The following is a 115,343-nucleotide window of genomic DNA, read 5'->3' on the forward strand; positions in this document are numbered from 1 at the left end:
ACAACGCCACGAACCTGGCCATCCTGAAACGCCAGTTCGAGTTCTGGAAGTTGCGGCCGGTGCTGGCAACCTGCGGGGAAGATGCCCTGGAACTACTGTCCGGAAATCCCGCAATCGATCTGGTTATTACCGATATGCAGATGCCGGGCATGGATGGCGTAATGTTAGCCGGGCAAATTCGGGAGAAGGTTCCCGGGCTGCCCATCATCCTGCTCAGCTCCATCGGTGAAGAATTAAGGGACGATCAGCGCCAGCTATTTGTGTCGGTGCTGACCAAGCCCATCCGGCAGCATGTCCTGAGCAAGCACCTGCAGGACGCGCTTCAGAAGACCCGGCTGATGCCCCGCGAGTCGGCAGCCCAGAAAAAACTGTCGGTTGAATTCAGTGCAAAATACCCCTTTGTTCTGCTGGTGGCCGAGGATAATCTGATGAACCAGCACGTCATTATGCATATCCTGCGGAAGCTGGGGTATCAGCCTGACATGGTCAATAATGGACAGGAAGCCCTGAAGGCTGTCCTTCAGAAAGAGTACGAACTGATCCTGATGGATATGCAGATGCCGGTTATGGACGGTCTGGAAGCCACCCAGCATATTCGGCAACACCTCGACAAACAGCCGGTCATCGTTGCCCTGACAGCCAACACCATGGAGGGCAACGAGCAGGAATGTCTGGATGCCGGTATGGACGATTTTCTCAGTAAGCCCGTCAAACTGGAAGAACTGATGACGAAGCTGGAGAAGTGGTATCAGCAACCGACCGAAGCGAAGCTGTGAGGGCTTTTTTTCAGGTAAGCCCCCTCTTCGACGATCAGAATTTTTACCAGCGGAACGAGCTGGCCGTTGAGATCCGGTACGTGCTGAATGGGCCGGGATACAATGCCGTTCTGCATTAACCAGTTATCAATGCCGGTGTTTTCCGAATAGTTTTTAATGTACGCGTACCCGTCAGGGCAGGGAGCATCCGTCAGGTTGATGCTGACCCGGCAGTAGGGGAAGTTAAGCGCTTTATCCATGAGTTGAACCGTAAGCCGGCCATTCTTGTAATTCCCCAATTTAACGACTACGTCGGTGCCTTCGTGGGTGTAAATCGCGCTCGTCATGGATGTTCGCTTTTGAGTGAATGAATAGGATTCGTGATAACCTGCTGTTCTGACGGAGCAACTGGAGTCAGAAGAGGGAGCAACCCAGCTCGTTTTTATATTGCTTGTGTATGCAATTATAAATATATTTGTTTATGAAAGCAAGTTTTATGGAATAAATTCTATTCGTTTTTTCAGGACGCACCGCACCCTTTACGGAAGGGATCGATTGGAAGAGGTGGGCGCGCAAAGCAAACGCAGCATTCCCGCTTTGGTTACGCTGCCATTGGCGTCCTTAACTGAATAAAATCGTTAACGCAATCATAACAAACGTGAGGATGACCAGCCAATCCGGGCGGGCGGGTTGGGGGCTTTTTCGCGACGGTTTTCCAGACTGGTTATAGAAAGTGGCAAACCGGGCCGAACGGGTATGAAAAGAGCGAAGAAAAGGCAGTAGGACAGTCATGATTCCTGGGGTTGTTTCACCCCCAAAACTGCACTCCACTCCTTAATCCGATTTAAAGATAGCCTTAGAATTTACTTAGAACACTAAAGTTCGTAGGTCACGGTTTGCCGCAGCACCGGGCCGCCTTCCGGTTTAAACGAAACCAGCAGGAGACCTTTTTTATTGGTTTTGCGGTAGGTTTCGGTCTGGTAAAGGATGCGGCTTGTTTCGAAACCCAGCATCTTTTTCTCAAGCGAACCGGCTCCAAACAGCAGCGGGCGGAAGCTGGCTTCGGTTAAGGCCGTGTCCATCTCGGTCACCGTAAAAACCGTGTCCTGCGGGGAAATTCCCTGGACCTGCACCAGCAGCAGGCCGGTGCCGCTGGTTGGTTTGCCATTCTCGTCCACCAGGGCTACCGAGACAACCAGACCGTCGGTTCCGTCTTTCCGAACGGCCACTTCTTTGAGGGCTTTGGGGGGATTCTCGTTTTTGCATCCGATTGTAAGCAAGACCAGCAGCAGAAATCCGGCAATTTTCATGGGGACGAATTGTTAAGGGATGGTTTATTTTCAATAACTGCCTGGCGGAGAAACAGTTTATGAGAATACGGTTTCCAGCCTGTAGCACCCGTGTTCGGGGCTGGTTCGATGCAGGCCGGAAACCGTACTTTTCAGGATCACCGCGGCCACTTTGCCAGCGGTTCAACGGTTTTCTTATTGATCTTTTCGGCTTTGGGCGGAAGGAGCAGAACCGTCAGGGCGGTTTTGGCCCCGGCCGCAACCGGTACTTCGAAGCCGACGCGAACCGTGCCGGGATTGGGGGCGTCGTATTCGTTGGCGGGTTCGGTCGTCCAGGTTTTCAGAACCACATTGGCCGGTTCGCGCACTTCCAGCACCAGCTTTTTGCCGTCTTTGGTCAGTTCTGCTTTGTTGTTGCCAACGATTTTTACCGTTGCCGGGGTCAGCAGAGTCCAGCGCACGGTGGTTTCGGCGGGTTTGTTTTCGAGCTCATCCCGAACCACCACGTAGCTTTTGTCCACCAGCGCAACACCCCGCACAGCTTTCTGCACGGATTCCGCGTAGAGTTCGGTCAGGTCCGTCACGGCATGCATGAAGTTGGGCGCTTTGGAAACCGCCGTGAGGGGCGCTTTGCCGTTGACTACCTGCAGCGCGTTATTAATCGTCAGGGTGTTATGCACAAAGTTGTTGTACCGAAACACCCGCCAGCGCTGCGAGTCCTGGTTGCGGTTCCACAAATCCACTTTCTTGGATTCGAGCGATTCGTAGTCCTGCATTCCGAAATCCATCGCCCATCGCACCCCGTCGGATTCCATCACAAACGAGCCCACGTCCATGTGGGCGTGACTGGTCGACGGACTTCCGCCTTTCATGCCCACGTACACAGCCGCCGGATCGGTCCAGGACGACCGCATCAGCGCCACCGGCGTTTTGCCTCCGCCGGTCCACATCAACGACGTTGGAGCCGTCATGGCGGTGGTGCTCACTCCGGCGCTCCAGAGCATGGTCGCGGGCAGCAACCGGTTTTTGACCAACCGCTGGGCGTCATCGTTCAGCAGGTGACGGCGTTCTACCCAGAGCAGTGAGGGGTCTCTCTGGCGGGCGGCAAACCAGAACATGGCCGGTTCAAGACCGACCCCGCTCCCGGCATCGGAGTAATTAAATGAAAGGCCGGAGGGGCCGGTCATGTTTTCCAGATACCCCGCGGTTTTCAGAAAACCCGGCCGGGCCGACAAGCCGAAATCCTTGCCGAATGCTTTCTCCAACGCACCAATGAGCATTACGTTGAAGCTTGTGCCGTAACCCCAGTAACTGTAGCCTTCGGGGTAGGCCCCGTCCGGGCTGTATTCGTCCATCGAAATAACCACCGATTCGAGGGCCCGGTTGACGATTTTCTTGCCCAGTTCCGGCTGATCTTCAAAAATGGCCAGGGCCCCGTACACCATACCGGCATTGCAGACCTGATTCCAGTTGTTGGTCGTTTTCAGCCAGCTATTGTACTTCGGGTCGAGCGAGGGTTCAATGCCTTTTTTGAGAATAGCCGCCTTGATGGCCGATCGCGACGATTCGGGTAAACCGTCGTACAGCCAGTCGTAACCCAGCGCCACGGCCATCGTCATTTCGCCCACGTCCAGGAAGTGCGACGGGTTCCAGTCGCTGAAGGCCGAGATCGCCAGCAGTTCCTTTTCCGCCCGGCGGAGGTAATTTTCCTGCCGGGTCATGCGCCAACCGTAGCTGAGAAAAAACAGTCGGCGCAGGCCCTCGCGGGATTTTCCCAGCAGGCGTCGTCCGATCTGAATGCGTTCGATTGGGGCCACGTCCATCAGGGCATCGCATTCGGCCAGGATAACCCCGTGGAGTTTGGCCCACGCTTGATCGGCTTCGATGGTGCGTTTGATGGGGGCCTCTTCGTCCTTGAGCAGCAAAATGCGGGGGTGGTCGGGCAGGGTAACTTGCGCGCCCAGGTGATCGACCTGCGCGGCTGCGGAACTGCCGAGGAAGATCAGGGCAGCGCTGATTTTCAGGAAAGTTTTCATGGTTGGGGTCGGAATAGGTTTCGGTCTTTTTACTCTAAACCGGCTTCGGGCGGATGTCTACCCGTCAAATTGTAACCTAGCCAGAAAAAGTTACTTTTTTCGCCGTTGGTAGTTTTTCAAAGTTTCGTACTTTTCGGGGTAAGTTGGTCTATACATCATCTAAAACCCCGGCGTCTACCGTCCGAAACCTACACGTAAATGGATCTTTTTAATATTAACCGCCGTCAGTTTCTGCAGGGCGCCACGGCATCGCTGGCGCTCTCGGCATTTGGAGCCCAGGGCATGGACATGCTGCACCAGGGAAAGACCTGGCGCGTCGCTCTGATCGGAACCGGCTGGTACGGCAAAAGTGATTTGTTCCGGCTTATTCAGGTGGCTCCCGTTGACGTTGTGGCCCTTTGTGATGTCGACAAAAACATGCTGGAGGCCGCGGGAAAACTGGTCAGCCAGCGGCAGAAATCCGGCAAAGTACCCAAACTTTACGGCGACTACCGGAAACTATTAGCAGAAAACAAACTGGATATCGTCCTGATCGGAACCCCCGACCACTGGCACGCGCTGCAGACCATCGACGCGTTGAAAGCCGGGGCGCACGTGTATGTGCAGAAACCCATCAGCGTTGACGTAATGGAAGGCGAAGCGATGGTTGCGGCTGCCCGAAAATACAACAAAGTGGTGCAGGTCGGTACGCAGCGCAAAAGCACTCCGCACCTGATCGACGCCAAAAAGAACATTGTCGATGCGGGGTTGCTGGGCAAAGTCTCGCACGTTGAGATGTGCTGTTATTTCCACATGCGGGCCAACGGCAATCCGCCGACCGAACCGGTTCCGGCGTTCCTGGATTACGAAATGTGGACCGGCCCGGCCCCGCTGCGGCCCTACGACGGGTTGCCGCACATCCGCTGGTGGCGCACTTTCAAGGAATACGGCAACGGAATTATGGGCGATATGTGCATTCACATGTTCGATACCGTGCGCTGGATGCTTAAACTCGGCTGGCCGCAGCGCATCAGTTCCGAAGGCGGTATTTACGTGCAGAAAGAAGGGAAATCCAACATTTCCGATACGCAGTCGGCGGTTTTTGAATACCCCGAACTGAACTGCGTCTGGCAGCACCGTACCTGGGGAACGCCCAACAACCCGGAGTATCCGTGGTCGTTTACGCTCTACGGTGATAAGGGAACGCTCTGGGCCAGCACAATGGCCTACGACTTCATTCCGCAGGGCAAAGGCGAGAAAATTCACAAGGATGTGGTCTACGAAAAAGAAAAATACCCGGAAGACAACACCGAAGAACGCATCGAACTGAACGCAGCCCCGGCCACGCGCCTGCACATGCTCGATTTTCTGGCCGCCATCGAGAAAAACAGCCGCCCGGTTGCCGACATTGAGCAGGGTCACATCTCAACGGCGAGCTGCATATTGGCCAACCTTTCCATGGAACTCAAGCGGCCGATGGTCTACGACCCGCAGAAACGCGAGGTCGTTGGCGACAAGGAAGCCACCGCGAAACTGGCCCGCGAATACCGCAAACCCTGGGTTCACCCTGATCCGAAGAAAGTATAGATGGATCGGAGAACATTCGTGCGCATCGGAACGGTTTCGCTGAGCGGTCTGCCCACCTTGACAACGCTCAGCCTGGCCCGTTCCTTTGCCCCCAAAGCCAAGCCCGGCTGGCTGGTGGAGGTGATCAAGGCCAACGATGAGCAGATCGGACAAGTCCGGGCGTACCGGGTCAAGGAGTCCGGCCACCCGGCGTTTGGCGGAGTAAAAGACGGCGAAGATATCCCGAACGCTCAATCGACCGGCGATTTTGTCCGGCGGTGCGCCTGTGCCATTTCCTGCCCCGAATCGTCGTATTACCGCTCGAAAGAACTGCTCAACGAAACGGCGCTGGCGGTGCAGTATTTGCTCAAGATTCAGCATTCGGACGGCACCATTGACCTGCCATCGACCAATTTTCATTCGACGCCGGATACTGGTTTTCTCGTCAAGCGGTTATCGACGGCGTATAGCCTGCTGAACCGCTCCGGAACGCCGGGGCTGGAGACAGTTTTGCCCAACCTCAAAACGTTTCTGCAACGGGCGGGCGAGGCCCTGACGGTGGGCGGTATTCACACCCCGAATCACCGCTGGGTGGTGTCGGCGGCCCTGACGAAACTGAATGCGCTCTGGCCCGACAAGCGCTACGTAAACCGCGTTGAACAGTGGCTGGGCGAACACATTGACATGGATGAGGACGGGCAGTACAACGAGCGGAGCACGCTGATCTACTCGCCCCTGACCGACCGCCTGCTGATCACGATTGCGCGGGGAATGAACAAGCCCGAACTGCTGGAGTTTGTGCGCCGAAACCTGGCCATGACGCTCTACTACATTCACCCGAACGGGGAGGTGGTTTCGGAAGCGTCCGGGCGGCAGGACAAAGCCGGCATCGGTACGCTGGAGGGCTACTACTACCCGGCGCGCTACATGGCTTTGCGGGACCAGAACGGCGAGTTGGCCGCGCTGTGCCGGCAGATCGAGAAAACCGTTCTGCTCAAGGGCGTTTACTTTCTCGATTATTACCTGGACGATTCGGCCCTCTGGAACGAGCTGCCGCCGAGCAAACCGTTGCCGACTCATTACGTCAAATCGTATCCGCATTCGGGCCTGGTCCGGATTCGGCGCGGCAACTGGGACAGTACCATTCTGAAAGCTAACCCGGTCTGGATGACGTTTTCGAAGGGCGAAGCCGTGTTGCAGGGCGTTCGGCTGTCGGCTTCGTTTTTCGGGAAAGGGCAATTTCAGACGGACAAAATCGAGCAGCAGGAAAATGGCTGGGTGTTGACGCAGTCGCTGTCCGGGCCGTATTACCAGCCGATTGCCCGCAACGAAATTGATCCGGCGGGCGATTGGGAGAAAATGCCCCAGTCGAAGCGGAAGCAAACCGAAATTCAGCAATACGAAGCCAAGGTGATCATTCGCGAAACCAGCAGTGGGATGGAGGCTCAGATTGAGATCACCGGAACTGATAACGTGCCGGTGTCGCTGGAACTGATTTTCCGTCCGGGCGGTACGCTGGCGGGGGTAACCAAACATCCCACCCGCGCCAACGCCCACCTGTTGAGTGGGGAATCCGGTTCCTACACGGCCGGGAAAGATACCATCACGTTTGGGCCGGGAAAGGCGCTGCACAAAGGCGTCGTGCTGCGGGGCGCCCTGCCGCCGATGGATTCCCCGACGGTCTACCTGACCGGTTTTACACCCTTTCGACACACCATCCGGCTTTCGTAAGGCATTGAGTCTGGTCTAGCCCCGGATTACATCCGGGGTTATTCCGACTCAATGCCGGCGGGTGGTGGATTTTCCAGACTTACCGCAGTTCTTCCAGCATCAGGTCTTTGTAGTAAACCAGCGCTTTTCCCCCGCCGTGAATCTGCAGACCGATCAGCCCCGATTGCGGAATGGTTTGGTCCGGTTCGGTGTAATCGACGGTTTGTTTGCCGTTGAGGTACAGCCGGATGCGCCGGTTTTCGGCCCGGACTTCGTAATCATTCCAGTCGTTGCGCTTCAGGATTTTGGCGATCAGGGCCGAATCGGGCTTGATCAGGGTTTTGTTCCGGCGTGATTCGTCGTACAGACTGGCCCAGTATCCGTCGCCCAGATCGGCCTGATAGCCAATCATTTCGTGAGCGGGGTTGGTGAGTCGCTTGCTCCGGAACTGAACGCCGGTGTTTACAAAACCGTCGGTTCCGAGCAGCTTGAATTTGACGCGCAACACAAAGTTGGCATATTCGCGCGTCGTACACAGAAAGTCGTTTTTCGGTACGGTTTCGGTCAGGGAGCCACCCACCAGCGCGCCGTCTTCGATACGCCAGGTTTTCAGCGTGTCGCCCTCCCAGCCGCGGAACGTCTTGCCGTCGAAAAGCGGAACCGCTTTCTGCGGAGACCGTGCCATAAAACCCGTCAGCATAACTCCGCCGAGAAGGGTGCAGAAAAGAGAAAATCGCATAAGTAAAGAGTTAGGAATCGGTTACGTAATGGGTAGCGGCTGGGGCGCTGGCTTCAATGCGGACACAGATTTTGGCCCATTTCTTCCGGGGAGGGCTTGGAGGAGTCGATGCCGCCCGCGGGAACCTCGGCTTTGGCCACCCAGCTGATGGCATTCAGAACCAGCTTCCGGACGTTGTCGTCGGCCCAGACGCGGTGGTAATGCCCGCCGGTGATGCCAAACCCCCGACCGCCGTCGGGCCGCTCCCGGCACCAGGCCATGTGCTGGGGTTGTCCTGCTTCGGCCCGGACGGCCGGATTGCCTTCGTGCGGACCGTCTTTCCGCTCCAATGTGGAAGCGGGCGGAACCGTGGTCAGGATGGGCGTTACGCCCTCCATATTCTTCCGGAAACGCATGTGGTAATACCATTCGTCGTTGGTCGCAAACGGCTTTACGCCGGTGGTGATGGCGTGTTTGGGCAGACTCCGGTACTCGGCGTTCCAGACCGGATTGACCGACCAGTAGGTTTCAAAATAACCGCCGATCCAGTCCAGAAAATAATTGCCTGCCATTCCCTTGGGAACTTCAACGGCGTAGTGAATGCAGACCAGTCCGACGCCTTTTTTCATCAGGTCATTCATCGACTCAAGGTGCTTGAGAACCATGTGGCTATCCCCGCCATCGCCGTAAATGACCACGGCCGCGGCCTGATCGAACGCGTTCCGGGTGGTGGGCCAGCCCGCAAAAACTTCGGTTTCTAAGGCCGGAACGGCTTGTTTAAGCCGTTTGGCCAGCAACATACAGCCCGCTTTGTGCTCATGTTCGCCCGCTCCGTGGCTGCATCCTCCCGCAATGAACACCACCCGTTTTTTGGCCGGTGCCGGGGCGGCATGGACCCCGTCGGACCGTACCGTGCAGGCCGGGAAAAAAGTCGTCAGCAGGCTTCCAAGACTTAACAGACCAACGATAGAAAGAGATAGAAACGGGCGCATGGTGTTTTTCGGATTGGGATTATAAGTAAAAGAAACCGGCGGCTCGTAACTACTAATGAGTCAGCCTCCGATGAATTTCTATTCATAACGACGAAAAACCGTCTTTGGCAACCGTATACAAACATTCTTTAGCGAATGGCGTGGTATTTGTGCAGTATTTTCTAGTTAGAATTGCTCATTAATTCGGATTGACTCTTTTCCCTACGCATTAAATGAAAAAGTCAGTATTGGTTGTCGAAGACCAGTCTTCGCAACGGAAAATAATAGTTGATGCGCTGCAAAAGGCCGGTTATTCCGTTTTCCAGGCCGCTGATGTGCAGCAGGCCATTCAACTCCTGCAACAGCACAAGCCCGACGTTCTGGTAGCCGATATGCACTTACCCAGCGGGGATGGGGGAGAGGTGATTCGGGAAGCCCGGAAGCTTCCGGGGCCCTCCATTGCGATCGTGGCCGTTTCCATCGACCTGGCTATTCTAAATCAGAATCTGACGGCTACCTATGCCGCGGATGCTTATTTATCGAAACCGTTTCATCCGCGCGAGTTGCTCAAGATCGTGGAAGAACTGGTTGGAATCCAGCTCTGATAACCGGCCGCTGTTGAGGAAATAGCTGGCTTACGTATGTACTTTATAATTTGCCCCGTTCAATTCACGTTTGTTCTATACCGGGCTCGCTAACTAATGGAAACGTCGATTCAATACGCTATGTCCGGCTCTCAGGCTCATTCTTTGTCCAATCCCAGGTGGAGTAAACACGTTCAGGAATCGTTTGATCTTTATCACGAACTGGATGTGTTGAGGGATAAAATTCAGGACCCGGATACGGCCCAGGAAGTGGATGACTGTCTGCAACACTTATTGTTTACATTGAATGCCGTGTTTATTGACATGGGAAAGGCACCGGGTCCGGCTGATCCGGAAGCCCTGAGCGAATTCATGCGGCAGATTTCCCGGCGCTTGCAGGCCGAAAACCGTTTGGCGAAAGAACTGCTCGAGCGGGTGCGCAGTGCGGAAAATAATCTGCTGACGGAGTAAATTCCCGGGTGCCAACTTGGAAACGAATCGTTCTCCCATCGAACCACTTTCGTACCTTTGTCAGGACTTAACTTCCTGACCCATGACTCGTTCCTGCATTTGCGTACTCCTGGCCTTCCGGCTGGCGGCTCAGCTTGCTATGGCGCAGTGGCAACCCGCGCCTTGGCCCGTTTTGAAGCACTACGACAAAGACCACCTCTACAATATTGCCCTGCCGCTGGGCGGTATCGGCACCGGCACGGTTTCGCTGGGTGGCCGGGGCGAACTGCGCGACTGGGAGATCATGAACAAACCCGCCAAGGGGTTCAGTACCGTGACGGTTGGGAACAACGCGCCGTTTTTTGCTATCAACGTCCGGCCCGTCAACGGGAAACCAATGACCAAGGCCCTGCTGGGCCCGCTCGACCCCGCTGAATACCTCCACTACGAAGGCCGACCGGTCAATCAGCACGGCTTTCCGCGTTTTACCGATGCGTCGTTCGAGGCCGCTTACCCGCTGGGGCAGGTGAATCTGTCGGACCCGAAAATGCCGGTGCGGGTAAGAATCAAGGGTTTTAACCCGTTCGTGCCGGGCGACGCCGACGCGAGCGGTATTCCGATGGCCGTGCTGGCGTACGAAGTAACCAATACCGGCCGGGAGCCGCTGACGGTATCGGTTTGCGGATCGATGCGCAATTTTATTGGGAAAGACGGCAGCCAAAGCCGCAAGGACTGGAAAGGGGATGTGATTCCACTAGGCGCAAAAAAAAACCAAAACCGGTACCGGGCGGGTGATGGTTTCCGGGGAATCTATATGTTCTCCGACAGCGTTGATCGGCAGGATCCGGCCTGGGGGACCCTTGCCCTGACAACCAACAGCCCGTCCGGCGTGAGCTACCGCACGTCCTCACGCTCCAACGACTGGGAAAACGCCATGCTCGATTTCTGGGACGATTTCAGCGCCGACGGCCAGCTGACGGAACAAGACAAACTGGTGGACGACGACCCGCTGGCGTCGCTGGCCGTACAGAAAACCATTGCGCCGGGGCAGACTCAGACCTATTCGTTTTTCATTACCTGGAGTTTTCCGAACCGCCCGGCCTGGTCGTCGTTTTCGTTGCAGCCGGGGCAACACACCGTCGGTAATTATTACGCAACCCAATACGCCAACGCCTGGGAGGTAATGACGAAGACGCTCCCGCGATTACCGGCGCTAGAGCAGAAAACGCTTCAGTTTGTGAACGCCTTTCTGGCAAGCACCTACCCGGATGTGATCAAGGAAGCGGCTTTGTTCAATCTGGCGACGCTGCGTTCGCAAACGGTTTTCCGGATTCCAAGCGGGCACCTGATGGGGTGGGAGGGCATTTTTGATGAGAACGGGTCCTGCTTCGGCTCGTGTACGCACGTCTGGAATTACGAACAGGCCACGGCGTTTCTGTTCGCGGACTTGTCGCAGTCGATGCGCGACATTGAATTTAATCACGCAACCAGCAACACCGGCAAGATGAGCTTTCGGGTGATGCTGCCGCTGTCGAAAGCGCAGGACTGGAACAACGCGGCCGCCGACGGGCAGATGGGAACGGTTTTGAAATTGTACCGCGACTGGCACCTGTCGGGCAATCCGGAGTTTCTGCGGAGAAATTGGGAGCCGGTTAAACGGGTGATGAGCTACGCCTGGATTCCGGGCGGTTGGGACGGAAACCAGGATGGGGTGATGGAAGGCCGGCAGCATAACACGATGGACGTGGATTATTTCGGACCCAATCCGCAGATGGGCTTCTGGTACCTGGGCGCGCTGAAGGCCACCGCCGAAATGGCAACGGCCATGAAGGACAAGGCGCTGGCCCAGAAGTGCCTGGACCTGTACCGGAAAGGCAGCGCCTGGATGGATCAGCATCTGTTCAACGGGGAATATTACGAACACAAAATCACCGACCCGAAAACGTTTGCCTTTCTGGATTGGGAAAACAACCCGAACGTGGCCGTACCGGATTATCAGTTGGGAAAAGGCTGTCTGGTGGATCAGTTGGTTGGGCAGATGATGGCGCACATGCTGGGGCTGGGCTACCTGGCCAAACCGGAAAACATTCAGAAAACGCTGCAAAGCGTGATGAAATACAATTACCTGGACAACTTCTCCGATCATTTTAACAACATGCGGTCCTACGTCATGGGCGACGAAGCGGGCCTGCTGATGGCGAGCTGGCCGAAGGGACGTTTGAAGGTGCCGTTTCCGTATTTTGCCGAATCCATGACCGGTTTTGAATACACAGCCGCCGTCGGAATGCTCTACGAAGGCCAGACCGAAAATGCGCTCAAATGCTTGAAAAGCATCCGTGACCGCTTCGATGGCCGCAAACGTAATCCGTTCAACGAACCCGAGTGCGGCCATCACTACGCCCGCTCGATGACCAGCTGGAATGCCGTGCTGGCCTGGAGTGGGTTTCGGTATTCGGGCGTCACGGAATCAATGGCATTGACTTCCCGACCGGGTACGTACTTCTGGTCAAACGGGTCGGCCTGGGGAACGTGCACGGTTGCCCCGGAGGGCGCCGTAAACCGGGTGTCGCTCACGGTTCTGAACGGCAAAATCCGGCTTCGTCAGGTCGAACTTCAGGGGGGTGGAACGCAGCGGTTTAAGCAGGCCCAGGAAGTGGGCGAGGGCGGCAAATTGGATTTTAAAGTGTTGTAACCGGGGGTCGGAAGCGCCATTTATTCATTATTCATTGTTCAATAGCTATTTAACTCCTAACTTGCCGACTACGTTACCACCAATCAGTCAAACCCTTGATTATTGAAACACGCGCCTACGCCCGCGCCGGGCTGCTGGGTAATCCATCCGACGGTTTTTTCGGCAAAACGATTTCAATCTCCGTTCGAAATTTTGGTGCATCAATCTCGCTGTACGAGTCGCCGGAACTGAACATTGAGCCCCAACCGCAGGACACCAACTCGTTTCGGAGCATTTATCACCTGCGTGACGCCGTGGCTTCGCTGGGCTACCACGGCGGAATACCGCTCATCAAAGCCGCCCTCAAACGGTTCTGCGAATACTGCGACCAGCACGGTATTCGGCTTCCGAACCGGAACTTTACCATCCGCTACAGCACGTCCATACCGCGTCAGGTGGGCCTTTCGGGCTCCAGCGCCATTGTGGTGGCCACGTTCCGGGCGTTGATGAAGTTCTACCAGATCGACATTCCGCTGCCGCAGCTGCCTACGCTGGTGCTGAAAACCGAGTCGGAAGAGCTGGGCATTACGGCGGGCTTGCAGGACCGGGTGATTCAGTGCTACGAAGGTTGCGTTTACATGAACTTCGACCGCGAGCAGATCGAACGGTGCGGCCACGGCATCTACGAACCCGTTGACCCCCGGCTGCTGCCCAAATTGTACATTGCCTACAAAACTTCACTGGGCAAACAGTCGGGCCGGATTCACAACGATGTGCGTTCGCGCTGGGACAAAGGGGAGGAGCTGGTCGTCAGGACGTTGCAGGAGATTGCCGACGTAGCCCGCCAGGGCCGCGAAGCGCTGCTGAACAACGACACCAGTGAATTACACGCCCTGGTCAACCAGAACTTCGACCTGCGCACCCGGATTTACAACATCAGCGAAAGCAACCTGGAAATGATCTCGGCCGCCCGTCGCATCGGCGCATCAGCTTCCTTTGCCGGGTCGGGCGGGGCCATTGTCGGCACCTACAAAGACGACGACATGCTCAACCGTCTGTTCGTCGAAATGAAGCAGCTCAACGCCCGCGTTATCAAACCGTACGTGGTTTAATTGCAAAGGAGTGAGTGAATAAGATCGAAGATCAGGCTTCACTCATTCGCTCATTCACTCATTAAAAATTATGATCAAGAAAGCCGTAATTCCCGCTGCCGGTCTGGGAACCCGTTTTTTGCCGGCCACCAAAGCGCAACCCAAAGAAATGCTGCCGATCATCGACATGCCCACCATTCAGTACGTGGTGCAGGAAGCCGTCGATTCGGGTATTGAAGATATTTTGATTATCACCGGCAAAGGCAAACGCTCCATCGAAGACCACTTCGACCGGAACTACGAACTCGAAACCCGACTCGAAGAAAAGGAAGACGAAGCGCTCCTGCTCGAGATGCGCCGGTTATCGGACATGGCCGATATTCATTTTGTGCGTCAGAAAGAACTGAATGGGTTGGGAGATGCCATTTATTACGCGCGGCACCACGTTGGCAATGAGCCGTTTGCGGTTTTGCTGGGCGATACCATCATGGATTCGGTGATACCGGTAACGCAGCAGTTAATCGATACGTATGATCAATACCGCGGCACGGTTATCGCCGTGGAAGAGGTTCCGACCGACAAGGTAAATCGGTACGGTATTGTTGGCGGCACAACGCTGAGTGACAGCATTATGGAGCTAAATAATCTGGTTGAAAAACCCGCCATCGACGCGGCTCCCTCCAACCTGGCCATTGCCGGTCGGTATATTCTGACGCCCGATATTTTTGCCGCCATCGAACAGACGCCCAAAGGCAAAAACAACGAGATTCAGCTGACGGACGCCATGTTGCTGCTGCTTAAGCGGGAAAACATTTATTCGCACCGCATTGAGGGCAAACGGCATGACATTGGTAACAAGCTGGACTTCCTGAAAACCACGGTTGAATTTGCTCTGAAACGTAAGGAGTTTTCCGCCCCATTCCTGAAGTTTTTAAAAGAAATCGTCGCCGAGCATTCCTGAGCCGCGCCCAAGTCTTTTTAGAACAAAAGCCCGTCAGCTGGATCCTGACGGGCTTTATTGTTAGAAGAAATTAGTTACCTGAAGAAGTTTAATCGACTCAAAGCCATTGACGTGCGTGTTACCAGCTGGTCCAACCGCCATCGACGGCGATAGTCTGCCCGGTCACGTAGGAAGCGGCTTCGGAGAGCAGAAAGGCAACGGTTCCGGCAATTTCCGGCGACTGGCCAACGCGCCCCAGCGGGGTTTTCCGGGCCAGCCGCTCCACAAATTCCGGTTCGTTTTGCTGCACCGCCGGGTTGGGAAACGGGCCGGGCGAAATGCAGTTGCAGCGCACACCCTGCCGCCCCCAGTGCACGGCCAGGTAGCGGGTCATCTGAATGATACCGGCTTTGCCGACGCCGTACTCAATCGGATTCTTGTTCATGGGGGCTTCATAGGCGGCCGGGTCGGGCGAAACCGATCCGTACATGCTGGAAAACAGCACCAGACTCCCCCGACCCAACTGGGCCATTTCCTGCCCCACCTGCCGGGCCAGCAGGAAAGTGGCCGTCAGTCCGCCGTGGTTTACCTCATCAAAATCCTGCTCTGTGAGTTCCTCCAGCTTTTTTCCGGTCGAAGCAAAGGCCAGATTGACCAGGCCGTGCGGAACGCCCCGCGTCGCCAGCTGTTCGCTCACGAAGGACTGGATGGCCGTGCCCTGCCGAATGTCGAGCGTAGCGGGGGTAACCTGGGAGGTCAGTTTAGACGCATTGACAAACGCGCCCGCCCGGTCTTCCAGGTCGGCGCAGAGAACCGTCGCGCCCGCAGCGGCCAGCAGCCGAACGGTAGCCTGCCCCAGGTAGCCCGCTCCGCCAATCACCCAGATGTCTTTTCCGGCCAGACCGAACGTTGTTGCAAATAGATCAGTCATGGGAGGATTTCAGGGATACAGTTTTTCCGCCTTCAGACAAGCTTTCCTGGGCCGCCAGCAGGGTGCGGATGATCGCTTCGGTTTTGTCGAACCCCAGCCGCGGCTTGTTTTTCTCCACGGATCGGATGAATTCAATCAGGTTGTCCCGAAACATGCCAAACCAGTTTTTAACTTCGATCAGCCGCCAGCCCTCTTTCCCAAACAGCGAAATCTGAAACGTCAGGGCAATGTCCATGAACAGGTGCACGGTTGCCTGAAAGCCGTCGGCAAATTCCAGGTGGACCACATCCCCGCCCTCGCGGCCAACGTGCCGCACCGCAACGGGCGTCGGATCGTCCAGGAGCATAAACAAGCCTTCCAGCATGTGAACGCCGTACTTGATCCAGTCTTTTTTACCGACGGCCGTGGCCAGTTGCAGCTTCCCGAGGGCCCCGAATTCGTTCTTCACGGCCCGGAGTTCGGTAGCGTACCGCATGGACGAGCACGACATAATGAACTTGCCGCGGGCAGCCTGCTCCGCGAAATACCCCAGGTCGTCGAGGTTGCTCGCCAGTGGTTTATCGATAAAAAGCGGCACCCCCGCTTCGATGAACGGTCTGGCCATTGCCACGTGGTGTTCGGGATCGTCGCGGGCCAGGATGACCGCATCCACCTGCCCAATCAGGTCCGTCAGTTCGTCCGCCACGTGTTCAACCCGCACGGCTTTGGCGATGCTTTCCGAAATGGTCCGGTCCTGCGCCCAGACGTGCGTAACCCGCGCGCCCGGAATACCCAGCAAATCGCGGTTGGCCGTCAGGTAGGCCGATACGCCCGGAAAGCCCACCCGGTTGATCTCCTCCGCGTCGAAAAAGCCGTTGACGATGGCCGACCAGGAGTACGGGTGGGCGTTGCCCGCACTCATGCCAATGATTCCAATTCTAACCACAAGTGTGTCGTTTGCAAGAGGTCGCTGTTACTTCGACCCAATTTTTAAAATCGCGTAAGCCGCCCCGGCGCGAACATCGGCGTTTTCGTGCTTCAGCAGGGGCGTCAGAACCGGTACATCGGCCAGGGTTCCTTTTTCGGCCAGGGCGGCCGTCAGTTCCAATTGGTCGCCGGTAGCCGGCGAATGCTGGGCCGCCAACAGTTGGGTCCGGACTTGATGATACTCCTCCGAATCGGTGGCCTGGCCGGGCGCGGTCACCAGCGCCGTGTGCAGCAGGCTCAGGCGGGCACCCGCAGCAGGCGGCTCGTTCAGGGCAGAACGAGCTATTTTTTGCCAGTCGGCGGAGTTCAATCCACCCAGTCGCCGGAGGATGAATGCCCCCAGTTTGCGCCGGGCGACTTCTTCGGTGGGGTCGATGGCCAAGTTCAGGAACGTTTGCCTGTTGGTGGGTAGGGTTTCGGGGTCGGCTAGCGTTGCGCCCCACAGCGTGTACAGGGCTAACGCCGGGTTGTCGCCCGCGAGGGCTTTCCGGGTGGCTTCGGCATCGACGGTGATCGGAGAAATACCCAGCTTGGCCAGGGTTTCGGCGGCATGGATGCGGTCGGGACCGTTGGGATCTTTAAACGCTTCGGCAATGGCGTCCGTCCATTTTTTCTTTTCCTGCGGGGTGGTAGCCGCCTGGGCCAGCACCCGCCAGATGCCAATGCGGTACGGCGATTTGGTGGCAAACTTCCGCAGTTCATTCTGGTAAATGTCCTGCACCCCGGCGGGCTGACCGAGCCAAAGCAGATACTCGGCTGCGTGCACTTTAACCCATTCCTGCTCTGTTTTCAACACCGTTCGGAGTTCCTGAAGGCATTGATTCCGCAGGGCGTCGGAAATGGGTTGGGCCGATAGCGATGGATTTACCAGATGAATCATGAGAAAAAGAGAAAGAAAGTACCGAACCATAGTCAAAGCTTGTCAAGCGGAACCTGCGCCAGGTAAATGGCCGATTTGCCGTCGTGCGTTGAATAATACGACACCCAAAGTTGATTCTGGTGGATGACCATCCCCGGATAGCTGGCATCGCCACTGCTGGGAAACGGAATCGTTTGGGTAATCGCTCCGCTCCGGTCCGCCAGAAACAGGGCCATTTTGTGGGGCGACTCGTAATTCCGGGAGCCGATCACCAGCTTGCCGTCGTCCCGGATCAGGAAGTTGGGGCCGCCCAACCGGATCGTCAGCTTGTGGTACGTCCAGTCGGTGTACGGGGCCGGACTTTCGGCCAGCACGCCCATCTGGTCCTCGGCTTCCCGGCGGATCAGCACCAGCATCTTCCCGGTTTTGTCGAACCGGATGGTCGATTCATTCGGACGACCGCTCACGGCGAGGTCGGAAACCTTGTCGTAGCGAATCCCGTCTTTGGTTTTCAGCAGGTACACCACCCATTTGTCGTCGGTCTGAATCTGGTAGTCGATGGCGTAGCCCGTGCCGTTGTGCCAGGTTGTGCGCCAGATCCAATCCTTGGAAGGAGAAATAGCCGGGTCCAGAGTCGATTTCTGGGGTGCCGAAAAGCTCGTTCCTTTTTTGTCCGAAAAAGAAACCATCGGCGCAATCCGCTGCACTTTCACCTTCCCGCCCGTTGGCCCGAAAACCGCCCCGGCCATTGTCACCATGAGCCGCTGGTCGGGCGTAATGGTTAGTTTCGGGTCGCGCAGGTCGATTTCGGGAATGGCCAGCAGGGCGACGCTGGTCCAGTCGTTGCCGTCGCTGGATTTGAGAATACGCACCTTGCCGCTGTTGGTCATGTCCACGTGGGTAAGCCCCTCGCGGAAGGTGCAGTAAAAGGCGTCGTTGAACCGCACCAGATCCGTAAAGGCACTGTGGGGCGGCTCATCCCAGATTTTGGTAACGCGCACGTACTCCGGAAACAGACCATCCTGCGCCCGGGTTGACCGCCAACAACACAAAAGAAGGGGTAGGAATAACAGAAATGGTTTCATAGGAATCGGTGATTAATCTTCGGCCTTTAGATTCGTTTGCGATTTGAGCCAGAACAACGTGGCCGCGCAGATCAGCAGCAACACCGTCGCGACCTGGAACAACTGGCTGAAACTAACCTGGGCATCCCGCAGCGCTCCCCCGGCGTAGAGGCCCACACCACCAATGATGCAACTGCCCAGATTCAGGATGCCGTAGCCCGTCGCCCGGTACCGTTCGTCAGCAATCATACACAAAATCGGCATCATGTTGGTATCGCTGAACACCCGCGTGAAGGCGTAAAAAATAAAACCGATAATGGCAACGGGCAGAAGGCTCGTGGTGCTGGCAATAAAAATAGCCGGGGCGGCAATGCAGAGCGCCAGGGCAGGGACCAGAATCCGGCCCCGCGGGTTGTTCCGACTCACGCGGTCAGTGAGCGCCCCGCCGGTCAGGACGCCCACCAGCGCGGCCGTGTGGAAATAGCCAGTGGCGTACAGCCCGGCCTGCGATTGGGGCAGGTGAAAATGCTCCTGGTAAAACGTGGGCAACCAGCCGACAATCAGCCAACCGACCACCCCCAGCAGGGCCCAGAACACCAGCAACAGACTGAACGCCGGTTTGCTGAACAGGTTCCGAACGGCTTCCCCGAACCGCACCGGAGTATCGGTTTGGACCACCACGGTTTCAGTCTCCACCGGCCGGGGGGCGTCGCGCAAGAAGAAAACCAGTACCACGGCGTAGAAAATGCCCACCAACCCAAAAACGCTGAAAGCCGCGCTCCAGTCCCGTTGCTCGGCAATCATACCGCCCAGAAAACCCAGACTCTGCCCGACCATTACCCCGGCGATGTGAATGCCTGTCGCCAGCGAGCGGGTACTTCCCCGGTGGTAGTCGACAATCAGGGCCATGGCCGCCGGGATGTAGCAGGCTTCACTAATGCCCATCAGCGCCCGGGTCGCCAGCAGTTCCTCAAAGGTGGTAGCGTGGGCCGTCAGCCAGGTGACCAGCGACCAGACAAACAGACTGCCGATGATGACCCGGCTGCGGTTGAAACGGTCGGCCAGAAAACCGGCGTAGGGACTCAGGAGGCCATACACCCAGAGAAAAACCGCCGTTAGCAACCCAAACTGCGCGTCGGTCATCGGAATAGCCGCCTTAATCGACTCGCGCATGGTCGTGATCATGATGCGGTCGAGGTAGTTAAGGCAGCCCACCACGCAGAGCAGCGCAACGACCAGCCAGGCCCGGGCGGGAACGGGGGCGACTTTCGGCTTGAGGGCAATCGTGTCGGTTTTCATAGAAGGGTTGGGTCGGTGCGTATCGTTAGTTAAGTTCCAGGATCGATCCGGCAATGTGTCTAGTGCCGTTGTCCTGGTTGAAATAATAGACCACCAGCACCCGGTTCCGGTCCAGCTGCACCGACCACGGATAACCAATGTCGGTGTTGCCGCCGTCCTCACGCAGAACGATTTCGGGGGCGGTGGCAAAATTCGTACATTCGGCGTTCAGGATGCGCGCCCGGATGCCAAACGGTTTGTGACGGTATCCGTAAACCAGCAACACCCGGTTGTCGGCCAGTCGGAGCGCCTGCATCGGGTGGCCCTGAAACCCCATTTTCTCCCACTTGAAGCTTTTGCCGCCGTCCGTTGAGCGGGCAATGCAGGCCTGATCGTCCAGGTTGGCCGTTCGCAGAAAAGCCACAATATCGCCCTTGGGCGTTTCGTAGACGGAGGTTTCGTTGAACGAAGCGTTGTCGTCGATGGCCACCACGCTTTGGTACTTCCACGTCAGGCCCTTATCGTCCGACACAATCAGGTGGTTGGACGTTTTCTTGGGCGAGTTGGAATCGCTGGAGGCCACCACCCAGTAGATCCGGCCGCTTTTGCCTTCGTACAAAGCCCCCCGGTTGTAGGCCGTAATGGGTTCGCCGAGAGCGCTGAAGTTGATTTCGGGTTTGATATGAAGCGGATAAATCGGCCCCTGCCAGGTTTTGGCTCCGTCGGTAGAACGCACCAGGTAGCCGCCCAGAAAAATAGCTCCTCCCGCTTCAAAATACGGCTTTTTTAGCTTTTCCATCCCATCGGGACGCAGAAACGCCCAGCCGTAACTGGCGCACAGAATGTCGCCGTTTTTCAGTTGCAACAGACACGGGTCCTGCGAACCGCCAAACGCGTGGGAATAAATCAGCTCCGGCTCTTTCGACCAGTTTTCCCCGTCCTTCGAGCGGACGGCCACCAGGTAGCTGTTGGGGTCGACGTGGCTCGATCCCTTCTCGCCGAAAACTTTGCGATCCGGTGCCCGCCGAAAAGCCAGCAGCAGCTCGCCGTTGGGCTTCTTAATGATGGAAGGAAATGATGAATAAAACCGTTCGTCCTGGTAAATAACCAGATCCTTCACTTTCCGGACGCCCGGCAAATCGCCCGTTTCGGGAGCCGGAAGCCGAACCGGCGCGAACGACATGATGGCAACGGAAACCGCGCCGGACAGTTGAAAAAAGAGCCAGTTTTTGCGAGTGTTAAAGGTCATGGGTACGGATTTAGGATCGTGGTACTTTCGTTGTAAACATCAACTGCAAACCTGTACAAAAGTAGGTTTACGCTCTTTGCGGCTCTTCTACTTTCCTTTCGATTTGTAATACTTTTTTTCGAAGATGAGCCCCGACGAACGAACGCCCGGCCCTTTTTGGAAGAATTGTATAAGCGCCACGTTGCCGCCCTGAGAACTAACCCGGTTTTAGGGGCTTACTTCAGGTTGAACGTGGTGATGTGCGCCATCGACACAATCATCTGCTGGTCCTTGACGGCGTTGCTGCTGCCCACGGTGCGGGTGGTGTCCTGAATCCAGGCCACAATGCGGGTCTGCACCCGACCTTTGATCACCGTACCGGTTTGCCGGTCCACCCATTGTTCGCGTTTGTACAAAATCTTGCCGCCGTGCTCGTTGAAAAATTTGTACTGTTGTCCCCCCATCCGCCGGGTTTCTTCGTCGGGCAGCAGGTCTTCCATCCGAACGCCCAGGTCACTGAGCCAAAGCTCGCCCGTGGCCCGAATCAGCCGGCAGGCCCGGCCGTCCAGTTGGGTGTCGCTGATGTACGTCATGGACATGGGGGTTGGTTTAACCGCGGGCAGATCCGTGCCGTTAAACAGCGGGACCCGCACGGTTTCCTCGCTTTCCCAGCGGTCGCCCGGACGGATGCCATCGACGGGCAGGAGTGGAATCAGGATCGAAATGTCCGGCGACAGCCACCGGGCCGCGTGGCCTTTGGCGTCAATCTGGCTCACTTTTCCCTGCCGGCTAGCCACAAAGTTGATCTGCTGTTTCGCGTGCGGAGCTTCGTCGAACCACCGAAAACCGTCGACTTCGGCCGTTAGCGGGGCAGCTTCTTCCGGACCGTGCTTGCCCACCTTCAGCGTAAGGCTGGCGCTTGCTTCCAGGTACGGCATGTTGGTTGTGGGCCGGGGCGAAAAAAGTTTGAAGTGCGGGTGCTCGATCTTGGTGAGCGAATTGGTTACCGGAATGCCCTGCAATTCGGCCACCGTTACCTCGTACTGGAACGTTTTACCCGCCGGTAGCTGGGGCGCTTTAACGCCCTGGTCGGGTTTCAGATACCGAAACAACTGCTTCAGAATCCGTTCGTTTTCCGCCCAGGGCCGCGACATGTTGCCGGTCCACGAGCCGTTGTCGCCGACCAGAATAAACTTTCCCTTGCCCGGCCGCGTCATCACGATTCCCGGGCCTTTCACGTTGCGGTCGGGATAACCGGCGTCGGATGCGACCTGCATCAGGACCGTCGGCTGCTGGGCTTCCGGCAGAATCCGGAGCGTGCAGCCCGAACCGTAGTGAAAAATGGGCACATCGTAGAAATAAGGATGGTTTCCGCCGATCACCACGTCGGAATAGTGCGTGTCGTCGCTGTTCCAGTCGAGGCCGAAACTGCGGACGAGCTTGCGGAGTTGCACCCCTTCGAAATCCTCGGCGGCCCGGTCGTCACCCCCACTGTTGATCATGACCATCAGACTGCCCCCCTTCTCGACGTACCGCCGGAGCATCGTAATCTCGGCGTCGGTCAAAAGGTTGGCCGTTGAGTCAAGTTTGGGATTGTCGGGGTTGACAATAATGACGGCTTCTTTCTGGGCCAGAGTTTCTTCGGAATACGGTTCCTGCGCCATCGAAATGGCAAACTCTTTTTCCAGCGCCACAAACACCGGGTCGAAGGTGTTGGTATGCACAAAATCGTCCCAGCCGTAGCGACCGTTGATGTTGACCCAGGCGCCAGTCACCATGTAATTGCCGACCTTGGTGCTGGGGCCTTTGTGGTGGTAGTAATCAAACAGCAACCGGGGCATCGGAGCGGCCTGCGGGCTGTACAAAAACGGAATGGCTTCTTTTTTCGGCGGTCGATCCGGCCCGGATTGGCTCGAATCGGCCACCAACGGCTTTTCGCTTCGCCCGATTTTTCGGCCTGCCGTTGCGCCAACGGCCACCGTGTAGCCAAAACATAAAGCCAGAAAAAGCCCGGTGCGAGAGTTCATGCGGAATCGTTTGGGTTAGTTGAAAACGCGGTAAATCATCGGACAAGGTTCAGAGCGGAGAAACCGAAACTTCCCGGACCTTAATGGCTTTGCGCAGGTGTCCCTCGGCGGTTTTGTAATTAAAATCCGAGTAAACCATCAAAAACGAATGATCGCTGGTCGGCAGCAGGCCGGTATAGCCGCAGGAAACCTGCTCAAAAGTGCCGTCTTCGTTTTTGCCAAACGGCAGCATTTCGAACGCATTGGTCCACGTTTTTCCCGGGCCGTCGCTGGAAAACCGGAGCTGAACGCCCGGCCGACCGGAAGACACCACCGTAACGCCGTTTTTCAACTGCAACAACCGCGGAAAGACGCCGTTCGGGGCCATAACTTCGGGTTTGGTAAACGTCTTGCCCTCATCGGCCGACCGACTGACGTACATCGGCCCGCTGTAAATGTCGTGCGAGCGGATGACGCTGAGGTAGGTACCGTTGGCCAGCAGTTCGAACGCCGGTTCGGTAAACCAGAACTTATTCACGCCGTTGGTATCAATCTTGGTGTCGGGTTGGTAGGGAATACGGCTCAGAATTTTCCAGGAATGGCCCGCGTCCGTCGAGCGGTAGAAAAACACCCCGCCCTTGAGATCCAGACTCCCGTCTTCGCGGAGGTGAAATCCCGGATACACGCAGGCCACGACGGAACCATCGGCGGCCACTTTCATGTCACCCCACCACACCACCGGCACCATGCCGCGCAGGCTGTAGCGCAGGGCCTGCGGGTCGTTGAGGGCCGCCTGTTCGTCGGTCCAGACGGATTCGCCTTTTTTCCGGCGGGCCAGAAATACGCCCTGTCGGCTGGCGGGCAGTTCGCTTAGTTTATAAAACGTGTGTACATAATTCCTGCGTTTGAACGACCCAACTGGCTTGGGCATCTTTAGCTCCGATTCTTTGACGGGTTTGGGGGTTACGATTTTGATGCGGTCGCCGTTGGGCAGCAAAACGCCTTCTTCCAGCGCGGAATGCTCCCAGTCGGTCGGGCTGATCTTCCAGGTTTTCCCGCCGTCAGTAGATAGGGCCGCCGGCGAAGACGTATTTCCGTACGATTCCATAGCATCGTTGGCCATTTGCCACTTTACCGCAATGGCTCCGTCGACGGTGCGGGCAATGTCCGGAAACTGAAAATGCCCCCATTTTTCCTCCTTTTCGGCCGCACTCACCACCACCGGTTCGCCCAGCGTTACACGGTATTGGGCTTTCCCATTCTGTTTGTACAGAACGGTGGTCTGCTGGTACGTTGGAAGCCCGGGCGTGATTACTGAAAGCGGTTCGGAGCTGCGCTCGGTCCATTCGGTTGTTGGCCCGGTCGCTTTCTGCGTGCTTTTACAGGCGAAGAAAAGAAGCGGAAGAATTAAAAAATAAGCTTTCGTCATGTTGATCGGAGAGAAGAAACGGGACCTGGTTTTACTGCGGCCTGACGGTCACTTCCCGCACTTTAATGGCCTTTCGGGTTTCGCCCTTCTCGTTTTTGTACTTAAAATCGGAATAAATGAGTAGAAATTTATCCGGTCCGGTTGCCAAAAGGTCCGGATACCCGCAGGAAACCACGTCTTTCGAATCATGGAACGGCAGCATCTCAAACGCATCGGTCCACTGCAAACCGCCCGAACCGGATGAAAACCGCAATTGCATCCCCGGTCGGCCCGAAGCCAGCGCCACCACGCCGTTCGCCAACTGAAGCAACTGGGGCAGCACCCCTGAGCTGGTGAACGCCTTCGGTTGGCTCCAGGTAGCTCCCTGATCGGTCGAGCGGCTGAGGTACATGGGGCTGTTGCCCAGGCCATCGGACGTTCTTAAAACGCAGAGGTACGACCCGTCGGCCAGGATTTCAAAAGCGGGTTCGGTAAAGCCCAGCGCGAGCCGTTTGTTGCCGTTGGGGTCCTGGGCCACGTCCGGGGCGTACGGGATGCGTCCCACGATTTTCCAGGTCCTGCCCAGATCGGCCGAGCGGTAGAAATGGACGCCAGACGCCGGAACGGTCCCGTTTTGAAGGAAAAAACCGGGATAGGTGCCGGTAATGATGGTGTTGGTCGATTCCACTTTCATGTCGCCCCACCAGACCAGCGGAAAAAGCTTGTTGTCCGTGTAGCGAACGGCCGTTGGGTCCAGCAGTTTGTTGTGTTCCAGCGTCCATTCGGACTGGCCTTTTTTCAGCCGGTTCAGGTAGACACCCTGCAACTGCTCCGGCAAACCATCGAGTTTGTAGTACGAGAAGGTTCGGCCGTAGTTTTCGGAAACCCTACCCACCTTCGGGGGCAGTTGCAGGATGGCCGTGTCCAGCGCGGGGGGCGTGTAATTTTTAATCCGGTCGCCGTTGGGAAGCGCCAGCCCATCGCCCAGCGGTTTCGGGCCGTTGGGCACGGTCCAGGTTTTGCCGCCGTCTCTGGAAACCGCAAACCCGTCGCTATCCTTGCCGTAACTCTCGGCGTGGTCGGTGTGCATGGCCCAGGTGGCTACCAACGCGCCGTCCAGACTCCGGTACAGGGTTGGAAACTGGTAAAAGCCCCACTTTTCCTCTTTTTGCGCCACCGAGATCACCACCGGTTCGCCCAGCAGCACCCGCAACTTCTTTTTTCCATCCCGTTGATACTGAAGATCGGTTTTCCCGTACGCCGGAATACCGGGCGTGATGCGCGTCAGGCTGGCGTTCTTCTGTTCCTCCCAGATTGTAGGGGAGGGCTGGGCCTCGGCGATCCAACTTAGAAACAGCAAACCGACCAAGATAAGCAACGGCTTTCGCATGGGCATGTAGGGTTCGGTGAAGAGGCAGATGAGTAATTGAGCGAGTAGCGATTGAGTGGACCAAGTAGCATTTAACCGAACAAATAACCCAATCCAAGTTTGCCTCTTTACAAGGGTAATAAACCGAAAGATGTAATTATCTGTAGGTCAGATTTTTATTCAATCAATCGCTCATCCAAAAGTTCGCTCAATAGCCGGGGTTCTGCGTAATTTTAGGTTCCAGGCTCAGCACGTTGCTGGAAAGCGGAAACAGCACCAGGTGATCTTTGCCTTTCTGGGCCTGCAGCGACGGCACCAGGTCGAAAGCTTTCCCGAACCGCACGAGGTCCCACCACCGTTTTCCTTCAAAAATCAGTTCCAGCAGGCGCTCCTTCAGGATGGCTGCATCGTTGGCGTCCTTCGTGCCGTTGACGAATTTGTACGCGTCGAATTTGGTACCGTAGGCCCGTTGCCGCACCTGGTTGATCTCGGCGGAGGGGTCCTGCCCCAGGCCGTTTTTCGCTTCGGCTTTCATCAGCAGCACGTCGGCGTAGCGGTACAGAATGATGTCGTCCACGAAGAAGCGAACTCCGCCTTCCACGAGTCCCTGACCTTTCAGCGGTACCGAAATGAAATAGTTGCGGGTTCCGTTGGCTCCGTTGGTATAAATCTCGTGAAACGAACCGTTTCGACGCTGATCGTCGGCCACGAATTGGTTACGGACCAGCGCGCTGGCTTCCCACACGTTGTTTCCGCCCGAAACCCCGACAATTGCTTTGGTGGCATCGTCCACGTTGGCGGGTAAAGCACCCACCGCCATGTACATGTTATCAAAATAGTTGTTCGGCGATTCGAGGTGCCGGAAAGCTACCGATAGCAGGATTTCCTTGTTGCCCTTGTTGCCGTATTTGAAAATGCTACTGAAGTCGGACAGCAGGGACACATCGGCTTTGGCCACTTCATCGCAGGCGTTGAGCGCCGTGGTAAAATCGGCCTGACCTCCGTTGGCGCGCTTGGCCGTCCACAGGTACACATCGGCTTTCAGGGCGTTGAGCGACGGTTTCGACCACATGCTCCGGCCGTTCGTAAAGGCGTTGTCGGGGAAAAGTTGCAGGGCTTTTTCGATGTCTTCTTTGATGAACGTCAGGACGGCCGAAGCGGGCGAACGATCCAGGAAGGTGGTCTGCGGGTCGTAGCCTTCGGTGGGTTCGGTGCGCAGCGGCAAATCGCCCCAGGTCCGGACCATAACGAAGTAGAGAAAGGCCCGCATCGCATACGCCTGCGCCAGCGTGCTGTTTTTGACGGTCTCGGACTTGAACGTAATGCCCGGCACGTATTTCAGGATCAGGTTGGCGGCATTGACGGCCGAGTACAGCCCAATCCAGTCGGGGGCCGTGGCGGCCTGGTTGAGTGTGTTCAGGTAATAGCGGTCGTAATCGAGCGTTCCGGCCAGTGATTTCTGCATAATTTCACTACGGCCTTCTCCGTAAATGAACAGGTTGAGTTGGGCTTCGTTTCGCAGTTTGACGTACATCCCGGCCAGCCCGCCCTTGGCGTCGTCTTCGGTTTTCCAGAACGAGGCATTGGTAATGACGCTCGTCGGTTCAACCATGAGCTGATCCGTACAGGAGGAGGTGCTCAGCAGCGTTCCCAACAGAACGCCCGTAATGTATTTATGGAGTTTCATGATGGAGCGGGGGATTAAAAGGTTAGGGAAGCGCCAAACGCGATGTTTTTCGGGATGGGGTAGCGGCCGTTGTCGCGGTCGCCGTCTTCCGGGTTCAGGCCCTTGTAGTTGGTGAAGTAGTGCAGGTTGTTGCCGGTCAGGTTGAACCGCAGGTTGCTGATCTTCAACCGTTGCATCAGGGCCGACGGTACGCTGTAGCTCAGGGTAATTTCCCGCAGACACAAATAATCGCCGGATTCGTAGTAAATGGAGTTGGTCGTGGTTAGGTGGTTGGCCGTTCCGCGCCAGTTGCTGTAGTTGCCGATGCCCGGCTGGTACTGCACCATGCTGGCGACATCGCCCTGTCGTTTCCAGGATTTTTCGGCCATTTCCTTCGTCATGCTGACCCCGGCCCACTGCCCGTCCATGAACGCCCGGGCGTAGTTGTAAATGGTGTGGCCGGTGGCGTAGTCAAACCGCAGGGCGAAGCTGAAATTTTTGTAAGCGAGGTTGTTGGCGATACCGCCGGTCCAGACCGGGAAGGGGTTGCCCACGTACACCCGGTCGCGCTCGTCGATGATGTTGTTGCCGTCAATGTCCTGAAAAATGGCGTCACCCCCGTACTTGGTTTTGTCGGCGTAGGTGATGAGCTGGTCCACCGGGGCGGATTTGGCGGCTTCGTCCGTGGCATACACCCCGGTCTGCTTCCAGGCATAATGGTCGTTGATGCGGCCGCCTTCCTGCAAGCCCCCGCCCCAGACGTACGTTCCGCTGGTGGGGTCGTAGACGTTGTAGCCACCAATGCGGTTGTTGGGCGTCCCGTTGTAGGGCAGCGTCAGGATTTTGTGGGTAGTCTTGGCGGCATTCAGGCTGATCTGCCATTGCAGACTCGATGCCGGCGGCAGAATCTGCGCGCTCAGTTCCAGTTCCACCCCTTTGTTTTCCAGGCTGCCCAGGTTGGTGAAAATGTCATTGAAGCCGGTCGAAGGAGGGAGGGTCATTCGGGTGAGCAGGTTGTCGGTTACCCGGCGGAAGACATCGGCAATCAGGCTCACCCGGCTTTTGAACAGGCCCAGGTCGGCACCCACGTTAAACGTTTTGGATTGCTCCCATTTGAGCGACGGGTTCGGAATGACGGTATTCTGTACGGCCGAAATTCCCTGATAACGCGCGCCCACGCCGTACTCGCCCTGCGCCTGGAAGTCGGTCAGCCCACTGATGTTCCCGTTAACTCCGTAGCTTCCGCGCAGTTTTAGCTGGATCAAATCGGCGGGCAGGGCTTTCCAGAATTCTTCCTGGTGCAGGTTCCAGCCCACCGAAACGCCCGGGAAAAAGCCCCATTTGTGGTTGGCCCCCAGGTTGGAGGCTCCATCGTAGCGGGCGTTGAGCGAGAAGAGATATTTCTGTTTGTAGTCGTAATTGATCCGGCCGAAATACCCCAGAATCACCTGATCGCTGTTGATACCGCCCACCGAAACGGGCGTGGAGGCCGCGTTCAGGGTCGGAATCAGGTCCGTGGCCGCGCCCTGCCCGCTGGCCGTCATGGTGTAATTGTTTCTTCCGAAATACGAGAAACCCGCTTTCGCCGACAGATTGTGAAACGAAGCAAACGTTTTGTCGTACGAGAAAACCCCATCCGCCTGCCATTGGGTCAACCGCTCGTAAAGCGCAGAAGCCGACCGGGTGGTCACGGCGGTGGTTCCGTTGTAAAACGAAGGCAGGAAGGAGTAGCCGTCCCGGGTCACTTTATACAACGAAAGCTGTGGATCAAAGGACAGTCCCGGCAGAATGTCCCAGTGGCCCCCGACGGAGAGCGTCATGTTTTCGATGGAGTTGCCCCGTTTGTCTTTGTTCAGAAAATACAGGGCATTGCCGTTGCCCCGGTTGGCCCCCGGTGCCAGGGTTCCGTCTTCGTAATACAGTTTGGAGGTGGGTACGTTGGCGGCCGAGCGGTAGAAGATCTGCGCAATGTCGTACACTTCGTTGTTGGTCGACCGGGTGAACATGGTCCGCCCGAAGACCGTGAGGTTGTCGCGCACCTTGAGCTCGCCGTTCAGGTTAAACGTCAGGCGGTCATACCGGGTGGTGATCACGGTTCCCTGGTTGTTCAGATACCCGACCCCCGCGTTGAAGGTCGCTTTATCCGTTCCACCCGTCAGCGCGACGTAGTGGTTGTGTGAAACCCCGTTCTGGTAGATCAGCTTCTGATAATCGGTATCCTGGAAGATGATCGTTTTGGTGGAATCCAGCGGGTCGGGCATGCTTTCCCAGCCTTCGTTGAGTTTGTGCTGGTTTTGCGGGGTTAGGTACTGAGTGGTGTAAATCGTGTTGTTGGTCAGGTCGTTGCCCGTTCCGGCTCCGGTGGCCAGGGTCAGCATCCGCGTGGCCGTCGGGTCTTTTTTGGCCGAGCGAACCGCCCCCAGCCGTTGCAGGTAGATGTAGTCCCGGGCGCTGGCCATCTCGTACATTTTGCCGGGCCGGGAGAAGATAACGTCGTAGGAATACGTCACGCGGGTTTTGCCGCTTTTACCGGTTTTGGTGGTGATGATCACCACCCCGTTGGACCCCCGCGCCCCGTAAATGGCCGTCGAAGCCGCATCCTTCAGCACTTGCAGCGACTCAATGTCATCGGGGTTGATGTCATTCATGTTGGTCCGGATGATCCCGTCGATGATGTAGAGCGGAGCCGCACCGTTGGGATTATTGATCGACGTTCCACCCCGAATAATAATCCGGGGCGCCACACCGGGTTGGCCGCCACTGGCCGGGGCCTGCACCCGCACCCCGGGCAGCGTGCCTTGCAGGGCCGAAGCCGCATTGGCGTAGGGGACGTTTTCCAGCACTTTGGTGTCCAGCTTTGTGACGGATGTGGTCACCGTTTCCCGCGACTGGGTGCCGTAGCCGACGACCACCACTTCGTTCAGCGTTTTGCTGTCTCCTTTCAGGGTCACATCCAGCAGCGACTGGTTCCCGACGGATAGTTCCTGCGACTCATACCCCAGAAAACTGAAGACCAGCACCGCCTGGTCGTTGGGAACGTTGAGGGTGTACTGGCCGCTGGCATCGGTGGTGGTACCGGTGTTGGTCCCTTTCAGGACGATGCTGACCCCGGGCAGTCCTTCGTTGCGTTCGTCGGCAACTTTGCCTTTTACCGAACGCGCCTGCTGCGCAAATGCAGCCACGCTACAACAAAGCCATGCAACCAGTAAAAAACAGCGCTTTCCTGGTAAAAAAGCAGGTAAAGTTTCCTTTTTCATAGTATCCCAAATAGAAAGTCGTGCCGAAGTTGACAAAAGCAAAATTAAGTTTCGCCCTTATCGGAATCTGCTACTTTTATTTGTATTTGTGATACTATTTTTCGGAAAAGCCGGCCCCGTCTTTTTTTTCGATAAACCGTCGGATTTAAACGGCTGCGTTCAACGTTCTGCGGTATTCGCTGGGCGTCATGCGTTTGATTTTCTTGAACTGGCGGTTGAAATTCGCCAGGTTGTTGAACCCGCTTTCGCTGGCGGCTTCCACAATGTTCAGGTCTTTTTCGGAGATCAATTTACAGGCGTGACCGATGCGCACCGTATTCAAATACTCCACGAAGGAGACGCGGTAGTGGTCTTTGAAAAAACAGCAGAAAGTCGTCAGGGCCATGTTGGCAACGCTCGCAATTTCGGGGAGCGTAATTTCTTCCTGGAAGTTCTGCATGATGTACTGGTTGATCTTTCGCAGGTGGTCGGAGGATTTCAGGTGAATGTTCTGCACGTAACCCGGACTGGCAAGCATCTCACAGTCAGTAGTGTTGGTCAGGAGGTCGAAAATGGACAGCAGGGCCGAGAGCCGCTGCAACCCGTTCATGGTCAGCATCTGTTTCATGAGGTCGGTGATCTTTTCGCGGGTCGCGCCGGTAATTTCCATGCCCCGGTTAGAGCGCTTCAGAAAGTTCCGGAACGTTTCCATCTCCGGAATATCCATAAACGGTTTGCCCAGAAAATTATCGACAAACTGCACCACAATGGCGTCGGCCGGGTACCCGGCTTCGCCCTTGAAAAATTCGGGATCGTTCACCCAGACGTGCGGCAGCGACGGCCCCATAAACACCAGATCTCCGGCGTCGAAATACCCAATGTGATCGCCCACCATCCGGCGACCGGTGCTTTTCAGGACCAGGACCAGTTCGTATTCCGGGTGGTAGTGCCAGGGGCAGGGAAAAAATTGGCCAGTTTCCTGAAACACAATAAAAGATTTGTCGTATTCCTGTGGTAACCGAACTTCAACTGTTTTCATGGGGCAAAGGGCTTAGCGTAGCAAAAGAGGTGAGTAAGTATACCGAAAAAAAGTGAATCGGCCGGAGCGTTGTGAAAAATAGTACCAGAAATATGGATAAAAGTAACAGAAATAGCAAACTTCCCCGACTACTTTTGCTGACAGTTCCCGGTGTGATCTGGGACGTCTGGAGCCACACCCTTTCTATCTGCTTTTTCACGCATGAGTAAAACAAAAGTGATTCACCCCGATCGCAACCCCGCTTTTGCAACCGGCGCGTATTCGGACGGCGTAGTGGCCGGTGGCTTTCTATTTGTCAGCGGCCAGGCGGCCGTCGATTTCAAGACGTCGCAATTCGTCCGGGGCACCATCGAAGACGAAACCCATCGCACCCTGCAAAACATCAAAACCATTGTGGAATCGGCTGGCGCCCGGATGGAAGACGTCGTGAAATGCACCGTTCACCTAGCCGATATTGCCGACTTTGACCGGTATAATACGGTATATGCCAGTTACTTCCCGGGCATCAAACCGGCCCGAACAACCGTGCAGTCGGTACTGGCCGAAGGGGTGAAAGTGGAAATTGATTGCATTGTTAAACTCCCGGCCTGATTAACCTGTTCGGCGAATGGATGAGATGATACAAACGAGTGAGATCAGCGTGGGCGTGGTCGGACTGGGATTAATGGGGAGTAGTATCGTAGCGGCTCTCCTGCTCGCTGGTCATCCGGTGAAAGCCGTTGCCCCGCTGCCCGATGAACTGGCCGACGCCCCGGAGCGCATTCACAATCAGATTAAGCACGGGGAAGAAGCGGACTTGCTGACAAAATCCCCGGACGACTATCGAACGCAGCTGACGGTTTCGGGTGATTATACCATTCTGAGCGACTGCCGGTTGGTGCTGGAGTGCGTCACGGAGCGACTGGCCATCAAGCAGACGGTTTACCAGAAAATAGCCGCCGTCGTCAGCCGCGACGCCGTGATTGCCAGCAACACCTCGGCCATCCCGATCAGTCAGTTGCAGCAGTACGTACCCAGCCCCGAGCGATTTATGGGCATCCACTGGGCTGAACCGGCGTACATGACCCGGTTTATGGAGATTACCTGCGGCACGCAGACCTCGCTGGAACGGGCCAATTGGGCGTTTGAACTGGCGCACCACTGGCAAAAGGAACCCACGTTGCTGCGCAAAGACATTCGCGGTTTTGTAACCAACCGGCTGATGTACGCCATTTACCGGGAAGCCTTTCACCTGGTGGAAACGGGCGCGGCCACGCTGGACGATGTCGACAAGGCGTTCCGGTACGACGCCGGTTCGTGGATGACGATGATGGGCATTTTCCGGCGCATGGACTACACCGGTTTGCAGGATTACCCCGAGATCTTCCGGCGCGTTTTCCCCCTTCTGTCCAACTCCGAGGAGGTGCCTGCGCTGATGAAACCGCTGGTGGAACAGCAGTTGCGGGGCACGCAAAGCGCGCAGGGCCTGTACGACTACACCGAAGAAGAAGCACGGGAGTGGGACAAAGCCTTTGCGGTTTTTAACAAAGATATTTTCCAACTGGCCGCCCGGTATCCGATCCGGACCGACCAGCGAATCGGCTAAATTCGACCATGACACAGTATACCGAATCGGCGGCCCTGCTCCAGCGGGCCCAAAAAGTGCTGGCCGGGGGCGTTTCGTCCGAATTCCGCAAGTACAACCATCCGCACGCCATTTTCTACACGCACGGAAAAGGCAGCCGGATTTACGACGTGGACGGCAACGAATACCTGGATTTTACGCTCAGTCAGGGGCCGCTGCTGCTGGGCCATTCGCACCCCGAGGTCCTGCAGGCCATTAATACCTACTCCGAACAGGGACAACTTTTTGCCGGTCAGCACATCCGGGAAATTGAACTGGCCGAAAAACTGGCCGAAATTATCCCCTCCGCCGAACTGATGCGGTTTTGCCTCGACGGTTCCGAAGCCGTGCAGACCGCCTTTCGGGTGGCCCGCGCCAAAACGGGCAAAACCAAATTCCTCCGGTTTGAGGGCCATTACCACGGCTGGCTCGACAACGTGGCCTGGGGCCTTTCAGCACCCTCCGCCGACGCCCTGGGCGACCGGGCCGATCCGGAAGTCTATCCGTGGAGCGCCGGTCTGGCCGAACACGTCCGCGACGAGTTCATCATTCTGCCCTGGAACGATCTGGACCTGGTGCGAAAAACCGTCGCCGAGCATCACCACGAACTGGCGGCCATCATCACCGAGCCCATCATGTGCAACAATGGCTGCATCCTGCCCAAAGACGGCTTTTTGCCCGGCCTGCGCGCCCTCTGTGACGAATACGGCATCGCCCTTATTTTTGACGAGGTGATTACCGGGTTCCGGGTGGCGCTCGGCGGAGCGCAGCAGCATTTCGGCATCACGCCCGACCTGTCCATTTTCGCCAAGGCCATCGCCAGCGGCTATCCCATCAGCGCCATCGTCGGCAAACGGGAGTGGATGCACCTGATCGAAGACGCCAAGGTCATTCACGCGGGCACCATGAACGCCAGCAACCCGACCGTGGCGGCCGCCCTGGCCACCATTCAGGTGCTGGAACGCGACCCGCCTTATGAACGGCTTTACCACTACGGCCAGAAACTGATGGCGGGTCTGCAACGGGCCGCTACTGAAACGGGCCAGAACCTGCGGGTGCAGGGCCTGGGTCCCATGTTTCATGCCGGATTTACCGATCTGGAAACCATCAGCGATTACCGGGACACCTTGTCGTACGACAAAGCCAAACTGGGCAAACTCATCGCCGGACTGCACGACAACGGGGTTCGGGTGATTGGCCGGGGCTTGTGGTACATCAGCGCGGCCCATACCGAAGCCGACATTGATCACGCCATTGCCACGGCCCGGCACCTGCTGGAAAGCATGGCGCTGGAAACCGTCCGGAATTGAAAAGAACGCCCGCGCTTCGCCAAACGAACACCATCATGGGGAATCCTTCCGCTCAAAGAGAAGCCATTTTAGTAACGGGCTGGTGCCAGTCGACCAGGAGCATTGTCGCCTGTTTACGCCGGGCCGGCCATCCGGTTGCGGTATACGCCAGCAACCATTTTGATACCACCGAATGCCAACCCATCTCGCCAAACGCAATTCAAATCAAGGCGCTGGACCGCTCGGTCAGGATCATCCACCAGTTGGACGAAGTAGGGCCGTTTAAGCTGGTGATTGGCGGCACGGACGAAAACGAATTTCAGAAAAGGGCCCTGATCCGGCAACTGGAAGGGGTGCTTTCGCCCGATGCGGTGATTGCTATCAACACCGAAAGCATTCCGCTCAGCAGCCTGCAGCGGGAAGCCCACCACCCGGAACGGATCATCGGCGTCAACTGGACCGAGCCCGCCGATACCACGTATTTTCTGGAGATCATCGCTAACGAAAAAACCAACCTCCGGCTCGTCGATGATTTTTACACGATGGCGAAAGACTACTGGCAGAAAGACCCGTACGTCGTGCGCAGTGACGCCGGAATCCGAACCCGGATGCTGTGCGCCATGATTCGGGAAGCGTTTTATTTGCTCGAAAACGGGTATGTTTCCGTGGAGGACATCGACCGCGCCTGCCGCAACGATCCGGGTTATTATCTGCCCTTCAGCGGTCATTTCCGGTATATGGACCTGATGGGTGCCTTTATCTACGGGGTGGTCATGCAGGATTTGTTTCCTGAACTCTCAAAAGCCCGGCACGTGCCCCAATTTTTTACCGAAATGGTGCAGAACGGCGGTTTGGGTATGAGTTCCGGCGAAGGATTTTACACCTATAAAGCAGGCGAAGCGGAACAATGGAAAACGTCTTTTCGGGAGTTTAGTCAGCAAATCCGGCAATTGATGAGCCAGTATCCGTTTGGGTACGAAGCGGCTTCGGAACGGGCGCATAACCAATCGGTGGTGCATGAATAGACGGCTGCTGATTGACGCCCACCTCGATCTGGCCATGAACGCGCTGGAGTGGAACCGGGACCTTTCGCGCCCGCTGGCCGAAATACGGCAGCGCGAAATGGGCATGCGCGACAAGCCCGACCGGGGCCGGGGTACGGTTTGTTTACCGGAATTGCGCAAGGGCGGCATTGGCCTGGTGGTAGCCACGCAATTGTCGCGGGTGACACCCTACGGCAGTGCGCTGCCCGGCTGGCACTCACCCCAGCAGGCCTGGGCCATGACCCAGGCACAACTCACGTGGTACCGGGAAATGGAAGCCCTCGGTGAGCTGGTGCAAATCACCAATCTGACCGAACTGGATCACCACCTGGCGCTCTGGGACAACGCTGAAATACCCGACGAGCAAAAACCGATTGGCTACATCCTGAGTCTGGAGGGAGCCGATTCGCTGGTAAATTGTTCGTACCTGCACCGGGCGTTCGACTACGGGTTACGGGCCGTCGGTCTGTCACATTTCGGGCCGGGCCGCTACGCGCCGGGGACCAAAATGGAAGGACCGCTAACCCCGTTGGGGCTGGATTTGCTGACCGAAATGGACCAGCTGAACCTGATTCTGGACGTAACGCACCTGACCGACGAAGGATTCGATCAGGTGCTGGATCGGTACCAGGGGCCGGTTTGGGCCAGCCACCACAACGTGCGGGCGCTTGTTCCGACGCAGCGGCAGTTGACCGATGAGCAGATCCGGCGGCTGATTGAACGGGACGCGGTGATGGGTGGCATGCTGGATTGCTGGGCGATGGACATCCGGTTTATCGACACCGTGTCGGACCCCTGGCAGTTGAACATCCGGCTGGAAAACCTCGTCGACCACTGGGACCACATCTGCCAGATTGCCGGAAACAGCCGGCATGTCGCCATCGGCAGCGATCTGGACGGAATTTTCGGCACCGAACAAGCGCCCTGGGACCTGAATTCGATTGCGGATTTGCGGAAGTACGAGGACATTCTGGCCCGGCGCGGGTATAAATCCGACGATATTGACAATATTTTTTACGGAAACTGGCTCCGGTTTTTGCGCCGGGCCTGGCAATAACCAACACCGCCATGAACGAGTCAGCTTTTCAGGCCGGAGCGGCCCGGGTAGACATTACACCCCCGCTGGGCACGTTGATCAACGGCGATTTCATCACGCATTACGCCCGCTTCATCCACGACCCGTTGTACGCCAAAGCGCTGGTGTTGCAGCAGGGCAAAACCACCCTCGCGCTGGTGATTGTGGACATCTGCGCCATGCCGAAAGACCTGCTGGATGAGGTAAAAATCGCCCTCCAGAACGAAACGGGGCTGTTGCCGCAGCAGGTGCTGATTGCCAGCACGCACACGCACGCGGCCGGTTCGGTGGCCAGTCTGCTCCTGGGCGCGGCCGATTTGCCGTACCGCCAGAAATTGCCGGCGCTGCTGATCGAATCGGTCAAAGCGGCTTTGCAGCACCGGCGACCGGCCAAAATTGGCTTTGGGGCGGTGGACGTGCCGGAGCACGTGGTGTGCCGGCGGTTTTTTATGAAGGAAGGCTATCAGGCGCTTAATCCGGTTACGGGCGGGCTGGACGGGGTGAAGACCAACCCCTTCGGCGACGAGCAGCAGATCGACCGGCGGGTGGCTCCGGTGGACCCGCAGGTGAGCTTTCTGGCCGTGAAAGGACTGGACGACCAGTGGATCAGCGTGCTGGCAAATTACTCGCTGCACTACGTTGGCGATTGGGAAAACGGCACCATCACGGCGGATTATTTCGGCGTATTTTCCGAGGAAATCGGTCGCCTGCTGCAGGCCGGACCGGGCTTCGTCGGGATGATGAGCAATGGTACCAGCGGAGAAGCCAACATTTGGGATTTTCTGGACCCGGACCGGTACCCGAAAGCGCATTTTGCCAAAAGCGAACTGATTGGAAAAGACATCGCCGGAAAAGTAGCCAACGCATTGCAAGCCATTGGTTGGCAGGAAGCTCCGGAATTGTCCGCCCGGTATACCGAGGTGGCCGCGGGCGTTCGGAAACCGTCGGCGGAAGAATTGGACGCAGCGAAAAAATTGGCGGCCGAATCCCAGTACGAGACGATTCAGCAGGTCGATCGGGATGCGTTGCGCCGGATTTACGCCCGGGAGCAGGTGTTGCTAAACGACTATCCAGATACGAATCTATTTCCCGTACAGGCGCTACAGATCGGCACCGGGCGAATCGGCGCTTTGGGCGCGGAGTTCTTTGCCGAAACCGGATTGAAACTCAAGCAAAACCACCAGCCGTATTTTACGATCACGATGGCCAACGGGTACATCGGTTACGTGCCACCCGCGCACGAGATTGAGCGGGGCGGCTACGAAACCTGGCGTTGCCGGACCAGCTTTCTCGAACCCGGTGCCGAAGAAGCAATTCGAACGCAGTTGGTCGAATTGCTAAAAGCGGAGGCCGAACGCCCGGTGTACTCGTCATACGAAATCAAACAATATGAACGATAACGGTTCAAAGCCCCATGGAAACCCTTGACATTACAGCCCTTAAAGAGTCATTCCGGACCGACGGGTACATTTTTCTGCCCGGATTTTTATCCGCCGAAGAAGTTCGGGACCTCAACGAGAACGTGAAAAGCTTCATCCGTAACCAGGTGGCCGACATGCCCCGGGAGCAGGTTTTCTACGAAGACCCGGATGACCCGACCACCCTGAAGCAACTCATCGACATGCAGAAGTACGGTGCGTACTTCGATACCATGCTGAACAACAGCAGGTTCAAAGAACTAGCCGAAACCCTGCTGGAGGACGCGGTGATTCCCAAAACGCTGGAGTATTTCAACAAACCACCCAAAATTGGCAAGCCGACGCCCCCGCACCAGGATAATTATTACTTCATGCTCAAACCGGCCGAAGCCGTGACCATGTGGCTGGCGCTGGAAGACGTGGACGCCGAAAACGGCTGCGTCCGGTACGTGACCGGTTCGCACCACCACGGCGTTCGGCCGCACGGCAGGACCCAGACGCTCGGTTTTTCGCAGGGCATCACGGATTTCTGGAATGAAGACGATCAGGCCAAAGCCGTTGCTTTTCCGGCCCAACCGGGTGATTTGCTGATTCACCATTCCATGACCATCCACTGGGCCGAAGCCAACCGCAGCGAAAGCCGCACCCGCAAAGCCATCGGCCTGATTTACTGGGCCCAGTCGGCGCAGGAAGATACGGAAGCCAAGGCGGCTTACCGGCAGAAATTACAGGCGGAATTGAGTCGCTAAGATGGCCCCGGAAACGCTCGTCATCGGCCACGGATCGCACCGCTACCGGGTTTTCCCGGACTGGGGAACGCTCAATCCGGCAACGCATCCGGTCCAGGATTGCCACGAGATGGTGATTGATGCGCGCGGGCGAATTTTTCTGCTGACCAACGAAACCCGCAACAACATTCTGATTTACGACCGGTCGGGGAAGCTGCTGGACTCCTGGGGTACGGACTATCCCGGTGGTCACGGGTTGACCTTATCGACTGAAAATGGTGAAGAGTTTCTGTTCATCACCGACATTGAGCGGCATCAGGTCATTAAAACGACGCTTGAAGGAAAGGTGGTGATGGTGCTGGATTACCCCCAAGAAACTGGCCAGTATGCAACCGCCGGGGCGTTTTTGCCCACCCAAACCGCCGTCAATCCCGCCAACGGGGATCTGTACGTAACCGATGGGTACGGGATGCAGTACGTCATTCAGTACAACAACCGGGGTGAATACATCCGGCATTGGGGCGGCAAAGGCGACGCGGACGAGCAGTTTGACTGCGTTCACGGCATTGCGCTCGATACCCGGAAACCAGATGAGCCGACGTTGCTGATTACATCCCGGAATCATAACGCGCTGAAACGGTTTACGTTGGACGGGCAATACATCCATACCATTCCGCTGCCCGGTTCCTTCGTCTGCCGACCGGTCATTCACGGCCCGCACATCTTTGCCGCCGTTTTCCGTTCGATCACCAACCGGAATTTCGGATCAGGTTACATCACGATTCTGGACGAAAATGATCGCGTCATCTCGACGCCGGGCGGGACCGAGCCGACTTACGCGGACGGTTCTTTACAGCCACAGGCCCAGGCCCAGGCCCAGCCGGTGTTTGTGCACCCGCACGACGTGTGCATCGACGCCGATGAAAACGTTTACGTTTGCCAATGGAATGCCAACAACGTGTATCCCATGCGTCTACAGCGGGTATAAGAAAGACCCAAAGCCGCTTTTTAGGATACGGTTTTAGAAACGAAATAAACCAATAGGTACCATGAAAATGCGCGAAAGCCGGGTCCTGAAGAAGTTGCGGGCCGGCGAAGTGGTGAGTTGTTTTAAGGTAAATTTTGGCGACGGGCAGGCGTCGGAACTGGCCGCGCTGGCGGGTTTCGACTGCATCTGGATCGACCGCGAACATCAGGCGCAGGACTGGTCGGTAACAAACGCGCACATCTGGGCCACCAAAGCCCACGATACCGACATCATGGTGCGGGTGCCGCGCGGCAGTTACAGCGACTACGTCAAACCGCTGGAACTCGACGCCACCGGGATTCTGGTGCCGCACTGCATGGGCGTGGAAGATGCCAAAAAGGTAGTCCGGATGACCCGGTTTCATCCCACGGGCTTACGCGCCATTGACGGGGGCAGCGCCGACGGTTTGTATACCAACCTAGATTTCAACGAATACTTGCGGCAGGCCAACCAGCAACGGTTTGTCGCCCTCCAGATCGAAGATCCCGAACCGCTCGACGAGCTGGACGAAATTGCTGCCCTGGATGGCGTCGATATGCTGTTTTTCGGCCCCGGTGATTTCAGCCAGGCCATCGGTGCGCCCGGCGAATGGAACCATCCGAAGCTGGTGGACGCCCGCAAGCGCGTGGCCGAAGTTTGTCGGAAACACGGCAAATTTGCCGCCACCACCGGCAGCATTGACCGGCTCGAAGAGTTTGTGAACATGGGCTACCAGTTCGTCAGCGTGGGTGCCGACGTGGTGGGGGTCAGCACCTACTGTCATGGTCTGGTCAGTCGATTCAACCAAGAAACAACCGCAGCCCAACCGGTGCAGGGCGGGTACAAGTAAGATGAGACAACGAGAGTTAGGAGCCACCGGCATTCCGGTTTCCGAACTGGCTTTTGGGGGCGTTGAAATCGGGCTTCCCTACGGCATCGGCGTGAAAGGTGAGGAGGATATGCTTTCGGAGCCAGAAGCGATCCATTTGCTGCACGCGGCCATTGATTCGGGGGTAACTTTTTTCGATACGGCCCGGCTGTACGGAGCCAGCGAAATGATCATGGGCAAAGCGTTCCGGGACCGGCGCGGGCAGGTGATCATCGAAACCAAATGCCGTCAGTTGCGAGACGCCAGCGGGGAGCTTCCGAATCGTGCTACGCTGAAAAAGATTATCAAAACCTCGTTGCAGGAAAGTTTGGCGGCTCTGCAAACCGACTACGTGGATGTTTTCATGCTCCACCAGGCCGATCTGGGCATTTTGACAAACGAAGACATTCCCCTCATTTTTGACGAATTAAAAGCCCAGGGCGCGATTCGCAGCACGGGCGTTTCCACGTATTCCGTCGAAGAAACCAGTCGGGCGATTGAAACCGGGGTGTGGAACGTGATTCAATTACCCTTCAATCTGATGGACCAACGACAGGCGGCTCTGTTTGCGCGGGCGCAGGAAAAAGGCGTCGGCATTGTCATCCGATCGGTTCTGCTGAAAGGCTTGCTTACCAGCAAAGGCGGGCAACTGCACCCGGCCCTGGCGGACGTGGAAAACCACATCCGTCGGTTCGACGATCTGGTTCAGGAGCCGATTCCGGATTTATCCACCCTGGCGATCCGGTTCGCGCTGGCCTTTCCGGAAGTGTCGTCGGTGCTGGTGGGCATCGACAAACTGGCGTATCTGCACCGGGCGCTGGCAGCCGTCAATGGACTTGCCTTAACGACCGAAACCGCCGACCGGGCCCGGCAACTTGCCTACCCCGACCCCACCTTTCTGGACCTGCCGCACTGGGATCGGATGGGCTGGCTGACGTAGCGAAATCTTGGTAAAAACGATTGGTAGTATGCACGTTAACGAATTACTGAGTTTAAAAAATACCGTCAGCCTCGTAACGGGCGGGGCCGGCAACTACGGCAAATGCATTGTGGAAGGCTTGGCCGAAGCCGATTCGACGGTGATTATGGCGTCCCGGAACCTGGCCGCGGGGCAGGAGGTGGCCGCCCGGTTTCGGGAGCAGGGCCTGGCCGTGTACGCGCTCCAGGTCGATCAGGGTGACCCGGCTTCGGTTCGGGCGCTGAAAGAACAGATTCGTGCGCAGTTCGGAAAGCTGGACGTGTTCGTCAACAACGCGGTTTCCCGGCCGATGAAAAGTTACGATGCCCCCATTGCCGATTTTGCGGAATCGATGCGGGTCAACGCCACGGGGTCGATGGACATTTTGCGCGAGATGGCCGACCTGATCGTCGAAAACGGGGGAGGAAGCATCATCAACATCGGTTCCATGATGGGCATGTTTGGGCCGGATTTATCCAATTACGAGGGCACCACGATGGGCACCCCGCCCCCCGATTACTTCTTTCACAACGCCGGTTTGCTTAACCTGACCAAGTACCTGGCGCAGGTGCTGGCCGGGAAAAACGTGCGGGTCAACTGCATCAGCCCCGGCGGGTTGTTCAACCACCAGCCGGAACGGTTTCTGGAGAATTACACCAAGAAAGTGCCGCTGCGACGCATGGCCAATCAAGACGACATCAAGGGCCTGATTGTGCTGCTGGCTTCGCAGGCGGGGGCCTACATCAATGGCGAAAATATCCTGATGGATGGCGGGCTAAATGCCTGAAACCGTTGACGACCCCTCAGATGTACTTTAGCTCCGTTGCCTTGTGGATGAGGGCCGCGGCATTGCTCACGCTAAACTTTTGCAGCAGATTCCGGCGGTGGCTTTCGACGGTTAGGGGGCTGACGAAGATTTTGTCGGCAATTTCCGGCGTAGTCATCCCCTCGGCCAGCATCCGGAGCACCTCTTTTTCTCGCCGGGTGATGATCGGCAGATCGCCCGTGGTGGCGCCCTGCATGATTTCCCGCACGCTTTCACTGAGCGCAATCTTGCCGTCCAGCGCGGTTTCCACGCAGGAAATCAGTTCTTCCGGAGAGGCATTTTTCAGGATGTAACCGGCGGCCCCGCTTTGCAGCATCCGCTGAATGATGCTGTGTTCGTTGTTGTTGCTGATCGCGATCACCTTGCAGGGCGAGCAAACCCGCAGGATTTCTTCGCAGGCCCGGATGCCGTTCATGTCCGGCATGTTGATGTCCAGTAGCACCACCTGCACTGGGTGGTTTTTTACGAACTCAATCCCGTCCGCAGCCGAGGTGAACGCACCCCGTAAGTCGATGTGCGGTATGTCCTGCAACATAAAGGTAAAGCCCTGTAATACAATGGGGTGATCGTCGATGATGATCACGGATACCCTAGTTTCCATTCAAGGGAATGTCTATGTGGAAGGTGGTGCCTTCCCCGGTTTTGGAATCAACGTCCACCGTTCCGTTCAGGATGGTGACCCGGTTTTCGATGTTCGACAGGCCGATGCCTTTCCCGTGACGGGCGGTTTTCGGGTCAAAACCAACGCCGTCGTCCTCCACGGTAATGTAAAGGTGGTTTTCGTTTTCGCTGCACTGCACCACAATGGTTCGGGCCTTGGCGTGTTTGACGGCGTTGGTGAGCAGTTCCTGCACGATCCGGTAGACCGTAATGAGCAGCGCCTGATCGTAGGTTTCCCGGAGGTCGAATGCCTGAAACTGAACGGCGGTCCGGTCGGAGTCGAGGGCGGCACACAAATCCCGCAACGCGGGTTCGAGCCCCATGTAAAGCAGGGATTCCGGCATCATGTTGCGGGCAATGCGCCGGAGTTCGTCCACGGACTGATCGAGTTGGTTGATAACTTTATACAGTTCCATATCGGGTTGTTTGATCGCATCCGGCTGCTTCGTCGCGATGGATGAGAGTTTGAGTTTCACCCCGGCCAGCATACCGCCCAGACCGTCGTGCAGATCCCGGGCAATGCGGTTGCGTTCCTGCTCCTGGCCCTGTAGCATGGCGTTGTACTGGTTAATCTTTTCCCGGTGCCGGATGGCTTTCAGTTCCTGCTGGTGCAACTCCTCGTGTTGCCGGGCCGTTTCCCGGTTTTTGCGGAACAGCTTCCAGCCCAGGTACGACAGCAGCAGCATGACCAGCAGACCTGCTGCCAGGAGCGTAATCGATAACCGGCTGCGTTCAATCCGGGATTGCTGCTGGTGGTTCTGGTCGCGGAGTTTGAGAATCTCGTTTTCCTTCTCGACGGTCTGGAATTTCTTCTCCAGCTCGGCAATGCCCACCGCCGAACCCACCTCGAACACACTGTCTGACAAGGCTGTATACTGATTGAGCCATTGCAGGGCCGACCGGTAATCGCCCAGTTTGGCGTCGGTTTCGGAGAGCTCTTTCAGCAAAAGCCGCCGGTTGTGAGTGTTGCCCGCTTTTTCGAAATACCGGTACGCTTCCAGAATTGCGGGTTTGGCCCGTCGGTAGTCGCCCGCATCCTGAAACAGAATGCATTTTTCAAACAGGATATCGGCCACGTAAAAGTCGTCTCTGAGTTCACGCGCGACGGCCAGCCCCCGGTCGAAGCTGGCCAGCGCTTCCGGATACCGCCGGACGTGCCGGAAGTAATTGCCTTCCGTCCGGTAGAAGGCCGGCAGATAGAGGGAGTGCGGAATGGCGGCTGCCTGCTCCCGGGCGCTGTCGACGTAGCTTTTGGCCCGGTTGTACGCGCGGCTGTACACCGCATTTTTGGCCGCGTTCACAAACGCCGTCAGCTTCTTTTCGTGGGATCCGGGGTAAGCGGCCAGCCCATTCAGCGCCCGCTGGTAATACTGGTCGGCCTTGGCGTAATCCGTCGCGTTCATCAGAACCAGCGCCACGTTGTGGTAATATTCGGCCACCAGCAGGGTATCGTGGGCTTTTTGGGCCAGCGGAATGGCCTTGTTCAGCAGAATAGCCATGTAGGCTTTTTCCTGTTCCGTGGCCTGGAGCAGAATCCCAAAGTTGTTCCAGGTGCGGGCCCGAAACCGGTACGCTTCGCCGTGGTTGTATTTTTTCAGTAGCGTTTCGGTGCGCTGGTATTCCTGTTTGGCCCGTTCGCGGTCTACCCCAAAATAAATTCCGGCGGTGTAAAAATGCCGCAACCCCCGGTAATACGCGTCCTTTTCCGGCATAAGGCGCTGGGCTTCCCGAAGATAGTCAAAGGCTTTACTCGTGTCGCGATCCGACCAGAAATTGCTGATTTCCAGGTAATGACGAATTTTAACGCTGTCGGTTTGGGCCTGACGGGCCAATTTCAGCAAACTGTCCGCGTACAGGGATGCCGGGTCCGGTGCCTGCGAAAAGGCAAAAACCGGAGCCAGAAGCCACACCACCGCCGTCAAAACCTGTTTCATTTAAAAATCGGTTGGTTCACTAGGGACAAAGTAAACCGTTTTTTTACTACCTATCATCCGCTCCCTGCTCGGACCAACCCGAGGACTCGGTCTGCCGGAGTGGTTGCCTCACCGCAGCATGGCCTGCGACCGACTGTTCAATTCGGTATAACTGCCGCTTTCGGGCCACTTTTCGTACAGCCTGATGGCCGTTTGGCTTTTATCGGTTACCTCCACCGGCGCGGTTGCGGCTGACGGAATGAGAAAGATATTGGGTGCTCCCAGGTGATTCTGTTGCTGGCTGGCCCCCTGCAACACCGACAGGTATTTCCCGTCGGGGCTCCAGCAGGGCGAAAACACCTCCAGCGACGAGCGGGTTAGCTGCTTTAGGTCGCTGCCGTCCAGTTTCATGGTCCAGACGTTGCCCGCGTGGTAAAACGCCAGTTTCTGTCCGTCCGGGCTTACGTCGGGTTCCCGCACGGCGCCCGTCAGTTTTTTAAGGGTGGAGCCGCCGGTTAATTCTTTGTTGGTCAGGGCGATTTCGCCACCAGTGTTCGTCAGCACCAACCGGCCATCGGGTGTCCAGGCGTAGTGGCTGACTCCGCTCATAGCGGTAATCACGGCGCCATTGCGTCCATAAATAACCATCACATCGTCGGTGAGCTTTTTGGTGGCAAACTTTGATTTATCCGGTGCGATTTTGACGTTGACGTAACTCTCCAGGGTTGGGAAAGCCAGCACGCGCCGACCGGACGGGTCCATCACCCGGATTTCGTACACGTTCCGGCCGGTGTTGCTGTCGTAATCGAAAACGTTGAACGCAATTTCCCGGCCATCCCGCGAAACGTCCACCGACCGCGACTGATCGGGCTTGTCGTCGCTTCCTCCAATGGCGGTGATCACGCCCGTGCCCAAGTTGATTTTCTGGATGTTTTGGTGTCTGAAAAAATACAGGTCGTTTTTTACGGGTAAATTGGGCCAGCCCGGAACCGACTCGCCCACCTCGTCGGATTTACAGGCGAACAGGCCGATCAGAAACACGAAAAAAAGACCCCGTATACCCGAATTAACTACGCTGGTCGAATTCATAGGATACTGGTTTTGGTTGCTCTGTAAGCCAATTCGTCCAGGCTCTGGTTGAATCCATTTCGATGAGGATAAACCAGCGCCTGAACGCTACCGGCAAAAGTAGGCCGGGGCGTCGGGCCGGTCAATCCACGAAAACCAGTAATTTCTGTCCGGGGAAGGGATAATGGGGGAAGAAAGACCGCCCAAACCGCTTGGGGAGCGCTGCTCGGCGGGCCTTCGGTCGGTTCTTACCGGATGTATTTTCCGGCCCGCAACACGTCGGCCCATTTGCGGTAACCCGCCAGCGTCAGGTGAACGCCATCCCAGGTGAATTCTTTTTTGAGTTTGCCGCTTTCATCGACGAAGTGGGGGTGGAGATCAACAACGTCGAAGCCCTCCGCCGGAGCCATTTCCTTCAGCGCCTGGTTCAGATACCGGATGTGCTCTTCTTTTTTGTAGTGATTTTTCAGCTTCTGAAAGGTGTCGTTGGTCGGCAGCAACGTCTGGAAATAAATCCGGGTGTTGGGGGCGCCCGTTTTTAACCGGCGAGCCATCCGCCGGTAATTCCGGAGAATCACGGAATCGGGAATGTTTCGGGCCAGGTCGTTGATGCCGATCAGGATGAATACGCTGGCGGGGCGGCCCTGGATGACTTCGTCCAGCCGTTCCAGCATGCCAAAGGTGATATCGCCCGGAATGCCGCGGTTTTTGTACCGGGTGTTACCGAGCAGGTCGCTCCAATCCGCCCAGAAGGTCAGGCTGTTGCCCAGAAACACCACGTCCTTGCGGGAATGGGGTAGTGAGCGGAATAGATCGACCCGGGCGCCGTAAATATCGGGCCGAACGGTGCTGTCCCAGCGGACTTCCTGAGCCACAGATACGCTGGCCGAAAGCCAGAAAAGAAGGAGCATTAACCCGTTTGGTTTCATTCTCAATGGCCCGCCAGTTGGTCGGCCGTCAGTTCATTCAGCAGCGTTGCGCCTTGTTGATACCGTTTTACATTCTCTAAAAAGATCGACGAAACCCGTTCCAGAAACCGGGGACTTAAGCTGGAACCGGAAATGTGGGGCGTCAGGAAGACGTTCGGAAACGCCCAGAGCGGATGATCCGGCGGCAGCGGGTACTGGTAGTGGGTGTCGAGGGCGGCACCCGCAATCCAGCCTTCCTGCAACGCCTTCAGCAACGCGGTCTCCTGAATCAGCGGCCCCCGGGCGGGGTTCAGAACAAAAGCCGTTGGTTTTAGCAGCCGGAGTTCTGCCTCCCCAACCAGGCCCGTGGTGGTGGCGGTTTGCGGAAGGGCCATCACCAGAAAGTCTACACTCCTGAGAAAGTCTTCTTTTTCGGGGCCGTAAAAAATCCGGTCGGGGAGGGTGCCTTCCGGGTCGCCGGTGCCGGGTACGCAAAACTCCGTTTCCCGCTTCTGGACGGGCTGGCGAACCAGCACGTGAACCGTCATGCCCAGCGCCTTGGCCAGCCGGGCCGTTTCGCGCCCAATGCCGCCGTAGCCCCAGATGCCCACCACCGAACCGCGAATTTCGTGCTGAAACCGCGCCGACCGGTCCCAGATGCGGCCCTCCTGATTTCGAACCAGTCCGCGCAGGTCCCGGGCCAGGTTGATCATCATGGCGATGTTCCATTCGGCAATCGGCACGTCGAACACGCCCAGCGAGTTGCAGGCCCGGATACCCCGCTCCCTCAGGTTTTTGCCAAACAACTGGCTGTAGCCCGCCGAGCTGATCTGCACCAGCTTCAGCCGCTGCATTTCAGCGTGGTTTTCGGGCAGAAACGTGCAGAAGAGAACCTCGCAATCCTGAATCTGGGCCGTTGGCAGGGGGCGCGTTTTTTCCTCCGGCCGGGCTACCACGTCCACAGAAACGCCCGGAAGCTCCCGCAACTGCCGAAGCACCGGTTCGTGGATCGGCATATCAATCAGAACGTTCAGCATGGTTTCAGGTCGTCAGAATTTTACCGGGAACGCTGTTGAATTCGCCGGTGCCGGGGATGAACGGAAATCGTCGGATGGTTTCGTCGCGTAACTCAATGCCCAGACCCGGTTTCTCGGGGCGCTGGATGTACCCGTTTTTCAGGTGCAGACTATCGCCAATTACTTCGCTGTGGAGCGGACCGTAAGCCGGTGCAACTTCCAGAATAACCGTGTTGGGGCAGGCAAAACCGGCGTGAATGTTCTGCATCTGCGAGCCGCCCGCCCCCCAGGCGTGGGGCGCAATTTTCTGCCCGCGTTGCGCCAACCGGGAAGCCACCTGCATGAATTGATCCATTCCGGCGGTAAACGAAGCGTCCGGCTGACCCACGCCAAAGCTGTCCTGTTCGATGAAGGTCTGCCATTCGCATACGGCCGTCAGGCACTCGCCCCCGGCAATCACGGTTTTGGTGTTTCGGCGGAGTTCGGCGTAGAGGTCGGGCCGGGTGTAGTGGAGCGGTTCTTCCAGAAAAAACAGGTGGTACGGCTCCAGCGCCCGGGCCACGGCGGTGGCGGTTTCGAGGTCCCAGGTCAGCGTTGGGCTGTTGCCCATGTGGGCGTCAAACAAGAGCCGGAGGTCATTGCCAAACTGCTGGCGGACGAAGTCGGCTTTCCGGGCCTCCAGGTCAGCCGCTTCGGCCGGATCAACCGAAATCTCAAAACCCCGGTCTTTCCAGTACGCCCCCGCACCAATCTTGACGCCCTGAAAGCCGAGCGACTGGTAGAACGCAATTTTATCGGCCAGCTTTTCCAGCGGATAGTTGCTCGGCCCGCCCGTCGCGTAGGCGGGTAGTTCGGTTGGCTCCTTCCCTTGATCCGCAGCCGTTTCGGGAAAACCGCCTTGCCAGGAATCCGCCAGGAGCCGGTAAACCGGTACGCCCAGGGCTTTGCCTTTCAGATCCCACAAAGCGGCTTCGATGCCCGCCAGCACGATGGCCCCCAGACCAACCCGGCACCAGAAATTACCACACTGGTACATGCGCTGCCAGAGCGCGGGAATGTCGTCGACGGTATTTCCGAGGAGAATTGGTTTGAAAAAATCCACGATGGCGGGTACGCCTTCCGGGAAGAAATAACCCGCGTAGGTTTCGCCCAGGCCCGTCAGACCGGCGTCCGTTTCGATGCGAATAAAAGCCGCGCTCCGCAGTTGGCGGGCTTCGGAAAGATACGGGTCGCCCGTGCAGGGACCCGTCAGCAAAATCGTTTGAACGTCCGTAATTTTCATGAATCGGTCTGGCGGTTATACCGTTTTGGCCTGCACGGCCAGCTCGATAGCGGCCACCGTAATAGGATCTTTACTTTGGTTTTCAACCACGATTTTGTTCCAGCCGTCGGTCAGTAGCGCAACCGGGAACCGGTAGTTGTAGCCTACGTGGTCGCTGGTGTGGTGGGTGAGCGACCCGCACGGCATGAGCAGTTTGTTGGTGGACTGGCTGGTAAGATTGGGCCAGCAGCCGTTCACCGAAACGGGCATGTACCCTGGTTTGTCGCCCGCTTTGAGCACCACCTGAACGACCAGCTCCAGACTCTGATTGTCGGGTTCGGCGCACATGGCCAATTGGAACGGTCGCTGGGCAAAGGGGCCGATGCTGGCGGGGAGCTGGGCGGGGAGTTCAAACGGGGTGGGGTTGAAAAACTGGGCTGCTGTACTGAAACAATAGTGTTTGGGTTTGCCGCGCAGAAAGTCGAGCTTATGAATGTCGCGCAGGGCCGTGTAGTCGGCTTTAATGCCCGACAGCCGGTTCTGGTCGGAACAGAAAAAATTAAACCATTCGATGCCGTGCACGCCCATCGCCAGCTTACCGGCCGCGTTGGCCCGCTCAATTTCGGGGCTGGCCCCAATGTAGCGCATCCGTTCCCGGACGGTTTCAGCTTCGTTCTGGGTAGGCAGGCTGTTGGCTCCGTCGTCTACGGAACCGTAGATGACTACGCGGTCGCCCAGGCGTTTGCGGAATTCGTCGTGGGGCATGTCCCAGGTGGTGGCCCAGAATCCCGCCGGAATGATAAAATCGAGCGTTCCTTCCTGACACAATGTCACCACATCCACGCCAATGGCTTTGAGTTGGTCCAGTGCGCCTGGAATGCGCATCCCGAGTGGATACGGCTTTCCGGTTTTTTTGGCCTGCCGCTGCGTCAGGGCGCGAATCTGGCGAAACCAGTCGTTCATCACGGCGACGGTTTCGGGCGATGCGCCAGGCTCGCAGCAGAGCGGTTGCCGCCACCAGTCCAGCTCCAGCCCTTCAAAATCGTAATCCTCCACCACTTCCCGAATCTGCTCCATCATCATGGTGCGCACTTCCGGCTTTTCGTAATTGAAACCCTGCCGGTCGTGGGTGTTCTGCAACCCATAATACGCCCGTTGCAGCCGCATTTCCTTTTGTTTGAACAGCGGATGGTTAAAAAAGCTGCCCTCGGGGTTGCGGCTGCCGTGCATGTCGTTCATCCGGATGCTGACCCAGGGCGCGATTTTCCGGCGCCGGCACGCTTTGGACGTTTCGGCCAGCCAGTCCACGCCCGAGTCAATCAAATCCTGGTAGCGGTTCATGAACAGCGTGAAGTTGTCGAGAAACTCTTCCACGGCTTCGGGTTCCGTGATGCCCTGACAAATGGCGTGGCCCCGGAAATAGTCGCGGTCACCGCGCTTGTAGCCGTCGAGGATGCTGGGGAATTTCTTGCTGGGATACCAGGCCCGGTTTGCGTTGGCGTTGATGACGAAGGTGTCAATCCCGTTGTCGGCCAGCAGGTCTACGTAGCGGTGAATGGCCTTGGCCTGAAACGGCCCGCCCACGACGGTGGGTTTGGCGTTCGGTTTGCCGGTGCGCGGATTGACAACGGTCTTGAGCGAAAAGTCTTCGGGCTGCCAGAGTTCGGGGTTGTAAAAATAAACGCAGGTGTCGCCGTTGAACAGGTTACGGTGTTTATCCAGGCTGGTTTTCCTGGGCGGAACGGGCGGTGTAACCGCATTGTCCGGGCTGGCGCTGAGTAGGTGGGGCAGGGTGGGGATGGTGGCCGCACGGAGGAGGCCGGTGCGTAAAAAGTTACGGCGGTTTTTAGGATGCTCGGTAGACATGCGCTGGTTGGTTGGCTTCGTCCGTTGAGAAAAGGGCGTTCCGTACCCGAAATAAAGACACCGGGGGGCCGCGGAACGATCCCTGAGCAAAAGTATCCGTTTTAAGCCCGTTAGTCTTTTACAATCTTATTCATTTGTGATACTATTTTTCAGATTGTTGGGCTCCGGGAAGCGAAGCCGGTTTTACGCGTTCTGCTCAAGTGTTGAAAATCGGGCTGGCGATCTACACAAACAAGGCATACACGGGGGGATAAGTTGGAAAAAGTAAATAATAAATAGCAGGGAACTAATAGATTTTGTACAATAAAGACCAACGGACTCGGCTTTTCAAACGACGGTTTATCTTTGTAAATCGTACCATTACCGGCTGAGGGTTGATGCGCACAAAACAAACATACGGCTCCTTTCTCCGTCGGCTGGTTTGCCTGCTGATGAGCCTGCATGTGCTTAACCTCAGTATTGATACCCCCGATCAGTACGGCTCAACTTTCCAACGGCTCCACCGGGTGGAGGATTTGTCCATCAACGACATCGAAAGCTACACGGAGTTTTTTCTGGAAGTCTGCTTTGGAATTGACGATGCTATTCCCGAACACGACGAACCCGACGACGACTCCGACCTGCTGAAACTGAAACAGGATTATTTCTTCTTTGCAAAAGCCTTCGCCTTTACGCCCGCGCTGCCGTGGGTGCACCGGAAGCTTGCCCGATTTACGCAATACCAAACCGGCCGCGCCCCGATGCACGTGCTGGATATTCCTTCACCGCCCCCCCAGTTCGTTTGAAAAGAGCATAAGGCATAGGGCTGCCAGCGAACCAAAACCCAATCGGTGTTTGGGCGGCTGGGTATGCCCAACTGCGGTCCAGTCGTCGGGTTTTCCTCAGAAGCCCGAACGATCGGTGTTGCTTTCTGCCATCCATCCGGCTTGGCTGGTTGCTTAACGCGAGCGCAACCGGATGGCCTTCATGAATTCATCCATTCAAACGAATTTTAAATGTTTACGATATTCATTCGGCGCCCGCTGCTGGCGTCGGTTATTTCTGTATTGATTACGCTGCTGGGGCTGCTGGCGCTCAGTGGTCTGCCCGTCACGCAGTTTCCCGATATTGTTCCCCCCTCAGTTACGGTGACGGCTACGTATACCGGCGCCAACGCGGAAGTCTGTACCAAAGCCGTGGCCACGCCCCTGGAACGGGCCATCAACGGGGTGCCGGGCATGACCTACATGAATACGGTATCAAGCAACGACGGAACGACGCTGATTCAGGTTTTCTTCAACGTCGGCACCGATCCGGATATGGCCGCCATGAACGTGCAAAACCGCGTGACCTCGGTGCTGGACGAACTGCCCGCCGAGGTGATCAAAGCCGGGGTGATTACCGAAAAAGAAGTGAACAGTATGCTGCTGTACCTCAATTTGTTCAGCACGGATTCCGATATGGACGAGAAGTTTATCTACAACTTCGCCGATATCAATATTCTGGCCGAACTCAAGCGGATCGAGGGCGTGGGATTTGCCGACATCATGGGCGCCCGCGAGTATTCAATGCGGGTGTGGCTCAAACCCGACCGCATGACCGTGTACAACATCTCCGCCGAGGAAATTGTCGAAGCCATCCAGAAGCAGAACGTTGAAGCGGCCCCCGGCAAAGCGGGCGAAAGCGCCGACCGCAAACCGCAGGTGCTCCAGTACGTGATGCGGTATACCGGCAAGTTTAACGAACCGCAGCAGTACGAAAACCTGGTGTTGCGGGCCGATCCGGACGGCTCCATGCTGCGCCTGAAGGACGTGGCCGAGATCGAATTTGGCTCGGCCGATTACAGCGTTACCTCGAAAACCGACGGGCGGCCTGGCGCGTCCATCATGCTGAAACAACGCCCCGGTTCCAACGCCCGCGACATCATCAACAACGTCAAAAAGCGCATGGCCGAAATCAAGGAGCGGTCGTTTCCGGCCGGGATGACCTACAACTTCGCCTACGATGTGTCGCGGTTTCTGGATGCTTCCATTCACGAGGTGGTGCAGACACTGCTGGAAGCTTTTGTGCTGGTGTTTCTGGTCGTTTTTCTGTTTTTGCAGGACTGGCGGTCTACGCTGATCTGCGCGCTGGTGGTGCCGGTGGCCCTGATCGGCACGTTTGCCTTCATGAGCCTGATCGGTTTTTCCATCAACCTGCTCACGCTGTTCGCGCTGGTGCTGGCCATCGGTATTGTGGTCGACGACGGGATCGTGGTGGTGGAAGCCGTTCACGCCAAAATGACCGAGGACCATCTGCCGCCCGTTGAAGCCACGATGGCGGCCATGAAAGAGATCAGCAGCGCCCTGATTGCCATCACGCTGGTGATGTCGGCGGTGTTTGTCCCCGTAGCGTTTCTCTCCGGGCCGGTCGGGATTTTCTACCGGCAGTTTTCGCTCACGCTGGCCGTCGCCATCCTGATTTCGGGGGTAAACGCCCTGACGCTGACGCCCGCCCTGTGCGCGCTGCTGCTGCAACCGGGTCACGCCCAGGCTTCGTCGGGCGTGCTGGGCCGGTTTTTTGCCGCTTTCAACCGCGGGTTTGACGCGATGACGGGGCGGTACCAGCGGTTGCTGCGCAAAATGGCCCGCCGGGGTGCCGTAACGATTGCCCTGCTGCTGGCCTTTGGCCTCGGCACCTGGAGCATCAGCCGGGTATTGCCCAGCGGCTTTATTCCCACCGAAGACCAGGGAATGATTTACGCCAACGTGACGACGCCCGCGGGTGCTACGGTGCAGCGGACGGAAGACGTGCTGGACAAAATTCAGAAAATAGCCGCCGGAATCGAAGGAGTGGAGAACGTATCGACGCTGTCGGGCTTCAGCCTGATGACCGACGGAGCCGGGGCTTCCTACGGCATGGGGATGATCAACCTCAAAGACTGGAAAGACCGCAACCTGTCCGTCGACGACGTGATTGCCCAACTGGAAACCAGGACCCGGCACATTCAGGACGCCAGCATCCAGTATTTTTCACCCCCGACGGTGCCGGGCTTCGGAAATTCGAGCGGTTTTGAACTCCGGATGCTGGACCGAACCGGCACGGGCGATTTGCAGAAGACCAAAAAAGTAGCCGATGACTTTATTACCGCCCTGAAAAAACGCCCCGAGATCAGCGATGCCTTTACCAGCTTTAACCCGGATTACCCGCAGTACATGCTGCACGTCGACCAGGACAAGGCCGCCCAGAAAGGCGTTTCGATTGAAAACGCGATGAACACGCTGCAAACGCTGATGGGCAGTCTGTACGCTACGAACTTCATTCGCTTCGGGCAGATGTACCGGGTTTTTGTACAGGCCGCGCCCGAATACCGGGCCAAGCCGGAGGACGTTCTTTCGCTGTACGTGAAAAATGAGGAGGGCGAAATGGTGCCTTACTCCAACTTCGTCAGCCTGGAACGGGTGTACGGCCCCGAGCAGCTGACGCGGTACAACATGTATACTTCGGCGCTCATCAACGGCGATGCGGCCAAGGGCTACAGCAGCGGAGACGCCTTGCGGACGGTGGACGAAGTGGCCCGGCAGACGTTGCCCAACGGCTTTTCGTACGAGTGGTCGGGTATGTCGCGGGAGGAGCTTTACCCAAAAGTAGCAGGAGTTGACTCATTTGTGACAGGCTTTGGGGGCAAAGACCCCGACCTTTGATTCATCCAAACAGAACAACAACACTCAAAACAACATACGCCATGAAAGCCCTGATCAACACCCTGCTCGTCGCCCTGACCGGTTTCCCCACTGTAAAGAAAGACCGGTCCGCCCCGACCGGTCTTTCTCGTTAGATTTAAACGGGCCGGGCACCTGAACTCAGCAAACCTTTTGTATTTTGCTCCTTCGTTGCCGCCCGCCAACCCGCTCCGCATCAGCAGAGCTTACGGTTTTGCCGGCTTCGTACACCGATGCTGCCTGCCGCAGCGAACCGACCCTTTACGCTGATTGATCAATGAAAACCAAAATACTCCTGGTGGACGACGAAGCCGATCTGGAAACCCTCTTTCGGCAGCGCTTCCGCCAGGCGATTCACAAAGGTACCTACGAGTTTGTCTTTGCCCATGACGGACGGGAAGCCCTGCAGGTGCTGGAAGAACACCCCGACATCGACCTGGTGCTGACGGATATCAACATGCCCGGCATGGACGGCCTGACCCTGCTCGAGCAACTGCCCCAGGTGAACGCCGTGGCCCCGGCGGTGGTGCTGACGGCTTACAGCGATATGACCAACATCCGGAGCGCCATGAACCGGGGAGCCTTCGATTTTCTGACCAAGCCTATTCACTTCGACGACCTGCAGGCCACCATCGAAAAAAGCCTTCGGCACGTTCAGCAACTGCGGGAAAGTCAGGAGGCCAAGGCCGTCGACGCGATGAAAACGCGGTTTTTTACCAATATCATCCACGAATTGCGCGTGCCGCTGTCGTTGATTGTTTCGCCGGTTGATAAGCTGCTGGAAACTGAAGAACTGCCCGATCACCTGCAACAGCCCCTGGTTACGGTTCGCCGGAACACCCGGCAGGTGCTGCAGATGATCAACCAGTTGCTGGCCATCAATCAACTCGAATCCGACCAGGTTGAGGTGGTGGAACAGGTGGGAGATTTGCCGGCGTTCGTCGGGCAACTGGTGGACCTATTCCGCCCGTCGACGGACCTCAAAAACCTTGCGCTGAACTACGAGACGGATTTTCCTTCGGGGGGCTACCGCTTCGATGCGGGCAAGTGGGAAACCATTCTCTTCAACCTGCTGACCAACGCCATTCGGTTTACCTCGGTGGGAAGCATTACCGTTTCACTGCATCAGACGCCAACGGGTGCCCGTTTGGCGGTGCGGGATACCGGCATTGGCATCAGCGCCCACAAGCTGCCCCACGTCTTCGACCGGTATTATCAGGGTGATAACCAGCGCATCCGGGCCAACGACACGACGGGCATCAGCCTGGCGCTGGTGCGGGAACTGGCCGTGCGACTGGGCGGAACCGTGCGGGCTGAAAGCCAGATTGAGGAGGGCGCTTCGGGAACCGTGTTTGTGCTGGAATTGCCGGTGCAACGCACGGGTGGCGATAAGGCAAGCCCGTCGGTGGAGGCTCCGTCGGTGGTGGTCGATCTGCCCGCGCGCGCCGGGGAATCCGGCTCAAAACTACCCGTGGAGTCGGCCGAGTCGATTCCCCTGATTCTGGTGGTTGAAGACAATCCTGAACTCCGCGAGTTTATGGTTACCGAACTGGCCACGACGTACCGGGTGCGGTCGGCGGCCAACGGGCACGAAGGGTGGGTGATCGCCAAGGAAGAACTGCCGTCCATCGTCATCACGGACCTGATGATGCCCCGCTTAGACGGCCACGGCCTGATTGAGCGCCTGAAGGCCGACCCGGCCACCGACCACATCGCCATCATGCTGCTTTCGGCAAGTGCGGAGGAAACGCACCGGCTGCGGGGCCTGAGCCTGGGCGCGAACGACTACCTGAACAAGCCCTTCCACCTGGGCGAACTGCGGCTGCGGCTGCGGAATCTGCTGAGTCACCAGCAGCGGCTGCGGGAATACTACCGGCAGCAGCTGGCCCAGCCCGACAGCGCCACGCCACTGCTGAGCGTTGGCGATGAATTTTTACGCAAACTGTACACCCTGATCGAGCAGCACCTGGACAACTCGACGCTGAGTGTGGAGTGGCTGGCCGAGGAGCTGGCAATGAGCCGCAAGGCGCTGTACCTGAAAGTGCAGAACCTCACGCACCTGTCGCCGGTGGAACTGATCCGGCAATACCGTCTGCGGAAAGCCATCGACCTGCTGCGGCTGGGGCACAGTGCCGCCGAGACGGCCTACATGGTGGGGTTTGAAAGTCCGTCGTATTTCACCAAAGTGTTTCGGGAGTTTTACAACCAGACCCCAACATCCTACCGCAAGGGCTAGAGCCAGTGACGATTAAAACAGCATTTCCTAAACCAATGATTGTTAGTATTCATGAAATTTCTGAAAAGACTTACCGTAACCCGATTTGCCGTATGCCTGCTGACGTTCTGGACGCTGGCTGCCGCACAGGGGGTCGCCCAGGGCAAGAAGAAAGCGGCCGGTAAAACCGCTGGTCGGGGCCCGGCTACCTCGAACGGTTCTGCGGACCCCAAAAACTGGAAGTTGGGGGTGGCTCTCTACACGTTTAATCAGTTTACGTTTCCCGAGCAGCTTGCCAAAGCCGACAGCGCCGGATTGAAGTTTGTGGAGGGCTACACCTTCGGACGCGCCGGAGCGGAACTGAAGGACTCGCTGATCATGAATCTGTCGCTGACCGGTGTAGACAAGCTTCGGCAGCAAATCCGCGACAAAGGGTTGCTGATGGAATCGATTTATCTGGTCGGGGGCAAGACCGTCGACAAATGGGTCCGCGAATTTGAACTGGCGAAACGACTGCAGGTGAACTACGTTACGGCCGAACCCCCGGTGGAACTTTGGGACAGTGTGGATAGCCTGGCGGGTGCGTACGGAATAAAAGTCGCCCTTCACAACCACTGGAAGGGCACGAGTGCGTACTGGCATCCGGATTCGGTGCTGGCCGCCCTCCAGAATCACCCGAATTTCGGGGTGTGTGCCGACGTGGGGCACTGGCCCAAGAGCGGTATTGATCCGGTCGAAGGGTTGAAAAAGCTGGAAGGCCACCTGATCGCGCTGCATTTGAAAGACATTGCCGCCTACAACGATCTCAAACTCAAAGATGTGCCGGTGGGCACGGGCATCATCAATTTTCCGGAGGTGTTCCGGGAGTTGAAACGCCAAAAGTTCAACGGGCACATCATCATTGAGCGCGACACCCAGGATAAGCCCAGCAACCTGCCGGTCGTGATTCAGACCGTGAAATATTACAACGATCAACTGGGCTTAAGTCCGGTCCGGTAACAACGTCTTTTCTACAACCGCTAACTTCCCACCATTTCCCCAACCATGCTTTTTCTGTCCCTGAGCATCCTGCTTTCGGTGGTTTTGCTGCTCAACTTCCGCATTTTTCCGCGCTACCAGGTCAATACGTTTCAGGCCATTGTGTTTAACTACCCGGTTTGCTTCCTGACCGGTTTCCTGCTGATGCCCCAGAGCCAGCCTTTTTCCATTGATTTCTCCCAAACTTGGACGTGGCTGGCACTCGGTCTGGGCGTTGGTTTCATCATTACGTTCATTCTTTCGGGCCTTTCGACGCAGCGGATGGGCATCACGGCCACGTCGCTGGCCAACAACATGTCGCTGGTGGTGCCGGTTTGCTTCAGCCTATTTGTGTTTCAGACGGGCGGCAAGTCCTTCGACGCCCTGAATTACATGGGGTTGGTGCTGGCCGTAGCGGCCGTTGGGCTGAGTACGTTTCGGAAGGAAGAAGGCCAGACCGTCCGGACGCTGGGCTGGAATACGCTGCTGCCGGTAGCGGTTTTTCTGCTGTACGGAACCACCAACGCGATGATCAATTACATGAACATTCACTACATTTCGTCGTCCGACAAAATTCTGCAGGTGACGCTGACAATGGTGTTGGGCGCCATTGCCGCCGGGTTTGTGATGCTGGCGTTTCGCGCCATTCAGGGAAAAGAAGTGATTAAACGGCAGAATCTGGTGGGGGCTGTCACGCTCGGAGTGCCCAATTTCCTGAGTTTTTATACGCTCATTCTGGCCCTTTCGCAATTTGGCGGCAACGGTGCGTTTGTGTATCCGCTCTACAACATCGGCGTCATTCTGGTTGCGGCTTTGTCGGCCACGGTTTTCTTTAAAGAAAAACTGCTGATCATCAATCAGATCGGTCTGGTGCTGGCGGTGGTGGCCATCGGCCTGATTTCGTGGCAGGAACTGGCTGAGTGGCTAACCAGATGAATGAAGAGAGAAATAAGAAACGGGAAAAGAGGAGCGTTGCCTTCTTTTGTCTCCGATCTCACTTCACGTGTCGGATTTGCCGATAATTCTGTATTTTTCGCTTTTAAACGATTATTCCAAAACCTTGCATGAACCGTCGTCAGACTCTTGCTGCTTTAGCCGCCACGACTGGCGGAGCCGTTTTGTCCGCATCTGCACCGTCAGCCGCCCCCTTGGCGAAAGATCCGCCACCGTTTGCCTACGCGCTGAACGTGAGCACGATCCGTGGCCAGAATCTCGGGTTTGTGAAGGAACTGGAAGTGGCCTCCAAAGCCGGTTTTCGGCACGTTGAAATCTGGATGAACTCCTTTCAGGATTACCTGAAAACCCATAAAACCGCCGATGTTCGCAAGCTGCTCGGTGATCTGGGTCTGAAAGTTGAAAACGCCATCGGGTTTGCCCAGTGGATTGTCGACGACGAAACGACCCGCACCAAAGGCGTCGATCAGCTCAAACAGGAGATGGACCTGCTGGCCGAAATTGGCTGCAAACGCACGGCGGCCCCGCCGATGGGCGCAACCAATCAACCCGGTCTGGACCTGCGCAAAGCCGCCGAACGCTACCGGACCATCCTGGAGTTGGGGGATAAAACCGGCGTTGTGCCCCAACTCGAATTGTGGGGTGGTTCAAAGAATATGAATAAACTCAGCGAGGTGATGTTTGTCGCCATTGAGAGTGGCCATCCGTCGGCGCGGGTTCTGCTGGATATCTACCACCTCTACAAAGGCGGCTCCAGTCCGGCGAGTCTGCCGCTGGTGGGCAAACCCGGTATTGAGGTCTTTCACCTGAACGATTACCCCACCAACCCGCCCCGCGAAACCATTGTCGACGCCGACCGCGTGTATCCCGGCGACGGTATCGGGCCGGTGCGCGAAACACTGAAGCAAATCAAAACGCCCGGCAAAACCATTGTGCTGTCGCTGGAACTCTTCAACAAAGACTATTACGCCCAGGATGCGCTGGTGGTGGCAAAAACCGGTCTGGAGAAGATGAAGAAGGTGGCAGAAGGGGTGTAAGGGGAGTTGTATCGCAGAGTTAAGCGGAGTAAATCAGAAGCTCCGCTTGACTCTGCGGTATAATTTAACTATTAATGCGAATCGCGCTTCACGACCGGTCCGGAACCGCCCTGTAAGAAGTCGAAATCTGCGCCTTCGTGGGCCTGGAGTACGTGGCGAATGTACATCTTCGTATAGCCCCGGTCGTACCCCAGATCAAGCGGTCGGAAGTGCGCCAGTCGGCGGGCCAGTTCTTCTTCATCGACGTGGAGGTGCAAAAGCCGTTTGTCGACATCCAGTGTAATCATATCGCCGTTTTGTACCAGCGCCAGGTTGCCCCCCACGGCGGCTTCCGGCGAAACGTGCAGCACCACCGTTCCGAAGCCCGTGCCGCTCATGCGTCCGTCCGAAATCCGGACCATGTCGTGGACGCCCTGCGCCAGCACCTTGGCCGGCAGTTGCATGTTGCCCACTTCCGGCATACCGGGGTAGCCTTTGGGCCCGACGTTTTTCAAGACCAGCACGCAGGACGGGTCAACGTCCAGATCGGGGTCGTCAACGCGCTTTTTGTAATCGTCAATGTTCTCGAAAACCACCGCCCGGCCCGTGTGCTGCATCAGTTCGGGCGAGGCCGCCGACGGTTTCAGTACCGCGCCGTTGGGGCACAGATTACCGCGCAGCACGGCAATGCCGGACTCGGGCTTGAACGGTTGGTCGACCGACGCAATGACTTCCGGATTGTAGCATTCGGCGTTGGCGCAGTTTTCGCCCAGCGTCCGCCCGTTGATGGTCATGGCGTCGTTGTGCAGGAATTGCTTCAGTTCCTTGATGATAGCGGGCAGGCCACCGGCGTAGAACAAATCTTCCACAAAGTGTTCGCCCGACGGCTGCAAATTGGCCAGCAACGGTATTTTGGCCGATAGTTTATCGAAATCATCGAGTGTCAAATCCACGCCCATCCGCCCGGCGATGGCCGTCAGGTGGATGATGAAGTTGGTTGATCCGCCTAGGGCCGCGTTGACCATGATGGCATTTTCAAACGCCTGCCGGGTCAGAATCTGGGAGGGCCGGATGTTTTGCCGGGCCATCTCTACGGCCCGCATTCCGGCCAGGTGAGCCAGCACTTTCCGGCGCGAATCGGCCGCCGGAATGGTGGCATTGTCGGGCAGGGCCAGCCCCAGCGATTCGGCCATGGCCGCCATCGTGGAAGCCGTGCCCATAACGGCGCAGTGCCCCTGGCTGCGGGCCATGCAGGCTTCGGCGGCCACAAATTCCTCCTGCGACATTTCGCCTTTCTTGTTGGCTTCGGCAAACCGCCACAGGTCGGAGGTACCGATGTTGCGACCCTTGTATTTGCCGGCCAGCATCGGGCCGCCCGACACCACCAGCGTGGGCAGGTCGACGCTGCACGCCCCCATCAGCAGCGAGGGCGTGGTTTTGTCGCACCCGCAGAGCAGCACCACAGCGTCCATCGAGTTGCCCCGGATGGATTCTTCCACGTCCATGCTGGCCAGGTTACGAAACAGCATGGTGGTCGGTTTCATCTGGCACTCGCCCAGCGACATCACCGGGAATTCGAGCGGAAAGCCCCCCGCTTCCCAGACGCCCCGCTTCACGGCTTCGGCCAGATCGCGGAAGTGGGCGTTGCAGGGTGTCAACTCGGAGAAGGTATTGCAAATGCCGATAACCGGCTTGTTTTCAAACAAATGGTGGGGGAAACCCTGGTTTTTCATCCAGGCCCGGTAGATAAAACCGTCTTTTCCGGTGCGGCCAAACCATTCCTGCGATCGAAGGTGCATTTTTTAACGAAATAAAGAGTAGTGAGTAAAGGAACAACGTGTTGTACAAAACAGAAAAGATACGGTTTTCTGCATTTAGGACGGTAAGTTAGAAAGTTTTTGGTAAATGAAAGACGTTGGTTAATTCATCAACAATGTTTAATATCTTCGCAGAGAATACCCTACACGTCCATCTCCTAGTATGAAAGAACCCGTTACTTGTTTCTTAATTGACGACGATGAAGATGATCAGGAGCTTTTTGCGCTGGCCCTAAAAAAAGTTGACCCGAGCCTGACTTGTGTGGTCGCTGATGATTGCGGGGAAGCGTTGAAGAAACTGCGTCAGGAAGAGAATTTCTTGCCCCACTATATTTTTCTGGATTTGAACATGCCCCGGATGCACGGGAAACAGTGCCTGGTTGAGCTGAAAAAAATTGCCCGGATCGAACACATCCCGATCATTATTTATTCGACATCCTCGGAGCCGAAAGACATTCAGGAAACCAAAGCGCTGGGTGCTTCGGATTTTCTGACCAAGCCTCCGCTGATTTCAACCCTGACGACCCGATTGGCAAATCTGCTGCTGGATCGGCCAATGGCCTGAATCTACTTTTCATGGAAACACATACCCTTCAACCGATCTACCGATTTCTGGCCAGCGGTGGTGAAATGGGGCAGTTGATTCGCACGGTTGACTGGTCGACGAATCCGCTGGGACCCATCGAGCGCTGGCCGCAAAGCCTGCGCACCACCCTAAGCCTTATTCTCCATTCCAAGTTCCCCATGTTTCTGTTCTGGGGACCCGAACGGATCTGTTTTTACAACGATGCCTACCGGCCCAGTCTGGGAGAGATTGGCAAGCACCCCACGGCCCTGGGGCAACGGGCCGTGGACCTCTGGCCGGAAATCTGGTCGACCATTGAGCCCTTGATAAGCCAGATCATGGCGGGCGGGGAAGCCACCTGGAACGAAGATCAACGGTTTTCGATCTACCGCAACGGCCAGCTCGAAGAAACGTATTGGACCTACAGTTACAGCCCGGTGCACGATGAATCCGGCGCCGTAGGCGGGGTGTTGGCGACCTGCACGGAAACAACGGAAAAGGTTACCAACCTCAAAGGCATCGCCGAAAGCAAAGACCAGTTGATGTTTGCCATTGACGCGGCCGAACTCGGAACGTGGGACCTGAATCCGGAAACCAACCGATTTACGGGCAACGACCGGCTGAAGTCGTGGTTTGGCTTGGCTCCTGATGCGGAAATAGAACTACCGCTGGCCCTGGCAACCATTGCCGATGAAGACCGTCAACGGGTGATTGAAGCCATTGAAACGGCTTTGCAGCCGTCTTCCGGTGGGAATTACGCCATCGAATACACCATCGTTAATCCCGCTGATCAACGAAAGCGCCGGGTGAAAGCCAAAGGGAAAGCTGTTTTCGACGACGCCGGAAAGGCCGTTCGCTTCAACGGCACCTTGCAGGACTACACCGAAGAGTATCGGGCGGGCGAAGAACAGCAAAAGCTGATGACGCTGGTTGAAAACAGCGTCGATCTGATGTCGGTGCTGGGGCTGGACGGCCGGAACACGTACATCAACAAAGCCGGGCGGGAATTGCTGGGGATTGATGACGATCAGGACGTTACGCAGGTTCCGATTGCGGACCTTCACACGCCGGAACAGTTGGAATTTGTTAGTTCCCAAATCCTGCCGACGGTGATGACAACCGGCCGCTGGTCGGGGCAGTTTGCCGCCCGAAACCGCAAGACGGGCGAAATCATTCCGCTGTACAACAACTGCCTCCGGATTGACGACCGGCTGACGGGGCAACCGCTGGCCGTTGGCGCCGTAATGCGGGATTTACGGCCCGAAAACACGACCAAAAAGGCGCTGGAAGAAAGCCGCGAGCAATTTCGGCTGCTGGCCGATTTCATGCCGCAGTTCGTCTGGGCGGCCCAGCCGTCGGGTGCCCTGAATTATTTCAACCAGTCGGTGTACAATTTTTCCGGGTTATCGGCCGAAGACGTCCAGCGTCACAACTGGCTGCGGCTGGTGCATCCCGACGAACGGCAGGCTACCGTTGATGCCTGGATGAACAGCGTGAAAACGGGCGAAAGCTTTGTGTTTCAGCACCGGTTTCGGCGGAACGACGGCGAATACCGCTGGCAGTTGAGCCGCGCCGTGCCGATGAAAAACAGTGAGGGCGTCATTCAGTGGTGGATTGGAACCAGCACCGACATCGACGACCAGAAAAAAGTGGCCGACGAACTGGAACAAATGGTGCAGCAGCGCACCCTCGAGCTCCACAGCAGCAACCAGGAACTGATCAAAACCAACCACGAGCTGGAGCAGTTTGCCTACATCGCCAGCCACGATTTGCAGGAGCCGCTGCGTAAGATTCAGTCGTTTTCCGAACTGCTTCACCTCAACCTGACGGATCGCGAGATGTCGGGGCAGTATTTAAACAAAATCAGTACGTCGGCCCAGCGCATGGGGGAGCTAATCAAGTCGGTGCTGAACTATTCCCGCCTGTCGAACACCGCCGAGCGCTTCGTGGAAACCGATCTGAATCAGATTCTGGCGGGAGTGGAGTCGGACTTTGAGCTTATGATTGAACAGAAAGGGGCCGTAATCCGGCGGTCGAATCTGCCGGTGGTGGAAGGCATTCCAATGCACCTGAGCCAGCTCTTTTCAAACCTGATCGGCAACTCCCTGAAGTTTTCGGCGACCGAGCCCGTTATTGAAATCACCTCCCAGTCTCTGTCAGCCGAGGAGGTAGCGCAGATCCAGGGCCTTCGAATGGACCTTCCGTACGTCTACATCCGGGTGAAAGACAACGGAATTGGTTTTGAGCAGGAATACGCCGAGCGGGTTTTTACGATTTTCCAGCGGTTGAACCACACGAAGTCTTACAGCGGAACCGGAATTGGTCTGGCGCTCTGCCGAAAAATTGTCGAGAACCACTCCGGGAAAATTACGGCAGAAAGCGAACTGGGCAACGGGGCGGCTTTCCACATTTACCTGCCGGTGAAGCGGTAACAGAGGGCATCCGGTTGACGGTGCTGGAAGCGACAAACCCCGCCCGCCGTAAGCCGTATGCCCTCAACCGTTATTGAAGCAATTCACTGATTTTCTTGCTGAGTTCGGCCCCGCGAAGGTTGCGGGCAATGATTTTACCCGTGGGATCGAGCAGGAAGTTGGCCGGCACGCTATTGACGCCGTACTGCTGGGCTACTTCGTTTTTCCAGCCTTTCAGGTCGCTCACGTGCGCCCAGGTGAGCCGGTCTTTGTGGATGGCGGTAAGCCAGTTTTGCCGGTTGTTGTCGAGCGATACCGAGAAAATCGTAAAGTTTTTGTCTTTGAACGTTTTGAACGTTTTCACCAGGTTCGGATTTTCTTCCCGGCAGGGGCCGCACCAGCTCGCCCAGAAATCAACCAGCACGTATTTGCCTTTAAAAGACGATAGCTTCACGACGTTGCCCAGCGTATCGGTTTGCGCGAAATCCGGGGCCATTTTACCCACGTTCAGCCGGTTCATCACGTCGATTTGCTGCCGGAAAAACTGAGCCTGCAACGACTTGCCAATCGGCATCCTTTCGAGTCGGGTAAGCATACTATCCGCGCCCGCCAAATCGTTCATGCTGATCAGAACGCCCAGCACGTTAACACTGGCCGCGTTGTTGGGGTGAGCCGCAATAAAGTTTTTAAACCGGATCTGATCCTGCTTTACGGTTTCTTCGCGCTCTTGCAGGGCTGCCTGCATCGCGGCCGCGTCGTTGACGGCACTGGCGTTGCCGTATTTGAGTTCGGCCCGCTTATACCGGTTGGTAATGGCCGTATCCGTCATCATCTTTTCCAGCTTCTGCCGCAGGTTTTCTTCTTTCGAGCCGGTTATTTTTAGGGCCCAGAGCGAGTCGGCGTTCCCCCGGATCGTGATGGGGGCGTTTTCCAGGTAGAAGTACTGCCGACCGGGTTTGCCCTCCACGCTCAGGCCGTAAAATGCCACTTCGTCGAGCTTGCCCCTGAACGTAAACTGCCCTTTGGCGTTGGCCGTGGCGGTGTCGGACTGTTGCTTGGTTTTGTAAAAGGAGTTTTCGGTCAGGATGATTTTTCGATTGGCGGCATTTTTCAGCGCGCCAGAAATCACGTATCCGCCCGGCGTTGGCTGACCCGCCGTTTTCCTGACGGCTTTGGATTGCGAATACCCCACAACGGCCAGCGATAACAGGATAGGAGTGAAGAAGAGAAGTTTCATACTTGAGCGATTTAAGGCACTTTTGGGCTACAGTGCGGGCAAAATGCCTGACAGTGTACGTACAAAGATAAGCCGATTTGCCGTATAAATCAGTCAAAATTTACGCAGGGCAATTGACAGAAGGCAAACAAAACGGGGTAGGTTGATAGTTCTAAGGCGTAAGGCGCCGTCTTTTTGTTGTCAGTCCGGGCAATGGAAAGGCCGTTGTCGAAACAACATACTGTCAACCATCTCACACAAAGCCATGAATCAGAGGAATTCATTTGGGTACCGCGCGCTCGCTCTGAGTGTGCTGCTCGGGTTTTCGGCCTGCTCTCGGAATCCGGTCACCGGGAAGCGCGAACTATCATTGATGTCGACCGAACAGGAAATTGCCGTCGGTAAAGAATCGCATCCGTCGGTTGTCGCCAGCATGGGGCTGTACGACGACAAAAAACTAAATGATTTTATCAACCAGAAGGGCAAGGCGATGGCCCAGATCTCGCACCGCCCCAACTTGCCGTACCAGTTTTACATTGTCGATTCGCCGGTGGTGAATGCTTTTGCGGTGCCGGGCGGCTACGTTTACTTCACGCGGGGCATCATGGCCCACTTCAACAACGAAGCGGAGTTTGCCGGGGTGCTGGGCCACGAGATCGGGCACATCACGGCCCGGCATTCGGCGCGGCAGCAAACCGGTCAGTTGCTTGGAACCCTCGGTATGATCGGCGGGGCCATCCTGGTGCCGCAGCTGGGCCAGAATCTGGACGCGCTTCAGCAGGGCCTGCAGGTTTTTATGCTCAAGTACAGCCGCGATCACGAGTCGGAATCGGACAAAATCGGCGTTGAATACTCGAGCAAAATCGGCTACGATGCGCACCAGATGGCGAACTTCTTCTCCACCATCAAACGCATTTCCGACAACGCCGGCCAGCAGGTGCCGGATTTCCTGTCGACCCACCCCGATCCGGCTAACCGCAATACCAAGGTGAACCAGATGGCCACCGCCTACCAGCAGCAGAACAAAGGCAATTATCAGGTGGAACGGGATCGGTATCTGCGCATGATCGACGGAATCCTGTACGGCGAAGACCCCCGGCAGGGTTTTGTCGAAAATGACATGTTTTACCATCCGGAGCTGCGCTTTCAGTTTCCGGTGCCCAAAGGCTGGCAGCACCAGAACTCGCCCTCGCAGTTTCAGATGGCGCCCAAAGACGGCAAGTCGGCCATGATTCTGATGCTGGCCAAAGGCAACAACCTCGACGAAGCCGCCAAGACCCTGGCGCAGGAACTGAGTTTGAACGTACTGGAAAGCCAGCGCACCACCATCAACGGCAACCCGGCCTACGTACTGATTTCGCGGCAACAGGCGCAGCAACAGCAGGGCCAGCAGCAAGATCCCCGGACGGCCCTCCAGATCGGCACCTGGCTAATTCAGTACAACAACGCCATATACGCCCTGCACGGTCTGGCGGCCGCCAACGATTTTGAGGGCGCTTACCGGTCGTTTCGACCGGTGGCTGAAAACTTTCGGGCGCTGACCGATTCGGAGAAAATCAACCGTAAACCCGAGCGCGTTCAGGTCAAAGCGGTACCGCGGGACGGAACGTTCAAAGACGCCATGAGTGCGTTGGGAATGCCCGCCAACCGGCTGGAAGAACTGGGCGTACTCAACAGCCTGCGGCCCAACGACAGGGTAGCGCGGGGCTCGCTGATCAAAATTATCGAGCGCTAAGGCCGAAAACGGTTCATTGGGTTTGGTGATATCGGGCAAGATGCCGTATTTTCAAGACTTCACCCGGACTTCCCTAACCCAATGAACCTTAAAATCTTATCGCTTCTTGGCTGCCTGCTGTCTTCTCCTGGCTTTTCGCAGCAGCAACCACTGCCCGTCTACCAGCCCGCGGCTTTCAACGGCGATTGGCTGGTCAATTCCGTTCCCCAAAAAGCCGGTATCTACCAGGCCAACCAGGGGAAAGAACTGGTGCTGGCGAACGGTTTGCTGATTCGCCGGTTTCGCGTTAGTCCCAATCTGGCAACGGTTGATTACCGCAATCTGACCACCAGCGAACAGTTTATCCGGTCCGTGAAACCGGAAGCCTTTGTGGTGCTGAACGGGAAGAAATACCGGGTTGGCGGGCTGGAAGGACAGAAAGAACACGCGTACCTGAAGGAAGAGTGGCTGGACGGACTGCAAACCAATCCCACCGATTTTCAGTACAGGAGCTTTCGGACCTCGGCCCTCAAACCAAGCCTGACCACGCAATCCCGGACCTGGACCATGAACCCGAATCCGCCGACCGGCCAGGAGTTGCAACTCCTTTTTACGGCCCGCCAACCGGAATTGCAGGGCGTGGAAGTAACGGTGCATTACGCGCTGTACGACCGCATTCCGACGCTTTGCAAATGGGTAACGATCGACAACAAGAGCGGTAAACCGGTCCGCATCGATCAGGTGGTCAACGAAGTGCTGGCGACGCCGGAAGAGGAATCGGCGGTGGTGGGCAAGCCCGATCAGATGAAGAAACCGCAGCGGATCTACATCGAAAACAACTTTGCGTTCAACAACGCCATGCGGTATGATCTGTCGGATCAGGCCACGCACTGGAAAACCGATTCGCTGTACACCTCGCAGGTGAACTACTACCTGGACACCCCCTGTCTGCTGGAAGTGTACCCCACGCAGGGCGTCGGCATCGATCTCGAACCGAATCAGACGTATGTGTCCATCCGCAGCTACGAACTGCTGCTGGATTCGTACGACCGTGAACGCAACGGTCTGGCCCGGCGGAAATTCTACCGAACCGTTGCCCCCTGGACGAGCCAGAACCCGATTTTTATGCACCTCATCAGCACCGACCCGGCGGTGGTCCGGAATGTAATTGATCAGTGCGCCGAAACGGGGTACGAAATGGTCATTCTGAGCTTTGGCAGCGGATTGAACATGGAAGATGTGGGGGACGCCAACATCCGTAAGTTTAAAGAACTGGCCGATTATGCGCATTCCAAAAAGATTCTGATCGGCGGGTATTCGCTGTTCAGCAGCCGCCGGATCGACGACGAAACCGACGTGATCGACCCCAAAACCGGCTTGCCTGACAAGGGCGCTTTTTTCGGTCATGCGCCCTGTCTGGCCAGCGCCTGGGGCATTGCGTACCTCGCCAAGCTAAAGAAATTCATCACCGAAACGGGGTTTGATTTGCTGGAACACGACGGCCCTTATCCGGGCGATGTCTGCGCATCAACCAGGCACCCCGGCCATAAGGGGCTGCACGATTCGCAGTGGGTGCAGATGGAAATGCAGAAAGGCTTGTACCGGTTTCTGAGCGAAAAAGGCGTGTATATCAACGCGCCCGACTGGTACTTTCTGGACGGAACGCACAAAATTGCGGTCGGCTACCGGGAGGTAAATTTTTCGTTGTCGCGGGAGCAGCAGAAAATTCTGAACCGGCAGAACATTTACGACGGAACCTGGGAGAAAACGCCGTCGATGGGCTGGGGCTTTGTGCCGCTGACCAAATACCAGGGCGGGGGACCGGAAGCCGTATTGGAACCACTCAGTGAGCACCTGACGGATTACGAACAACTGATGATGCAGTATTACGGCGCGGGCGTTCAGGCCTGTTACCGCGGCCCCCGGCTCTACGACACCGAAGAGACGAAGCAGACTGTCAAAAATGTCATCGATTGGTATAAGAAATACCGCCCAATTCTGAACTCCGACATCATCCACCTCCGGCGGGCCGACGGTCGGGATTGGGACGGTATCCTGCACGTCAATTCGTCGCTCAAAGAAAAGGGGCTGGCGATGCTTTACAACCCGCTGAAAACCAAAGCTACGAAGACCATCAAGTTGCCGCTGTACTACACCGGTCTGCGCGATACCGCATTCATCCGGGTGGGCGAGGGCAAGGCCCGTTCGTATCCGCTGAACCGACAGTATGAAGCCGAAATTACAATTGAACTGGCGCCCGAGAGCTATCAATGGCTCGTTGTGGAGGGAAAATAACGTGCTCCGTCGGTGGGTTTCTGAACTCCTTTCCCGGGCCGGTGGTTACCCCAATGACCTTATAACATCCATTATGCCTGATTTATTTAGTCCGATAACCATACGAAGCATTCCGTTCCGAAACCGCATTGTGGTGTCGCCCATGTGTCAGTATTCCAGCGAAGACGGGTTTGCCAACGACTGGCACCTGGTTCACCTGGGCAGCCGGGCCGTGGGCGGAGCGGGCCTGATCATCACCGAAGCCACGGCGGTTTCGCCCGAGGGCCGGATTTCGCCTGACGACCTGGGCATCTGGAAAGACGAGCATATTGCCAATCTCAAACGCATCACGGCTTTTCTGGAAGCTCACGGAGCGGTGCCGGGCATCCAACTGGCTCATGCCGGACGGAAGGCCAGCCACAACCGGCCCTGGGACGGCGGAAAAATGATTGCCCCGGACGCCGAACGCGGTTGGCAAACCGTAGCGCCCAGCCCAATACCGTTTGTTCCCGCCGAAACCAAACCGCTGGAACTCGACGCCGACGGGATCGAGAAAGTCTACGCTGATTTTGTGGCCGCCACCCGCCGGGCGCTGGAAGCCGGCTTTAAAGTGATTGAGCTGCACGGTGCGCACGGCTATTTGCTCCACGAATTTTTGTCGCCGTTGAGTAACCAGCGGACCGACCAGTACGGCGGGTCGTTTGAAAACCGCATTCGTTTTTTGCTGGAATTGCTCGAACGGGTGCAAACCGTCTGGCCGAAAGAGTATCCCCTGTTCGTCCGCATTTCGGCAACCGACTGGACCGAAGGCGGCTGGACGGCGGAGGATTCCGTGGCTTTGGCCGCGATACTGAAAGAGAAAGGCGTTGATGCCATCGACTGCTCGACCGGGGGCAACGTGGCGGGGGCCAAAATTCCGCTCGGACCGGGTTATCAGGTGCAGTTTGCCGAAAAGGTAAAAAAAGAAGCCGGTATCCTGACCGGCGCTGTTGGACTGATCACTACGGCCGAACAGGCCAACGAAATCATTACGAGCGGTCAGGCCGATTTTGTTTTGCTGGCCCGCGAATTCCTGCGTGACCCGTACTTCCCCATTCATGCCGCGCAGGAACTGGGTGCGGAAATGAAATGGCCGTCGCAATACGAGCGGGCAAAATAAAGAACAACGACTCATCCGCAGCAGGGTGATTTCGATCTGTACGAAATCGCCCTGCTGCGTTTTTTACGCCGACAAGCGCAGCAGCGCATCCAGATCCAGCGGGTGCGTGAACATTTCAAGGGAACCGTCGGATTTTTGCGGCCACTCTTCACGCGGACGATCCCAGTACAGTTCGACGCCGTTCTGGTCGGGGTCGTTGAGGTAAATCGCTTCCGAAACGCCGTGGTCCGAAGCACCCGTGATGGGGTATTTTGCTTCGACGAGCCGCCGGAACGCGACGGACAAATCCCGGCGCGTGGGGTACAGAATGGCGGTATGAAACAGCCCGGCGCTGCGGACGGGGGCCGGTGGTCCGTTCTTGCTGTACCAGGTGTTCAGCCCAATGTGGTGATGATAGCCCCCCGCGGAAATAAAGGCGGCATCTTTGCCGTACGTAGTGATGAGGGTAAAACCCAGCAGATCGCAGTAAAACGCCAGCGAGCGTTCCAGATCGGCGACTTTCAGATGAATGTGGCCGATGCGGGTGTTGTCCGGAATGGTGTACGTCATGGTGGTTGATGGTCGGTTTACTTTTTATCCAGTCTTGGATACGTCAGCAACACCCGAACCGTCACAAAAAGTTGCCCCACGTGCCGTTGCGTGTGCTCGGCGGCATGAAACAGCAGCCCCAGAACCGTGGAAGGCAGTTGCGCCCGGCCAATGCCCCGAAACTCCGTCAGGGTCTGATCGTCGGTGGAGGCCAGTTGTTCGAGCGCCCGGTCGACCTGGGCATGAAACCGGTTCAGCAAGTCGTCCACCGGTTGGTCGGATTCAAATGATTTTCCCTCCGAAGCCAGCCAGGTGCGCTGCGTCTCCGACAAACTTTCCCCTTTGGCGTAGGTAAAGAGCCGATCCAGGACGCCGGTCAGGTGCTGTAAATGAAAGCCAACCGAAGCCACACCCGCCGGTTTCTGCCAGAGGTAATTAGTGGGAAAGTCGTGCATCAGGGTTTCTATTTCCTCGCGGGCCTGCAACAGGGCGTGGGCTACGGGCTGAAGCAGGGGAGGGATACCGGGAACAGGCCCGCGCTGCCAGACTTCCGGTTTCTGAGCGGTTGACATCGTGTGAAATAAGGTTCGCTTGTTAAGGGTGAAAAGGTCGTTAAATTCGTTGCTTACGGCTTTGGAGGTATGCCTCCATTTCCTTCAGCGTCAGGGTATTGAATGTCATGTTTTTCGTCAATCCGCCTTTTCGGGCAACGGCCACCCCGTAATGCATGTCGTGAAAACCGGCCATTTCGTGCGCGTCCGGGTTGATGCTCAGCATAACGCCTTTGCCTACGGCGTATTGAATCCACCGCCAGTCGAGATCGAGCCGCCAGGGGCTGGCGTTGATTTCAATCACTACCCCGCGTTCGGCGCAGGCATCAATCACGGCCCTGTAGTCGATGGGATAGCCCGCCCGCGCCAGCAAAAGACGTCCCGTCGGGTGACCCAGGATGGTGGTGTACGGATTCTGAATAGCGCTGATCAGCCGCGCGGTGGCCTTCTCGCTGGTCATCGACAGGTTGGAGTGAACCGAAGCGACTACGTAATCAAACGAAGCCAGGATTTCGTCGTCGTAATCCAGCGAACCGTCGCCCAGAATATCGGATTCGATGCCTTTCAAAATCCGGAACGAACCGCCGAACTGCTCGTTGAGCCGGTCGATTTCTTCGTGCTGCTGTTTGATGCGGTAGGGTTCCAGGCCGTGCGCGTAGCTGGCCTTCTGGGAGTGGTCGGCAATCCCGAAATAGTGGAAACCTAGTTCGCGGCAATAGTTCGCCATCTGCTCGAGCGAATGTTTGCCGTCGGAATACGTGCTGTGGTTGTGCAGGATACCGCGCAGGGCATCCCAGGTAACCAAGTCGTTGGGACTGTGGGTTTGGGACCACGCAAACTCGTTGTGGCCTTCCCGCATTTCCGGCACGACATACGGGAGCCCCGCCCGCTGGTAAACGGCTTCTTCGGCTTCGGCGGGAAATGCCATGCTGGTCTGGAGCAGGGTCCAGCCCGTCGAACCGGCCGTTGCCAGGTGTTTTTCCGCGGCCGAATGCATCAGCAGCTGGTTTTCAAACCGCTCGGGTTTGGTGGTAACGATTTCGAGCATCACCTCGTAGCCGCTGGCCTGACCGCGCCAGACGAACGGGGTGGACTCGATTGCGTTCTGTTCGAGGTACGAAAGCGAATTCAGGAAGTCAAAGGCGGCAACTGAGTTGGCGGTACTGACCACAAACTGCACGGTTTCGACCTCTTCGGCTTTCTGCCGGACCTGCCCGGTAATTTCGACGCGGCTGAACTCTTTCTCAAACACATCCAGCAGCATGTTGGCCAGGGCCTCGGCTTTATCCATGCGGAGCTTGCCTGTCTGGTTTTCCAGAAAAACCAGCGAGTCGAGAATGGCCTGCTGCGTTTTTTCGCCGAAGCCTTTGATTTTAGCGATTTCGCCACTTTCGCAGGCCAGCCGCAGATCCCGAAGTGTATCGATGCCCAGATCCCGCCAGATGGTCCGGATTTTCTTGGCACCGATGCCCTTAATCCGAAACATTTCAAGAACCCCTTCGGGGGTTTGGGCCAGCAGATCGTCCAGGTCCTGAAGCCGACCGGTTTCAACAATCTGAAGCACTTTTCCGGCGACGGACTTGCCCACGCCCGGCAGTTTCACCAGTTCGGGAAACGACAAGCTGGTGAGGTCCTCGCTGGTTTTGTCAAGGTTAAAGGCGGCCGCCTGGAATGATTTGATCTTGAAGGCATCTCCGTCGTGGAGTTCCATCAATTTCGCCGTCAGTTCCAGAATATCAATTATTTCGGTGTTAGACATGGGTTGGGGAAATGGGGTTATGGGCCAAACGAGCACTCAGGATTTTTTAGCGGGCCACTGCAAAGAAAAGTTAAGTTAATGTATTGATTATGTCTTGAATCTCACTAACTTAATTCTCCCAACAATTCTAACCCCCACATGGACATACGTGACCCCCATCTTTGGAAGCAGGCGAAAGCTCGTGCCGGCTTCAAAATGCATCTGCGGGCCTATCTGTTTGTCAATGGTGTTCTCTGGCTGATCTGGCTGGTTATTTCGCTGGTCTTTCAGGAAAAATGGGGTACTTACCCGTGGCCCATATGGGCCACGCTGGGTTGGGGCATCGGTCTGATTTCGCATTACTTCAGCGTCTATCACGGGTTTAATGAAAAAAACCTGGCCGAGCGCGAATACGAACGACTCAAACGTACCCACGGACTTTAATCTGCGTTTCCTTTCATTAACCAGCCGGTTGACGTAAAATAAGAACCAAAGCCCGCGCGGCCCGACCGGCGGGTATTTCTCTGTGCCATCACACGGCTACCGGTGCTTTGATAGCCGGGTATGGATCGTAGTTTTCCAGTTTGAAGTCCTCGTATTTAAAATCAAAAATCGACTTCACGTCCGGGTTGAGGTTCATGGTTGGCAACGGACGCGGTTCGCGGGAAAGCTGCAGGTTGACCTGGTCGAGGTGGTTCAGGTACAGGTGCGTGTCTCCACCCGTCCAGATAAACTCGTGGGGTTCGTAGCCGCATTCCTGCGCCATCATCATGGTCAGCAGCGCATACGAGGCAATGTTGAACGGAACGCCCAGAAAAACGTCGGCGCTGCGCTGGTACAACTGACAGGACAGACGGTTTTCGGCCACATAAAACTGAAACAGCGCGTGGCAGGGAGGCAGGGCCATGTTGGGGACATCGGCGGGGTTCCAGGCCGACACAATCATCCGGCGCGAGTCCGGGCGGTACTTCAACTGCTTCAGCACATCCTGCAACTGGTCGATTACCTGACCGTTCGGGCCTTCCCAACTGCGCCATTGCTTGCCGTAAACCGGGCCTAGTTCGCCGTTTTCGTCGGCCCATTCGTCCCAGATCCGGACGCCGTTTTCGCTCAGGTACCGGATGTTGGTGTCGCCCTTGATGAACCAGAGCAATTCGTGGATCACCGACTTCAGGTGTATTTTTTTCGTGGTAACAAGGGGGAATCCTTCCTGCAAATCAAACCGCATCTGGTGCCCGAAAACACTGATGGTTCCGGTTCCGGTGCGGTCGGTCTTTTGGGTGCCATTCGCCAGAATGTGACGGAGCAAATCATGGTACTGTTTCATAACGCCAAAATAACAAAACGCTTTTAGACAAAAGACAAGAGAGGAAAGAAAAAAGAACTTGGGCGCCCTTTTCCTTCCTCTCTTGTTTTTTGTCTCTTTTCTTTACTCGCTTATCTATTTCTCAATCGTCAGGGAATACGTGATGCTGGCCGTGGGGCGGAGCTGGGCCGTGGCCGAGCAGTATTTGTCCATCGACAAATCAATGGCCCGGCGCGCTTTATCTTCGTCCAGATTGCCCTTCAGAATGTAGTGCAGGTGGATGGTGTGAAACGGCGCGGGGGTGGCATCGGCGGGGCGCTGACCTTCTACGGTGATGCGGAAATCTTCGATGACCTGGCGCTGTTTTTTCAGAATCAGGATGACGTCAATGGCGCTGCATCCGGCCAGCCCCATCAGGAGCATTTCCATCGGGCGCGCCCCGGCGTTATGGCCGCCGATGTCAACCGCCCCGTCGATGTGGACGGGAACGTCGGAAACCCCGGTGGCCTCGAAGTGAAACGCGTCGTCGACTCGGTTCAGCTCCACTTTCATCGTTTTTGTTGCGGAAGAAACGGTGTTGGGTTGCTCACTTAACATAGTTTTTTCGTTATGGATAGACGTAGTGGGTGCAAAATTGCTTGTTTCTCATAAATTACGTAATTTCACCTAAATAAATTCCTGACAATCATGTCGGACAAGCTATTTGACGTAAAAAACGACAGGCGACTCAGCATGTATTTATACCGCGCCGGATTCGGTTTCTGGCTGCTGTATATTGTAATGGGAGCCCGTTTTATGCAGCAGTTGAGCGTCTACCGGACCGACTGTGCTGTTTTCTCCTTTTTTCTGATGGTGATGGCGCTGTCGGCGTCGATGTATTACGATTACCACCACCATCCGGCCGAATTCGAGCAGAAAAAGAAGTGGCTGATTGCCATGTATCTGGTGCTGGCCGGGCTCATTTATGTCTTCATTTTCCGGAAAGAACCCCTGGATCTTTCCCAGTTGCTGCCTAAATTTTAGGACTTCATTACCTTCGTAATCTCATTCAACCGTTCGAGTTTTTCCTGAAAATCGCCTTTCAGCCGATTCCGTATGGTTTGCAGGTTGTCCAGGGTCCCCTGGAGTGAATCGGGCAGAATTTCTTCCAGTACTTCCCGAAACCGTTTGGCAAAAGTCGGCGATTTCCCGTTCGTCGAAATGGCAATTTTCAGATCCCCTTTCTTCACGACCGAGCTGAGGTAAAAGTCGCACAAATCGGGCGTATCGGCCACGTTGACCAGAATCCGGTGGCTTTTGCAGTCGGCCTGAATCTGCGCGTTGACGGCTTTGTCGTTCGTTGCCACAATGACCAGATCGTTGTTGGCGAGGTACCCCGGCGAATACCGGTCGTAAATCAACTGAAGGTTGGGGTGCTGATCCGCCAGGGTTTTGATCTCTTCCCGAATCTCCGGGGCCACCAGCGTAACCGGCGCATCGGGACCGTTGGACAGTATCGCCGTTACTTTCTCCAGCCCGACGTAGCCCCCGCCAACGACCAGCGTTCGCAGGTTTTCAATTTTTAGAAAAATAGGGAAGAGGGTATTCATTGTCGGGAAGTTGATTAGAACGCGGTCGGAGCAATCCGCATTTGTTGAAACAGATTGGGCGGATATAACCAGTTCTGCCCGTTACATCCGCCCAATTTAGTGGTTCTGTTTGATTATTCAGTGATTCGCAATGGCTTGTTGAAGTTCATCCAGTTGCAGATCGCGTAGCCGGGCCACTTCGCCTACCACAATGATTGCCGGTGAGCCGATTTGGGCTGCCGCCACCTGTTCAGCGATGGTTGAAACCGTTCCGGTAACAACCTGCTCGTCGGTCAGGGAGCCGTTCTGAATGATGGCAACCGGAAGGTCGGCTTTGCCGCTGCCGCCAAAAACCGTCATGATTTCGGCCAGTTTGTGCATACCCATCAGAATGACCACCGTCGCCGTCGACTGGGCTGCCAGGTGCAAATCCTTCGAGAGCTGGCCGGTTTTGGTCGTGCCGGTCACGACCCAGAAGCTTTCGCTCACTCCCCGGGTGGTCAGAGGGATACCCGCCAGCGCCGGAACGGAATAGCTACTCGACAAACCCGGAATAACTTCAGTTTCAATGCCGTATTGCCGGGCGTATTCCATTTCTTCGTACCCACGGCCGAAAATAAACGAGTCTCCGCCTTTCAGACGAACGACGTGACCGTACTGCTGGGCGTAATGCACAATCAGCGGGTTAATTTCTTCCTGCGTACACGAGTATTCGTTAATCCGTTTGCCCACGTAAACTTTCAGGGCATCCGGCTTGCAATAGTCCAGTAAATCGGGGTGCACCAGCGCATCGTACATCACGACATCGGCCTGTTGCAACGCTTTCACCCCCTTAAGCGTAATCAATTCCGGATCGCCAGGACCCGCACCCACTAAGGTTAATTTCATTTTCAATGAGTTAAAAACAAAAAGTGGTGAGTCAAGAGTGATGGAGTAAGCGTCAAAAGTTAAATCACTTTTAACGCTTACTCCATCATTCATCACTTCTTTTTAGCTGTCTTTCGCGATCACCAATTCCTGCAGTTCCGGCAGACCGTTCTGTTGGATATGCCGTTCACGGTATGCTTTCATTCGCTCAATGAAGTCCGTGGCGTTAGCAATGAACGACCGGGCAAATTCTTCGGTCGGCTCGTTTTTGTTGATGCTGAAAACCAGCGTTTTGAAATCGCCTTCCTGTTCGTGAAAACCTTCACCCAGGAAATTCTTGTCGAAATCGCTAACAACACCGTGCTGGGTGTTGGTGTTGATGTCTTTCATCATCAAACCGCCTTTCGCGCCGGTAATCAGCACGTTGTAAGCATGGTAGATGGCGTCGGCCCAGCGGCTTTCGTTGAAGGCTTCCTGCGCCCAGCTTAATTTGTCGGTGGCTTCGGTCAGCGTCGTGGCCACGAGGTCGATCACTACCCCGGCACACTCGCCGATCCCGATTTCGGTCACAAACTGTTCGGTGTGATCCCAGTCGGTATAATCTTCCTGCGACAACGTTTTCAGATCGGCCAGCGGCTTCAGCAACGCGTAGAAATAATTTTTACCCTGCCGGGCGTAGTAATCGCTGTAATACTCACCGTCAAAAGCGTTGGCATCGTAATCGTTCAGCAGCATCCGCATCGCTTCGGGACCCCGTTTGGTCGGTACCTTAACAACTTTGTCGCCAAACAGCCCTTCGCCTTTGCCGTTGAAACCGCCCCCAAGCAACACCTGCAGGGCCGGAATCACGTACGCGCCGTTCTTCACTGAACTGCTGTGGAATCCGATGTTGGCCACCGAGTGCTGCCCGCAACCGTTCATACAGCCCGAAATCTTGATTTTGATATCGTTGTTGTAAATCAAATCCGGAAATTCGGCAGTCATCATTTTTTCCAGGGCCCGCGTAATGCCGTAACTGCTCGAAATAGCGAGGTTACAGGTATCCGTACCGGGGCAGGTTGTAATGTCGGCGGCCGAGTCAAAACCCGGTTTCGCCAGTTCCAGCGCATCCAGTCCGGCAAACAGAGCGGGCAGGTTTTCCGGGCGGACAAACCGCAGCAGATAGCCTTGGTTAACCGTTACCCGAATGTCGTCACCGGCGTACTGTTTCACCAGACCCGCCAGCGCCCGGGCTTTATCCGAGTGCATATCGCCCAGCAGCACCCGCAACTGAACGGCGTACCAGCCCTTTTGCTTTTGCTCGAAAACGTTGGTTTTTAGCCAGGCCTGATACCGTTCGTCGGTCGAGAGTTCGGCGGGGTTAACGGAACTAGCGGCTTCCAGACTGAGATTTTCGGAACCCTGGCGGGTATCGATGGCGTATGTTTTATTTTTCAACGCCAGTTGTTCTTCTTCCACCCGGCGCAGCAATTCGTCCAGACCGATGTCCTGCAGCAGGAACTTCATCCGGGCTTTGTGCCGGCGGGTCCGCTCGCCGTAGCGGTCGAAAACACGGATAACGCCTTCGATGAACGGAATTACTTTATCTTCTTCCAGGAATTCGTAGGCGGTTTCGGCCATGTAAGGCTGCGCGCCCAGACCCCCGCCAACCATCACTTTAAAGCCGCGTTGACCTTCTTCGTTGATGCGCGGAACCAGCCCTACGTCGTGCATATAGCCGTAGGCGTTGTCTTTTTCGCTGGATGAGAGAGAAATCTTAAATTTCCGGCCCATCTCCTGGCAAATCGGGTTGCGCAGCAGGTAGTCGAAAATAGCGTAAGCGTAAGGGGTAATGTCAAACGGTTCGTTAGGGTCAACACCGGCGTTGGCCGAACCCGTAACGTTCCGCACGGTGTTTCCGCAGGCTTCGCGAAGGGTAATGCGGGCGTCTTCCAGATCGGCCCAAAGCTGGGGCGTATCGGCCAGTTTGACAAAGTGCAATTGAATATCCTGCCGGGTGGTAGCGTGGAGGTTACCCGTGGCGTACTTATCGGAAATGTCCGCAATTCGGATGAGCTGGTCGGCGGTGATGCGACCGTGGGGCAGCTTGATACGAATCATCTGCACGCCCGGCTGGCGTTGTCCGTAAACCCCGCGCGACAGGCGAAACTTGCGAAAATGCTCTTCGGTCATTTCGCCATCCGCAAACACACCAATCTTTTTTTCCAAGTTAAGAATGTCGCGTTTGGCAACCGGACTTACGTTATCGGTGAATTGAACAGACATAGGATATAGCTTTAGTGAGATAGTCGATAGAATTGAAAGAGTATTCTTTAGAATAAAAGGCCGGTGTTCAGCCCGGCACATTAGGGTATGGTTTACATACAAATGTACTTCTTTATGAGTTCCTAAATTCGCTACGGCGGTCCTACTTTTTATTATTGGTTATAACATTTAGTTATAATTTATGTTTACCTCGGCGTAGCAACAGAAAGGGTATTTACCAATAGAAAACGGCCCCGCTAAGGTATGCAGGGCCGTTTTTCATAGCCTGGTATTTTGCAAAAGAGTGAGTCTTACTCCGCTTCGCCCTGGAGCATCAGCGCGCCCACGGTAACATTCGAGGTTTCATCGATCAAAATAGCCCCGCCGTTCACCCGGTTTTGGGTATACGGGTCAAAGCTGATGGGTTTCGCCGTTTTGATAATCACTCTGGCTACATCGTTCAGTTTGAGTTCTTCGACGTCTTCGTTTTCTTCGTACGTATTGACGTTCAGCTGATAAACAATGTCGCGGATGGCGCAACGGGTCCGGAACGTGCCGTGCTGCAAGGTGTATTTGCTACCGACTTTCAGGGCCTTTGTATCCATCCAGCAAAGCATCGCTTCGACGTTCTGACTAACAATCGGCTGGTTGTCAGATTTGACGATGAGGTTACCCCGGCTGATGTCCACGTCGTCGGCCAGATGCAGAACAACCGACATGGGCGCAAACGCTTCGTCGTAGTGCGCTTCGGCAATTTCGATGGCGTCGATGGTCGAGGTTTCCCCGGTGGGCAGAACCGTCACGGTGTCGCCTTTGCGGAAAATACCGCTGGTAATTTTGCCGGCGTACCCCCGGTAATCGTGCAGTTCAGCGGTCTGGGGCCGGATCACGTACTGAACCGGAAAACGGGCATCGGTCAGGTTTTCGTCCTGATCAAGTACGACGGTTTCGAGGTGGCTCAACAAAGGCTGGCCTTCGTACCAGGGCATGTGGGTCGATTTGTCCACCACGTTATCGCCGTTCAGGGCGCTCAGCGGGATGTAGGTCACCTCGCCAAAATTCAGCTTCTGAGCCAGTTCGTTGTAGTGAATGCAGATGTTGGAGAAGACGTCCTGCGAATAATCCACCAAATCCATTTTGTTGACGGCTACCACAATGTGCGGAATGCCCAGCAGCGACGCAATCAGCGAATGCCGACGGGTTTGTTCCACCACGCCGTGACGGGCATCGATCAGGACCACGGCCAACTGGCAGTTGGAAGCGCCCGTCACCATGTTGCGCGTGTACTGAATGTGCCCCGGTGCGTCGACGATGATGAATTTGCGCTGGGGCGTCTGGAAATACCGGTAAGCCACATCGATGGTAATTCCCTGTTCGCGTTCGGAGCGCAGACCGTCCGTCAGCAGGGCCAGGTCAATTTCTCCCTCATCGCGGCTTTTGCTGGCGCGTTCGATGGCTTCAAGCTGGTCGGCCAGAATGGATTTGGAGTCATATAACAGGCGGCCGATGAGCGTGCTTTTGCCGTCATCAACACTGCCCGCGGTAATAAATCGGAGGAGGTCCATAATTAAACAATTGTATCGAAATCAATATGTTTGTAATAAGTACTGGCCTTGGAAAGCCGATACTCCGTCAAATCGGATACGCCAGCAGCGATCATTTCCCGAATAATGTGTTCAATCTGCTGCTTTAACTGAGGCAAGCGAGTCTGAATCGTTTCAAAGACAATCAGCTTATCAACACCGACGTAGTCGTGGGCTAACATGTTACGGAACGCCTTGATTTGCTGCCATGGGATTATTCCGTAGCGTTGTCTCGCTCTTCACTGAAACGATTGGCCTGTTCGCCAATGTGCAGTAAGTGCAGGAGACAAGCGTTAAAATCGTTCTGGCCGTTCGCTTCAAAAAACTCGAATGGATCGGAATAACCGTTCGAGTAAAGCGTGACTTTTTCGATAACTTCTAATAATCCGCAGGCAATACAGCAGGTCGTTGCTACTGCCGGGTCGCATATTTCACGTCTTTCATCGCCCGGTAGAGAATGATGGGTTCTGCAAACCGCTTTAGCATGACGTCGACCGGAATCTGCAAGTCATGCTGTAACGTATCTCGTAATTGGATTACTTGCTGATAAGGAATGTCTTCTTCGACAATCACGTCGATATCGCGAAAGGCTTCATCCCTGGCAAATGAGCCAAATACGCCAATCCGGTTTAACCCAAAACGGTCAACAATGCGGTTATTCTGCAAATACGTTTGAAACCGTTGAAAGTCGAGGGATTGCATGTTGACTCATTTTCTGCTTTAAAAATACCCACCCTTCTTCCGGTCTTCCATCGCTGCTTCGGACACCTGATCATCGATCCGGGTTTCGCCCCGTTCGCTGATGCGGGTGGCCTGAATTTCGGCAATGGCGGCTTCCAGCGTGTCGGCATCGGATTCAACAGCGGCCGTGCAGGAAATGTCGCCTACGGTCCGGAAACGCACTTTCCGCGTGACAATCTGATCCGTTTCTTCCACCTGAATCACCCCTTTGGCCGTGGCCAGTAGTTTGCCGTCGCGCAGAATCAACTCGCGTTCGTGGGCAAAATAGATGCTCGGCAGGTCGATGTTTTCGCGTTTAATGTAATTCCAGACGTCAAGTTCAGTCCAGTTGGAAATCGGGAATACGCGGACGTTCTCGCCTTTGTGAATTTTACCGTTATAAATGTTCCAGAGTTCGGGGCGTTGCAGTTTGGGGTCCCAGGAGCCAAATTCATCGCGAACCGAGAACACGCGCTCCTTGGCCCGGGCTTTCTCTTCGTCGCGCCGGGCACCCCCAATGCAGGCATCAAACTCAAATTCTTCGATGGTATCGAGCAGGGTGAACGTCTGCAGGGCGTTCCGGCTGGCGTTGCGGCCCGTCGGCTCCTTCAGTTTCTTTTCCCGGATGGTGTCTTCCACGTAACGGACAATCAGCTTCTCGCCCAGGCTGTCGGCCAGCCAGTCGCGGAAGTCAAGCGCTTCCTGGAAATTGTGGCCCGTGTCGATGTGCACAAGCGGGAACGGGAATTTGCCGGGGCGGAAGGCTTTCCGGGCCAGATGCACCAGCGTGATGGAGTCTTTCCCCCCCGAAAATAGCAGCGCAGGCCGTTCGAACTGCCCGGCTACCTCGCGCATGATGTGAATCGCTTCCGATTCAAGTTGATCTAAATAATCAAGTTTGTAGGTACTCATCGTATTCTCAGCTTACCTCCGCGTTTCTCCGCTTAGCTCCGCGAAACCAGCTCTGGAAAACTATTTCGCAGAGTTAGGCGGAGAAGAGTGGAGTTTAACAGCGGATTATTTTGCGTGTAATCCACATTCTTTTTTCGAATTGTCTTCCCACCACCAGCGGCCGGCCCGGAAATCTTCGCCTTCCTGGATGGCCCGGGTGCAGGGTTGGCAACCGATGGAGACAAAACCGCGGTCGTGAAGCGGGTTGTAGGGCACATTATTCTTGCGCACATACCCCTTCACTTCGTCAAACGTCCAGTTCATCAGCGGGTGGAACTTGAAGAGTTTATGAACGTCATCAGCTTCCAGTTGCGTCATGCCCAGACGGTTCTGCGACTGCTCGGCCCGGATGCCGGTAATCCAGATTTTATTGCCCGCCAGCGCCCGGCCCAGCGGCTCCACTTTCCGGATAAAACAGCATTCTTTGCGGTTTTCGACCGACTCGTAGAAGCTGAAGGGCCCTTTGGCGCCCAGCATTTTTTCGAGCGGTTCGCTCTTGGGGTAATACGCTTCAATCTTGGTGTCGTAGCGGCTGTTGGTTTTCTGCCAGACCTGATACGTTTCGCCAAACATGCGGCCCGTGTCCAGCGAGAAAATCCGGATCGGGATGTTGTTGGCCAGAATCAGATCCGTAATGACCTGATCCTCGTAACCAAAGCTGGTTGAAAAGACAACTTGGCCCGGAAACAGCTCGGCCAGCGTGCGCAGGCTTTCCACTTCGCTTTTGCCCGCCAGCAGTTCGCTCAGGCTTTCCAGGGTGTAAGAAGGTTCTGCTATCATAGCGTACCTACGGGTTTGGCCCGTTATTATATTGAATTAAGCTATAGTCGCACTAGTTGATGGCGATGGGTTTGCCTCCCGACTGGGCCGAACGCCGGGCCGCATCCAGGATCTCCATCACGATCATGTTCACTTTCAACGATGACAAATCATCCACCGATTTAGTTTCACCGCGTACCACTTGCGCCAGATAATCAAACGGATCGCCCACGGGGGCGTCGGTTTTGGCGGCTTCGGTGGTTTGTTCGGCTTTATCCCCTTTCAGCCGGATGCGCATTCGGGTGCCGTCCAGCGTAAACACATACCCCGTCTCGCCGTAAACTTCCATGTCCTTGCGGCTGAACGGCCAGTTCCACGACGCCTGAATCACCACCTGCGTTTTGGGGTACTCCAGAATAATGGTTGCGTCGTCGTCCACTTTCGGATACACGTCCGGTTTAATCTGTAACGTAAAGGCGCTGACCGTGCGCGGTTTTTCGCCTTTTAGCAGCCAGGTAGCCAGGTTGGCGCCGTAGCAACCAAAATCGAACAGCGCCCCCGCGCCGTTGGTCACCGGATCAGTCAGCCAGGCCACAAACTCTTTGTTCATCTGGGCCGGGCCATCGTGGCCGTCGTGCACCACAATCCGGCGGATGGGGCCGATGGCGCCTTCCTGAACCGCCATCCGGTGGGCTTTGTGGTTGCTGCCGTACCAGGTGGTTTCGTAATTGGTCAGCAGCTGGATGTTGTGCTTTTTGGCCAGCGCTTCCATTTCTTTTGCCTGTGCGATGCTGACGGCCAAGGGTTTTTCCACCATGACGTGAACACCGCGGGGCGCGCAAACCTTCACCACGTTCAGGTGGTTGCTGATCTCGTTGAACGCCGTGACGGCATCGGGGCGGGTTTTATCCAGCATTTCCTCCACCGTCGAATACAGCAGACGCTGCGGCAAACCGAACTCCTTCAAATACCGTTCGGCCACCTCCCGGTTCGGCTCGGCAATGCCCACCACCTCGATGTTGGGGTCGCCGGTTTGCCTGGCGCGGTTCAAGATCCAGCCAACGTGGGAATGCACCAATCCCACGACGCCAACGCGTACGGGTTTTTTCGTGGATTGGGCGCTCGTATTCATGCTCACGGTTTGGGCCAGCAGCCAAAGAAAAAGACAGGAAATGATTCGCGTGGTTTTCATCTGCTACGGGCCTCTATAAAAGATTACAAGTTAATTCGGGATCATCCGGCAATGGCCGACTTAACAACTTCCGCCGACTTGGTGACGGCCTGTTCAAAATCCGCGACCAGATCATCACCGTCTTCCAGGCCCACCGAAACGCGGATCAGTCCTTCGGTGATGCCCAAAACCGCTTTCTCATCCGGTTTCAGTTTGGAATGCGTGGTCGTAAACGGATTGGTAACGATGGTGCGCGTATCGCCCAGGTTCGACGAAAGCGAAGCAATTTTCAAGGATTCGAATAAGGCTTTCACCCGTTCAAAACCGCCTTCCACTTCGAACGTCACAATGGCACCCCCCGCGGCCATCTGGCGCTGGGCCAGGTCGTACTGCGGATGGGAGGGGAGGAACGGATATTTTACCGTGCGCACGTCCGGATGTTGTTCCAGGGCTTCGGCCAGTTTCAAGGCATTTGAGCAGTGGCGATCCATCCGGAGTTCGAGCGTTTCAAGGCTTTTCGACAGCGTCCAGGCGTTGAACGGCGACATCGACGGGCCGGTATGCCGGGCGAAAAACCGGATGGGCTGAATCAGTTCTTCCGGACCGACGATAATACCGCCCAGAACGCGGCCCTGTCCGTCCATGTATTTGGTCGCCGAATGCACCGAAAGGTCAGCGCCCAGATCGAGCGGGGTTTGCAGAATCGGCGTGGCAAAGCAGTTATCGACGTTCAGGATAAACCCGTATTTGTTCTTCAAACGAACCAGCATTTCCAGATCAACCAGTTCCAGACCGGGGTTCGACGGAGTTTCCAGGTACACCATTTTCGTGTTGGACTGAATGGCGGCTTCCCATTCTGCTTCCGTCGCCGTGGCGTCAACGTACGTATACGTAATGCCCCATTTGGTCAGAATTTGGGAAATGATCTGGTGGGCTGAACCGAACAGAGCCCGGCAGGCCACGATATGATCGCCCGACTGGAGCAATCCGGCCATGCTCGCGAAAACGGCGGCCATTCCGGTTGCGGTGGCGATTCCGGCCTGGGCGTTTTCGAGCATACATACTTTATCGACAAACTCCGTAACGTTCGGGTTGGAGAACCGGGAATAGATGTTTCCCTCTTCGGTTTCTTCGAAGAGAGCTTTGCCCTGCTCCGCACTTTCAAACGTAAAACTGGAGGTCAGAAACAAAGGCGTCGAATGTTCGCGGTACTGCGACTTCTTCGTCTGGATGCGGATGGCTTTCGTTTGTTTTTTCATGAATGAGAAGATAGACAAAAGAGGTGAGACAAGAGAGAATAGACGAAAAGGTGGGAAAGCCGTCTTTTGTCTTTCATCTCATCTCTCGTGTCTCATAAAACGACCGACAAAATATTACGCAAACTTACAATTATTACCACCACGCCCACCATAATCATCATGGCTTTTATGGGCAGACGGTTGGCGAGCATAGCCGCAATGGGGGCGGCAATCATACCGCCCAGCACCAGCCCCAGGATAACTTGCCAGTGCGTCAGGCCGATCAGGGTGACGAAGGTCAGGGAGCTGGCCAGTGAAATAAAGAATTCCGCCAGGTTTACCGAGCCGATGGTGTACCGGGGGTGCCGTCCGCTGGCGATCAGCGTCGAGGAAACAATCGGTCCCCAGCCGCCCCCGCCGATGGCGTCCATGGTGCCCCCAAACCAGGCCAGCAAACCGATTTTCTTGATCGGCTTTTTCTTGATTCGTTTTGCCAGGGCTTTCTGAATAATCAGAACGCCCAGAATGGCCGTGTAAACCGCTACGGCCGGTTTGATATAAACCGAATATTGTTCCAGCGACACCAGCACGTACGCACCCATGCAGGCACCAATCACACCCGGAATCAGGACGACTTTAAAGAGTTTGCTGTTGACGTTGCCAAACCGCAGGTGCATGTAACCCGAAACGCCACTGGTGAAAATCTCGGAGCTGTGCACGCTCGCGCTCACGGCGGCCGGACTCACGCCCACCGTCAGCAGCAGGGTGGAAGCCGTTACCCCGTAGGCCATGCCCAGCGCCCCGTCGATCATTTGGGCGACAAAACCGCCCGCCAGGTAATACCAGAAGTCGTTGTTCAACTCCAGCGTGCTCATGACCAGGTTGAGCCGGTCGAGCGTCAGGTAACTGAACAGCAAATGGCCGACGATCATCAGCGCCAGGGCCGAAAAGATATAGATGGCGATTTCGGTACGGTTACGCTTGCGGAGCAGAACGGAGCGGGTCGATGCGTCTTCGGCCAGATTGATGTCCGATTTCGGAAAAGCCGTACGCAACACCTCGATTTGCTCGGCGGCCGACTCACCCTGAACCGTTACTTTCAATCCGTTTAAGTTCAGCCCCACGGGCAGGGAAGGTTCCGGCGAAGAGTCGGGTGCTGAGACAGGTTGCATAACTAATTAGGTATATATAATTACTAGAGAATTCCCCTTATGAAAAACGGCATTGTAAAAATGCCGCCGGGTTTTTGAAATATTCTGCAAAGGTGGGTAATCTATTGGATTAAAGCAAGAAAACGAAACGCAGAATTCCACAAGGCAATTCGGCCAATATAAATTTTCCAATCAGCGAACCGGGCCGCTGACTGGAAAACGGTCCGAAAATTCTATTTCAGCGGACTTACTGGCCTCCGGCAATGGGGTCGGGCTTGCCGTCGGGGTCGCCCGTCACATACCCGTTGGTGGGAATGTCCCGCCCGCGAATCAGGAGCAGCCCCGCAACGTGCGGAGAAGCCATCGACGTGCCCGAGAAGGTGGCATACCGGCCGTTCAGATACGTAGACGTAATCCGCACCCCGTAGGCGCAAACATCCACCGTTGGTCCGTAATTGGAAAAGGAGGCAAACCGCCCGTTCTGGTCCATCGCCGAAACCGTGAAGACGTTGGGGTGGTTGATGTTGGCCGGGGCGTATTTCTCGGCCGATTCGCTTTCGTTGCCGGCGGCAATGGCAAACAGAATGCCTTTGTCGGCCGCGTTTTTGATGGCCCGTTCGAGGGTAGTAGAGGTGCCTTCGCCCCCGATGCTAATGTTGACCACATCCCCGGCTTTCCCGTACTGGGAAACGTGCGCCACCGCCTGCACCAGCGCCGACAGCTTGCCTTCGCCCTCGTTGTCGAGCACCCGCAGCGCCACCAGCGTAGCGCCCGAGGCAACGCCCGTTGTTCCGATGGTGTTGTTTTTGGCACCGATCACCCCCGCAATGTGGGTGCCGTGGCCGTTTTCGTCGTCGACGGTTTTGCCGGTCAGGAACGATCGGCTGCGGGCGGCATCCACGTTCAGGTCGGGGTGGTCGAGGTCGATACCGGTGTCGAGAATCCAGGCGGTTTTATCGGCGTTCAGGTCGCCCCGGCCGTAACCGGTTTGCTTCACGTTCCAGGTCAGCGTGGTCGTAACGGCCACATCGACGCAACTGCACAGGGCAATAATCCGGTCAGGTTCCACAAGTTCGACGCTCGGGTCGGCTTTCAACCGCCCGGCTTCGGCTGCGCTGACGTGGGCCAGAAAACCGGTGGATTCCCCGGAAAACAAAACCTGCGCATTCGGATCGTTCAGGCCGTGGCGCGTAAGCAACTGCTGCACCGCTGAAGCCACCCGGGCGGCCGGAGCCACTGGCAACGCATCGGTGGGTTTGTAAGTAACAAGGTAGGCGTTAGCAATAACCTGGCCGTTGTTAACCGAGGATTTAACCAGGCAGTCGCCCGTGGGACCCACGTCCTGGTCGGACTGGCACCCAATGAGAAAAGAGAAGGTAACGACGTGGAAAGCCAAAGCCGTTATCGATGTCCACCGCATGAAAAGTCAGAATAAGAAAGCTGTATACTATAAAACGTAGCGGTAGGCCAATAAATTCGGGGGGTTACGGTAAAACCTGTTTAATTAACGAAACGAAAAACCGAAAATTGCGCCGGTTTCCGGCGACCCCAGAATTTGCAAAAGCCGCACCGAAATAGTAGAAAAAGCCGTTATTTTGCTTTTTTGAATTTATTGAACCCGCATGAAAAGATTCGCAGCCGCTGGCCTTTTGTTGGCCTTATGCGGTTTGAACGTCCCGGCCGCGTTGGCCCAGGACACTACCCTGACCATCAGAGCCGTTGAGGGCCTGAAATTCGACGTACCCCGCTTGGTGGTGCGTCCCGGCACCCGGATCAACCTGACGCTGGATAATTACGACGACATGGCGCACAACCTGGTCGTAACGCTGCCCAATTCCCGGTTACGCGTGGTGAATACATCGCTGGCGCTGGGCGACCAGGCCGTGAAGCTCAATTACGTACCCCGAACCCCGGATGTGGTCGCGCACACGGCCGTGGTTGAACCCGGCAAATTCGAGAAAATCAGTTTCAGGCTCGATCAGGAAGGCGTTTATTCGTACGTCTGTACCTACCCCGGCCACGGGTTTGTGATGTACGGAGCCATTCACGTAACCCGAAGGCCGGCCTCGGTTCCGGCGCTCGACAAAGACCCAAACGTAGCCGCCAACCGGAAAGACGATACGGGGCACGCGCATCACATGCCCGACCACCCGTACGAACTCAAATACCCGGCTGTTTACCGAACCTTCATGCCCGATTCCGGCCCCGCGTCGATTGCGGTCGGTCTGACGCCCAAAGCGGCTTATTGCTGGGATGCGGGTTCGTGCCGGTTGCGCTACGCCTGGACGGGCGGCTTCATCGACCAGACCGACCACTGGGACGGCAACGGCAAGAAACCCACGCATGTTATTGGCGACGTGTATTTCCGCGATCAGGGCGGCTTCCCGATCCGCCTGGGCACCGCCGATCGTTTGCCGGAGGTCAAGTTTAAAGGCTACCGGCTGGTTAACCGGTATCCGGAGTTCCGGTATCTGGTCAACGGAATTGAAGTCCGTGAAATGATCAAACCGCTGCCAACCGGGCGGGGGCTGATCCGGCAGTTTACGCTCGGCACGGTTGCCGGACCGGTGTATTTTGTCTGCAAATCCGGCGATGGGGTGAAATACCGTCCGTCGGTGGGCAAAATTCAGGACGGGCTGGTGCGCCTGCCGGTGGGAACCAGGAGTTTTACGCTTACGATGACTGCTGAATAATGAAAAATAACATCAAAAGCTCTAATCGAGTGAAAACCGTTCTGGTCGCTTTCGTCGTAGCCGGTTTGTCGAACTTAACGGGATGGGCAAACCCGTTTTTTCCCGCCGACACGATCACGGATTATTACGAAGTGGAAACCATCCAGATGCCCAAAGGCTTGACGGCCGAAACCGATGGGCTGGCGGTGATGCCCGATGGCCGGATTGTCGCCGGGTTTCACCGGGGGGAGATCATGATCTATAACCCCAAAATCAAAACCTGGAAGCTGTTTGCCGAAGGAATTCACGATCCGCTGGGGATTATGGCCGTCAGCAACAGTGAAATTCTGGTGATGCAGCGCCCCGAGCTGACCCGCGTGAAAGACACCAACGGCGACGGCGTGGCCGATCTGTACGAAACCGTGACGGATGACTTCGGGCTGTCGGGCAACTACCACGAATTTGCGTTTGGCCCCGTCAAAGACAAAAAAGGAAATCTCTACATCGGGTTGAATACCGCTTCGAACGGGGCTGGCATCTTCCCGGAAGTGCGCGGTAAACTCGATACGCTGGGGCGTCCGGGCCGGATGTATTCCGCCGTGCCGTACCGGGGCTGGATCATGAAACTCACACCCGACGGCAAGCTGCACCCCTACGCCAGCGGTTTTCGCTCCCCCAACAGCCTCGGTTTTGACGCCAACGGCAACCTCTTTGCGGCCGATAACCAGGGCGACTGGCTGGGTACGAGTAAGTTGTACCACGTGCAGGAAGGCAAACACTACGGCCATCCGGCGAGCCTGCTGTGGAAAGAGGGATTTCCGCACGTGACACCGATCAAACTGCCGGTGAAAATGCTGGATAGTCTGCGGACGGTCGAGAGCGTGGCCTTTCCGCACAGCCGGATTGCCAACTCGCCCACGCAGCCGGTGCTGGACGAAACCGGTGGGAAATTTGGGCCGTTTGCCGGTAAAATGCTGATTGGCGAGATGGACCACCCGTACCTGATCCGGCTCATGCTCGAAACCGTCGACGGGCAGATTCAAGGGGCGTGTGCGCCGTTTCTGGCTGGCGCTGGGCTGCGCCGGGGCAACAACCGGCTGGCGTTTGCCCCCGATGGTAGTTTGTGGCTCGGCCAGACCGACCACGGCTGGGCGGGCGATGAGGGCATTCAGCGCGTTCGCTGGAAGGGCAAAACACCGCTCGAACTGGCCGACATGAAACTGACGCCGACGGGCTTTGCCCTGACGTTTACGCAGCCCCTCGATGCGGCTACGGCCCGGCAAGTCGCTAATTTCCAATTTAAACGGTATTACTATGAATACCACGAAGCCTACGGTTCCAAGCAGTTTGATGTGCAGCCGGTGGCCGTGACCAACGCCGAACTTTCACCCGATGGCAAGACCGTCACGCTGAAGCTGGCCGACCTCAAAGCCGGGTACATCTACGAACTGGAACTCGGCAAACTCCGCTCAACTACCCAGCAGAACCTCATGGGACGGCTGGTTTGTTACACGCTCAACCGACTTCAGCGAAATACACAGGCGAATCCGTAAGAAAAACGCTACTTTTGCGAGTGTGAAGTTATTTCGCAGAGTCTAGCGGAGAGAAGGAGAGTTAAGCGGAGCCTCCGCTAATCGCTATTTAACTCCGCGAAACGACTTATATTAAAAGCATTAGCGCCAATGTCCGAATACAACCATAAGAAAATTGAAGAAAGCTGGCGGGCGTTCTGGGAAAAGAACCAGACGTACCGCACCACGAACGACGCTGCCAAACCGAAATACTACATCCTCGACATGTTTCCGTACCCGTCGGGGGCCGGTTTGCACGTCGGGCACCCGCTGGGCTACATTGCTTCCGACATTGTGACCCGCTACAAACGGCTGAAAGGCTTCAACGTGCTGCACCCGATGGGCTTCGACTCCTTCGGGCTGCCCGCCGAGCAGTACGCCATCCAGACTGGCCAGCACCCGGCCATCACGACCGAACAGAACATTGCCCGCTACATCGAGCAATTGAAAAATATTGGCTTCAGCTACGACTGGAGCCGGGAAGTCCGCACGTCAGACCCGACATTCTACCGGTGGACGCAGTGGATTTTTATGGAATTATTCCGCAGTTGGTACAACAAGGAAACCGACCGGGCCGAACCGATTGAAACGCTGATCGCCCGGTTTGAAACAGCCGGTACGAGCGGAATTCAGGCCGTGGCTGATGAGGATGTTCCTCACTTCACCGCCGACGAATGGAACGCCAAGTCCGAACGCGAAAAATATGAGATTACGCTGAAATACCGGCTGACCTACGTGGCCGACGCGGTGGTGAACTGGTGCGCGGCTTTAGGGACGGTTCTGGCCAACGACGAAGTGAAAGACGGGGTGTCGGAGCGGGGCGGTTATCCGGTGGAGCAGAAACTGATGCGGCAGTGGATGATGCGCATTACGGCCTATGCCGACCGTTTGCTGACGGGGCTGGATACCGTCGACTGGTCGGATTCGCTGAAGGAACAGCAACGCAACTGGATCGGGAAGTCGACCGGTGCGGAGGTAAGTTTTCAGATTGAGCACCGCGTGGAGCGCATCAAAGTGTTTACCACGCGGCTGGACACCATTTTTGGTGTGTCGTTTATGGTGCTGGCGCCCGAACACGACCTGGTGCCGGGGCTGACCACGCTGGAGCAAAAGCCCGCCGTGGATGCCTACGTGACGGCGGCCAAGATGCGCTCCGAGCGCGACCGGATGGCGGACGCCAAAACCGTTTCGGGCGTGTTTACGGGCAGCTATTGCATCAACCCGTTCAACGGCGAACGTGTACCCATTTACTTGGCCGACTACGTGCTGGCGGGGTACGGAACCGGGGCCGTGATGGCCGTGCCGTCGGGCGACCAGCGCGACTGGGCGTTTGCCAAGCACTTCGATCTGCCAATCATCCCGATTCTGGACGCGCAGAAAGAGATTGATAAACAGGCTGACAATACCAAAGAAGGCCGGTACATCAACTCCGGAATGGTGAACGGTTTGACGTATGCCGAAGCCCTGCCGGTGCTGGTGCAGTTTCTGGAAGAACACGGCATCGGAAAAGCCAAAATCAACTACCGGATGCGCGACGCCGTGTTCAGTCGCCAGCGGTATTGGGGCGAGCCCGTTCCGGTGTATTTCAAAGACGGCCTTCCGTATTTGCTGGATGAAGCCGAATTGCCGCTGGAATTGCCCGCCGTTGATAAATACCTGCCAACCGAAACCGGCGAACCGCCCCTGGCCCGCGCCGAGGACTGGAAATACAAAGGAGAATTTGAATACGAATTGAGCACGATGCCCGGCTGGGCGGGTTCAAGCTGGTACTGGTACCGCTACATGGACCCGCAGAACGAAAGCGAGTTTGCCGATAAAGCCGCCATCGACTACTGGCGTGACGTGGATTTGTACGTCGGTGGCTCCGAACACGCGACGGGCCACTTGCTCTACAGCCGTTTCTGGAACAAATTCTTGAAGGACCGGGGCTACGTACCGGAAGAAGAGCCGTTCAAGAAGCTGGTTAACCAGGGCATGATTTTGGGACGGTCGAATTTTGCGTATCGATTCTCGCAAACGAAAGATGTTCATTTAGCTGTAGATGAAGATGAATTTGTTGTAAAAGGGAAAGAGAAGCCCGCAGATTTATTCGTATCACACGGTATCTTTAAAAAGTTAGACGGTAATTCTAACGTTGCAGAAGCCACAGATTTGTTCAAGAAAATAATTGTTGAACAACTAGGAGAGGAATATCTAAGCCAACTCGATTTTGAACCCTTCTCTGGTAAAACTATTCAAGGATTTCCTGGAACAACATTAAAGTTTGCGGACATCCATGTAGACGTTAATATAGTTGAGAATGATATTCTTGACGTAGAAGCATTTAAAAATACACGTCCAGATCTAGTTAATGAAGGGGCTAAATTCCTTCTAGAAGACGGCAAGTACATCTGTGGGGTTGAGATCGAGAAAATGTCGAAATCGAAATTCAACGTCGTCAATCCCGATACGATTGTAGAACGTTATGGTGCTGATACCCTGCGGTTGTACGAAATGTTCCTCGGGCCGCTAACCGACGCTAAACCGTGGAACACGAACGGCATCGACGGGGTGTACCGCTTCCTGAAGAAGTTCTGGCGGCTGTTCTACGAAGAACCCACGGAGAAGACGCCCGGCCGCTGGCTGGTGACCGACGAAAAACCGACGCCCGCCGAGCTGAAAGTACTGCACAAAACCATCCGGAAAGTGGCCGAGGACATTGAAAACCTGTCGTTTAACACCTCGGTGAGTGCGTTCATGGTCTGCGTCAACGAACTGTCGACCCTGAAATGCAACAAAAAGGCGGTATTGCAGGATCTGGTGGTGATCCTGGCTCCGTTTGCGCCCCACATTACGGAAGAACTCTGGGCGGCACTGGGCAACGAAGCCGGAACGCTCAGCTACGCCGAATTCCCGACCTTCAACCCGGCTTATCTGGTGGAAGACACCATCGAATACCCGGTGCAGATCAACGGGAAAGTCCGTACGACGCTGGCGTTTTCGGCGGATGCGGCCCCGAAAGATATTGAAAACGAGATTCTGGCCAACGAGGTGGTGCAGAAGTGGCTGGAAGGAAAAACGCCGAAGAAAGTGGTCGTGGTACCGAAGCGGATTGTAAACGTCGTCGTTTAATCCGGCGGATCAGAACCGTTGTTTTTTCGAAATAGACCGTTCAATGGAGCATTCTGTGACACCGGGGCAATCCGGCGAAACCGTTAAAATTCTGACGTATAACCTCAACGGCATCCGGTCGGCGCTGAGCAAGGGGTTGATCGATTGGTTGGCGCAAAACCCGTTCGACATCCTTTGTTTTCAGGAGGTCAAGGCCACGCACGACGTGGTAGACCTGCTGCCGTTTGAAGCGTTGGGGTACAAATACCACTGGCACGCGGCCGAAAAGAAAGGCTACAGTGGGGTAGCGACGTTTGCCAAACTGCCGCCCGATCAGGTGGTGATGGGGTGCGGCATTCCAGCCTACGACTGCGAGGGCCGGATTCTGCGCACCGACTTTGGCGATCTGACCCTGCTGAACTGTTATTTTCCGTCGGGCACCACCGGCGACGTGCGGCAGGGCGTAAAAATGCAGTTTCTGGACGACTTTTTCGCGTACGTTCAGGAACTGCGTCAAACCCGACCAAACGTCATTGTTGTTGGTGATTACAACATCGCGCACACCACCATTGACATTCACGATCCGGTCCGCAACAAAAACACGACGGGTTTTCTGCCCGAGGAACGCGCCTGGATGACCCGGTGGTTCGACAGCGGTTTTGTCGATTCGTTCCGCTACAAAAATCCGGATCAGATTGCCTACAGTTGGTGGAGCTACCGGGCGGGTGCGCGGGCCAATAACAAAGGCTGGCGGATTGATTACATTTCCGTCAGTGAGCCCTATAAAGACCGTCTGATAGCCGCCGGTCACGAACCCCAGGCCGTTCATTCCGACCACGGACCGGTTTGGGCCGAATTCACGCGATGAAGGATTTTTTCGACATTGATTCGATTTTTTTTACGGTACTCGGCTACCCGATGAGCTACCTGGAGTTTGTTGGCACCGTCGTTGGGGCGTTGGCTACCTGGTGGTCGGCCCGGGCCAACATTTGGAGCTGGCCCGCTGGCCTGATCAGCGTGACCACGTTCTTTTTCCTCTTTTACCAGATTCAGTTGTACCCCGACATGTTTCTGCAAATCTTCTTTTTTATCACGAATTTGATGGGCTGGTGGCAGTGGACCCATCCCAAAACGGGCGAAGAAGATCGAAAAAGTGAGTTGAAAATTAGTCAGTTGTCGCGGCAACAATTCGGGTTAATCCTCGTCGCGGGAGCGTTGGCGACGGTTTTGTTCGGCACCATTGCCGGGAATCTGCACGAGTGGTTTCCGATGCTGTTCAACAAGCCCAGCGCCTTTCCCTATCTGGATTCGTTTACGTCGGTGATGAGCATTGTGGCCACGTTCTTACTGATTCGAAAGAAAGTGGAGACGTGGTACGTCTGGCTGCTGGTCGATGCCATTAGCGCTTATATGTATTTTGTGAAAGGGCTGAAGGTGGTCGGCATTGAATACGCTTTTTACTGCGTGATTGCCGTTATGGGAGCCTACCACTTCACCCGGGAATACCGGAGTTATCGCCAGCCCGCCGTATGATTGGAGACATTACCCTGATTTGCCTCTACGGTCCCGAAAGCGTTGGCAAAACCACGCTGGCGAAGCAGTTGGCGGCTCATTACCAGACGGTTTTTGTGCACGAAGTGGCCCGCGACCTGATCACGTCGAATGACCTGACGCTGGAGGATTACGTCCGGATCGGCCACGCCCAGACCGAAACCGTGCTGAAGGCCCTTCCAACCGCGAACCGGCTGCTGATTTGTGATACGGACGTGGTGACGACGGCGCTGTATTCCGAAATTTACCTGAACGACGTACCGCCGGTGCTGGCCGAACTCGAAAAAGACGTGCCCTACGACCGGTATTTTCTGCTGAACATCGACGTACCGTGGGTCGCCGACGGTTTGCGGGATCTGGGTCACCGGCGTCAGGAAATCTACCAGCGCTTCAAAAACGCCCTCGAAGCGCGCCACCTTCCATACATCGAAGTGTCGGGCAGTTGGGCCGACCGCTGGGCGACGGTAACCGCCGAGATTGACCGGCTGTTAGCTTAATTTCAGCGTATCGGCCAGTTTGAAAACTTCCTTCAGGCACTGCGCCGTCAGCACGGCATCTTCCAGGGCGTTGTGGTGTTCGGATTCGCGCTCGAAACCAAAATGGCCCGCAATATCTTTCAGGCTCAGCCGGGACGGAACGGGTTTGCCGTTCTTTTTCAGGATGCGGAAGCTAAAATAACCCAGCGTGTGCAGGTCGATCAATGTGCGCGAGTACGGCCATTTGAGCTTTTCCAGCCGGTAGGCTTCTTTCAGGAAATTAATGTCGTTGATGACGCTCTGGCCGCAGATGATCACGTCGCGCAGGTACGGGGTGTTGTCGGTCGTTTGCTGGGTTTTCCGGATGCTCAGCTTTTCCATGATCCAATTCTCGAGTTCCGGCAGCACGTCGTAAATCATGGGCGCATCTTCCAGGTCGGCCAGCGACAGGTTATGAATCTGTTCGGACGAACTGGAAAAGGCTTCTTCGTTTTCGGGGTACACATTCGTCAGGTAACGCCCCCGTTCGACCCATTGATCGTCGAAGAGTACGGCACCAATCTGAATAATTTCGTTCCAGTCCGGTTCCGGGCCGGTCATCTCAAGGTCGAGCACAAGGAATGGCATAGCGGTTTTTAAGAAATGAGACCATCATTTTGTAACGGTGTGACAAATATATCATTTTGTTATCCACCATACGGCCCTGTATCCTACCTTTGCCGCCGGAAGCGCCGGTTGAACCCGCCGGCCACTTTGTCAAAAATCTAACGTTACAGTCTTCAGATGGAATACCGTATTGAAAAAGACACAATGGGGCAGGTACAGGTACCGGCCAATGTGTATTGGGGCGCACAAACCCAGCGTTCGATTGAAAACTTCAAGATTGCTCAAGACATTAATAAAATGCCCCGCGAGATCATCCGGGCGTTCGCGTACCTGAAAAAAGCCGCGGCCCTGACCAACCTCGACGCGGGCGTGTTGCCCCAGGAGAAAAGCGACCTGATCGGGCGGGTGTGCGACGAAATTCTGGACGGCAAGCTGGACGATCAGTTTCCGCTGGTGGTATGGCAAACCGGCTCCGGCACGCAGTCGAACATGAACGTCAACGAGGTGGTGGCCTACCGCGGGCACGTGTTGCAGGGCGGCCAGCTGACCGACGAGAAGAAGGCCCTGCACCCGAACGATGACGTCAACAAGTCACAGTCGTCGAACGATACGTTTCCGACGGCCATGCACATTGCGGCTTACAAGATTCTCGTTGAAGTAACCATGCCGGGTATACAGAAACTGCGGGATACGCTGGATGCAAAGGCCAAGGAATTCAAAGACGTGGTGAAAATTGGCCGGACACACTTTATGGATGCCACGCCGTTGACGGTTGGGCAGGAGTTCTCGGGCTACGTCTCGCAGTTGGACCACGGTTTACGAGCCATCAACAACACACTGGCGCACCTGAGCGAACTAGCCCTGGGTGGAACCGCCGTCGGCACGGGTATCAACACGCCCCCGAACTATTCCGAAAATGTCGCCAAACACATTGCTGACCTGACGGGGTTGCCATTCGTTACCGCCGAAAACAAGTTTGAAGCCCTGGCTGCCCACGACGCAATTGTGGAAGCCCACGGCGCGCTGAAAACCGTAGCGGCTAGCCTGATGAAAATCGGCAACGACATCCGGATGCTGTCATCGGGCCCGCGCGCGGGGATTGGTGAGCTGTTTATTCCCGACAACGAACCCGGTTCGTCGATCATGCCGGGCAAAGTGAACCCGACGCAGTCGGAAGCCATGACGATGGTGGCCGCGCAGGTGATGGGCAACGACGTCGCCATCAACTTCGGCGGGGCCCTGGGCCACTTCGAACTGAACGTGTTTAAACCGGTAATGATCTACAACTTCCTGCACTCGGCCCGGCTGATCGGCGATGTGTGTCAGTCGTTTAACGAGAAATGCGCCGAAGGCATCCGCCCGATTGAGGAAAACATCACGAAGCACGTCAACAACTCGCTGATGCTGGTGACGGCGCTGAATACCAAAATCGGGTATTACAAAGCCGCCGAAATTGCCCAGACCGCCCACCGCGAAGGCAGCACGCTGAAAGCCACCGCCGTTAAGCTGGGCTACCTCACCGAAGAAGAGTTTGACCAGTGGGTGAAACCGGAAGAAATGGTCGGTAAAATCGACGTTTAGGGAATCCAGAAATTTCGCATTTATAGCAAAATAAAGCCGTGTCAGTTTCGGAAAGCTGGCACGGCTTCCCTTTGTAACTCACTTCTCAACATGAAACGTTTTTTACTCGTTGCCCTTACCGTTGGCCTGCTGGCCGGTTGTGCACCCAAAACCGTCATCAATACCTACCGCGTTCCGGCGGGCGGTTTGTCGACGTTCCTCACTTACACGCCCGGCCGCACCCCGATGGTCAGCGCGCACCGGGGCGGGGGCGACATCAAGGGCTACCCCGAAAACTGCATCGAATCGTTTGAGTACCTGGCGAAAAGACTGCCCGTCATCATCGAGTGCGACATCGACCTAACCCGCGACAGTGTGCTGGTGATGATGCACGACCAGACGTTGGACCGCACCACCACCGGAACCGGCAAGCTCATCGAAAAAACGTACGAAGAAATCCGTCAATACCGGCTGGAAGATAACTTCGGCAACGTCACTACGTTTAAGGTGCCGACGCTGGAGCAGGTCCTGCGGTGGGGGAAAGACAAGGTTGTGTACACCTTGGACGTGAAGAAAAACGTGCCGTTTGCCAAAGTGGTGGAGATGGTTCGGCGGACGGGCGCGGCCGATTACTCGGTGGTGATTACCTACAACGCCACCCAGGCCGCCGAAGTCTACCGGCTGGACCCCAACCTGATGCTGTCGGTGACCATTCTGAAGCAGGAAGATTACCAGCGTCTGCACGATCTCGGCATCCCGGACCGAAACATGGTCGCTTTTGTCGGCGTTAAAGAACCGAGTCCCGAGCTGTATAAATTTCTGCACGAAAAAGGCATCTCGTGCATCCTCGGCACGCTCGGCAACCTCGATAAACAGGCCGCGGCCAAAGGGGACCAGGTCTATAAAAAGTTTGCCGAAAACGGCGCCGACATCATGTCAACCGACCGACCGATTGAGGTGTATCAGGCCGTGAAATAAGCCGGTAACGTTTAAAAAAGATTCCACAGAAAAGCCGCCGTTTTGAAAAACGGCGGCTTTTATTTTATCAGTGGAAACCGTTATTCGACCACAATGACCGGCGGCAGTGTTTTCTGTTCTTCTTCGTTCGAAAGCTCTTTTTTCTTCTCCGGTTTGGTCCGCGCCGAACGTTTTACGGTCACGTCGTACAGGTCGGTCCGGCGGTCTTTCAGAATCTGAACCGAACCCTGTTCGTGTAATTCCGTCAGCAGCGACAAATCCACGTCGGTCAGCAGTACCATCTCGGTGTTGGGCGTCGACTCGGCTTTGATGGCGTTGTTGGGAAACTGGAAGTCAGAGGGCGTAAACACCGCCGACTGGGCGTAATGGATGTCCATGTTGGCTACGCGGGGCAAGTTGCCGACGCAGCCCGAGATGGCCACGTAACACTCGTTTTCGATGGCGCGGGCCATGGCGCAATTCCGCACGCGGGTATAGCCGTTTTGCGTATCGGTCAGGAACGGCACAAACAGAATCTGCATGCCCTGATCGGCCAGAATCCGGCTTAGTTCGGGGAATTCAACGTCGTAGCAGATCAGCAAACCAATCTTGCCGCAGTCGGTGTCGAACGCCCGGATTTCGTTGCCGCCCACCATCCCATAATGCCGGACTTCGTTAGGCGTAATGTGAATTTTCCGGTATTCCTCGTACGAACCGTCGCGCCGGCAGAGGTAGGCTACGTTGTACAGCTTGCCGTCATCGATGAGTGGCATACTGCCCCCCACGATGTTGACGTTATAGGAAATCGCCAGTTCCGACAACCGCTGACGAACCTCCTGCGTCACGTCGGCCAGTTTCCGGATGGCGACCGGACCGGGCAGGTCGTTGTATTCCGCCATCAGGGGCGTGTTGAAGAATTCTGGAAGGACCAGAAAATCCGCTTTGTAATCGCTGACGGCATCGGCAAAAAACTCGACCTGTTCGAGCAGGGCCTGCATGTTTGGAAAAAGCCGCATCTGCCACTGCACGACCCCGAGCCGGATGATGGCGTCGGTGTGCGGTTTCTTTTTCTTTTCGTCGACGTAGTAAATGTTGTTCCACTCCAGCAGCGTCGCGTATTCCAGCGATTCGCTGTCGCCGGGCAGGTAACCGCGCAGGACTTTCTTGACGTGAAAATCGTTGGAAAGCTGGAAGGTCAGCGTCGGGTCATAAATTTCCTTCTGCTTCACCTTGCCGATGTATTCGCGGGGTGATAACTCACCGGCGTACTTGCTGTAATTCGGAATCCGGCCACCGGCCATGATGCCCTTCAGGTTCAGCGACTCGCAGAGTTCCTTGCGGGCGTCGTACAACCGGCGACCCAGGCGCAAATCCCGGTACTCGGGGTGCACGAAAAGCTCAATGCCGTACAGCCAGTTGCCCTTCGGATTATGCGTATCGAAGGTATAGCTACCGGTTATTTCTTCGTAGGTATGATTGTCGCCAAAATCGCTGTATTTAACCCGGATGGCCAGCGCGCAGGCCACCACCTTGCCGTCTACCTCCACGCAGAACTGACCTTCCGGGAAGATTTTCAGCAGTTTATCAATCAAGTTCTTGCCCCAGTAATCCCCGCCGATTGCGCTGTAAACTTCCAGCATGGCTTCTTTCAAATCGGGATAATCGGATTTCTGTAATGGTCTGGTTTGAATATGCATAGGTCGTATGGTAAATCGAGAGGAACTAAGCTGCGGAGCTTAACGGAGAAGGGCAGAAGAAAGCAGAATCTCCGCTAAACTCCCTCTTACTCTGCTTAACTCTGCGAAATAACGTAATTCGATTCATCAACGTAAATCGTTCTTAAGATGTTCTGTAATCAATAACAAAGAAAACAAAAAAGCCGTCCTCTAAAAAAAAGACGGCTTTCCAAAACAGTAACAACAAATACTACTCTACTCTCACTATTATCTTTTTTAAAAGTTTTTGGAAATTCCGAACGACGCGCCCGTACCGAAGTTAAGGTTGAAATCCGTCGTACTTTCAGAGTCTCCTTTCGCTTTCTGGGATGCAAAGCTTAAACCGCCGAAACCGAAGTTCAGCGCAAAACCATTTTTCATATTAACACCAATTGCGGGGAAGAAAGTGCCCCGAAACCCGTTTGTATTTACATCTCCGACCTTACCGGACAGCACATCGGCGTTAAACTGGCCGTAGAGGGCGAAAATATCCGAAAGTGGAACGGCATACCGGATAAAGGGACCGACGGCGAAGGCCGACGTTTTAGCTTTGCCGAGCGAGGTCTGGACGTTTGTGCTTTCGGTGGTGAGGGTCAAACCGGCCGTCCAGTTGTCGTCGAATTGATACCCCACGGCGGGCGAAAAACTGAAAGTGTTGGTTTTGGTGCCGTTTACCTGTTTGTGCGAAGTGGCACCCAGGCTACCGTAAACCAATACCGTGTTCCGTTGGGCATACGCGCCGGTAAAGCTCAAGGCCATCACCAGCAGACTCATGGCTACTTTTTTCATGGTTGGTGGATACGAAGTATAAAATATTGAATCTTTTCCTTGAGACGGGGAAAAGTTGAAAAGTTACTTTTCGCGCCAGAAAGTGGGCTGAGTGACCGGAAAAAGGAGAATACGGTACGACTGGGAGGTGAAAGTTGGGTTAATCTCCAGATATTCTGGCATTGGGATTGATGCCGTTGGCAGAAAGACGTATCTTTAACTAATACCTTGCCCCGTACATGGATCAACTCATTCATTACGCCATCCCATTCTTCATTGTTCTGTTGTTGGCAGAGGTCATTGTTACCGCCATTCACCAGAAGGATTACTACGAGAAAAAAGATACGCTGGGCAGTCTGTCGATGGGAATTGGCAACGTGATCATCGGCTTATTCGGGAAAGTGCTGGTTTTTGGGGCGTACTCGGTAGTCTATAACTACCGGATTTTTACCGTCGACCTGACGCAGGGGTGGGCGTGGGTGCTGCTGTTTCTGGCGGATGATTTCTCCTACTACTGGTTTCACCGCATCAGTCACACCAGCCGGTATTTCTGGGCGTCGCACGTGGTGCATCATTCGTCGCAGAAATACAACTTGGGAACGGCGCTGCGCCAGACCTGGACGGGAACGCTCAGCGGAGCTTTCCTCTTCTGGGTCTGGATGCCCCTGCTCGGTTTTCATCCGGCCGCCGTGCTGACCATGCAATCCATCAGTTTACTGTACCAGTTCTGGATACATACCGAATACATCCGGACGCTTCCGGCCTTCCTGGAATTTTTTCTGAATACCCCGTCGCACCACCGGGTTCATCACGGTTCGGACCTGAAATACCTGGATAAAAACCACGGGGGCGTGCTCATCATCTGGGACCGGCTGTTTGGTACCTTTCAGCCAGAAGAAGAACATCCTACCTACGGCCTGACAAAAAATATTGACACCCACAACCCGGTGCGAATCGCTTTCCACGAATGGGCCGACATCAGCCGGGATGTGCTTCGTTCCCGGTCCATCCACCACGCCATTCGCTACTTGTTTGGCCCGCCCGGCTGGAGTCCCGACGGTTCGCGAAAAACCACCCGGCAACTGCGCGATGAAACCACCCCGAAGAAAGTGCCAGATTCAACGACCGCTCGCTAGGCTTTTTTGCTGATTTTCTGGAAAGTAAGTAGGGGTACGGATCAGATTTGTATTTTTATGTAAACCTATGTGCTTATTTTTTGATCTAAACTCAACTGAACAATGAAAAAACGCTTTTCTACCTTATTGAGCGGCTTAGTTGCTCTTTTGTTCTGTATAGACTTGTTTGCGCAATCACTAACACCACTGGCCGCCAATGGTCGTCTGCGGGTGGTTAACCGGCAGCTTACGAACGAAGCGGGGAGCCCCATTCAACTGCGGGGCATGAGTTCGCACGGTCTGCACTGGTTTGGTTCCTGCTACACCCCTTCAGCCCTTCAGACGCTGGCTACCGGCTGGGGAGCCGATGTCTTCCGGGCGGCCATGTACATCAGTGAAGGAGGATACCTGAACGACAAGGTCGGATTGCAGAACAAGGTCAATCAGCTGGTGGATTGGTCGGAGCAGAACGGCATGTACTGCATCATCGACTGGCACATCCTGAATCCCGGCGATCCCAACATTTATACCAATGAAGCCATGGAGTTCTTCCGGCTGATGGCCCAGCGCCATGCCGGAAAAAAGCACGTGATTTACGAAATCTGCAACGAGCCGAATGGCGTTAGCTGGGCGCAGATCAAAAGCTATGCCGAGAAGGTGATTCCGGTCATCCGGCAGTACGATCAAAATGCCATTATTCTGGTCGGAACGCCGTCCTGGAGCGGATCGCCCTGGGAGGTGGTCGGCAATCCGCTGACGGGCGCCAACGCCACCAACGTCATGTACACCTTCCACTTTTACGCCGGTTCGCACTATTTGCCAAACTACCGGGCTAATATGGAAAATGCCCTGGCGAACATTCCAATTTTCGCGTCGGAGTGGGGGACCAGTAACTACAGCGGGAACGGCGGAAACGATTACAACAGCGCCCAGGCCTGGATCGACTTTTTTGCGGGCAACAATGCCTCAGGCATTAAAGTAAGCTGGTGCAACTGGAGTTTTGCCGACAAAGCCGAAACCTCGGCCGCCCTGAATCCGGGAGCCTGCGCTGGCAGCAACTGGAACAACACGAGCGAGTCGGGTACCTGGGTGAAAAGCCGTTTGCTAAACCCGGCGGATCAGTTTGGCCCACCGACGCCCTCGGTTGCCATCACCAGTCCAACCAACAACGCCACCGTCACCGTCGGCAGCAGTCCGGTCGTTACGGCGACGGTGACCAACGCGACGGCCACCAAAGTTGAATTCTACAACGGCACCACCAAACTGGGGGAAGACGCTACGGCTCCGTATTCGTGGACGATCAGCAGCATCACGGCCGGCGTTTACTCGCTGACTGCCAAGGCCATCCTGGCAACGGGCGGCCCGCTAACCTCCCCGGTCGTCCGGATGACGGCAGTCACCAGCCCGCCCCCGACCGATCCGGGACCGAACCCCGGCGGAGCGCTAAACGGACCGGCCTGCGTTGCGGTCAACGAGGTCAAAACGTTTGAAGTCAACGCCAATCTGCTGGCGAATGCCACAAATTTCTCGTGGTGGTGTACGGGGTCTACGCGGAGCATCACGCCCGTCCAGTCCGGGAAAGCCACCATCAGCTTTGGTCCATCGTTCACCGGTGGGCAGGTTTGTGTGGGCGTTAATTATTCGGTCGCGCCCTGGTACCGGCAGATTTGTACGACCGTTACGGTCTGCAACGGAACGCCCCCGCCCGCAGCCAACCAGGCCCCAACCATTAGCCTGACAACGCCCGCCAACAGCGCCACGTTTGCGGCTCCGGCAACGGTTACGCTCCAGGCCAACGCCACGGATGCCGACGGGACCATCGCGAAAGTCGAATTTTACAACGGCACGACCAAACTGGGAGAGGACCTAACGCCCCCGTATCAGTTTACCTGGAATGACCTGGCGGCCGGAACCTACACGCTTTCGGCCCGGGCAACCGACAACCGCAATGCAACCGCGCAATCGGGTTCGGTGACGATGACCGTCAAAGCGGTTACCCCACCGCCGACCAGCCCGGGAACCGATCTGATCGGGCCGGATTGTGTAGCTGTCAGTGAGGTGAAAACGTATGAATTAACGACCGATCAACGGGCCAATGCGACCAGTTTCTCCTGGTGGGTTACCGGTTCGACGCAATCGCTGACGCCGGTTTCGGCGGGGAAGGTATCCATCAATTTCGGTCAATGGTTCACCGGGGGGCAGGTTTGCGTGGGCGTTAACTATTCGGTCGCGCCCTGGTACAAGCAGATTTGCAAGCCGGTAACGGTCTGCCCGAATGCCCGCCTTACCTCCGTTGAACCCGAAACGACGGTATCGCCGGGTGTGGTGTATCCGAACCCTTCGCAGGAGAGTTTTGTGTTTACCGCCGACGACCACATTCGGCAACTCAGCGTCACGGACGCATCGGGCCGGGAACCGCAGCCATTAGGAGAATTGGGAAAAGGACAGCAAGTTCGGTTTGGGAGCCAATTGCCAGCGGGGTCGTACTGGCTTCAGATTCGCTATGAGAACAACACCCGAAGGGCCGTAAAACTGATAAAAGCAGGGAGGTAACGGTATGCGTATACGGTTTTCAGCTTGGAGGTCTGGTAGCGGCTGACAAACTGAAAACCGTATGTCCTTTACAAATAAGCCGGACTCACCAGACGGTTGTACTCGGGGTGCCGCCGGATGTAAGTGGCCACAAACGAGCAGGCCGGAATGACTTTTAAATTGTAGTTATCAATGTAATCAAATGCACCTTTAACCAGTTGCGCACCAACACCTTTTGATTCCAGATTCGGATGTACTTCCGTGTGGATGAAAATCAGAGTACGGTCATCTTTGGGTATGTAACTGATAAACGAGAGCTTCCCTTCAATCTCTAGTTCAAAGCGGCTTTCAGCCCGATCGATCGAAACCGCCACTTCCCGGGTTTTCATGTTGAGGAGTTTTTAGTTTGTAACGTTGGTAACAGCGAAGATAAGGCAATGTTGACATTTTCAGGTAATTTATGAGGAAAATAATGTTGTTTGTCGAAAAATACTAGGCAAAGGCCCGGATTGCTTGTCTAAGCTGACGGTTTTGATGAAATTCAGGCACACAAACTCACGCTACCTATGGCTTTAGTTCATTTGTTAATCAACGGAAAGAAACAGACCGTCGATGCCGATCCGCAGATGCCGCTGCTCTGGGCCATCCGTGATCTGGCTGGTTTGAAGGGAACCAAGTTCGGGTGCGGCATTGCCCAGTGCGGAGCCTGCACCGTCCACCTGAACGGTACGCCCATCCGGTCCTGCTCCATGCCGGTATCGGCCGTGGCCGGTAAAAAAATCACCACCATCGAGGGCATTGGCACCGAAGCCAAACCGCATCCCGTTCAGCAGGCCTGGATCGACGAACAGGTTCCGCAGTGCGGTTATTGCCAGTCCGGGCAGATCATGGCGGCCGTCGCCCTGTTGAAAGAAAAACCCACCCCAACCGATGCCGATATTGACTCCGCCATGAGCGGAAACATCTGCCGGTGTGGCACGTACGCCCGCATCCGGAAAGCCATTCACGCGGCCGCTCAACTCAACAAGGAAACCGCTTCGAGCGGGAAAGAATAAGAAAAACCAGGGATGAACGGGCAGGTATCTCTTACAGCCAACCCATCCGGTTTTTCATTTCGGCTTCATCGCTCATCACCCATCATTTATCATTCAGATGACTCCTTCTTCTTTAAACCGCCGTTCCTTTCTCAAAGCCGCTGGACTGACCGGAACCGGCTTTTTGCTGGGGTTCACCACCCGGGCCAACGGCTCGATTTCCGGGATCGTTAACCCCAATACCGCTGCGAATGCGGTTTTATCGTTTGAACTGGTTCCCTTTATCGTCATCGATAACGCGGGCGGCATAACGCTCATCAACCACCGCCCCGACATGGGACAGGGTTCCTGGCAGGCCGTGCCGACCCTGATTGCCGAAGAACTGGAGGTGTCGCTCGACCAGATTTCCGTCAAACAGTCGGACGGTTTGCGCAAATACGGCAGCCAGTTGTCGGGCGGGAGCAGCACCGTCCGGACCGGCTGGAAACGGCTCCGCGAGGCCGGGGCTGCAACCCGCCAGATGTTTACCTCGGCTGCGGCAACCCGCTGGAATGTTCCCGTCAGCGAATGTTACGCTGAAAATGGGGCTATCAAACACAAACCATCGGGCAAGAGCTTTACGTACGGCGAGCTGGTCGATGAGGCTGCCAAACTGCCCGTTCCAGAAAAACCAATTCTTAAGACAAAGAAGGATTTCAAATTGATTGGCAAGCCGTTACGGCGTTCGGATATTCCCTCGAAAGTGACGGGGAAAGCCGTGTTCGGCATGGACCTGGAAGTGCCCGGCATGTTGTACGCGAGCATCGAACACTGCCCGGTTCTGTACGGAAAAGCAACTGCCATCGACGATTCAAAAGCCAGGAAGATACCGGGCGTCAAGTCGGTGCTTAGAACCGAACGGCCCATGCCGCACCGGACCTCGGAAGCCGTTGCCGTGCTGGCCACCAACTACTGGGCGGCTTTGCAGGGACGGCGGGCGCTTGAGGTAACCTGGGATAAAGCGGGCTTCGATCAGATGACCACGGAACGGTATTTCAACGAACTGCGGCAGCAAAGCAAGCAGGAAGGAATACTGTACAGCACCAACGGTGACTTCAAGGCGGCCTACGAGACGGCCCCGAAAAAGCTGGAAGGGCTTTACCAGACGCCGTTCCTGGCCCACGCGCCGATGGAGCCCGAAGTGGCCATTGCTCACGTCAAAGACGACGGTTCCTGCGAAATCTGGGCACCGGTTCAGGGGCCGGACGGGGCCATTCAGGAAGTGGCCGGCTACCTCAAAATCAAGCCCGAACAGGTGAAAGTCCATGTGCCATTTTTGGGGGGCGCGTTCGGCCGGAAGGCTTACCTGGATTTTGTGCTGGAAGCCGTACATCTTTCCAGACTGGCGAAAGCGCCGGTGAAACTGATCTGGACGCGCGAGGACGACGTAACGCAGGGGCCTTTCCGGCCTGGTATGCTGAGCGCCATGCGCGGAGCCGTCGATGCGCAGGGCAACGTTGTGGCCTTCGAACACAAACTCATTGGAGAATCCATTCAGCGGCAGGTTTTCAGCGCGCCGATGGACGGGAAAGCCGATGATTGGGCCAAAGAGAGCATTGGAAAGGAAGAAAGTCCGTACGCATTTCCAAACGCGGTGATCAGCAACATCATCGTCAAAACCGAGATTCCGGTTTTGTGGTGGCGGTCGGTTTATGCCTCCAACAACAGTTTCGGCCACGAATGCTTTGTGGACGAACTGGCCCACGCGGCCGGAAAAGATCCGCTGGCGTTCCGGCTCGGCCTGCTGGAAAAAGCCGGTGACGAACCGGTGGCCCAACGGTTTATTCACGTGCTTAACCTGCTGCGGGAAAAATCGGGCTGGGACAAACCGTTGCCGGCGGGGCAGGGGAAGGGTATTGCCATTGCCCGCTCGTTCGGCAGCCAGTGCGCCCACGCGGTTTTTGTGGAAAAAGGAGCGAACGGCCTGAAGGTGAAAAAGGTGGTTTCGGTGCTGGACTGCGGGATGTACGTGAATCCGGACAACGTGCGGGCGCAGACGGAAGGCAATATCGTCTACGGGCTGACGGCGGCCCTCAAAGACGGAATTACGTTTGCGAACGGTCAGGCGGAGCAAACCAATTTTCACAATTACCGGGTCATGCGCATGGACGAAATGCCGGAGGTGGATATTCACCTTGTCGAAAACGAAGAAGAACCGGGGGGCGTTGGCGAGCCGGGTTTGCCGCCCGTGGCTCCGGCCCTGTGCAACGCAATTTTCTCCGCAACGGGTAAGCGAATTCGGACATTACCCGTAGATTTGGCGAAAGTTTAAGCACAAACTAGACCTACCCCTTAACCATGAAATTAAAAGCCCTCTTTTCGGTTGTGCTGACGGTTGGCATCGCGACGGCCTCCCGGCAGCCCGCTCCTTCGTTGGCCGGTGCCTGGCGCCAGGTCGAAAGCGGAAACGCTACGGTTGTTTTTGTTCTTTCCGACGGGTATATGATGGGTGCTTTTTACGAAAACGGACGGTTTTTGGGCACCCAGGGCGGCTCCTACCAAACGGACGGAAAGCAGTTGAAGATCAAGTTTGAATTTGATACGGAAGACAGTACGCGGGTGGGAAGCACCCAGACCCTGACGATCGATTCGTTTAAAAACAACCAGATGGTTGTGTCCAGTGCGGACGGTACGGATACCTACGAACGAGTTGACCAGCCGTCTGCCCAGACGCCGTTGGCCGGTCTGTGGCGCATTACCGCCCGCCTGGGCGACAATGGCCAGATGAGTGCGATGCAGCGGGGCGCCCGCAAAACCATTAAGCTGCTGAGCAGCAGCCGGTTTCAGTGGGCGGCCATTAACCCCGAAACCAAGCAGTTTTCCGGAACGGGCGGGGGGACGTACACCTACAAAGATGGCAAATACACCGAAACGATCGAGTTCTTTTCCCGCGATAACAGCCGGGTCGGACGCTCGCTGACGTTCGACGCCGAACTGAAAGGGGACGACTGGCACCACCGGGGGCAAAGCTCCACGGGCGGAAAGGTCAGCGAGGTGTGGAGCCGGGAGAAATAACGGTCTGGGAACCGTTACGAGTTTGAATACGAATACAACCTGAAAATAAGTACCGCAAATTGACACTATGTTTTTGATTGATGCCCACCTGGATATTTCGTTGAATGCCATTGAATGGAACCGGGATTACCGACTGTCGGCCCACGAGATCCGGCAGCAGGAAGCAGGAATGACCGACAAAATCGACCGCGCCCGCGGCACGGTTTCCCTGCCGGACCTGCGACGCGGCCAGATTGGACTGGTTGTCGCCACGCAGATCGCCCGGTTCAATCAGACGAACGGTAATTTGCCCGGCGCAGGCTGGAACTCGCCCCATCAGGCCTGGGCCATGACGCAGGCGCAACGGGCCTGGTACGAAGCCATGCAGGACGCGGGCGAAATGGTCCAGATTCGGGACCGGGCCGGTCTGGAGCAGCACGTTGCGCTCTGGCTCGATGAAACCGTTCCGAACGAGCAGAAACCGGTTGGCTACATCCTGAGCCTGGAAGGGGCCGATTCACTGGTTGATTTGTCGTACCTGGAAAGGGCTTACGCGTACGGTTTGCGGGCGCTGGGACCGGCGCATTACAGCACGGGCCGGTACGCTCCGGGAACGGGTTTGAGCGGCCCCCTGACGCCCCTGGGTCGGGAACTGGTGCTGGAAATGGACCGCCTGGGCATTATTCTGGACGTAACCCACCTGACGGACGAAGGATTCTCGGAAGCCCTGGACCTGTACAAAGGGCCGGTTTGGGCGAGCCATCACAACTGCCGGACGCTGGCCACGCACCAGCGCCAGTTATCCGACGATCAGATTCGGCAACTAGCTGAGCGCGGTGCCGTCATTGGCGGTTGTTTCGATGCCTGGATGATGAAACCCGGTTTCACGCAGCGGACCAGCAACCCCGCTGATTTCGGCATTACCATCGAAACCATCATTGACCATTACGACCACATCTGCCAGCTCACCGGCAGCAGCCACCACATTGCCATCGGCAGCGATCTGGACGGCACGTACGGAACCGAACAGTCGCCGACGGACTTGGACACCATTGCCGACCTGCAGAAACTGACGGGTTTGCTGGCTAAGCGGGGATACGCTTCGGAAGATATTGAGAATATTCTCTACAAAAACTGGCTCCGGTTTTTACGAAACGCCTGGAACTGACAAGAGCCCGTCAAACACTTTGCCGGGGCTGGCGTTTTCGGGTAACCATGAGCCGGATCAGAAAGAGTCCAATCATCAGGACCAGAAAAGCCGCCAGAAGCGGAAACAGAATCGCCAGAAACGAAAAGCCGAAGGAGGCTATATTTTCGGCACTGGACACCACCGGATTTCCCAACCCGCCGGTGGTGGCCGTGGAGCCGACTCGCAAGAGGCTGGTGCCGGTCTGAATCAATCCGGCCGTGCCACCGCCCGCAATGATGCCGAGCCCCCATTTCAGAACGGGCAGGTCGACTTCGACAAACGAGGTGGTCAGGATCGTTCCGGCCACAAAGGCGATGGGCGTAGCCACGGTATCCAGCGCGTTATCCAGCCAGGGGATGTAATAGGCCCCGATTTCGAGGGTGGTGGCCGAAGCCAGGACGAGCAGCGCGGGCCAGGTGCCCATCCACTCGAAGCCGGGTGTGACGGAAATCCAGCCCAGTTTGACGGCCAGACTCGCCACCAGCATCGGAACAAAGATCCGGAAACCACAACAGGCACTTAACGCAATTCCGAGACAGAGACTAATGATCCACTCCATTTGTGAGTTAAGAATTAAAAGTTAAGAATTAAGAGTTTAAAGAATCGAGCGCACGGTTATTTAACTCATAACTCTTCACTCTAAACTCTTAATTGAATATTTCTGTTACACCAAAAAACCTTCCAACTTACTTGCCTCTGTGGATACTGAAACGAAAAGTGGTCAGATCTTTGACTGGATTACCCTCCGACGGTTGTTTGCCTTCGTAAAGCCGTATCAACTACAATTTTACGGTTTGATCCTGATCATTGTGGTTAGCGCCATTCTGGCCCCCATTGGCCCGCTGCTGATTCGCTATACGATTGACTCCAAGATTGCCTCCGGTGATTATGCGGGTTTGACCAACATGCTCATTCTGATGATTGCCGTGCTGGTTCTGCAGGGGATCATTCAATTTTTCAATACGTATCTTTCCGGGTGGCTGGGCCAGAATGTCATCCGCGATATTCGGGTGCAGCTTTACGAAAAAGTACTGCATCTGCGGCTGAAGTTTTTTGACAACACGCCCATCGGCCGGCTGGTGACCCGGACTATTTCGGACGTGGAAACGCTGGCTGACGTATTCAGCGAAGGGATGGCGGCTATTGTGGGCGACATTCTGCAACTGGTGCTGATCATCGCCGTGATGTTCTATACCGACTGGCGTCTTTCGGCCATCAGCCTGTCGATGATTCCGCTCATGCTGCTGAGTACCTACATCTTTAAGGAAAAAATCAAAGTTTCGTTCAATGAGGTCCGGACCGCCGTTGCCAACCTCAACTCGTTTGTGCAGGAACACATCACCGGCATGAACATCGTGCAGATTTTTGGCAGCGAAAAGATTGAGGGAGAAAAGTTCAGGCAGATCAATAACGAACACCGTAAAGCCAACATCCGGTCAATCTGGTATTATTCAGTTTATTACCCGGTAGCGGATATTCTGGCGGCCGCGGCCACGGGGCTGGTGGTCTGGTACGGTGCCAAGGAAATTTTAAATCAGGAGATTACCTACGGGACGGTGACGGCTTTCATCATGTTCATCAACCTGTTTTTCCGCCCCATCCGGATGCTGGCCGACCGGTTCAATACGTTGCAGATGGGAATTGTCAGCACCGACCGAATCCTGAAACTGCTCGACAGTGACGATTATACACCCAATACCGGTACCTACGAACCGGCCACGTTGCGCGGTAATGTGGAATTCAAAAATGTGTGGTTTGCCTACAACGATGATAACTACGTTCTGAAAGACATTAATTTCTCGGTCAAGGAAGGGGAGACCGTTGCGTTCGTAGGAGCCACCGGGGCCGGTAAATCTTCCATTATCAATCTGCTGAGCCGGTTTTACGACATTAACCAGGGCGAAATTCGCATCGATGGGGTGGAGGTGCACGATTACAAACTGGAAGCACTGCGCCGAAGCATCGGCGTTGTGTTGCAGGATGTCTTTTTGTTCTCGGACACGATTGAAAACAACATTACGCTGGGCAACAAGGCCATTCGCCGGGAGCAGATTGTCGAAGCCGCGAAGCTGGTTGGTGTTCACGATTTCATCGAGCGGTTGCCGGGTGGCTACGAGTACAACGTCATGGAACGCGGTTCAACGCTGTCGGTCGGGCAGCGTCAGTTGATCTCTTTTGTCCGGGCGATGGTGCACAACCCGCGCATCATGGTGCTCGACGAGGCCACTTCGTCCGTCGATACCGAAACCGAGGGGCTGATTCAGAACGCAATTGGGAAGCTCATGAAAGGCCGCACGGCCGTGGTGATTGCCCACCGCCTTTCAACCATCCGGGAAGCGCACAAAATCATTGTGGTCGACAAAGGCCGGATCGTTGAGCAGGGAACGCACGAAGAACTGATTCAGAAGGAAGGTACCTACGCCAACCTCTACCGGATGCAGTACAAAGAAATGGTTTAGAAATAAGAATGAAGAGTGAAGAGTTATGAGTTTGTTAGCGCATTGTTAATTCATTGCTCTTCACTCTTAGTTCTTGCGCTATTTTGTGGGTTCGGCTCCGCCGAGGGCGTAGGCGATTTTTGCGTTTAGATTCGTATCGTTGGACGGATCGCTGTCCAGTTCGGACGGGATGCGCCCGGTTGCGTTTGCGTTCGGTTCCAGCTCAGTTTCTTCTGCGCTATGAGCCGGTCCGGTCTGATCAATGATTTCCTCATCCGCATTCGGATCGTTGTCCATCCCGGACGGAATATCCTGCAAAGGAGCATTGTCCTTCAACGGATGCAGGTTCGGATTTTGTGATGGTGTCATGGTCTGCGTTGATAGTACGCCAGTATAACCACCGGAAGGTCGGTGTTGTTTTGGAAAGCAACAAGCAAAAAGGTCAGCCCCCGGGCTGACCTTTTTGCTATTAGAACTGTTGAGAACGCTGGGTCGAATCGTCCTGCTCGATGGGCTGCGGAGGAGTAGGGGCAATGAACAGGGAGTCTTCCGGAATACCGATATCCGTCGAATCGGATTCTTCTTCACTCTCGTCGTAGCCACCGGGGCAGTTCAGGTAGTCTTTTGTTATCTTGACCGTCGGTTTGTCAAACGGCCCCTGGTAGAGTTTCAGCGACTTGTCTTGGTACACTTTCTCCAAAAACCGGCCGACCAGCGGAAGGGCCGTTTTGGCCCCTTCGCCCATGTCGGTTGTCCGGAAGTGAATGCTGCGGTCATCGCCCCCCACCCAGGCACCGACTACCAGGTCGCGGGTGACACCCATGAACCAGCCGTCGGAGTTGTTGGAGGTCGTACCGGTCTTACCGCCTACCTGATTGCGGTTTTTAAACAAATCAAACGACCACAGATTCTGCGACGTGCCGCCGGGTTCTTCCAGACCGCCTTTCAGCATGTGGATCATCAAAAAGGCGGATTCTTCGCGTATCGCCTGTTTTTTCTGCGGCTCAAACTCTTCAATCAGCTTTCCATCGCGGTCTTCAATTCGTGTCACAATCAGCGGTTCTGTGTACACACCCTTGTTGGCGAAGGTACAGTAGGCCGCAACCATTTCGTAGAGCGAAACATCCGACGACCCCAGCCCGATGGACGGAACAGCCGCCAGCGGGCTCTGGATGCCGATGCGGTGGGCATAGTCCACCACGCGCTCGGGTGTTGCCACGTCGTTGGTGAGCTGGGCTGTCACTGAGTTGATGGACCGCGCCATAGCCCGGCGAAGGGTCATGTTGGAATACGAAAACGAGCCAGCG

General features: G+C 55.9%; 96 protein-coding genes and 2 pseudogenes (2 of these 98 only partly in view). 47 read left to right on the forward strand and 51 right to left on the reverse strand.

All coding sequences use genetic code 11. From position 1 onward, the window contains the following. A protein-coding gene (locus OQ371_RS18260) for a response regulator (RefSeq protein ID WP_265989653.1) crosses the window boundary here: on the forward strand, positions 1-776 show its 3' end. It extends 1,483 nt beyond the left edge of the window; 776 of the gene's 2,259 nt are visible here — the last part of the coding sequence; its start codon lies beyond the left edge, outside the window; the stop codon is at positions 774-776. Here OQ371_RS18260 and OQ371_RS18265 read toward each other — a convergent pair. From OQ371_RS18265 to OQ371_RS18280, 4 genes are all read right to left on the reverse strand, one after another. After that, complete coding sequence (locus tag OQ371_RS18265) at positions 749-1,102, reverse strand: hypothetical protein (protein WP_265989654.1); 354 nt, start codon at positions 1,100-1,102, stop codon at positions 749-751. The two genes, OQ371_RS18260 and OQ371_RS18265, sit on opposite strands and share 28 nt — an antisense overlap. 274 nt (positions 1,103-1,376) lie before the next feature. Further along, positions 1,377-1,547 carry a hypothetical protein gene (locus OQ371_RS18270; RefSeq protein ID WP_265989655.1) on the reverse strand — a complete coding sequence of 57 codons (171 nt, stop codon included), beginning with the start codon at positions 1,545-1,547 and terminating at the stop codon, positions 1,377-1,379. Between the two features lie 83 nt (positions 1,548-1,630). Then, a complete protein-coding gene (locus tag OQ371_RS18275; protein WP_265989657.1) occupies positions 1,631-2,065 on the reverse strand; it encodes a hypothetical protein in 435 nt (144 codons plus the stop codon). Between the two features lie 137 nt (positions 2,066-2,202). After that, positions 2,203-4,080, reverse strand: a complete 1,878-nt coding sequence (locus tag OQ371_RS18280; RefSeq protein ID WP_265989659.1) for a heparinase II/III domain-containing protein — start codon at positions 4,078-4,080, stop codon at positions 2,203-2,205. Between the two features lie 198 nt (positions 4,081-4,278). Between OQ371_RS18280 and OQ371_RS18285 the strand changes: the two genes are divergently transcribed. Both OQ371_RS18285 and OQ371_RS18290 read left to right on the forward strand, forming a co-directional pair. Further along, positions 4,279-5,646 carry a Gfo/Idh/MocA family protein gene (locus tag OQ371_RS18285; RefSeq protein WP_265989660.1) on the forward strand — a complete coding sequence of 456 codons (1,368 nt, stop codon included), beginning with the start codon at positions 4,279-4,281 and terminating at the stop codon, positions 5,644-5,646. Further along, entirely contained in the window at positions 5,647-7,356 is a 1,710-nt protein-coding gene (locus OQ371_RS18290) for a hypothetical protein (RefSeq protein WP_265989662.1), read from the forward strand. It begins immediately after the preceding gene. Between the two features lie 79 nt (positions 7,357-7,435). Here the strand turns inward: OQ371_RS18290 and OQ371_RS18295 are convergent, their stop codons facing one another. Continuing rightward, positions 7,436-8,074: a 3-keto-disaccharide hydrolase gene (locus OQ371_RS18295; RefSeq protein ID WP_374761421.1), complete on the reverse strand. Its 639-nt coding sequence runs from the start codon at positions 8,072-8,074 to the stop codon at positions 7,436-7,438. 53 nt (positions 8,075-8,127) lie between these two features. Further along, positions 8,128-9,045 (reverse strand): ThuA domain-containing protein, encoded by a 918-nt coding sequence (locus OQ371_RS18300; RefSeq protein ID WP_265989664.1) that lies wholly within the window; start codon positions 9,043-9,045, stop codon positions 8,128-8,130. 212 nt (positions 9,046-9,257) lie between these two features. Between OQ371_RS18300 and OQ371_RS18305 the strand changes: the two genes are divergently transcribed. From OQ371_RS18305 to galU, 5 genes are all read left to right on the forward strand, one after another. Continuing rightward, on the forward strand, positions 9,258-9,629 hold the full coding sequence (locus tag OQ371_RS18305; protein ID WP_265989665.1) for a response regulator: 372 nt from the start codon (positions 9,258-9,260) through the stop codon (positions 9,627-9,629). A 96-nt stretch (positions 9,630-9,725) separates the two neighbouring features. Continuing rightward, positions 9,726-10,079 carry a hypothetical protein gene (locus tag OQ371_RS18310; RefSeq protein ID WP_265989667.1) on the forward strand — a complete coding sequence of 118 codons (354 nt, stop codon included), beginning with the start codon at positions 9,726-9,728 and terminating at the stop codon, positions 10,077-10,079. A gap of 82 nt (positions 10,080-10,161) precedes the next feature. Beyond that, entirely contained in the window at positions 10,162-12,750 is a 2,589-nt protein-coding gene (locus tag OQ371_RS18315) for a GH116 family glycosyl-hydrolase (protein WP_265989669.1), read from the forward strand. Positions 12,751-12,845: 95 nt separating this feature from the next. Next, positions 12,846-13,841 carry a mevalonate kinase family protein gene (locus OQ371_RS18320; protein ID WP_265989671.1) on the forward strand — a complete coding sequence of 332 codons (996 nt, stop codon included), beginning with the start codon at positions 12,846-12,848 and terminating at the stop codon, positions 13,839-13,841. A gap of 70 nt (positions 13,842-13,911) precedes the next feature. Then, positions 13,912-14,781: a UTP--glucose-1-phosphate uridylyltransferase GalU gene (galU, locus tag OQ371_RS18325; RefSeq protein WP_265989673.1), complete on the forward strand. Its 870-nt coding sequence runs from the start codon at positions 13,912-13,914 to the stop codon at positions 14,779-14,781. 118 nt (positions 14,782-14,899) lie between these two features. Here galU and OQ371_RS18330 read toward each other — a convergent pair whose 3' ends face one another. From OQ371_RS18330 to OQ371_RS18385, 12 genes are all read right to left on the reverse strand, one after another. Continuing rightward, positions 14,900-15,691 carry an SDR family oxidoreductase gene (locus OQ371_RS18330; RefSeq protein WP_265989675.1) on the reverse strand — a complete coding sequence of 264 codons (792 nt, stop codon included), beginning with the start codon at positions 15,689-15,691 and terminating at the stop codon, positions 14,900-14,902. Then, the gene (locus OQ371_RS18335; RefSeq protein WP_265989676.1) at positions 15,684-16,616 is read right to left on the reverse strand and encodes a Gfo/Idh/MocA family protein; all 933 of its coding nucleotides are present in this window, start codon (positions 16,614-16,616) and stop codon (positions 15,684-15,686) included. Before OQ371_RS18335 ends, OQ371_RS18330 begins: the two co-directional genes overlap by 8 nt. Positions 16,617-16,643: 27 nt before the next feature. Then, complete coding sequence (locus OQ371_RS18340) at positions 16,644-17,537, reverse strand: type 2 periplasmic-binding domain-containing protein (protein WP_265989677.1); 894 nt, start codon at positions 17,535-17,537, stop codon at positions 16,644-16,646. Between the two features lie 32 nt (positions 17,538-17,569). Continuing rightward, positions 17,570-18,601, reverse strand: a complete 1,032-nt coding sequence (locus tag OQ371_RS18345; protein WP_265989678.1) for a hypothetical protein — start codon at positions 18,599-18,601, stop codon at positions 17,570-17,572. Positions 18,602-18,613: 12 nt separating this feature from the next. Then, the gene (locus tag OQ371_RS18350; RefSeq protein ID WP_265989679.1) at positions 18,614-19,879 is read right to left on the reverse strand and encodes an MFS transporter; all 1,266 of its coding nucleotides are present in this window, start codon (positions 19,877-19,879) and stop codon (positions 18,614-18,616) included. Positions 19,880-19,904: 25 nt separating this feature from the next. Further along, positions 19,905-21,107, reverse strand: a complete 1,203-nt coding sequence (locus OQ371_RS18355) for a sialidase family protein (RefSeq protein ID WP_265989680.1) — start codon at positions 21,105-21,107, stop codon at positions 19,905-19,907. A 215-nt stretch (positions 21,108-21,322) separates the two neighbouring features. Then, positions 21,323-23,113 (reverse strand): hypothetical protein, encoded by a 1,791-nt coding sequence (locus OQ371_RS18360; RefSeq protein ID WP_265989681.1) that lies wholly within the window; start codon positions 23,111-23,113, stop codon positions 21,323-21,325. Positions 23,114-23,162: 49 nt separating this feature from the next. Further along, entirely contained in the window at positions 23,163-24,521 is a 1,359-nt protein-coding gene (locus tag OQ371_RS18365) for a sialidase family protein (RefSeq protein WP_265989682.1), read from the reverse strand. Positions 24,522-24,552: 31 nt separating this feature from the next. Continuing rightward, the gene (locus OQ371_RS18370; RefSeq protein WP_265989683.1) at positions 24,553-25,890 is read right to left on the reverse strand and encodes a sialidase family protein; all 1,338 of its coding nucleotides are present in this window, start codon (positions 25,888-25,890) and stop codon (positions 24,553-24,555) included. 187 nt (positions 25,891-26,077) lie between these two features. Further along, on the reverse strand, positions 26,078-27,556 hold the full coding sequence (locus tag OQ371_RS18375; protein WP_265989684.1) for a RagB/SusD family nutrient uptake outer membrane protein: 1,479 nt from the start codon (positions 27,554-27,556) through the stop codon (positions 26,078-26,080). Between the two features lie 14 nt (positions 27,557-27,570). Next, complete coding sequence (locus OQ371_RS18380; protein WP_265989685.1) at positions 27,571-30,717, reverse strand: SusC/RagA family TonB-linked outer membrane protein; 3,147 nt, start codon at positions 30,715-30,717, stop codon at positions 27,571-27,573. 220 nt (positions 30,718-30,937) lie between these two features. Beyond that, on the reverse strand, positions 30,938-31,810 hold the full coding sequence (locus OQ371_RS18385; RefSeq protein ID WP_265989686.1) for an AraC family transcriptional regulator: 873 nt from the start codon (positions 31,808-31,810) through the stop codon (positions 30,938-30,940). Positions 31,811-32,011: 201 nt separating this feature from the next. Here OQ371_RS18385 and OQ371_RS18390 point away from each other — a divergent pair, with 201 nt between their 5' ends. The 11 genes from OQ371_RS18390 (at position 32,012) to OQ371_RS18440 (ending at position 42,585) form a co-directional block, all read left to right on the forward strand. After that, on the forward strand, positions 32,012-32,401 hold the full coding sequence (locus OQ371_RS18390; RefSeq protein ID WP_265989687.1) for a RidA family protein: 390 nt from the start codon (positions 32,012-32,014) through the stop codon (positions 32,399-32,401). A 16-nt stretch (positions 32,402-32,417) separates the two neighbouring features. Beyond that, the gene (locus tag OQ371_RS18395; protein ID WP_265989688.1) at positions 32,418-33,395 is read left to right on the forward strand and encodes a 3-hydroxyacyl-CoA dehydrogenase family protein; all 978 of its coding nucleotides are present in this window, start codon (positions 32,418-32,420) and stop codon (positions 33,393-33,395) included. Between the two features lie 8 nt (positions 33,396-33,403). Then, positions 33,404-34,723, forward strand: coding sequence for an aspartate aminotransferase family protein (locus OQ371_RS18400; RefSeq protein WP_265989689.1), 1,320 nt, complete (start codon positions 33,404-33,406; stop codon positions 34,721-34,723). Next, on the forward strand, positions 34,720-35,727 hold the full coding sequence (locus OQ371_RS18405; protein WP_265989690.1) for a 3-hydroxyacyl-CoA dehydrogenase family protein: 1,008 nt from the start codon (positions 34,720-34,722) through the stop codon (positions 35,725-35,727). Before OQ371_RS18400 ends, OQ371_RS18405 begins: the two co-directional genes overlap by 4 nt. Next, entirely contained in the window at positions 35,720-36,802 is a 1,083-nt protein-coding gene (locus OQ371_RS18410; protein ID WP_265989692.1) for a dipeptidase, read from the forward strand. The genes OQ371_RS18405 and OQ371_RS18410 overlap by 8 nt, the downstream gene beginning before the upstream one ends. A gap of 11 nt (positions 36,803-36,813) precedes the next feature. Then, a complete protein-coding gene (locus tag OQ371_RS18415; RefSeq protein ID WP_265989693.1) occupies positions 36,814-38,220 on the forward strand; it encodes a hypothetical protein in 1,407 nt (468 codons plus the stop codon). A gap of 14 nt (positions 38,221-38,234) precedes the next feature. Beyond that, on the forward strand, positions 38,235-38,987 hold the full coding sequence (locus tag OQ371_RS18420) for a phytanoyl-CoA dioxygenase family protein (protein ID WP_265989694.1): 753 nt from the start codon (positions 38,235-38,237) through the stop codon (positions 38,985-38,987). A gap of 1 nt (position 38,988) precedes the next feature. After that, entirely contained in the window at positions 38,989-39,954 is a 966-nt protein-coding gene (locus OQ371_RS18425; protein WP_265989695.1) for an NHL repeat-containing protein, read from the forward strand. Between the two features lie 61 nt (positions 39,955-40,015). Further along, a complete protein-coding gene (locus tag OQ371_RS18430; protein WP_265989697.1) occupies positions 40,016-40,822 on the forward strand; it encodes an HpcH/HpaI aldolase family protein in 807 nt (268 codons plus the stop codon). A gap of 1 nt (position 40,823) precedes the next feature. Then, complete coding sequence (locus OQ371_RS18435) at positions 40,824-41,780, forward strand: aldo/keto reductase (RefSeq protein ID WP_265989699.1); 957 nt, start codon at positions 40,824-40,826, stop codon at positions 41,778-41,780. A gap of 28 nt (positions 41,781-41,808) precedes the next feature. After that, a complete protein-coding gene (locus tag OQ371_RS18440; protein ID WP_265989701.1) occupies positions 41,809-42,585 on the forward strand; it encodes an SDR family oxidoreductase in 777 nt (258 codons plus the stop codon). A 16-nt stretch (positions 42,586-42,601) separates the two neighbouring features. Here the strand turns inward: OQ371_RS18440 and OQ371_RS18445 are convergent, their stop codons facing one another. The 7 genes from OQ371_RS18445 to OQ371_RS18475 form a co-directional block, all read right to left on the reverse strand. Further along, the gene (locus OQ371_RS18445; RefSeq protein WP_265989702.1) at positions 42,602-43,225 is read right to left on the reverse strand and encodes a response regulator transcription factor; all 624 of its coding nucleotides are present in this window, start codon (positions 43,223-43,225) and stop codon (positions 42,602-42,604) included. Further along, positions 43,215-45,218 carry an ATP-binding protein gene (locus OQ371_RS18450; protein ID WP_265989703.1) on the reverse strand — a complete coding sequence of 668 codons (2,004 nt, stop codon included), beginning with the start codon at positions 45,216-45,218 and terminating at the stop codon, positions 43,215-43,217. The genes OQ371_RS18445 and OQ371_RS18450 overlap by 11 nt, the downstream gene beginning before the upstream one ends. 108 nt (positions 45,219-45,326) lie before the next feature. Beyond that, the gene (locus OQ371_RS18455; protein ID WP_265989704.1) at positions 45,327-46,286 is read right to left on the reverse strand and encodes a TolB-like translocation protein; all 960 of its coding nucleotides are present in this window, start codon (positions 46,284-46,286) and stop codon (positions 45,327-45,329) included. 227 nt (positions 46,287-46,513) lie between these two features. Further along, on the reverse strand, positions 46,514-47,176 hold the full coding sequence (locus OQ371_RS18460; protein ID WP_265989706.1) for a GDSL-type esterase/lipase family protein: 663 nt from the start codon (positions 47,174-47,176) through the stop codon (positions 46,514-46,516). Between the two features lie 20 nt (positions 47,177-47,196). Then, positions 47,197-48,210: a D-2-hydroxyacid dehydrogenase gene (locus OQ371_RS18465; protein WP_265989707.1), complete on the reverse strand. Its 1,014-nt coding sequence runs from the start codon at positions 48,208-48,210 to the stop codon at positions 47,197-47,199. 4 nt (positions 48,211-48,214) lie between these two features. Further along, positions 48,215-49,471 carry a mandelate racemase/muconate lactonizing enzyme family protein gene (locus OQ371_RS18470; protein WP_265989708.1) on the reverse strand — a complete coding sequence of 419 codons (1,257 nt, stop codon included), beginning with the start codon at positions 49,469-49,471 and terminating at the stop codon, positions 48,215-48,217. A gap of 15 nt (positions 49,472-49,486) precedes the next feature. Then, a complete protein-coding gene (locus OQ371_RS18475; protein ID WP_265989709.1) occupies positions 49,487-51,316 on the reverse strand; it encodes a hypothetical protein in 1,830 nt (609 codons plus the stop codon). A 377-nt stretch (positions 51,317-51,693) separates the two neighbouring features. Between OQ371_RS18475 and OQ371_RS18480 the strand changes: the two genes are divergently transcribed. The 6 genes and pseudogenes from OQ371_RS18480 to OQ371_RS18505 all read left to right on the forward strand — a co-directional run bounded on the left by OQ371_RS18480 (position 51,694) and on the right by OQ371_RS18505 (position 60,219). After that, positions 51,694-52,101 carry a hypothetical protein gene (locus OQ371_RS18480; protein ID WP_265989710.1) on the forward strand — a complete coding sequence of 136 codons (408 nt, stop codon included), beginning with the start codon at positions 51,694-51,696 and terminating at the stop codon, positions 52,099-52,101. Positions 52,102-52,311: 210 nt separating this feature from the next. After that, a pseudogene (locus tag OQ371_RS18485) lies at positions 52,312-54,912 on the forward strand (efflux RND transporter permease subunit); the annotation flags it as partial. Between the two features lie 361 nt (positions 54,913-55,273). Further along, the gene (locus OQ371_RS18490) at positions 55,274-57,232 is read left to right on the forward strand and encodes a response regulator (protein ID WP_265989711.1); all 1,959 of its coding nucleotides are present in this window, start codon (positions 55,274-55,276) and stop codon (positions 57,230-57,232) included. A gap of 51 nt (positions 57,233-57,283) precedes the next feature. After that, positions 57,284-58,210 (forward strand): sugar phosphate isomerase/epimerase family protein, encoded by a 927-nt coding sequence (locus tag OQ371_RS18495; RefSeq protein WP_265989712.1) that lies wholly within the window; start codon positions 57,284-57,286, stop codon positions 58,208-58,210. Between the two features lie 45 nt (positions 58,211-58,255). Continuing rightward, positions 58,256-59,164, forward strand: coding sequence for an EamA/RhaT family transporter (locus OQ371_RS18500; protein WP_265989713.1), 909 nt, complete (start codon positions 58,256-58,258; stop codon positions 59,162-59,164). A gap of 128 nt (positions 59,165-59,292) precedes the next feature. Next, positions 59,293-60,219, forward strand: coding sequence for a sugar phosphate isomerase/epimerase family protein (locus OQ371_RS18505; protein ID WP_265989714.1), 927 nt, complete (start codon positions 59,293-59,295; stop codon positions 60,217-60,219). Positions 60,220-60,290: 71 nt separating this feature from the next. Here the strand turns inward: OQ371_RS18505 and OQ371_RS18510 are convergent, their stop codons facing one another. After that, positions 60,291-61,997 carry an IlvD/Edd family dehydratase gene (locus OQ371_RS18510; RefSeq protein ID WP_265989715.1) on the reverse strand — a complete coding sequence of 569 codons (1,707 nt, stop codon included), beginning with the start codon at positions 61,995-61,997 and terminating at the stop codon, positions 60,291-60,293. Positions 61,998-62,178: 181 nt separating this feature from the next. Here OQ371_RS18510 and OQ371_RS18515 point away from each other — a divergent pair, with 181 nt between their 5' ends. Next, positions 62,179-62,580: a response regulator gene (locus OQ371_RS18515; RefSeq protein WP_265989716.1), complete on the forward strand. Its 402-nt coding sequence runs from the start codon at positions 62,179-62,181 to the stop codon at positions 62,578-62,580. 11 nt (positions 62,581-62,591) lie between these two features. Beyond that, on the forward strand, positions 62,592-65,012 hold the full coding sequence (locus OQ371_RS18520) for a PAS domain-containing sensor histidine kinase (protein ID WP_265989717.1): 2,421 nt from the start codon (positions 62,592-62,594) through the stop codon (positions 65,010-65,012). Positions 65,013-65,082: 70 nt separating this feature from the next. Here the strand turns inward: OQ371_RS18520 and OQ371_RS18525 are convergent, their stop codons facing one another. Continuing rightward, positions 65,083-66,228 (reverse strand): TlpA disulfide reductase family protein, encoded by a 1,146-nt coding sequence (locus tag OQ371_RS18525; protein WP_265989718.1) that lies wholly within the window; start codon positions 66,226-66,228, stop codon positions 65,083-65,085. Positions 66,229-66,472: 244 nt separating this feature from the next. Between OQ371_RS18525 and OQ371_RS18530 the strand changes: the two genes are divergently transcribed. The 3 genes from OQ371_RS18530 to OQ371_RS18540 all read left to right on the forward strand — a co-directional run bounded on the left by OQ371_RS18530 (position 66,473) and on the right by OQ371_RS18540 (position 71,354). Next, entirely contained in the window at positions 66,473-67,942 is a 1,470-nt protein-coding gene (locus tag OQ371_RS18530; RefSeq protein ID WP_265989719.1) for a M48 family metalloprotease, read from the forward strand. Positions 67,943-68,023: 81 nt separating this feature from the next. After that, a complete protein-coding gene (locus OQ371_RS18535) occupies positions 68,024-70,216 on the forward strand; it encodes an alpha-galactosidase (protein ID WP_265989720.1) in 2,193 nt (730 codons plus the stop codon). A 73-nt stretch (positions 70,217-70,289) separates the two neighbouring features. Then, a complete protein-coding gene (locus OQ371_RS18540) occupies positions 70,290-71,354 on the forward strand; it encodes an NADH:flavin oxidoreductase/NADH oxidase (RefSeq protein ID WP_265989721.1) in 1,065 nt (354 codons plus the stop codon). A gap of 63 nt (positions 71,355-71,417) precedes the next feature. Here the strand turns inward: OQ371_RS18540 and OQ371_RS18545 are convergent, their stop codons facing one another. The 3 genes from OQ371_RS18545 to OQ371_RS18555 are packed head-to-tail and all read right to left on the reverse strand — an operon-like array spanning position 71,418 to position 74,192. Beyond that, positions 71,418-71,903 (reverse strand): VOC family protein, encoded by a 486-nt coding sequence (locus OQ371_RS18545; protein WP_265989722.1) that lies wholly within the window; start codon positions 71,901-71,903, stop codon positions 71,418-71,420. A gap of 17 nt (positions 71,904-71,920) precedes the next feature. After that, positions 71,921-72,454 carry a DinB family protein gene (locus tag OQ371_RS18550; RefSeq protein ID WP_265989723.1) on the reverse strand — a complete coding sequence of 178 codons (534 nt, stop codon included), beginning with the start codon at positions 72,452-72,454 and terminating at the stop codon, positions 71,921-71,923. 40 nt (positions 72,455-72,494) lie between these two features. After that, positions 72,495-74,192, reverse strand: coding sequence for a DNA polymerase/3'-5' exonuclease PolX (locus OQ371_RS18555; RefSeq protein ID WP_265989724.1), 1,698 nt, complete (start codon positions 74,190-74,192; stop codon positions 72,495-72,497). 138 nt (positions 74,193-74,330) lie between these two features. On the opposite strand from OQ371_RS18555, the gene OQ371_RS18560 reads away from it, so the two are divergent. Further along, positions 74,331-74,615, forward strand: coding sequence for a 2TM domain-containing protein (locus OQ371_RS18560; protein ID WP_265989725.1), 285 nt, complete (start codon positions 74,331-74,333; stop codon positions 74,613-74,615). 88 nt (positions 74,616-74,703) lie between these two features. Here OQ371_RS18560 and OQ371_RS18565 read toward each other — a convergent pair whose 3' ends face one another. Together OQ371_RS18565 and OQ371_RS18570 are read right to left on the reverse strand one after the other, a co-directional pair. Beyond that, a complete protein-coding gene (locus OQ371_RS18565) occupies positions 74,704-75,498 on the reverse strand; it encodes a thymidylate synthase (protein ID WP_265989726.1) in 795 nt (264 codons plus the stop codon). 114 nt (positions 75,499-75,612) lie between these two features. After that, positions 75,613-76,074: an OsmC family protein gene (locus OQ371_RS18570; protein ID WP_265989727.1), complete on the reverse strand. Its 462-nt coding sequence runs from the start codon at positions 76,072-76,074 to the stop codon at positions 75,613-75,615. A 135-nt stretch (positions 76,075-76,209) separates the two neighbouring features. On the opposite strand from OQ371_RS18570, the gene OQ371_RS18575 reads away from it, so the two are divergent. Further along, positions 76,210-76,500 (forward strand): hypothetical protein, encoded by a 291-nt coding sequence (locus OQ371_RS18575; protein WP_374761422.1) that lies wholly within the window; start codon positions 76,210-76,212, stop codon positions 76,498-76,500. Here the strand turns inward: OQ371_RS18575 and OQ371_RS18580 are convergent. From OQ371_RS18580 to OQ371_RS18635, 12 genes and pseudogenes are all read right to left on the reverse strand, one after another. Continuing rightward, complete coding sequence (locus OQ371_RS18580; protein WP_265989729.1) at positions 76,497-77,066, reverse strand: precorrin-2 dehydrogenase/sirohydrochlorin ferrochelatase family protein; 570 nt, start codon at positions 77,064-77,066, stop codon at positions 76,497-76,499. The two genes, OQ371_RS18575 and OQ371_RS18580, sit on opposite strands and share 4 nt — an antisense overlap. A 117-nt stretch (positions 77,067-77,183) precedes the next feature. Beyond that, positions 77,184-77,933 carry a uroporphyrinogen-III C-methyltransferase gene (cobA, locus tag OQ371_RS18585; RefSeq protein WP_265989730.1) on the reverse strand — a complete coding sequence of 250 codons (750 nt, stop codon included), beginning with the start codon at positions 77,931-77,933 and terminating at the stop codon, positions 77,184-77,186. 102 nt (positions 77,934-78,035) lie between these two features. After that, complete coding sequence (locus OQ371_RS18590; RefSeq protein ID WP_265989732.1) at positions 78,036-80,177, reverse strand: ferredoxin-like domain-containing protein; 2,142 nt, start codon at positions 80,175-80,177, stop codon at positions 78,036-78,038. Positions 80,178-80,467: 290 nt separating this feature from the next. Continuing rightward, positions 80,468-81,721 (reverse strand): sulfate adenylyltransferase subunit 1, encoded by a 1,254-nt coding sequence (locus tag OQ371_RS18595; RefSeq protein WP_265989734.1) that lies wholly within the window; start codon positions 81,719-81,721, stop codon positions 80,468-80,470. Positions 81,722-81,723: 2 nt separating this feature from the next. Continuing rightward, positions 81,724-81,960: pseudogene (locus OQ371_RS18600) on the reverse strand (HepT-like ribonuclease domain-containing protein); the annotation flags it as partial. Positions 81,961-82,150: 190 nt separating this feature from the next. Then, complete coding sequence (locus OQ371_RS18605) at positions 82,151-82,441, reverse strand: nucleotidyltransferase family protein (RefSeq protein ID WP_265989735.1); 291 nt, start codon at positions 82,439-82,441, stop codon at positions 82,151-82,153. An 18-nt stretch (positions 82,442-82,459) separates the two neighbouring features. Next, positions 82,460-83,371 carry a sulfate adenylyltransferase subunit CysD gene (gene cysD / locus OQ371_RS18610; RefSeq protein WP_265989736.1) on the reverse strand — a complete coding sequence of 304 codons (912 nt, stop codon included), beginning with the start codon at positions 83,369-83,371 and terminating at the stop codon, positions 82,460-82,462. Positions 83,372-83,476: 105 nt separating this feature from the next. Continuing rightward, a complete protein-coding gene (locus OQ371_RS18615; protein WP_265989737.1) occupies positions 83,477-84,190 on the reverse strand; it encodes a phosphoadenylyl-sulfate reductase in 714 nt (237 codons plus the stop codon). A gap of 52 nt (positions 84,191-84,242) precedes the next feature. After that, positions 84,243-85,361 carry a Gfo/Idh/MocA family protein gene (locus OQ371_RS18620; protein WP_265989738.1) on the reverse strand — a complete coding sequence of 373 codons (1,119 nt, stop codon included), beginning with the start codon at positions 85,359-85,361 and terminating at the stop codon, positions 84,243-84,245. Between the two features lie 41 nt (positions 85,362-85,402). Further along, the gene (locus tag OQ371_RS18625) at positions 85,403-86,599 is read right to left on the reverse strand and encodes a trans-sulfuration enzyme family protein (protein ID WP_265989739.1); all 1,197 of its coding nucleotides are present in this window, start codon (positions 86,597-86,599) and stop codon (positions 85,403-85,405) included. A 92-nt stretch (positions 86,600-86,691) separates the two neighbouring features. Next, on the reverse strand, positions 86,692-87,750 hold the full coding sequence (locus tag OQ371_RS18630) for a sulfite exporter TauE/SafE family protein (protein ID WP_265989740.1): 1,059 nt from the start codon (positions 87,748-87,750) through the stop codon (positions 86,692-86,694). A 226-nt stretch (positions 87,751-87,976) separates the two neighbouring features. Beyond that, positions 87,977-89,149, reverse strand: coding sequence for a S8 family serine peptidase (locus OQ371_RS18635; RefSeq protein ID WP_265989742.1), 1,173 nt, complete (start codon positions 89,147-89,149; stop codon positions 87,977-87,979). Positions 89,150-89,351: 202 nt separating this feature from the next. Between OQ371_RS18635 and OQ371_RS18640 the strand changes: the two genes are divergently transcribed. From OQ371_RS18640 to OQ371_RS18665, 6 genes are all read left to right on the forward strand, one after another. Beyond that, on the forward strand, positions 89,352-90,422 hold the full coding sequence (locus tag OQ371_RS18640; protein WP_265989743.1) for a plastocyanin/azurin family copper-binding protein: 1,071 nt from the start codon (positions 89,352-89,354) through the stop codon (positions 90,420-90,422). 29 nt (positions 90,423-90,451) lie between these two features. Next, on the forward strand, positions 90,452-91,954 hold the full coding sequence (locus OQ371_RS18645; RefSeq protein WP_310586585.1) for a PQQ-dependent sugar dehydrogenase: 1,503 nt from the start codon (positions 90,452-90,454) through the stop codon (positions 91,952-91,954). Between the two features lie 129 nt (positions 91,955-92,083). After that, positions 92,084-95,083, forward strand: coding sequence for a leucine--tRNA ligase (locus tag OQ371_RS18650; protein ID WP_265989745.1), 3,000 nt, complete (start codon positions 92,084-92,086; stop codon positions 95,081-95,083). Between the two features lie 43 nt (positions 95,084-95,126). Next, entirely contained in the window at positions 95,127-95,930 is an 804-nt protein-coding gene (locus tag OQ371_RS18655) for an exodeoxyribonuclease III (RefSeq protein ID WP_265989746.1), read from the forward strand. Beyond that, positions 95,927-96,595 (forward strand): nicotinamide riboside transporter PnuC, encoded by a 669-nt coding sequence (gene pnuC, locus OQ371_RS18660; protein WP_265989747.1) that lies wholly within the window; start codon positions 95,927-95,929, stop codon positions 96,593-96,595. Before OQ371_RS18655 ends, pnuC begins: the two co-directional genes overlap by 4 nt. Continuing rightward, positions 96,592-97,110, forward strand: a complete 519-nt coding sequence (locus tag OQ371_RS18665) for an AAA family ATPase (RefSeq protein WP_265989748.1) — start codon at positions 96,592-96,594, stop codon at positions 97,108-97,110. The genes pnuC and OQ371_RS18665 overlap by 4 nt, the downstream gene beginning before the upstream one ends. Here OQ371_RS18665 and OQ371_RS18670 read toward each other — a convergent pair. Further along, positions 97,102-97,716 carry a 3'-5' exonuclease gene (locus OQ371_RS18670; RefSeq protein WP_265989749.1) on the reverse strand — a complete coding sequence of 205 codons (615 nt, stop codon included), beginning with the start codon at positions 97,714-97,716 and terminating at the stop codon, positions 97,102-97,104. The genes OQ371_RS18665 and OQ371_RS18670 overlap by 9 nt on opposite strands. 156 nt (positions 97,717-97,872) lie before the next feature. Here OQ371_RS18670 and fumC point away from each other — a divergent pair, with 156 nt between their 5' ends. Together fumC and OQ371_RS18680 are read left to right on the forward strand one after the other, a co-directional pair. Further along, entirely contained in the window at positions 97,873-99,276 is a 1,404-nt protein-coding gene (gene fumC / locus OQ371_RS18675) for a class II fumarate hydratase (protein ID WP_265989750.1), read from the forward strand. Positions 99,277-99,366: 90 nt separating this feature from the next. After that, positions 99,367-100,233 (forward strand): glycerophosphodiester phosphodiesterase family protein, encoded by an 867-nt coding sequence (locus OQ371_RS18680; RefSeq protein WP_265989751.1) that lies wholly within the window; start codon positions 99,367-99,369, stop codon positions 100,231-100,233. Between the two features lie 80 nt (positions 100,234-100,313). Here OQ371_RS18680 and OQ371_RS18685 read toward each other — a convergent pair whose 3' ends face one another. Both OQ371_RS18685 and OQ371_RS18690 read right to left on the reverse strand, forming a co-directional pair. Continuing rightward, a complete protein-coding gene (locus OQ371_RS18685) occupies positions 100,314-101,909 on the reverse strand; it encodes a bifunctional GNAT family N-acetyltransferase/carbon-nitrogen hydrolase family protein (RefSeq protein WP_265989752.1) in 1,596 nt (531 codons plus the stop codon). Positions 101,910-102,164: 255 nt separating this feature from the next. Continuing rightward, the gene (locus OQ371_RS18690) at positions 102,165-102,716 is read right to left on the reverse strand and encodes an outer membrane beta-barrel protein (RefSeq protein ID WP_265989754.1); all 552 of its coding nucleotides are present in this window, start codon (positions 102,714-102,716) and stop codon (positions 102,165-102,167) included. 218 nt (positions 102,717-102,934) lie between these two features. Here OQ371_RS18690 and OQ371_RS18695 point away from each other — a divergent pair, with 218 nt between their 5' ends. Both OQ371_RS18695 and OQ371_RS18700 read left to right on the forward strand, forming a co-directional pair. Then, positions 102,935-103,831, forward strand: coding sequence for a sterol desaturase family protein (locus tag OQ371_RS18695; RefSeq protein ID WP_265989755.1), 897 nt, complete (start codon positions 102,935-102,937; stop codon positions 103,829-103,831). A gap of 102 nt (positions 103,832-103,933) precedes the next feature. Beyond that, complete coding sequence (locus OQ371_RS18700) at positions 103,934-106,363, forward strand: cellulase family glycosylhydrolase (RefSeq protein ID WP_265989757.1); 2,430 nt, start codon at positions 103,934-103,936, stop codon at positions 106,361-106,363. 68 nt (positions 106,364-106,431) lie between these two features. Here OQ371_RS18700 and OQ371_RS18705 read toward each other — a convergent pair whose 3' ends face one another. Further along, entirely contained in the window at positions 106,432-106,731 is a 300-nt protein-coding gene (locus tag OQ371_RS18705; protein WP_265989759.1) for a GNAT family N-acetyltransferase, read from the reverse strand. 177 nt (positions 106,732-106,908) lie between these two features. On the opposite strand from OQ371_RS18705, the gene OQ371_RS18710 reads away from it, so the two are divergent. The 4 genes from OQ371_RS18710 to OQ371_RS18725 all read left to right on the forward strand — a co-directional run bounded on the left by OQ371_RS18710 (position 106,909) and on the right by OQ371_RS18725 (position 111,577). After that, positions 106,909-107,397, forward strand: coding sequence for a (2Fe-2S)-binding protein (locus tag OQ371_RS18710; protein WP_265989760.1), 489 nt, complete (start codon positions 106,909-106,911; stop codon positions 107,395-107,397). 97 nt (positions 107,398-107,494) lie between these two features. Continuing rightward, positions 107,495-109,687, forward strand: a complete 2,193-nt coding sequence (locus tag OQ371_RS18715) for a xanthine dehydrogenase family protein molybdopterin-binding subunit (RefSeq protein WP_265989761.1) — start codon at positions 107,495-107,497, stop codon at positions 109,685-109,687. A 26-nt stretch (positions 109,688-109,713) separates the two neighbouring features. Then, positions 109,714-110,430, forward strand: a complete 717-nt coding sequence (locus OQ371_RS18720) for a membrane or secreted protein (protein WP_265989762.1) — start codon at positions 109,714-109,716, stop codon at positions 110,428-110,430. Positions 110,431-110,497: 67 nt separating this feature from the next. After that, entirely contained in the window at positions 110,498-111,577 is a 1,080-nt protein-coding gene (locus OQ371_RS18725; protein WP_265989763.1) for a dipeptidase, read from the forward strand. Positions 111,578-111,587: 10 nt separating this feature from the next. Here the strand turns inward: OQ371_RS18725 and OQ371_RS18730 are convergent, their stop codons facing one another. After that, on the reverse strand, positions 111,588-112,157 hold the full coding sequence (locus tag OQ371_RS18730; protein ID WP_265989764.1) for a DUF4126 domain-containing protein: 570 nt from the start codon (positions 112,155-112,157) through the stop codon (positions 111,588-111,590). Between the two features lie 139 nt (positions 112,158-112,296). Between OQ371_RS18730 and OQ371_RS18735 the strand changes: the two genes are divergently transcribed. After that, on the forward strand, positions 112,297-114,057 hold the full coding sequence (locus OQ371_RS18735; RefSeq protein WP_265989765.1) for an ABC transporter ATP-binding protein: 1,761 nt from the start codon (positions 112,297-112,299) through the stop codon (positions 114,055-114,057). A 78-nt stretch (positions 114,058-114,135) separates the two neighbouring features. On the opposite strand, the gene OQ371_RS18740 is transcribed toward OQ371_RS18735, so the two are convergent. Then, on the reverse strand, positions 114,136-114,405 hold the full coding sequence (locus OQ371_RS18740; protein ID WP_265989766.1) for a hypothetical protein: 270 nt from the start codon (positions 114,403-114,405) through the stop codon (positions 114,136-114,138). Positions 114,406-114,505: 100 nt separating this feature from the next. Further along, a protein-coding gene (locus OQ371_RS18745) for a penicillin-binding protein 1A (protein ID WP_265989767.1) crosses the window boundary here: on the reverse strand, positions 114,506-115,343 show its 3' portion. It continues 1,730 nt past the right edge of the window; 838 of the gene's 2,568 nt are visible here — the last part of the coding sequence; its start codon lies beyond the right edge, outside the window — the gene reads right to left on this strand; it ends in the stop codon at positions 114,506-114,508.

Origin of the sequence: Larkinella insperata (genome assembly GCF_026248825.1) — a bacterium.
Classification (GTDB): Bacteria; Bacteroidota; Bacteroidia; order Cytophagales; family Spirosomataceae; genus Larkinella; species Larkinella insperata.

What these genes read in the sequence shown, in the direction of transcription:
- OQ371_RS18265 (WP_265989654.1), bottom strand. Translation starts at nt 1,102, where the DNA reads ATGACGAGCGCGATTTACACCCACGAAGGCACCGACGTAGTCGTTAAA.
- OQ371_RS18270 (WP_265989655.1), bottom strand. Translation starts at nt 1,547, where the DNA reads ATGACTGTCCTACTGCCTTTTCTTCGCTCTTTTCATACCCGTTCGGCC.
- OQ371_RS18275 (WP_265989657.1), bottom strand. Translation starts at nt 2,065, where the DNA reads ATGAAAATTGCCGGATTTCTGCTGCTGGTCTTGCTTACAATCGGATGC.
- OQ371_RS18280 (WP_265989659.1), bottom strand. Translation starts at nt 4,080, where the DNA reads ATGAAAACTTTCCTGAAAATCAGCGCTGCCCTGATCTTCCTCGGCAGT.
- OQ371_RS18285 (WP_265989660.1), top strand. Translation starts at nt 4,279, where the DNA reads ATGGATCTTTTTAATATTAACCGCCGTCAGTTTCTGCAGGGCGCCACG.
- OQ371_RS18290 (WP_265989662.1), top strand. Translation starts at nt 5,647, where the DNA reads ATGGATCGGAGAACATTCGTGCGCATCGGAACGGTTTCGCTGAGCGGT.
- OQ371_RS18295 (WP_374761421.1), bottom strand. Translation starts at nt 8,074, where the DNA reads ATGCGATTTTCTCTTTTCTGCACCCTTCTCGGCGGAGTTATGCTGACG.
- OQ371_RS18300 (WP_265989664.1), bottom strand. Translation starts at nt 9,045, where the DNA reads ATGCGCCCGTTTCTATCTCTTTCTATCGTTGGTCTGTTAAGTCTTGGA.
- OQ371_RS18305 (WP_265989665.1), top strand. Translation starts at nt 9,258, where the DNA reads ATGAAAAAGTCAGTATTGGTTGTCGAAGACCAGTCTTCGCAACGGAAA.
- OQ371_RS18310 (WP_265989667.1), top strand. Translation starts at nt 9,726, where the DNA reads ATGGAAACGTCGATTCAATACGCTATGTCCGGCTCTCAGGCTCATTCT.
- OQ371_RS18315 (WP_265989669.1), top strand. Translation starts at nt 10,162, where the DNA reads ATGACTCGTTCCTGCATTTGCGTACTCCTGGCCTTCCGGCTGGCGGCT.
- galU (WP_265989673.1), top strand. Translation starts at nt 13,912, where the DNA reads ATGATCAAGAAAGCCGTAATTCCCGCTGCCGGTCTGGGAACCCGTTTT.
- OQ371_RS18330 (WP_265989675.1), bottom strand. Translation starts at nt 15,691, where the DNA reads ATGACTGATCTATTTGCAACAACGTTCGGTCTGGCCGGAAAAGACATC.
- OQ371_RS18340 (WP_265989677.1), bottom strand. Translation starts at nt 17,537, where the DNA reads ATGATTCATCTGGTAAATCCATCGCTATCGGCCCAACCCATTTCCGAC.
- OQ371_RS18345 (WP_265989678.1), bottom strand. Translation starts at nt 18,601, where the DNA reads ATGAAACCATTTCTGTTATTCCTACCCCTTCTTTTGTGTTGTTGGCGG.
- OQ371_RS18350 (WP_265989679.1), bottom strand. Translation starts at nt 19,879, where the DNA reads ATGAAAACCGACACGATTGCCCTCAAGCCGAAAGTCGCCCCCGTTCCC.
- OQ371_RS18355 (WP_265989680.1), bottom strand. Translation starts at nt 21,107, where the DNA reads ATGACCTTTAACACTCGCAAAAACTGGCTCTTTTTTCAACTGTCCGGC.
- OQ371_RS18360 (WP_265989681.1), bottom strand. Translation starts at nt 23,113, where the DNA reads ATGAACTCTCGCACCGGGCTTTTTCTGGCTTTATGTTTTGGCTACACG.
- OQ371_RS18365 (WP_265989682.1), bottom strand. Translation starts at nt 24,521, where the DNA reads ATGACGAAAGCTTATTTTTTAATTCTTCCGCTTCTTTTCTTCGCCTGT.
- OQ371_RS18370 (WP_265989683.1), bottom strand. Translation starts at nt 25,890, where the DNA reads ATGCGAAAGCCGTTGCTTATCTTGGTCGGTTTGCTGTTTCTAAGTTGG.
- OQ371_RS18375 (WP_265989684.1), bottom strand. Translation starts at nt 27,556, where the DNA reads ATGAAACTCCATAAATACATTACGGGCGTTCTGTTGGGAACGCTGCTG.
- OQ371_RS18385 (WP_265989686.1), bottom strand. Translation starts at nt 31,810, where the DNA reads ATGAAAACAGTTGAAGTTCGGTTACCACAGGAATACGACAAATCTTTT.
- OQ371_RS18390 (WP_265989687.1), top strand. Translation starts at nt 32,012, where the DNA reads ATGAGTAAAACAAAAGTGATTCACCCCGATCGCAACCCCGCTTTTGCA.
- OQ371_RS18395 (WP_265989688.1), top strand. Translation starts at nt 32,418, where the DNA reads ATGGATGAGATGATACAAACGAGTGAGATCAGCGTGGGCGTGGTCGGA.
- OQ371_RS18400 (WP_265989689.1), top strand. Translation starts at nt 33,404, where the DNA reads ATGACACAGTATACCGAATCGGCGGCCCTGCTCCAGCGGGCCCAAAAA.
- OQ371_RS18410 (WP_265989692.1), top strand. Translation starts at nt 35,720, where the DNA reads ATGAATAGACGGCTGCTGATTGACGCCCACCTCGATCTGGCCATGAAC.
- OQ371_RS18415 (WP_265989693.1), top strand. Translation starts at nt 36,814, where the DNA reads ATGAACGAGTCAGCTTTTCAGGCCGGAGCGGCCCGGGTAGACATTACA.
- OQ371_RS18420 (WP_265989694.1), top strand. Translation starts at nt 38,235, where the DNA reads ATGGAAACCCTTGACATTACAGCCCTTAAAGAGTCATTCCGGACCGAC.
- OQ371_RS18425 (WP_265989695.1), top strand. Translation starts at nt 38,989, where the DNA reads ATGGCCCCGGAAACGCTCGTCATCGGCCACGGATCGCACCGCTACCGG.
- OQ371_RS18430 (WP_265989697.1), top strand. Translation starts at nt 40,016, where the DNA reads ATGAAAATGCGCGAAAGCCGGGTCCTGAAGAAGTTGCGGGCCGGCGAA.
- OQ371_RS18435 (WP_265989699.1), top strand. Translation starts at nt 40,824, where the DNA reads ATGAGACAACGAGAGTTAGGAGCCACCGGCATTCCGGTTTCCGAACTG.
- OQ371_RS18440 (WP_265989701.1), top strand. Translation starts at nt 41,809, where the DNA reads ATGCACGTTAACGAATTACTGAGTTTAAAAAATACCGTCAGCCTCGTA.
- OQ371_RS18445 (WP_265989702.1), bottom strand. Translation starts at nt 43,225, where the DNA reads ATGGAAACTAGGGTATCCGTGATCATCATCGACGATCACCCCATTGTA.
- OQ371_RS18450 (WP_265989703.1), bottom strand. Translation starts at nt 45,218, where the DNA reads ATGAAACAGGTTTTGACGGCGGTGGTGTGGCTTCTGGCTCCGGTTTTT.
- OQ371_RS18455 (WP_265989704.1), bottom strand. Translation starts at nt 46,286, where the DNA reads ATGAATTCGACCAGCGTAGTTAATTCGGGTATACGGGGTCTTTTTTTC.
- OQ371_RS18460 (WP_265989706.1), bottom strand. Translation starts at nt 47,176, where the DNA reads ATGCTCCTTCTTTTCTGGCTTTCGGCCAGCGTATCTGTGGCTCAGGAA.
- OQ371_RS18465 (WP_265989707.1), bottom strand. Translation starts at nt 48,210, where the DNA reads ATGCTGAACGTTCTGATTGATATGCCGATCCACGAACCGGTGCTTCGG.
- OQ371_RS18470 (WP_265989708.1), bottom strand. Translation starts at nt 49,471, where the DNA reads ATGAAAATTACGGACGTTCAAACGATTTTGCTGACGGGTCCCTGCACG.
- OQ371_RS18475 (WP_265989709.1), bottom strand. Translation starts at nt 51,316, where the DNA reads ATGTCTACCGAGCATCCTAAAAACCGCCGTAACTTTTTACGCACCGGC.
- OQ371_RS18480 (WP_265989710.1), top strand. Translation starts at nt 51,694, where the DNA reads ATGCGCACAAAACAAACATACGGCTCCTTTCTCCGTCGGCTGGTTTGC.
- OQ371_RS18490 (WP_265989711.1), top strand. Translation starts at nt 55,274, where the DNA reads ATGAAAACCAAAATACTCCTGGTGGACGACGAAGCCGATCTGGAAACC.
- OQ371_RS18495 (WP_265989712.1), top strand. Translation starts at nt 57,284, where the DNA reads ATGAAATTTCTGAAAAGACTTACCGTAACCCGATTTGCCGTATGCCTG.
- OQ371_RS18500 (WP_265989713.1), top strand. Translation starts at nt 58,256, where the DNA reads ATGCTTTTTCTGTCCCTGAGCATCCTGCTTTCGGTGGTTTTGCTGCTC.
- OQ371_RS18505 (WP_265989714.1), top strand. Translation starts at nt 59,293, where the DNA reads ATGAACCGTCGTCAGACTCTTGCTGCTTTAGCCGCCACGACTGGCGGA.
- OQ371_RS18510 (WP_265989715.1), bottom strand. Translation starts at nt 61,997, where the DNA reads ATGCACCTTCGATCGCAGGAATGGTTTGGCCGCACCGGAAAAGACGGT.
- OQ371_RS18515 (WP_265989716.1), top strand. Translation starts at nt 62,179, where the DNA reads ATGAAAGAACCCGTTACTTGTTTCTTAATTGACGACGATGAAGATGAT.
- OQ371_RS18520 (WP_265989717.1), top strand. Translation starts at nt 62,592, where the DNA reads ATGGAAACACATACCCTTCAACCGATCTACCGATTTCTGGCCAGCGGT.
- OQ371_RS18525 (WP_265989718.1), bottom strand. Translation starts at nt 66,228, where the DNA reads ATGAAACTTCTCTTCTTCACTCCTATCCTGTTATCGCTGGCCGTTGTG.
- OQ371_RS18530 (WP_265989719.1), top strand. Translation starts at nt 66,473, where the DNA reads ATGAATCAGAGGAATTCATTTGGGTACCGCGCGCTCGCTCTGAGTGTG.
- OQ371_RS18535 (WP_265989720.1), top strand. Translation starts at nt 68,024, where the DNA reads ATGAACCTTAAAATCTTATCGCTTCTTGGCTGCCTGCTGTCTTCTCCT.
- OQ371_RS18540 (WP_265989721.1), top strand. Translation starts at nt 70,290, where the DNA reads ATGCCTGATTTATTTAGTCCGATAACCATACGAAGCATTCCGTTCCGA.
- OQ371_RS18545 (WP_265989722.1), bottom strand. Translation starts at nt 71,903, where the DNA reads ATGACGTACACCATTCCGGACAACACCCGCATCGGCCACATTCATCTG.
- OQ371_RS18550 (WP_265989723.1), bottom strand. Translation starts at nt 72,454, where the DNA reads ATGTCAACCGCTCAGAAACCGGAAGTCTGGCAGCGCGGGCCTGTTCCC.
- OQ371_RS18555 (WP_265989724.1), bottom strand. Translation starts at nt 74,192, where the DNA reads ATGTCTAACACCGAAATAATTGATATTCTGGAACTGACGGCGAAATTG.
- OQ371_RS18560 (WP_265989725.1), top strand. Translation starts at nt 74,331, where the DNA reads ATGGACATACGTGACCCCCATCTTTGGAAGCAGGCGAAAGCTCGTGCC.
- OQ371_RS18565 (WP_265989726.1), bottom strand. Translation starts at nt 75,498, where the DNA reads ATGAAACAGTACCATGATTTGCTCCGTCACATTCTGGCGAATGGCACC.
- OQ371_RS18570 (WP_265989727.1), bottom strand. Translation starts at nt 76,074, where the DNA reads ATGTTAAGTGAGCAACCCAACACCGTTTCTTCCGCAACAAAAACGATG.
- OQ371_RS18575 (WP_374761422.1), top strand. Translation starts at nt 76,210, where the DNA reads ATGTATTTATACCGCGCCGGATTCGGTTTCTGGCTGCTGTATATTGTA.
- OQ371_RS18580 (WP_265989729.1), bottom strand. Translation starts at nt 77,066, where the DNA reads ATGAATACCCTCTTCCCTATTTTTCTAAAAATTGAAAACCTGCGAACG.
- cobA (WP_265989730.1), bottom strand. Translation starts at nt 77,933, where the DNA reads ATGAAATTAACCTTAGTGGGTGCGGGTCCTGGCGATCCGGAATTGATT.
- OQ371_RS18590 (WP_265989732.1), bottom strand. Translation starts at nt 80,177, where the DNA reads ATGTCTGTTCAATTCACCGATAACGTAAGTCCGGTTGCCAAACGCGAC.
- OQ371_RS18595 (WP_265989734.1), bottom strand. Translation starts at nt 81,721, where the DNA reads ATGGACCTCCTCCGATTTATTACCGCGGGCAGTGTTGATGACGGCAAA.
- OQ371_RS18605 (WP_265989735.1), bottom strand. Translation starts at nt 82,441, where the DNA reads ATGCAATCCCTCGACTTTCAACGGTTTCAAACGTATTTGCAGAATAAC.
- cysD (WP_265989736.1), bottom strand. Translation starts at nt 83,371, where the DNA reads ATGAGTACCTACAAACTTGATTATTTAGATCAACTTGAATCGGAAGCG.
- OQ371_RS18615 (WP_265989737.1), bottom strand. Translation starts at nt 84,190, where the DNA reads ATGATAGCAGAACCTTCTTACACCCTGGAAAGCCTGAGCGAACTGCTG.
- OQ371_RS18620 (WP_265989738.1), bottom strand. Translation starts at nt 85,361, where the DNA reads ATGAAAACCACGCGAATCATTTCCTGTCTTTTTCTTTGGCTGCTGGCC.
- OQ371_RS18625 (WP_265989739.1), bottom strand. Translation starts at nt 86,599, where the DNA reads ATGAAAAAACAAACGAAAGCCATCCGCATCCAGACGAAGAAGTCGCAG.
- OQ371_RS18630 (WP_265989740.1), bottom strand. Translation starts at nt 87,750, where the DNA reads ATGCAACCTGTCTCAGCACCCGACTCTTCGCCGGAACCTTCCCTGCCC.
- OQ371_RS18635 (WP_265989742.1), bottom strand. Translation starts at nt 89,149, where the DNA reads ATGCGGTGGACATCGATAACGGCTTTGGCTTTCCACGTCGTTACCTTC.
- OQ371_RS18640 (WP_265989743.1), top strand. Translation starts at nt 89,352, where the DNA reads ATGAAAAGATTCGCAGCCGCTGGCCTTTTGTTGGCCTTATGCGGTTTG.
- OQ371_RS18650 (WP_265989745.1), top strand. Translation starts at nt 92,084, where the DNA reads ATGTCCGAATACAACCATAAGAAAATTGAAGAAAGCTGGCGGGCGTTC.
- OQ371_RS18655 (WP_265989746.1), top strand. Translation starts at nt 95,127, where the DNA reads ATGGAGCATTCTGTGACACCGGGGCAATCCGGCGAAACCGTTAAAATT.
- pnuC (WP_265989747.1), top strand. Translation starts at nt 95,927, where the DNA reads ATGAAGGATTTTTTCGACATTGATTCGATTTTTTTTACGGTACTCGGC.
- OQ371_RS18665 (WP_265989748.1), top strand. Translation starts at nt 96,592, where the DNA reads ATGATTGGAGACATTACCCTGATTTGCCTCTACGGTCCCGAAAGCGTT.
- OQ371_RS18670 (WP_265989749.1), bottom strand. Translation starts at nt 97,716, where the DNA reads ATGCCATTCCTTGTGCTCGACCTTGAGATGACCGGCCCGGAACCGGAC.
- fumC (WP_265989750.1), top strand. Translation starts at nt 97,873, where the DNA reads ATGGAATACCGTATTGAAAAAGACACAATGGGGCAGGTACAGGTACCG.
- OQ371_RS18680 (WP_265989751.1), top strand. Translation starts at nt 99,367, where the DNA reads ATGAAACGTTTTTTACTCGTTGCCCTTACCGTTGGCCTGCTGGCCGGT.
- OQ371_RS18685 (WP_265989752.1), bottom strand. Translation starts at nt 101,909, where the DNA reads ATGCATATTCAAACCAGACCATTACAGAAATCCGATTATCCCGATTTG.
- OQ371_RS18690 (WP_265989754.1), bottom strand. Translation starts at nt 102,716, where the DNA reads ATGAAAAAAGTAGCCATGAGTCTGCTGGTGATGGCCTTGAGCTTTACC.
- OQ371_RS18695 (WP_265989755.1), top strand. Translation starts at nt 102,935, where the DNA reads ATGGATCAACTCATTCATTACGCCATCCCATTCTTCATTGTTCTGTTG.
- OQ371_RS18700 (WP_265989757.1), top strand. Translation starts at nt 103,934, where the DNA reads ATGAAAAAACGCTTTTCTACCTTATTGAGCGGCTTAGTTGCTCTTTTG.
- OQ371_RS18705 (WP_265989759.1), bottom strand. Translation starts at nt 106,731, where the DNA reads ATGAAAACCCGGGAAGTGGCGGTTTCGATCGATCGGGCTGAAAGCCGC.
- OQ371_RS18710 (WP_265989760.1), top strand. Translation starts at nt 106,909, where the DNA reads ATGGCTTTAGTTCATTTGTTAATCAACGGAAAGAAACAGACCGTCGAT.
- OQ371_RS18715 (WP_265989761.1), top strand. Translation starts at nt 107,495, where the DNA reads ATGACTCCTTCTTCTTTAAACCGCCGTTCCTTTCTCAAAGCCGCTGGA.
- OQ371_RS18720 (WP_265989762.1), top strand. Translation starts at nt 109,714, where the DNA reads ATGAAATTAAAAGCCCTCTTTTCGGTTGTGCTGACGGTTGGCATCGCG.
- OQ371_RS18725 (WP_265989763.1), top strand. Translation starts at nt 110,498, where the DNA reads ATGTTTTTGATTGATGCCCACCTGGATATTTCGTTGAATGCCATTGAA.
- OQ371_RS18730 (WP_265989764.1), bottom strand. Translation starts at nt 112,157, where the DNA reads ATGGAGTGGATCATTAGTCTCTGTCTCGGAATTGCGTTAAGTGCCTGT.
- OQ371_RS18740 (WP_265989766.1), bottom strand. Translation starts at nt 114,405, where the DNA reads ATGACACCATCACAAAATCCGAACCTGCATCCGTTGAAGGACAATGCT.